The 114,494-nt window shown below is 60.4% G+C and carries 111 protein-coding genes, 1 tRNA gene and 1 pseudogene (1 of these 113 running past the window's edge); 37 read left to right on the plus strand and 76 right to left on the minus strand.

Annotated elements, in window-relative coordinates:
• From HB675_RS14615 to HB675_RS14625, 4 genes and pseudogenes are all read left to right on the plus strand, one after another.
• Window positions 1-406, plus strand: a pseudogene (locus tag HB675_RS14615) (type VI secretion system tube protein Hcp); the annotation flags it as partial.
• A gap of 11 nt (window positions 407-417) precedes the next feature.
• Complete coding sequence (locus tag HB675_RS14620) at window positions 418-969, plus strand: hypothetical protein (RefSeq protein ID WP_256737560.1); 552 nt, start codon at window positions 418-420, stop codon at window positions 967-969.
• A gap of 19 nt (window positions 970-988) precedes the next feature.
• Window positions 989-1,264 (plus strand): RNase A-like domain-containing protein, encoded by a 276-nt coding sequence (locus HB675_RS25900; protein WP_256737561.1) that lies wholly within the window; start codon window positions 989-991, stop codon window positions 1,262-1,264.
• 19 nt (window positions 1,265-1,283) lie between these two features.
• Window positions 1,284-1,643: a hypothetical protein gene (locus HB675_RS14625; protein ID WP_256737562.1), complete on the plus strand. Its 360-nt coding sequence runs from the start codon at window positions 1,284-1,286 to the stop codon at window positions 1,641-1,643.
• 269 nt (window positions 1,644-1,912) lie between these two features.
• Here the strand turns inward: HB675_RS14625 and guaA are convergent, their stop codons facing one another.
• The 3 genes from guaA to HB675_RS14640 all read right to left on the minus strand — a co-directional run bounded on the left by guaA (window position 1,913) and on the right by HB675_RS14640 (window position 5,702).
• Window positions 1,913-3,490, minus strand: a complete 1,578-nt coding sequence (gene guaA / locus HB675_RS14630) for a glutamine-hydrolyzing GMP synthase (RefSeq protein ID WP_213879048.1) — start codon at window positions 3,488-3,490, stop codon at window positions 1,913-1,915.
• A gap of 100 nt (window positions 3,491-3,590) precedes the next feature.
• Window positions 3,591-5,060, minus strand: a complete 1,470-nt coding sequence (gene guaB, locus HB675_RS14635; RefSeq protein ID WP_213879049.1) for an IMP dehydrogenase — start codon at window positions 5,058-5,060, stop codon at window positions 3,591-3,593.
• An 84-nt stretch (window positions 5,061-5,144) separates the two neighbouring features.
• Entirely contained in the window at window positions 5,145-5,702 is a 558-nt protein-coding gene (locus tag HB675_RS14640; protein WP_213879050.1) for a sugar ABC transporter ATPase, read from the minus strand.
• A gap of 100 nt (window positions 5,703-5,802) precedes the next feature.
• Between HB675_RS14640 and xseA the strand changes: the two genes are divergently transcribed.
• The 3 genes from xseA (at window position 5,803) to leuA (ending at window position 9,998) form a co-directional block, all read left to right on the plus strand.
• Window positions 5,803-7,182, plus strand: coding sequence for an exodeoxyribonuclease VII large subunit (xseA, locus tag HB675_RS14645; RefSeq protein ID WP_213879238.1), 1,380 nt, complete (start codon window positions 5,803-5,805; stop codon window positions 7,180-7,182).
• 4 nt (window positions 7,183-7,186) lie between these two features.
• On the plus strand, window positions 7,187-8,008 hold the full coding sequence (locus tag HB675_RS14650; RefSeq protein ID WP_213879051.1) for a peptidoglycan DD-metalloendopeptidase family protein: 822 nt from the start codon (window positions 7,187-7,189) through the stop codon (window positions 8,006-8,008).
• Window positions 8,009-8,327: 319 nt separating this feature from the next.
• Window positions 8,328-9,998 (plus strand): 2-isopropylmalate synthase, encoded by a 1,671-nt coding sequence (gene leuA, locus HB675_RS14655; RefSeq protein ID WP_213879052.1) that lies wholly within the window; start codon window positions 8,328-8,330, stop codon window positions 9,996-9,998.
• A gap of 66 nt (window positions 9,999-10,064) precedes the next feature.
• Here leuA and HB675_RS14660 read toward each other — a convergent pair whose 3' ends face one another.
• The 21 genes from HB675_RS14660 to trmJ form a co-directional block, all read right to left on the minus strand.
• Entirely contained in the window at window positions 10,065-10,847 is a 783-nt protein-coding gene (locus HB675_RS14660) for an amidohydrolase (protein WP_213879053.1), read from the minus strand.
• Window positions 10,835-11,983 carry a pyridoxal phosphate-dependent aminotransferase gene (locus HB675_RS14665; RefSeq protein ID WP_213879054.1) on the minus strand — a complete coding sequence of 383 codons (1,149 nt, stop codon included), beginning with the start codon at window positions 11,981-11,983 and terminating at the stop codon, window positions 10,835-10,837. Before HB675_RS14665 ends, HB675_RS14660 begins: the two co-directional genes overlap by 13 nt.
• A gap of 180 nt (window positions 11,984-12,163) precedes the next feature.
• Window positions 12,164-13,627, minus strand: coding sequence for a ribosome biogenesis GTPase Der (gene der / locus HB675_RS14670; RefSeq protein ID WP_213879055.1), 1,464 nt, complete (start codon window positions 13,625-13,627; stop codon window positions 12,164-12,166).
• Between the two features lie 137 nt (window positions 13,628-13,764).
• Entirely contained in the window at window positions 13,765-14,916 is a 1,152-nt protein-coding gene (gene bamB, locus HB675_RS14675; protein ID WP_213879056.1) for an outer membrane protein assembly factor BamB, read from the minus strand.
• The gene (locus HB675_RS14680; protein ID WP_213879057.1) at window positions 14,909-15,550 is read right to left on the minus strand and encodes a tetratricopeptide repeat protein; all 642 of its coding nucleotides are present in this window, start codon (window positions 15,548-15,550) and stop codon (window positions 14,909-14,911) included. Before HB675_RS14680 ends, bamB begins: the two co-directional genes overlap by 8 nt.
• A 38-nt stretch (window positions 15,551-15,588) precedes the next feature.
• Window positions 15,589-16,878, minus strand: coding sequence for a histidine--tRNA ligase (gene hisS / locus HB675_RS14685; RefSeq protein WP_213879058.1), 1,290 nt, complete (start codon window positions 16,876-16,878; stop codon window positions 15,589-15,591).
• Window positions 16,879-16,917: 39 nt separating this feature from the next.
• Window positions 16,918-18,027, minus strand: coding sequence for a flavodoxin-dependent (E)-4-hydroxy-3-methylbut-2-enyl-diphosphate synthase (gene ispG / locus HB675_RS14690; protein WP_213879059.1), 1,110 nt, complete (start codon window positions 18,025-18,027; stop codon window positions 16,918-16,920).
• A gap of 3 nt (window positions 18,028-18,030) precedes the next feature.
• Window positions 18,031-19,020: a RodZ family helix-turn-helix domain-containing protein gene (locus HB675_RS14695; RefSeq protein WP_213879060.1), complete on the minus strand. Its 990-nt coding sequence runs from the start codon at window positions 19,018-19,020 to the stop codon at window positions 18,031-18,033.
• Window positions 19,017-19,778: a type IV pilus biogenesis/stability protein PilW gene (gene pilW / locus HB675_RS14700; protein WP_213879061.1), complete on the minus strand. Its 762-nt coding sequence runs from the start codon at window positions 19,776-19,778 to the stop codon at window positions 19,017-19,019. The genes HB675_RS14695 and pilW overlap by 4 nt, the downstream gene beginning before the upstream one ends.
• Before the next feature lie 29 nt (window positions 19,779-19,807).
• Window positions 19,808-20,953 carry a 23S rRNA (adenine(2503)-C(2))-methyltransferase RlmN gene (gene rlmN / locus HB675_RS14705; RefSeq protein ID WP_213879062.1) on the minus strand — a complete coding sequence of 382 codons (1,146 nt, stop codon included), beginning with the start codon at window positions 20,951-20,953 and terminating at the stop codon, window positions 19,808-19,810.
• Between the two features lie 23 nt (window positions 20,954-20,976).
• A complete protein-coding gene (ndk, locus tag HB675_RS14710; protein WP_213879063.1) occupies window positions 20,977-21,408 on the minus strand; it encodes a nucleoside-diphosphate kinase in 432 nt (143 codons plus the stop codon).
• 186 nt (window positions 21,409-21,594) lie between these two features.
• Complete coding sequence (gene iscX / locus HB675_RS14715; protein ID WP_213879064.1) at window positions 21,595-21,795, minus strand: Fe-S cluster assembly protein IscX; 201 nt, start codon at window positions 21,793-21,795, stop codon at window positions 21,595-21,597.
• Window positions 21,796-21,809: 14 nt separating this feature from the next.
• Entirely contained in the window at window positions 21,810-22,151 is a 342-nt protein-coding gene (gene fdx, locus HB675_RS14720) for an ISC system 2Fe-2S type ferredoxin (RefSeq protein ID WP_213879065.1), read from the minus strand.
• A 3-nt stretch (window positions 22,152-22,154) separates the two neighbouring features.
• Complete coding sequence (hscA, locus tag HB675_RS14725; protein WP_213879066.1) at window positions 22,155-24,017, minus strand: Fe-S protein assembly chaperone HscA; 1,863 nt, start codon at window positions 24,015-24,017, stop codon at window positions 22,155-22,157.
• Window positions 24,018-24,058: 41 nt separating this feature from the next.
• Complete coding sequence (hscB, locus tag HB675_RS14730; RefSeq protein ID WP_213879067.1) at window positions 24,059-24,580, minus strand: co-chaperone HscB; 522 nt, start codon at window positions 24,578-24,580, stop codon at window positions 24,059-24,061.
• Between the two features lie 8 nt (window positions 24,581-24,588).
• Window positions 24,589-24,912 (minus strand): iron-sulfur cluster assembly protein IscA, encoded by a 324-nt coding sequence (iscA, locus tag HB675_RS14735; RefSeq protein ID WP_213879068.1) that lies wholly within the window; start codon window positions 24,910-24,912, stop codon window positions 24,589-24,591.
• Window positions 24,913-24,937: 25 nt separating this feature from the next.
• The gene (iscU, locus tag HB675_RS14740) at window positions 24,938-25,324 is read right to left on the minus strand and encodes a Fe-S cluster assembly scaffold IscU (RefSeq protein ID WP_213879069.1); all 387 of its coding nucleotides are present in this window, start codon (window positions 25,322-25,324) and stop codon (window positions 24,938-24,940) included.
• A 52-nt stretch (window positions 25,325-25,376) separates the two neighbouring features.
• Entirely contained in the window at window positions 25,377-26,591 is a 1,215-nt protein-coding gene (locus HB675_RS14745) for an IscS subfamily cysteine desulfurase (protein ID WP_213879070.1), read from the minus strand.
• A 57-nt stretch (window positions 26,592-26,648) separates the two neighbouring features.
• A complete protein-coding gene (gene iscR / locus HB675_RS14750) occupies window positions 26,649-27,143 on the minus strand; it encodes a Fe-S cluster assembly transcriptional regulator IscR (RefSeq protein WP_213879071.1) in 495 nt (164 codons plus the stop codon).
• A 224-nt stretch (window positions 27,144-27,367) separates the two neighbouring features.
• Window positions 27,368-28,141 carry a serine O-acetyltransferase gene (gene cysE, locus HB675_RS14755; protein WP_213879072.1) on the minus strand — a complete coding sequence of 258 codons (774 nt, stop codon included), beginning with the start codon at window positions 28,139-28,141 and terminating at the stop codon, window positions 27,368-27,370.
• A 3-nt stretch (window positions 28,142-28,144) separates the two neighbouring features.
• Window positions 28,145-28,915 carry a tRNA (cytosine(32)/uridine(32)-2'-O)-methyltransferase TrmJ gene (gene trmJ / locus HB675_RS14760; RefSeq protein WP_213879073.1) on the minus strand — a complete coding sequence of 257 codons (771 nt, stop codon included), beginning with the start codon at window positions 28,913-28,915 and terminating at the stop codon, window positions 28,145-28,147.
• A 144-nt stretch (window positions 28,916-29,059) separates the two neighbouring features.
• On the opposite strand from trmJ, the gene suhB reads away from it, so the two are divergent.
• Complete coding sequence (gene suhB, locus HB675_RS14765) at window positions 29,060-29,878, plus strand: inositol-phosphate phosphatase (RefSeq protein WP_213879074.1); 819 nt, start codon at window positions 29,060-29,062, stop codon at window positions 29,876-29,878.
• 68 nt (window positions 29,879-29,946) lie between these two features.
• Here suhB and HB675_RS14770 read toward each other — a convergent pair whose 3' ends face one another.
• The 6 genes from HB675_RS14770 to queA form a co-directional block, all read right to left on the minus strand.
• Window positions 29,947-30,504, minus strand: coding sequence for a glycine zipper 2TM domain-containing protein (locus HB675_RS14770; RefSeq protein ID WP_213879075.1), 558 nt, complete (start codon window positions 30,502-30,504; stop codon window positions 29,947-29,949).
• Between the two features lie 135 nt (window positions 30,505-30,639).
• Window positions 30,640-31,548 (minus strand): protein translocase subunit SecF, encoded by a 909-nt coding sequence (gene secF, locus HB675_RS14775; RefSeq protein WP_213879076.1) that lies wholly within the window; start codon window positions 31,546-31,548, stop codon window positions 30,640-30,642.
• Between the two features lie 9 nt (window positions 31,549-31,557).
• Window positions 31,558-33,426, minus strand: coding sequence for a protein translocase subunit SecD (secD, locus tag HB675_RS14780; RefSeq protein WP_213879077.1), 1,869 nt, complete (start codon window positions 33,424-33,426; stop codon window positions 31,558-31,560).
• A gap of 64 nt (window positions 33,427-33,490) precedes the next feature.
• A complete protein-coding gene (gene yajC, locus HB675_RS14785) occupies window positions 33,491-33,826 on the minus strand; it encodes a preprotein translocase subunit YajC (RefSeq protein ID WP_213879078.1) in 336 nt (111 codons plus the stop codon).
• A 48-nt stretch (window positions 33,827-33,874) separates the two neighbouring features.
• Window positions 33,875-34,990 (minus strand): tRNA guanosine(34) transglycosylase Tgt, encoded by a 1,116-nt coding sequence (tgt, locus tag HB675_RS14790; protein ID WP_213879239.1) that lies wholly within the window; start codon window positions 34,988-34,990, stop codon window positions 33,875-33,877.
• 14 nt (window positions 34,991-35,004) lie between these two features.
• Window positions 35,005-36,054 carry a tRNA preQ1(34) S-adenosylmethionine ribosyltransferase-isomerase QueA gene (gene queA / locus HB675_RS14795; RefSeq protein ID WP_213879079.1) on the minus strand — a complete coding sequence of 350 codons (1,050 nt, stop codon included), beginning with the start codon at window positions 36,052-36,054 and terminating at the stop codon, window positions 35,005-35,007.
• A 108-nt stretch (window positions 36,055-36,162) separates the two neighbouring features.
• On the opposite strand from queA, the gene HB675_RS14800 reads away from it, so the two are divergent.
• From HB675_RS14800 to HB675_RS14815, 4 genes are all read left to right on the plus strand, one after another.
• Window positions 36,163-36,247, plus strand: a tRNA-Leu gene (locus HB675_RS14800).
• Between the two features lie 419 nt (window positions 36,248-36,666).
• Complete coding sequence (locus HB675_RS14805; protein WP_213879080.1) at window positions 36,667-39,843, plus strand: efflux RND transporter permease subunit; 3,177 nt, start codon at window positions 36,667-36,669, stop codon at window positions 39,841-39,843.
• Window position 39,844: 1 nt separating this feature from the next.
• Window positions 39,845-41,035, plus strand: coding sequence for an efflux RND transporter periplasmic adaptor subunit (locus HB675_RS14810; protein WP_213879081.1), 1,191 nt, complete (start codon window positions 39,845-39,847; stop codon window positions 41,033-41,035).
• Window positions 41,028-42,461: an efflux transporter outer membrane subunit gene (locus HB675_RS14815; protein WP_213879082.1), complete on the plus strand. Its 1,434-nt coding sequence runs from the start codon at window positions 41,028-41,030 to the stop codon at window positions 42,459-42,461. The genes HB675_RS14810 and HB675_RS14815 overlap by 8 nt, the downstream gene beginning before the upstream one ends.
• Window positions 42,462-42,500: 39 nt before the next feature.
• On the opposite strand, the gene HB675_RS14820 is transcribed toward HB675_RS14815, so the two are convergent.
• Genes HB675_RS14820 through HB675_RS14830 form a run of 3 tightly spaced genes read right to left on the minus strand, consistent with a single transcriptional unit; the run spans window position 42,501 to window position 46,408 of the window.
• The gene (locus HB675_RS14820) at window positions 42,501-43,880 is read right to left on the minus strand and encodes a cytochrome c (protein ID WP_218626561.1); all 1,380 of its coding nucleotides are present in this window, start codon (window positions 43,878-43,880) and stop codon (window positions 42,501-42,503) included.
• Window positions 43,877-45,646, minus strand: a complete 1,770-nt coding sequence (locus HB675_RS14825) for a GMC family oxidoreductase (RefSeq protein ID WP_213879083.1) — start codon at window positions 45,644-45,646, stop codon at window positions 43,877-43,879. The genes HB675_RS14820 and HB675_RS14825 overlap by 4 nt, the downstream gene beginning before the upstream one ends.
• A gap of 42 nt (window positions 45,647-45,688) precedes the next feature.
• Window positions 45,689-46,408, minus strand: a complete 720-nt coding sequence (locus HB675_RS14830) for a gluconate 2-dehydrogenase subunit 3 family protein (RefSeq protein ID WP_213879084.1) — start codon at window positions 46,406-46,408, stop codon at window positions 45,689-45,691.
• A gap of 546 nt (window positions 46,409-46,954) precedes the next feature.
• Here HB675_RS14830 and HB675_RS14835 point away from each other — a divergent pair.
• Complete coding sequence (locus HB675_RS14835; protein ID WP_213879085.1) at window positions 46,955-47,434, plus strand: GNAT family N-acetyltransferase; 480 nt, start codon at window positions 46,955-46,957, stop codon at window positions 47,432-47,434.
• A 1-nt stretch (window position 47,435) separates the two neighbouring features.
• Here the strand turns inward: HB675_RS14835 and HB675_RS14840 are convergent, their stop codons facing one another.
• Window positions 47,436-48,029, minus strand: coding sequence for a hypothetical protein (locus tag HB675_RS14840; protein ID WP_213879086.1), 594 nt, complete (start codon window positions 48,027-48,029; stop codon window positions 47,436-47,438).
• 74 nt (window positions 48,030-48,103) lie between these two features.
• Window positions 48,104-49,273, minus strand: a complete 1,170-nt coding sequence (locus tag HB675_RS14845) for an MFS transporter (RefSeq protein WP_213879087.1) — start codon at window positions 49,271-49,273, stop codon at window positions 48,104-48,106.
• Between HB675_RS14845 and HB675_RS14850 the strand changes: the two genes are divergently transcribed.
• Together HB675_RS14850 and HB675_RS14855 are read left to right on the plus strand one after the other, a co-directional pair.
• Entirely contained in the window at window positions 49,263-49,442 is a 180-nt protein-coding gene (locus tag HB675_RS14850; protein ID WP_213879088.1) for a hypothetical protein, read from the plus strand. The two genes, HB675_RS14845 and HB675_RS14850, sit on opposite strands and share 11 nt — an antisense overlap.
• Before the next feature lie 62 nt (window positions 49,443-49,504).
• Complete coding sequence (locus HB675_RS14855; RefSeq protein ID WP_213879089.1) at window positions 49,505-50,671, plus strand: acyltransferase; 1,167 nt, start codon at window positions 49,505-49,507, stop codon at window positions 50,669-50,671.
• Between the two features lie 3 nt (window positions 50,672-50,674).
• Here HB675_RS14855 and HB675_RS14860 read toward each other — a convergent pair whose 3' ends face one another.
• Window positions 50,675-51,307, minus strand: a complete 633-nt coding sequence (locus tag HB675_RS14860) for a hypothetical protein (protein WP_256737563.1) — start codon at window positions 51,305-51,307, stop codon at window positions 50,675-50,677.
• 290 nt (window positions 51,308-51,597) lie between these two features.
• Between HB675_RS14860 and HB675_RS14865 the strand changes: the two genes are divergently transcribed.
• The 6 genes from HB675_RS14865 (at window position 51,598) to HB675_RS14890 (ending at window position 55,966) form a co-directional block, all read left to right on the plus strand.
• Complete coding sequence (locus HB675_RS14865) at window positions 51,598-52,203, plus strand: LemA family protein (protein WP_256737571.1); 606 nt, start codon at window positions 51,598-51,600, stop codon at window positions 52,201-52,203.
• Window positions 52,194-52,979: a TPM domain-containing protein gene (locus HB675_RS14870; protein WP_213879242.1), complete on the plus strand. Its 786-nt coding sequence runs from the start codon at window positions 52,194-52,196 to the stop codon at window positions 52,977-52,979. Before HB675_RS14865 ends, HB675_RS14870 begins: the two co-directional genes overlap by 10 nt.
• A gap of 43 nt (window positions 52,980-53,022) precedes the next feature.
• Window positions 53,023-53,640: a hypothetical protein gene (locus HB675_RS14875; protein WP_213879091.1), complete on the plus strand. Its 618-nt coding sequence runs from the start codon at window positions 53,023-53,025 to the stop codon at window positions 53,638-53,640.
• A gap of 81 nt (window positions 53,641-53,721) precedes the next feature.
• Window positions 53,722-54,174, plus strand: a complete 453-nt coding sequence (locus HB675_RS14880) for a hypothetical protein (protein ID WP_213879092.1) — start codon at window positions 53,722-53,724, stop codon at window positions 54,172-54,174.
• A 111-nt stretch (window positions 54,175-54,285) separates the two neighbouring features.
• The gene (locus tag HB675_RS14885; RefSeq protein WP_213879093.1) at window positions 54,286-54,735 is read left to right on the plus strand and encodes a hypothetical protein; all 450 of its coding nucleotides are present in this window, start codon (window positions 54,286-54,288) and stop codon (window positions 54,733-54,735) included.
• A gap of 40 nt (window positions 54,736-54,775) precedes the next feature.
• On the plus strand, window positions 54,776-55,966 hold the full coding sequence (locus HB675_RS14890; RefSeq protein WP_213879094.1) for an EAL domain-containing protein: 1,191 nt from the start codon (window positions 54,776-54,778) through the stop codon (window positions 55,964-55,966).
• Window positions 55,967-55,996: 30 nt separating this feature from the next.
• Here the strand turns inward: HB675_RS14890 and alaC are convergent, their stop codons facing one another.
• The 7 genes from alaC to HB675_RS14925 form a co-directional block, all read right to left on the minus strand.
• Complete coding sequence (gene alaC / locus HB675_RS14895) at window positions 55,997-57,232, minus strand: alanine transaminase (RefSeq protein ID WP_213879095.1); 1,236 nt, start codon at window positions 57,230-57,232, stop codon at window positions 55,997-55,999.
• A 179-nt stretch (window positions 57,233-57,411) separates the two neighbouring features.
• Complete coding sequence (gene cyoE / locus HB675_RS14900) at window positions 57,412-58,299, minus strand: heme o synthase (RefSeq protein WP_213879096.1); 888 nt, start codon at window positions 58,297-58,299, stop codon at window positions 57,412-57,414.
• 8 nt (window positions 58,300-58,307) lie between these two features.
• Entirely contained in the window at window positions 58,308-58,640 is a 333-nt protein-coding gene (cyoD, locus tag HB675_RS14905; protein ID WP_213879097.1) for a cytochrome o ubiquinol oxidase subunit IV, read from the minus strand.
• Window positions 58,641-59,264, minus strand: coding sequence for a cytochrome o ubiquinol oxidase subunit III (locus HB675_RS14910; protein ID WP_213879098.1), 624 nt, complete (start codon window positions 59,262-59,264; stop codon window positions 58,641-58,643).
• 3 nt (window positions 59,265-59,267) lie between these two features.
• Complete coding sequence (gene cyoB, locus HB675_RS14915; RefSeq protein ID WP_213879099.1) at window positions 59,268-61,271, minus strand: cytochrome o ubiquinol oxidase subunit I; 2,004 nt, start codon at window positions 61,269-61,271, stop codon at window positions 59,268-59,270.
• Window positions 61,272-61,274: 3 nt separating this feature from the next.
• Window positions 61,275-62,210, minus strand: a complete 936-nt coding sequence (cyoA, locus tag HB675_RS14920; protein WP_213879100.1) for a ubiquinol oxidase subunit II — start codon at window positions 62,208-62,210, stop codon at window positions 61,275-61,277.
• Window positions 62,211-62,784: 574 nt separating this feature from the next.
• Window positions 62,785-63,300: a disulfide bond formation protein B gene (locus tag HB675_RS14925; protein ID WP_213879101.1), complete on the minus strand. Its 516-nt coding sequence runs from the start codon at window positions 63,298-63,300 to the stop codon at window positions 62,785-62,787.
• A 249-nt stretch (window positions 63,301-63,549) separates the two neighbouring features.
• Between HB675_RS14925 and HB675_RS14930 the strand changes: the two genes are divergently transcribed.
• The 4 genes from HB675_RS14930 (at window position 63,550) to HB675_RS14945 (ending at window position 68,374) form a co-directional block, all read left to right on the plus strand.
• Entirely contained in the window at window positions 63,550-64,452 is a 903-nt protein-coding gene (locus HB675_RS14930; protein WP_213879102.1) for a chemotaxis protein, read from the plus strand.
• Between the two features lie 364 nt (window positions 64,453-64,816).
• Window positions 64,817-65,035 carry a hypothetical protein gene (locus HB675_RS14935; RefSeq protein WP_213879103.1) on the plus strand — a complete coding sequence of 73 codons (219 nt, stop codon included), beginning with the start codon at window positions 64,817-64,819 and terminating at the stop codon, window positions 65,033-65,035.
• A 188-nt stretch (window positions 65,036-65,223) separates the two neighbouring features.
• Entirely contained in the window at window positions 65,224-66,576 is a 1,353-nt protein-coding gene (locus HB675_RS14940) for an OprD family porin (RefSeq protein WP_213879104.1), read from the plus strand.
• A 283-nt stretch (window positions 66,577-66,859) separates the two neighbouring features.
• Window positions 66,860-68,374, plus strand: a complete 1,515-nt coding sequence (locus HB675_RS14945) for a sensor domain-containing diguanylate cyclase (protein WP_213879105.1) — start codon at window positions 66,860-66,862, stop codon at window positions 68,372-68,374.
• Window positions 68,375-68,416: 42 nt separating this feature from the next.
• Here HB675_RS14945 and HB675_RS14950 read toward each other — a convergent pair whose 3' ends face one another.
• Window positions 68,417-68,872: a PA2169 family four-helix-bundle protein gene (locus HB675_RS14950; RefSeq protein WP_213879106.1), complete on the minus strand. Its 456-nt coding sequence runs from the start codon at window positions 68,870-68,872 to the stop codon at window positions 68,417-68,419.
• A 206-nt stretch (window positions 68,873-69,078) separates the two neighbouring features.
• Between HB675_RS14950 and HB675_RS14955 the strand changes: the two genes are divergently transcribed.
• Window positions 69,079-69,315 (plus strand): DUF3820 family protein, encoded by a 237-nt coding sequence (locus HB675_RS14955; RefSeq protein WP_213879107.1) that lies wholly within the window; start codon window positions 69,079-69,081, stop codon window positions 69,313-69,315.
• 74 nt (window positions 69,316-69,389) lie between these two features.
• Here HB675_RS14955 and HB675_RS14960 read toward each other — a convergent pair whose 3' ends face one another.
• From HB675_RS14960 to zwf, 3 genes are read right to left on the minus strand one after another with little or no spacing between them, the layout of a single operon-like run.
• On the minus strand, window positions 69,390-70,067 hold the full coding sequence (locus HB675_RS14960; RefSeq protein ID WP_213879108.1) for a bifunctional 4-hydroxy-2-oxoglutarate aldolase/2-dehydro-3-deoxy-phosphogluconate aldolase: 678 nt from the start codon (window positions 70,065-70,067) through the stop codon (window positions 69,390-69,392).
• Between the two features lie 17 nt (window positions 70,068-70,084).
• Window positions 70,085-70,798, minus strand: coding sequence for a 6-phosphogluconolactonase (gene pgl / locus HB675_RS14965; protein WP_213879109.1), 714 nt, complete (start codon window positions 70,796-70,798; stop codon window positions 70,085-70,087).
• On the minus strand, window positions 70,785-72,254 hold the full coding sequence (zwf, locus tag HB675_RS14970; protein ID WP_213879110.1) for a glucose-6-phosphate dehydrogenase: 1,470 nt from the start codon (window positions 72,252-72,254) through the stop codon (window positions 70,785-70,787). Before zwf ends, pgl begins: the two co-directional genes overlap by 14 nt.
• A 189-nt stretch (window positions 72,255-72,443) precedes the next feature.
• Between zwf and hexR the strand changes: the two genes are divergently transcribed.
• Window positions 72,444-73,304, plus strand: coding sequence for a DNA-binding transcriptional regulator HexR (gene hexR / locus HB675_RS14975; RefSeq protein ID WP_213879243.1), 861 nt, complete (start codon window positions 72,444-72,446; stop codon window positions 73,302-73,304).
• 185 nt (window positions 73,305-73,489) lie between these two features.
• Here hexR and HB675_RS14980 read toward each other — a convergent pair whose 3' ends face one another.
• The 7 genes from HB675_RS14980 to HB675_RS15010 form a co-directional block, all read right to left on the minus strand.
• The gene (locus tag HB675_RS14980) at window positions 73,490-74,863 is read right to left on the minus strand and encodes a carbohydrate porin (protein ID WP_213879111.1); all 1,374 of its coding nucleotides are present in this window, start codon (window positions 74,861-74,863) and stop codon (window positions 73,490-73,492) included.
• A 119-nt stretch (window positions 74,864-74,982) separates the two neighbouring features.
• Complete coding sequence (gene ugpC, locus HB675_RS14985) at window positions 74,983-76,143, minus strand: sn-glycerol-3-phosphate ABC transporter ATP-binding protein UgpC (RefSeq protein WP_213879112.1); 1,161 nt, start codon at window positions 76,141-76,143, stop codon at window positions 74,983-74,985.
• 5 nt (window positions 76,144-76,148) lie between these two features.
• Window positions 76,149-76,994: a carbohydrate ABC transporter permease gene (locus HB675_RS14990; protein ID WP_213879113.1), complete on the minus strand. Its 846-nt coding sequence runs from the start codon at window positions 76,992-76,994 to the stop codon at window positions 76,149-76,151.
• Window positions 76,995-77,004: 10 nt separating this feature from the next.
• On the minus strand, window positions 77,005-77,910 hold the full coding sequence (locus tag HB675_RS14995; protein WP_213879114.1) for a sugar ABC transporter permease: 906 nt from the start codon (window positions 77,908-77,910) through the stop codon (window positions 77,005-77,007).
• A 93-nt stretch (window positions 77,911-78,003) separates the two neighbouring features.
• The gene (locus HB675_RS15000) at window positions 78,004-79,290 is read right to left on the minus strand and encodes an ABC transporter substrate-binding protein (RefSeq protein WP_213879115.1); all 1,287 of its coding nucleotides are present in this window, start codon (window positions 79,288-79,290) and stop codon (window positions 78,004-78,006) included.
• A gap of 260 nt (window positions 79,291-79,550) precedes the next feature.
• Entirely contained in the window at window positions 79,551-81,134 is a 1,584-nt protein-coding gene (locus HB675_RS15005) for a peptide chain release factor 3 (RefSeq protein WP_213879116.1), read from the minus strand.
• Between the two features lie 105 nt (window positions 81,135-81,239).
• Window positions 81,240-81,824 (minus strand): hypothetical protein, encoded by a 585-nt coding sequence (locus tag HB675_RS15010; protein ID WP_213879117.1) that lies wholly within the window; start codon window positions 81,822-81,824, stop codon window positions 81,240-81,242.
• 230 nt (window positions 81,825-82,054) lie between these two features.
• Here HB675_RS15010 and HB675_RS15015 point away from each other — a divergent pair, with 230 nt between their 5' ends.
• From HB675_RS15015 to HB675_RS15030, 4 genes are read left to right on the plus strand one after another with little or no spacing between them, the layout of a single operon-like run.
• Window positions 82,055-82,768 (plus strand): ABC transporter permease subunit, encoded by a 714-nt coding sequence (locus HB675_RS15015; protein ID WP_213879118.1) that lies wholly within the window; start codon window positions 82,055-82,057, stop codon window positions 82,766-82,768.
• Between the two features lie 14 nt (window positions 82,769-82,782).
• A complete protein-coding gene (locus tag HB675_RS15020; RefSeq protein WP_213879119.1) occupies window positions 82,783-83,676 on the plus strand; it encodes a glycine betaine ABC transporter substrate-binding protein in 894 nt (297 codons plus the stop codon).
• An 11-nt stretch (window positions 83,677-83,687) separates the two neighbouring features.
• Window positions 83,688-84,341: an ABC transporter permease gene (locus HB675_RS15025; protein ID WP_213879120.1), complete on the plus strand. Its 654-nt coding sequence runs from the start codon at window positions 83,688-83,690 to the stop codon at window positions 84,339-84,341.
• Entirely contained in the window at window positions 84,338-85,489 is a 1,152-nt protein-coding gene (locus tag HB675_RS15030) for an ABC transporter ATP-binding protein (protein ID WP_213879121.1), read from the plus strand. Before HB675_RS15025 ends, HB675_RS15030 begins: the two co-directional genes overlap by 4 nt.
• 107 nt (window positions 85,490-85,596) lie before the next feature.
• On the opposite strand, the gene HB675_RS15035 is transcribed toward HB675_RS15030, so the two are convergent.
• The 3 genes from HB675_RS15035 to HB675_RS15045 all read right to left on the minus strand — a co-directional run bounded on the left by HB675_RS15035 (window position 85,597) and on the right by HB675_RS15045 (window position 90,278).
• The gene (locus HB675_RS15035; RefSeq protein ID WP_213879122.1) at window positions 85,597-86,166 is read right to left on the minus strand and encodes a hypothetical protein; all 570 of its coding nucleotides are present in this window, start codon (window positions 86,164-86,166) and stop codon (window positions 85,597-85,599) included.
• A 138-nt stretch (window positions 86,167-86,304) separates the two neighbouring features.
• Window positions 86,305-89,787 carry a M64 family metallopeptidase gene (locus tag HB675_RS15040; RefSeq protein ID WP_213879123.1) on the minus strand — a complete coding sequence of 1,161 codons (3,483 nt, stop codon included), beginning with the start codon at window positions 89,785-89,787 and terminating at the stop codon, window positions 86,305-86,307.
• Window positions 89,784-90,278: a hypothetical protein gene (locus tag HB675_RS15045; RefSeq protein ID WP_213879124.1), complete on the minus strand. Its 495-nt coding sequence runs from the start codon at window positions 90,276-90,278 to the stop codon at window positions 89,784-89,786. The genes HB675_RS15040 and HB675_RS15045 overlap by 4 nt, the downstream gene beginning before the upstream one ends.
• A 493-nt stretch (window positions 90,279-90,771) precedes the next feature.
• On the opposite strand from HB675_RS15045, the gene HB675_RS15050 reads away from it, so the two are divergent.
• Window positions 90,772-91,935, plus strand: coding sequence for a type III PLP-dependent enzyme (locus HB675_RS15050; protein WP_213879125.1), 1,164 nt, complete (start codon window positions 90,772-90,774; stop codon window positions 91,933-91,935).
• 58 nt (window positions 91,936-91,993) lie between these two features.
• On the opposite strand, the gene HB675_RS15055 is transcribed toward HB675_RS15050, so the two are convergent.
• Both HB675_RS15055 and HB675_RS15060 read right to left on the minus strand, forming a co-directional pair.
• Entirely contained in the window at window positions 91,994-92,929 is a 936-nt protein-coding gene (locus tag HB675_RS15055) for a glutathione S-transferase family protein (RefSeq protein ID WP_213879126.1), read from the minus strand.
• 52 nt (window positions 92,930-92,981) lie between these two features.
• Window positions 92,982-93,293 (minus strand): GIY-YIG nuclease family protein, encoded by a 312-nt coding sequence (locus HB675_RS15060; RefSeq protein WP_213879127.1) that lies wholly within the window; start codon window positions 93,291-93,293, stop codon window positions 92,982-92,984.
• A 111-nt stretch (window positions 93,294-93,404) separates the two neighbouring features.
• Here HB675_RS15060 and HB675_RS15065 point away from each other — a divergent pair, with 111 nt between their 5' ends.
• A complete protein-coding gene (locus HB675_RS15065; RefSeq protein WP_213879128.1) occupies window positions 93,405-94,274 on the plus strand; it encodes a hypothetical protein in 870 nt (289 codons plus the stop codon).
• A gap of 3 nt (window positions 94,275-94,277) precedes the next feature.
• Here the strand turns inward: HB675_RS15065 and HB675_RS15070 are convergent, their stop codons facing one another.
• The 8 genes from HB675_RS15070 to HB675_RS15105 all read right to left on the minus strand — a co-directional run bounded on the left by HB675_RS15070 (window position 94,278) and on the right by HB675_RS15105 (window position 101,518).
• Entirely contained in the window at window positions 94,278-94,742 is a 465-nt protein-coding gene (locus tag HB675_RS15070; RefSeq protein ID WP_213879129.1) for a nuclear transport factor 2 family protein, read from the minus strand.
• A gap of 113 nt (window positions 94,743-94,855) precedes the next feature.
• Window positions 94,856-95,233 (minus strand): DUF2599 domain-containing protein, encoded by a 378-nt coding sequence (locus HB675_RS15075; RefSeq protein WP_213879130.1) that lies wholly within the window; start codon window positions 95,231-95,233, stop codon window positions 94,856-94,858.
• A 72-nt stretch (window positions 95,234-95,305) separates the two neighbouring features.
• Window positions 95,306-96,523 (minus strand): MFS transporter, encoded by a 1,218-nt coding sequence (locus tag HB675_RS15080; RefSeq protein ID WP_213879131.1) that lies wholly within the window; start codon window positions 96,521-96,523, stop codon window positions 95,306-95,308.
• Window positions 96,524-96,727: 204 nt separating this feature from the next.
• Window positions 96,728-97,108 carry a hypothetical protein gene (locus HB675_RS15085; protein WP_213879132.1) on the minus strand — a complete coding sequence of 127 codons (381 nt, stop codon included), beginning with the start codon at window positions 97,106-97,108 and terminating at the stop codon, window positions 96,728-96,730.
• 247 nt (window positions 97,109-97,355) lie between these two features.
• On the minus strand, window positions 97,356-98,120 hold the full coding sequence (locus HB675_RS15090) for an amino acid ABC transporter ATP-binding protein (protein WP_213879133.1): 765 nt from the start codon (window positions 98,118-98,120) through the stop codon (window positions 97,356-97,358).
• Window positions 98,121-98,130: 10 nt separating this feature from the next.
• Window positions 98,131-99,225, minus strand: a complete 1,095-nt coding sequence (locus HB675_RS15095) for an amino acid ABC transporter permease (protein ID WP_213879134.1) — start codon at window positions 99,223-99,225, stop codon at window positions 98,131-98,133.
• Between the two features lie 9 nt (window positions 99,226-99,234).
• The gene (locus HB675_RS15100) at window positions 99,235-100,416 is read right to left on the minus strand and encodes an amino acid ABC transporter permease (protein WP_213879135.1); all 1,182 of its coding nucleotides are present in this window, start codon (window positions 100,414-100,416) and stop codon (window positions 99,235-99,237) included.
• Window positions 100,417-100,489: 73 nt separating this feature from the next.
• Entirely contained in the window at window positions 100,490-101,518 is a 1,029-nt protein-coding gene (locus HB675_RS15105) for an amino acid ABC transporter substrate-binding protein (RefSeq protein ID WP_213879136.1), read from the minus strand.
• 473 nt (window positions 101,519-101,991) lie between these two features.
• On the opposite strand from HB675_RS15105, the gene HB675_RS15110 reads away from it, so the two are divergent.
• Together HB675_RS15110 and rhlB are read left to right on the plus strand one after the other, a co-directional pair.
• Window positions 101,992-102,651 (plus strand): alpha/beta fold hydrolase, encoded by a 660-nt coding sequence (locus HB675_RS15110; RefSeq protein ID WP_213879137.1) that lies wholly within the window; start codon window positions 101,992-101,994, stop codon window positions 102,649-102,651.
• Between the two features lie 144 nt (window positions 102,652-102,795).
• The gene (gene rhlB / locus HB675_RS15115; protein ID WP_218626569.1) at window positions 102,796-104,241 is read left to right on the plus strand and encodes an ATP-dependent RNA helicase RhlB; all 1,446 of its coding nucleotides are present in this window, start codon (window positions 102,796-102,798) and stop codon (window positions 104,239-104,241) included.
• A 42-nt stretch (window positions 104,242-104,283) separates the two neighbouring features.
• Here the strand turns inward: rhlB and zapE are convergent, their stop codons facing one another.
• The 3 genes from zapE to HB675_RS15130 all read right to left on the minus strand — a co-directional run bounded on the left by zapE (window position 104,284) and on the right by HB675_RS15130 (window position 107,537).
• Window positions 104,284-105,381 carry a cell division protein ZapE gene (gene zapE / locus HB675_RS15120; RefSeq protein ID WP_213879139.1) on the minus strand — a complete coding sequence of 366 codons (1,098 nt, stop codon included), beginning with the start codon at window positions 105,379-105,381 and terminating at the stop codon, window positions 104,284-104,286.
• Between the two features lie 158 nt (window positions 105,382-105,539).
• The gene (locus HB675_RS15125) at window positions 105,540-106,889 is read right to left on the minus strand and encodes a tryptophan--tRNA ligase (protein ID WP_213879140.1); all 1,350 of its coding nucleotides are present in this window, start codon (window positions 106,887-106,889) and stop codon (window positions 105,540-105,542) included.
• 18 nt (window positions 106,890-106,907) lie between these two features.
• Entirely contained in the window at window positions 106,908-107,537 is a 630-nt protein-coding gene (locus tag HB675_RS15130) for an alpha/beta fold hydrolase (protein ID WP_213879244.1), read from the minus strand.
• 146 nt (window positions 107,538-107,683) lie between these two features.
• Here HB675_RS15130 and HB675_RS15135 point away from each other — a divergent pair, with 146 nt between their 5' ends.
• Window positions 107,684-108,124, plus strand: coding sequence for a DUF1043 family protein (locus tag HB675_RS15135; RefSeq protein WP_213879141.1), 441 nt, complete (start codon window positions 107,684-107,686; stop codon window positions 108,122-108,124).
• A 71-nt stretch (window positions 108,125-108,195) separates the two neighbouring features.
• Here HB675_RS15135 and HB675_RS15140 read toward each other — a convergent pair whose 3' ends face one another.
• The 5 genes from HB675_RS15140 to HB675_RS15155 form a co-directional block, all read right to left on the minus strand.
• Window positions 108,196-108,699 (minus strand): hypothetical protein, encoded by a 504-nt coding sequence (locus HB675_RS15140; protein WP_213879142.1) that lies wholly within the window; start codon window positions 108,697-108,699, stop codon window positions 108,196-108,198.
• Window positions 108,700-108,798: 99 nt separating this feature from the next.
• Complete coding sequence (locus HB675_RS25905) at window positions 108,799-108,921, minus strand: hypothetical protein (RefSeq protein WP_256737564.1); 123 nt, start codon at window positions 108,919-108,921, stop codon at window positions 108,799-108,801.
• A gap of 66 nt (window positions 108,922-108,987) precedes the next feature.
• Complete coding sequence (gene cysN / locus HB675_RS15145) at window positions 108,988-110,889, minus strand: sulfate adenylyltransferase subunit CysN (RefSeq protein ID WP_213879143.1); 1,902 nt, start codon at window positions 110,887-110,889, stop codon at window positions 108,988-108,990.
• Window positions 110,890-110,903: 14 nt separating this feature from the next.
• A complete protein-coding gene (gene cysD / locus HB675_RS15150; RefSeq protein ID WP_213879144.1) occupies window positions 110,904-111,821 on the minus strand; it encodes a sulfate adenylyltransferase subunit CysD in 918 nt (305 codons plus the stop codon).
• A gap of 173 nt (window positions 111,822-111,994) precedes the next feature.
• Entirely contained in the window at window positions 111,995-112,753 is a 759-nt protein-coding gene (locus HB675_RS15155) for a Nif3-like dinuclear metal center hexameric protein (RefSeq protein ID WP_213879145.1), read from the minus strand.
• Window positions 112,754-112,922: 169 nt separating this feature from the next.
• Here HB675_RS15155 and algW point away from each other — a divergent pair, with 169 nt between their 5' ends.
• Window positions 112,923-114,080, plus strand: a complete 1,158-nt coding sequence (algW, locus tag HB675_RS15160; protein ID WP_213879146.1) for a Do family serine endopeptidase AlgW — start codon at window positions 112,923-112,925, stop codon at window positions 114,078-114,080.
• A gap of 92 nt (window positions 114,081-114,172) precedes the next feature.
• Here the strand turns inward: algW and hisC are convergent, their stop codons facing one another.
• Window positions 114,173-114,494, minus strand: the end of a protein-coding gene (gene hisC, locus HB675_RS15165) for a histidinol-phosphate transaminase (protein WP_213879147.1). 722 nt of this gene lie beyond the right edge of the window; only the last 322 of its 1,044 coding nucleotides appear in the window; its start codon lies beyond the right edge, outside the window — the gene reads right to left on this strand; it ends in the stop codon at window positions 114,173-114,175.

Below are 114,494 nucleotides of genomic sequence, written 5' to 3' on the forward strand. Positions count from 1 at the left end.
ATCACTACGACGCCGTGCAGTCCATCAGTCAGACAGCAAGCTCCAGTGGTGGCGCTTCCGCTGGAGGTGTTTCCCTCGGGGATTTTCAGATCAGCAAGTACATTGACCGCGCCACCCCTAAGCTATTCGAGCTTTGCTGCAGAGGCTCACATATCAAGACCGTGACGATTCGAGTCATCGTGCAGGAACTGAAAAACTCAAGTATTTGGACATCGTGCTTGAAGAGGTGCTGATCGCATTGGTCAGCGGACAGGGCGCAGAACAATCCGGCTTCCCTGTCGAAGTCGTAACCCTGAATTACGGGCGCATTAAATTCGAATATTCACAGCAGCGGCGTGCCGATGGTGGGAGTGCGGGCATCGTTTCTGGTGGTTGGGACAGGACCGCTAACAAGTCATTTGCGTAAGGAAACGCATGATGTCTGACGATGGAAGCTTTCGCGTAGTCCTCAATTTTGCTCAGATGGCTGCAATACTCACGCACGAGTCACTGACACCCGCTGAGATTATGTCCAATCGTATATTTGGAAGCCTTCGGCTTGTCGGCGGAATTATCGAGCTTGCAGGTTCAGGTGTGCTATGTGCGTTACCTGAGCCAACGATGATTTCAAAAGTCGGGTGCGTTGCAATGGGGGTTCACGCTTCTGATCAACTTTCAGCTGCCTCTACGCAGATTGTGACAGGCCAGCAAACTGACTCATATGCATTCAAAGCTGGAGCGACCGCGGCCGAAGCTTTAGGTGCCTCTCGAGCAACAGGCCAGGTTATTGGGTTAGCTACCGAATTCGTAGTGCCTTTAACGACTGCATCTATGTACAACGCTTTTCGAGTTTCCTCGGTACGTGCTGGCAGGATGAGCATTGCTGTAAGTGAAATGCCTCTCCACGCACCCAGAAAAGGAATTGGTGGTCACACTTTAAGAGACCATTATCAAAAAAAATATTTCAGACTTGCAAAAACGATTACGTAAGGTAAGAACCGCTCAGGCAATGACAACATTTGAAAATATGGAAATAGCCGAATGGGCGATCAGCCAGGCATTGAAGACTAACAAGCTGAAAATCATAATGTTTTCTAAAATAAAATTCTTGCGCACAAAAAATCGACTGACACTAGTGAGCGAGCTAAATACCGACATTGGATGGGGCATTATGAGGTCCGCGCAAACGACACCTGTAAGAATGACTAAAGTGAGAGTTGTGATTGAATTTGCTGAATTTAATCACATGCCAGCTTATATTGTCACAGCGTTTCCAATTTCTTGAGGTGTCCATGCGCGGCTACATGCAACTGATTGATTTTATGCGTGAACTAGGTGATGGAATTCTTGATCATCTGCCTGAAGAACAAAGAATAGGGATTCTCGACATTGAAAAAATAGTTGAGAATTGGATGTTGCGGAAGTCATATCTCCAAGCCCTTTCTTTGAAAAAAGATATTACTACCTATGCTGACCTTTATAAAACAGGTGACTACGCCGTTGATGAGATTTTGGCAGACTATGATTTGTGCTTCATCCCTGAGAGGTTTGGTGTTGAAGAACATATTTTTCTTACTAGCATCCTCGGCTTGATTGATTTTCATATTGAGAAAAAAAGAAAAGCTTTTCTTATGAAGTATTTTGGATGGCTAGGCTACAAATAAGGATTATGTGTCGACGAATGATACTCACGGCTACATGCTTCATGAGAACGGGCAGAAAAAAGTATTTAATAGTCGCAACTTAGTTCCTGACTGACATCTCTAGGCTCAGCACTCTCGATACCATGCCGGCATTGCTAATGCCGGTTATGGTATCGAGGCACTTGTGCTGATGCCAACCATCCGCGCCATGAAAAACGCCATTGATGAAACAGTAAATTCACTATCTATACTTATTTTTTACAACTAAGTCAGATAGTTGAGAATACCCCCTACTCCCACTCGATCGTCGCCGGCGGCTTGCTCGACACATCGTAAGTCACCCGCGAAATCCCTTCGATCTCGTTGATGATCCGACCACTCACCGTCTCCAGCAACTCATAAGGCAAGTGCGCCCAACGTGCGGTCATGAAGTCGATGGTTTCCACCGCACGCAGGGCCACCACCCAGGCGTAGCGACGGCCGTCGCCGACCACGCCGACGGATTTCACGGGTTGGAACACGACGAAGGCCTGGCTGACCTTGTGGTACCAGTCGGCCTTGCGCAGTTCTTCGATGAAGATGTGATCGGCGCGACGCAGCAGGTCGGCGTACTCCTTCTTCACTTCACCGAGGATGCGCACGCCCAGGCCCGGGCCCGGGAAGGGGTGACGGTAGACCATGTCGTAGGGCAGGCCCAGTTCCAGACCGAGACGGCGCACTTCGTCCTTGAACAGTTCGCGCAACGGCTCGACCAGCTTGAGGTTCATTTCCTCCGGCAGGCCACCGACGTTGTGGTGCGACTTGATCACGTGGGCCTTGCCGCTCTTGGCGCCGGCCGACTCGATCACATCGGGGTAGATGGTGCCTTGGGCCAGGTACTTGATGTTGTCCAGCTTGGTGGACTCGGCGTCGAACACGTCGATGAAGGTACGGCCGATGATCTTGCGCTTCTTCTCCGGGTCGGCTTCGCCCGCCAGGTTATCGAGAAATTGATCCTCGGCGTTGGCGCGGATCACCTTGACGCCCATGTTCTCGGCGAACATCGCCATGACCTGCTCGCCTTCGTGCAGGCGCAGCAGGCCGTTGTCGACAAACACGCAGGTCAGCTGATCACCGATGGCCTTGTGCAGCAGGGCCGCAACCACTGACGAGTCGACGCCGCCGGACAGGCCCAGCAAAACGTTGTCGGTACCTACCTGGGCGCGAACCTGGGCGATGGCGTCTTCGGCGATTTTCGACGGGGTCCACAGGGCTTCACACTCGCAGATGTCGAGGATGAAGCGCGACAGGATGCGGCCGCCTTGCTTGGTGTGCGTCACTTCGGGGTGGAACTGCACGCCGTAGTAGCGACGCTCGTCGCTGAACATGCCGGCGATCGGGCAACTCGGAGTGCTGGCCAGGATGCTGAAGTCTTCCGGCATGCGGGTGACTTTGTCACCGTGGCTCATCCACACGTCGAGGCCGAACAGGCCATCAGCGTCGATGTGGTCTTCGATGCCATCCAGCAGACGACTTTTACCGACCACGTCGACGCGGGCGTAACCGAATTCGCGCAGGTCGGAACCTTCCACCTTGCCGCCCAGTTGCTCGGCCATGGTCTGCATGCCGTAGCAGATGCCGAAGACCGGTACGCCGAGGTCGAATACGGCCTGCGGGCAGCGTGGGCTGTTGGCTTCGTGCACCGACTCCGGGCCGCCGGCGAGGATGACGCCTTTGGGAGCGAATTGGCGAATCGCTTCGTCGTCCATGTCGAACGGGTGCAGTTCGCAATACACGCCGATCTCGCGCACACGGCGCGCAATCAGCTGGGTGTACTGGGAGCCGAAATCGAGGATCAGGATACGGTGGGCGTGGATGTCGAGGGCCATGACTCATTCTCGTCAAAGATAATCAGAAACGACACGGGGCTGTGATGCACAGCCCCGCTTGCTAATTCAACCGCGGCGGGAGGGCCCGCCACGGGCACTATCAACCTACGCGATAGTTGGGTGCTTCCTTGGTGATCTGCACGTCGTGAACATGGGATTCCGCCATGCCGGCACCGGTGATGCGGACAAACTCCGGCTTGGTGCGCATCTCTTCGATGTCGGCACTGCCGGTGTAGCCCATGGACGAACGCAGGCCGCCCATCAATTGATGGAGGATGGCGCCCAGGGTGCCTTTATAAGGCACACGGCCTTCGATCCCTTCGGGAACCAGTTTCTCGGCACCGGCCGAGGAGTCCTGGAAGTAACGGTCCGAAGAGCCCTGAGCCTGAGACATGGCACCCAACGAGCCCATGCCACGGTAAGCCTTGTAGGAACGGCCCTGGAACAGTTCGATTTCGCCCGGAGCCTCTTCGGTACCGGCGAACATCGAGCCCATCATCACGCTGGAGGCGCCGGCGACAATGGCCTTGGACAGGTCACCGGAGAAACGGATGCCACCATCGGCGATCAACGGCACACCGCTGCCTTCAAGGGCGGCGGCCACATTGGCGATGGCGCTGATCTGCGGCACGCCGACACCGGCGACGATGCGCGTGGTGCAGATCGAGCCAGGACCGATACCGACCTTGACCGCGTCGGCACCGGCTTCAACCAGTGCCCGGGCGGCCGCGCCAGTGGCGATGTTGCCGCCAATGACCTGAACTTCCGGGAAGTTCTGCTTGACCCAGCGAACGCGGTCGATCACGCCCTTGGAGTGGCCGTGGGCGGTGTCGACCACGATCACGTCGACGCCGGCGGCGACCAGCGCGCTGACACGCTCGCCGGTGTCTTTACCGGTACCGACGGCAGCGCCGACGCGCAGGCGAGCCTGGTCGTCCTTGCTGGCCAGCGGATAGGCCTTGGCTTTTTCGATGTCCTTGACGGTCATCATGCCCTTGAGGTGAAACTCGCTGTCGACGATCAGGACCTTTTCCAGGCGATGCTTGTGCAGCAGATCGCGGACGGTTTCCTTGTCGGCGCCTTCGCGCACGGTGACCAGACGCTCTTTCGGGGTCATGACTTCACGCACTGGAATGTCCAGGCGGGTTTCGAAGCGCACGTCGCGAGAGGTGACGATGCCGACCAGGTCGCCGTCGTGCAGTACCGGTACCCCGGAGATATTGTGTTGACGCGTCAACTCGAACAGGTCACGCACCGTGGCATCGGCCTCGATGGTGATCGGGTCCTTGACCACGCCGGCCTCGAACTTCTTGACCTTGCGCACTTCGGCAGCCTGCTGCTCGATGGTCATGTTCTTGTGGATGATACCGATGCCACCTTCCTGCGCCATGGCGATGGCCAGGCGAGCTTCGGTGACGGTGTCCATGGCGGCGGAGACAAGCGGAATGTTCAGCGAAATGCCGCGGGTCAATTGGGTCTTGAGACTGACTTCGTTGGGCAGTACTTCGGAATAACCGGGTACGAGGAGAATGTCGTCGAAGGTCAGGGCTTCTTGGCTGATACGCAGCATCGCGGGGGCTCCCGAGCGGGAAAATGGAAGCGCGCCATTATACCTAGACATGCCCCCACAAGAAAGGCCAATATGTCCGATGCTTCAAATACTGTTTATATAGACGGACACATGGGCCACCGGCTGATCCAGCCAGTCCGCAAATTCCGCGACAAAACCCTTCTTGAGTCCTGCCCTCTCCCAGTTATTGAAAATGAAGCCCAGGTTGCTGAACGCACAGGGTTGCAGGAACAGAAAGCCATTGATGTCATCTTCGTGCCCGCATTCCGGGCAGCTGAAGTTGTCCGTATGGCCTGGCATCCAGTCCTCGAGGCTGTCGAACAGCGCTTCTCCCACTTCCCGGCGGCACTGCGGGCAACCCGCCTCGTGCAGGAAACCGTCCATCGGGGTGAAGATGCAGCGATCTGTCACCACTTCGAGGCCGTTGACCCTTTCGCCGAACGGCAGCAGCTCCGGGCGTTCGACTACGGCCCGCGCGCCCGCCGAAATGGCATAGGCCATTCGGTTGCCGGTGCTGCCACAGGTGCTCGGCTGCTCTTCGATGATGTCCTTGCGCACCAGCCAGCGCAGAATGGCGCGGGCGCGAGGCTCGTGGACCGGCAGAGTGGAAATCCGCGGGGCGATGATGGCTTGGGTCTGCATGCGCAACCTTTGAGAATATGACGCGGAAGGATAAACCATGTGCTCCCCCAGGCAGCCAGAGTGGTGGTTGCCGTTGGCGAATGCATCTATCATGCCCGGCATGATCAAAGACCCATTCGCCAGGCTTAACCTGGACCGCGAAGTACTCACTGTCAGCCAGCTCAATGGCCGCGCCCGCGTGTTGCTGGAGGATGTGTTCAGTAACATATGGGTCGAAGGCGAGATTTCCAACCTCGCACGCCCCGCCTCGGGGCATATGTACTTCACCCTCAAGGACAGTGGTGCGCAGGTACGCTGCGCACTGTTCCGGCAAAATGCCCAGCGGGTACGCCAGGCGCTGAAGGATGGCCTGGCGGTCAAAGTGCGCGGCAAGGTCTCGCTGTTCGAGGGCCGGGGTGATTACCAACTGATTCTCGATACCGTCGAGCCGGCTGGCGACGGCGCCCTGCGCCTGGCGTTCGATGCGCTGAAAGACAAGCTCATGGCCGAAGGCCTGTTCAGCGCCGAACGCAAGGTGCCCCTGCCCGCCCATCCTCAACGCATTGGTATCGTCAGCTCGCCGACAGGAGCGGTGATCCGCGACATCATCAGCGTCTTTCGGCGCCGAGCTCCCCAGGTGCGACTGACCCTGATTCCCACGGCAGTACAAGGTCGCGACGCCACGGCGCAGATCGTCCGCGCGCTCGAGCTGGCCGATGCCCGAGGCTTCGACGCCATCATCCTCGCCCGTGGTGGTGGTTCGCTGGAAGACCTCTGGTGTTTCAACGAGGAAGCCGTGGCCCGCGCCGTGGATGCCTGCGTGACCCCGATCGTCAGCGCAGTGGGCCATGAAACCGATGTTTCGATCAGCGATTTCGTCGCCGACGTTCGCGCGCCGACACCTTCGGCCGCCGCCGAACTGCTGGCGCCGGACTCCAGTGACCTGGTGCGCCGCGTCGAAAGCCTCGAACGTCGCCTGTTGATGCGCATGCAGAACCGCCTGCGCCATGATCGCCTGCGCCTGGACGGTCTGGCAGCACGCCTGCGCCATCCCGGTGAACGCTTGCGCCAGCAGGCCCAACGCCTGGACGACCTGGACATGCGCATGCGCCGCGCATTCGAGCATCGCATGCGCAACAGTCGTCAGCGCATGGAGCGACTGGAGGGAAGGCTGGCGGCGCAGCACCCCGGCCGTACGCTCGCCCTGCTCAAGCAACGTGTGGACACACTCGCCGCGCGGCTGCCAAGGGCAATCCGGGAAAACCTCAAGGACCGGCGTCAGGCACTGCAAGCACAGATGCAGACGCTGCATGTGGTCAGCCCGCTGGCGACCCTTGGGCGCGGTTACAGCATTTTGCTTGACGAGCGCGGCCAGGCTATCCGCAGCGCCGCGCAGACCAGCACCGGCCAGCGCCTGAAAGCCCGCCTGGGTGAAGGCGAGCTGGACGTGCGCGTAGAGGATAACCATCTCACCCCTGTCACCTTGTCGTTGCTGGATTGAATCGATGCCGCGCCTGCTTGCTGTCCTTTTGCTGTGCCTGAGTTGCACTGTCCATGCCGCCGACAGCTACCTGACCCGACTGCTGAACAAGCCGGTACCGGGTGGCGTCGCGGTGATCGAGCTCGGCACCAGTGCCGTCCCGCCCACCGCCCGCTTCGACAACAAACCGGTGCTGGTGATCAAGGAGCAGGACACCTGGCGCGCCATCGTCGGCATCCCCTTGACTGCCAAGCCAGGCCCGCTGCAATTGAGCAGTGGTGGTCGCACGCTCAGCTTCATGGTGGGTAGCAAGCACTACCCCGAGCAGCACATCACGCTGAAGAACACTCGCCAGGTCAACCCCGACCCCGCCGACCTGACCCGCATCAACGCCGAACTGGCCACCCAGACCCAAGCCTACCGCAGCTTCAGCTTGGGCAACCCCAGCAACCTGATACTGGACAAACCGGTCAACGGCTCGCTGTCCAGCCGCTTTGGCGTACGCCGCTTCTTCAACGGCGAAGAACGCAATCCCCACGCGGGCCTGGACTTCGCCGTACCGGCGGGCACCCCGATCAAGACGCCGGCGGCCGGCAGGGTCATCCTGATCGGTGACTACTTCTTCAATGGCAACACCGTGTTCGTCGACCACGGTCAGGGTTTCATCAGCATGTTCTGCCACATGTCGAAAATCGACGTGCACGCAGGCCAGATTCTGGCACGAGGCGCTGTGGTCGGCCGGGTCGGCTCCACAGGCCGCGCTACCGGACCGCACATGCACTGGAATGTCAGCCTGAATGACGTGCGGGTGGATCCGGCGATATTTATCGGGGCGTTTCAACCCTGAGCCGCTCCGTTAGCACGGATTGCGGAGGATCAAATACCTGCGCAATCGGCCTCGTCATTTCGGATATCTGCCGCGATTAATTCTCGAAATCACTGCTCATACAGCATTGGCTACCAATTTTTTTGAAGCACTTGCCATCTTTAACCCCACTGGTTAGGGTTGACGCATGAAAACCGCACATACCCTCATTCAACGCCGCCAACACCGCAGCCTTTGCCTGGTCAGTGCACGACTGCCTGGCTAGATCGCGTCGCCTCGCCCTTCATCTATCGTCTACCGGCAGGCCCTTTCCGAAGGCTGCAACTCAAGGATTGCTCACATGACCATGCTCAAAGATCCGTCGAACAAATACCGCGCGTTCCCGACCATCGATCTGCCCGACCGGACCTGGCCGTCGAAAGCCATTACCGTGGCGCCGATCTGGTGCAGTTCCGACCTGCGTGACGGCAACCAGTCGCTGATCGAGCCGATGGATTCAGTGAAGAAGCTGCGTTTCTGGAAAACCCTGGTCGCCGTGGGCGTCAAGGAAATCGAAGCCTCGTTCCCTTCCGCTTCCCAGACCGACTTCGACTTCGTGCGCACCTTGATCGAAGACGGCCACATTCCAGACGACACCACCATCCAGGTGCTGACCCAAGCCCGTGAAGACTTGATCGCACGGACCTTCGAATCGCTCAAGGGCGCCAAGAAAGCCATTGTCCACCTGTACAACGCCACCTCTCCTTCTTTTCGCAAGATTGTCTTCAACCAGGACAAGCAGGGCGTGAAGGAAATCGCCGTGAGCGCCGCCAAGCTGTTCGTCAAATACGCCGCCCAGCAGCCGGAAACCCAGTGGACGTTCCAGTATTCGCCGGAAACCTTCAGCGCCACCGAACTGGAATTTGCCAAGGAAGTCTGTGACGCGGTGATCGAGGTGTGGAACCCTACGCCAGAGCACAAGGTGATTCTCAACCTGCCCGCTACCGTGGAAGTGTCCACGCCGAACATCTATGCCGACCAGATCGAGTGGTTCGGCCGCCATGTCTCCCGTCGTGACAGTGTGCTGATCAGCCTGCACACCCACAACGACCGCGGCACTGGCGTCGCGGCGACTGAACTGGGCCTGATGGCTGGCGCCGATCGCGTCGAAGGCTGCCTGTTCGGCAACGGTGAGCGCACCGGCAACGTCGACCTGGTGACCCTGGCACTGAACCTCTACACCCAAGGCGTTGACCCCGAGCTGGACTTCTCCGACATCGACGGCGTGCGCAAAGTCGTCGAAGAGTGCAACCAGTTGCCGGTCCACCCCCGTCACCCGTACGTCGGCGACCTCGTTCACACCGCTTTCTCCGGCTCGCACCAGGATGCCATCCGCAAGGGCCTGACCCAGCAGAAAGAGGACACCCTGTGGGAAGTCCCGTATTTGCCGATCGACCCGGCCGACATCGGCCGCAGCTACGAGGCGGTGATCCGCGTCAACAGCCAGTCAGGCAAAGGCGGCATCACCTACCTGCTCGAGCAGGAATATGGCATCAGCCTGCCACGCCGCATGCAAATCGAATTCAGCCAGGTCGTTCAGGCCGAGACCGACCGCGTAGGCCTGGAAATGAGCGCCCAGCAGATTTATGCCTTGCTGCACAAAGAGTACCTGCAGGCCAACGTGCCTTACGCCCTGATCAGCCACCGCCTGCAGGAAGAAAACGGCAACAGCGCCGTCAACATTGAAGTCCACAGCGACGGCGAAACCCAGAACTGGCGCGGCAAGGGCAACGGCGCTCTGGAAGCGCTGGTAGCGGCACTGCCGATCAGCGTTGAAATCATGGACTACAACGAACACGCCATTGCCGCCGGGACTAACGCCAAGGCAGCAGCCTACATCGAACTGCGCGTGGCTGGCGGTCGTCCGATCCATGGTGTGGGTGTGGACGAAAACATCACCACCGCCAGTTTCCGGGCACTGTTCAGCGCACTGAACCGGTCGTTGAGCCAGCAGGAAGCGAAAGCGGCTTGAAAGTGAGCTGATTATAAAAAACCGGCTGATGGGCCGGTTTTTTTATGCCTGAAACAGCAAGCCCGGTCAGGTCAACAAGGTCAAAGTGTAAGCATCCGCATCCAGATACGCCGGAAAGCGCTCCCGATAAGCCATCAAGTCAGACTTGCTTAGCGTAGCGGTGAACACCCCATCCGCCTCCCCGGCGCTCAACAAGTGCTCGCCCTGAAAATCCAGCACCTGACTGTCGCCAGTATAGGCAAAGCCTTTGCCATCGGTCCCGACTCGGTTCACGGCAGCCACATAGCACAGGTTTTCAATGGCTCGGGCTGGCAGCAGGCGGTTCCAGTGCAGGCGACGGGCGCCCGGCCAGTTGGCGGTGTAAAGGATCAGATCGGTGTGCTGGCCATCGCGGCTCCAGACCGGGAAGCGCAGGTCGTAGCAGACCAGCGGTCTGATGTTCCAGCCTTTGAGGGTGAAGGTGACCTGTTGCTCACCGGCGGTGTAGTGCTGGTGTTCACCTGCCATGCGGAACAGGTGGCGCTTGTCGTAGTGCAGGACCTGGCCGTCGGGCTGGGCCCAGAGCAGGCGGTTGCGGTAAGTACCATCGGCAGCCCGAATGATCACGCTACCGGTGACCACGGCATTGAGTTGCCGCGCCTGGGCCTTCAACCACTGGGTGGTCGGGCCTTCTTCGCGCTCGGCCAGCTGGGCCGAGTCCATGGAAAAGCCGGTGGTGAACATTTCCGGCAGAATGATCAGGTCGGCACCGGCCGCCTGTTCCAGCAAGCTGTCGAAATGGGCCAGGTTGGCATCGCGGTCGTGCCACGCCAGGGTGGTTTGCAGCAAAGCGAGCTTCAGATCAGACATAGCTTTCGCGCTGCTTCGCGCAGCGTCTCCTCACGCTTGGCAAAGCACAGGCGGATCAGGCGCTGGCCGGGCTCGGGGGTTTCATACAGGGCCGACACTGGAATGGCGGCGACGCCGTGCTCGCGAATCATCCATTGGGACATCTCGACATCGTTCATGTCGGGCTGGATCTGCGCGTAGTCCAACAACTGGAAATAGGTGCCGGGGGAAGGCGTGAAGGTAAAACGCGACCCTCCCAGCAAGTCGCAGAACAGGTCGCGCTTGGCTTGATAGAAGGCTGGCAGCTCATCGGTGTGCTCGGGGTGGGCGGCCATGAAGTCCGCTAATGCCCACTGCAGCGGGGTCACACCGCAGAAATTGACGTACTGGTGAACCTTGCGCCATTCGCGAGTCAAGTGCGTGGGTGCCACGACGTAGCCGGTCTTCCAGCCGGTAACGTGGTAGGTCTTGCCGAAGGAGCTGACCACGAAGGAGCGGGCGTACAACTGCTCGTGTGCCAATACGCTGGCGTGCTGGACGCCGTCGTAGATCAAATGCTCGTAGACCTCGTCCGCCACGATATAAATATCGCGATCGGCGATCAACGCCGCCAACTGGTCCAGGTCGGCACGGGTAATCAACGCACCGCTGGGGTTGTGTGGGCTGTTGATCACCACCATGCGCGTGCGCGGCGTCAGCGCATCGGCGAACCGCTGCCAGTCGATGGAGAAATCCACCGGGTCGAGTTTGACGTGGACGCAGTGACCACCGGCCAGCTGGACCGACGGCCCGTAGCTGTCGTAACACGGGTCGAAGATGATCACTTCGTCGCCTTGTCGGATGACGGCTTGAATCGCGCAGAAAATCGCCTCGGTACCACCCGGGGTGATGGTGACTTCGCTTTCCGGATCGACGGTGGCGCCGTAGACACGGGCAATCTTCGCCGCGACTTGCTCGCGCAGCGCAGGCAGGCCGGTCATGGGGGTGTATTGGTTGTGACCCGCGAGCAGGTGATCAGCGGCCGCTTCGAGGAGCGCTTGCGGGCCGTTGAAATCGGGAAAACCCTGGGACAGGTTGATGGCGCCAAACTCGGTGGCCAGCTGGGACATGGTGGTGAAGATGGTGGTGCCGACATTCGGCAACTTACTGCTGATCATGGGCCGTTACCTGAGCGGTGGAAGGCGCAGGATAGCCCAAGTACAGAAGGGGATGAAACAACCTGTGGAAGCAGGCCTTGGCCGCAATGGCAACACCGCGCAGATCCACTGGATCGCGCCGTCTGTATCGCGGGCAAGCCTTGCTCCCACAGGGTCACATGGCAAAACTCCGACCGGGGATCAGCGCTTGTCGCGGCGCTTCTTGTCGGCTTTCTTGTGGTGCGACATCAAGCGACGCTTCTTGTTGACCTGGCGGTCGGTCAGCGTGTTCTTGTTGCCTTCGTATGGGTTGTCGCCGCCTTTGAACTCGATGCGGATCGGCGTGCCGACCAGCTTGAGTACGCGGCGATAGGTGTTCTCCAGGTAGCGAACATAGGAGTTCGGGACCTTTTCCACCTGATTGCCGTGGATAACGATCAACGGCGGGTTGGCGCCGCCCAAGTGGGCATAACGCAGTTTGATACGACGGCTGTTGACCATCGGCGGCTGGTGTTCCTTGACCGCATCTTCGAGGATCTGGGTCAGGCGGTTGGTCGGCCAACGCGTGATCGCCGACTTGAACGAGGCCTGAACCGAACCGTAGAGGTTGCCGACACCGGTGCCGTGCAATGCCGAGATGAAGTGGATATCGGCGAAGTCGACGAAGAACAACCGACGTTCCAGCTCGACCTTGACGTAGTCGCGCTCGCTCGGCTGCATGCCATCCCACTTGTTCAGCGCGATGACGATGGCACGCCCGGCTTCGAGCGCAAAGCCCAGCAGGTTGAGGTCATGGTCGACCACACCTTCGCGGGCGTCCATGACGAAGATGACCACGTTGGCGTCCTTGATCGCCTGCAGGGTCTTGACCACGGAGAACTTCTCGACTTCCTCGTGGATCTTGCCGCGCTTGCGCACCCCGGCCGTGTCGATGAAGGTGTACTTCTCGCCATTGCGTTCGAAAGGGATATAGATACTGTCACGCGTGGTGCCCGGTTCGTCGTAGACGATGACGCGGTCTTCACCGAGCATGCGGTTGACCAGGGTCGACTTGCCTACGTTGGGACGACCGATGATGGCGATCTTGATGCCATCCTTCTCGCTCGGCCCAGGGATGCGTACCTGCTCTTCACCTTCGGCCACGTCGGCGCCAAGGTCTTCCTCTTCGACGTCACGGGGAAATTCCGCCAAGGCGGCTTCCAGCAGCGTGTTGACGCCACGGCCCTGAGCACCGGCAACGCCGATGGCGTGGCCCATGCCCAACGGGGCGAATTCGGCACGGGCCATTTCCGGATCGATGTTGTCGATCTTGTTGGCCACCAGAATCGAGCGCTTGTTGCGCTTGCGCAGGTGCTCGGCGATCATCTGGTCGGCCGCCGTATAACCGGCACGGGCATCGACCAGAAACAATACGACATCGGCTTCTTCAATGGCCAGCAGCGACTGCTCGGCCATTTTTTCGTCCATGCCGTGCTCGTCACCGGAGATCCCCCCGGTGTCGACCAGAATATAGGAACGCCCTTGCCAGCGCGCCTCACCGTACTGGCGATCACGAGTAAGACCAGACAAGTCGCCAACGATGGCGTCGCGGCTTTTGGTCAGGCGGTTGAACATGGTGGACTTGCCGACGTTAGGTCGGCCCACCAGGGCGATTACGGGAACCATGCGGCTCTCCACTGCGTTATTTCAGAAAATACAAAGGCCGCTGCAGGCAGCGGCCGAAGTTCGTACACCTCGTCACGAGGTGGCTTGCGCCCCGGCGCCATCATGGGCACCCGCCGGGCTCAAGCATAGTCAAAGCCTTACTTGATAGTGAGAGCTTCCAGTTTACCGCTATTGCCATACACATAGATCATGTTGCCGACCACCAGCGGGCGCGCCCGCAGGCCATCGCCGTCGATCTTCTCACGACCGACAAAACGGCCGTCGACCTGGCTGAGCAGGTGCAGGTAACCTTGGTAGTCGCCCACGGCTACGTAGCTGGAGAACACTTCGGGCGCCGACAGCTGGCGGCGAGCCAGGGAGTCGTTGGTCCACAGAGGGCTGGTGGAGCGCTCGTCGATGCTTTCGACGGTACCGTCGGCCAGCGCCACATAGACGCTGCCAAAACCCTGAGCGACACCGGCGTAGCTGGATGCATCACGCTGCCAGTTGACCCGACCGCTCTCCAGATCCAGGCCCGCCATGCGGCCTTGATAGCTGGCCACGTACAGAGTGCCGTTGGCCAGCAACAGCCCGCCGTCGATATCCACCACGCGATCCAGCTCGGAACGACCGGTCGGAATCGCCACATGGGTTTCCCACGCCGGGATACCGTTGGTGGTGTCCAGCGCCACGACCTTGCCAGTCGACAGGCCGGCAATCGCCAAGTGGTCGGTGACCAGCGGCGCACCGGTACCACGCAGGGTCAGGACCGCCGGGCTGCTGTCATACAACCAGCGCTGAGTGCCAGTGGCAGCATCGTAGGCAATGACGCGGTCATCCTGGGCCTGCACGACCACCACGTCGCCGTTAGTGGCCGGCGGTGCCAGCACTTCGCTGGTGGCCTTCGCGTGCCATTTCTCTTCACCGGTGCTGGCATCCAGAACCACGACCTGGCCGCTCAAGGTGCCGAGCATCACCATCCCGGAACCAACGCCGACAGCACCGGACACCGAGGTCTCAAGGTCTTTCTTCCAGATCACGTCGCCGGTCATGCGGTTCAGCGCGAATACCTTGCCATTGATATCGGCGGCGTAGATACGATCGCCATCAACGGCTGGCACCAGCATGTTGTAGGTCTTGCCCTGACCGTCACCGATCGAGCGACTCCACTCCTTGTGCAGCGCCACTTCTTCCTTGAAAGGCTTCAGTTCGGCAGGAGGAAGTTCTTTCTTGCTGTTGCTGCTGCAACCCGCGGCCAAAACGGCCAGAGCCAGCAATGCTGCATGTTTCCAACGGATCACGTCACGCATCCCCTTTGGCCAGGTCGTCCAGCTTGATTTGCAAGCCACCCACCGCTGCCTCGTCGGACAGTGCGGCCTTGGCTTTTTGATAGGCAGCAAAGGCATCGTCGTGACGACCCAGTTTCACCAGCAGGTCACCCTTGAGTTCTTCACGGGTAGCCAGGAAGGCTTGGTCGGTGTCGCCATCGAGCAGCTTCAGCGCTTCGTCAGCCTTGTTCTGAGCGCCCAGTACCTGCGCCAGACGCTGCTTGGCAAGCTCGCCCAAGGTGGCGTTGGCCGGCTTCAGGGTCACTGGCTTCAATTCGGCGACAGCGTCGTCGAGCTTGCCGGCATCCACAGCCACCTTGGCCACGAACAAGCTGCCGTACTGGGCATAGGCACTGCCACCGTACTGGGACTTCAGCTTGCCGGCGATGTCGGCCACCTGAGCCGCATCAGGCTTGCCGCCAGGTGTCAGCGCCGATTCCAGCAGCTGTTGGTACAGGTTGGAAGCCCCCTGGCTCTGGTTGCTTTGGTAGCGATGCCAGGCCTGCCAGCCGAACACGATCACCAGCGCCAACAGGGCGCCCGTCACCAGGGATTTACCGTTGCGGCCCCACCAGTCTTTCAGCTCGGCGATCTGTTCATCTTCGGTATTCGACACCCAAACACTCCTTCTAACAAATTCGGCGGATGCCGGCTTCAGGCCTGCACAGCGCAGGTCGCCAGATGCTCGGCAAGAGCATCCCAGGCAATATTCAGTTGTTCGCCCTGGCCACGCAGGGGCTTGACGCCGATCTGGCGGGCGGCCATTTCGTCATCACCCAGAATCAACGCGAACAGCGCGCCACTCTTGTCGGCTTTCTTGAACTGGCTCTTGAAGCTGCCAGCGCCAGCGTTGACCTGCAGGCGCAGGCCGGGCAACTGGTCGCGAACACGTTCGGCCAGGGCTAGACCGGCCAGCTCCGCCGCTTCGCCGAAGGCGCACAGGTAGACATCGACTTGACGGGCGATGGAATCCGGCACCTGCTCCAAAGTCTCCAGCAGCAGGATCAGGCGCTCGATACCCATGGCAAAGCCCACGCCCGGGGTCGGCTTGCCGCCCATCTGTTCGACCAGACCATCGTAACGACCACCGGCGCACACCGTGCCTTGGGCACCGAGCTTGTCGGTGACCCACTCGAACACGGTCTTGCTGTAGTAATCGAGACCGCGTACCAGCTTGGGGTTGATCACATAAGGAATGCCCACGGCATCGAGACGCGCCTTGAGGCCCTCGAAGTGCACGCGGGATTCTTCGTCGAGGTAGTCGGCCAGCTTCGGCGCGTTGATCAGCACCGCCTGAGTCTCGGGGTGCTTGGTGTCCAGCACCCGCAGCGGGTTGGTTTTCAGGCGACGCTGGCTGTCTTCGTCAAGCACATCGAGGTGCTGGGTGAGAAAGGCCACCAGCGCGTCACGATAGCGGGCACGCGCCTCGCTCGTGCCAAGACTGTTGAGTTCGAGCTTGACCGCGTCGCGAATACCCAAGGCGGCCCACAGGCGCCAGGTCAGCACGATCAGTTCGGCATCGATGTCCGGACCCTCGAGATTGAACACCTCCAGGCCGATCTGGTTGAACTGGCGATAGCGGCCTTTCTGCGGACGCTCGTGGCGGAACATGGGGCCCATGTACCAGAGCTTCTGCACCTGGCCACCGCCACTGATGCCGTGTTCGAGCACCGCGCGCACACAGGCGGCCGTGCCTTCAGGGCGCAAGGTCAGAGAGTCGCCGTTGCGGTCTTCGAAGGTATACATCTCTTTTTCGACGATGTCGGTCACTTCGCCGATCGAGCGCTTGAACAGCTCGGTGAATTCGACGATGGGCATGCGGATCTGGCGGTAGCCGTAGGTGTCCAGCAAACCCGCCACGGTGGCTTCGAAGTAGCGCCACAGCGGCGTCTGGTCCGGCAGAATGTCGTTCATGCCACGGATGGCTTGCAGAGACTTGCTCACAAAATGTCCTTAAAAACTCTTTATTAAGCGGCGTACGGTTCAGCCGCGGGCGATCAGCGCCGCGTCGGCCTCGACTTTTTCAGCCGCTTTCTGCCGGATCAGCCGTTCAAGCTCGTCCACCAGATTGTCGTTGGTCAGCTTCTGGGCTGGCTTGCCATCGATGTAGATCAGATTCGGTGTACCCCCGGTCAAGCCCACATGGGCTTCCTTGGCTTCCCCCGGACCGTTGACCACGCAACCGATCACAGCCACATCCAGCGGTACCAGCAAGTCTTCCAGGCGCCCTTCCAGCTCGTTCATGGTCTTGACCACATCGAAGTTCTGCCGCGAGCAGCTCGGGCAGGCGATGAAGTTGATGCCACGTGAGCGCAGGCGCAGAGACTTGAGGATGTCGTAACCGACCTTCACTTCCTCCACCGGATCGGCCGCCAGAGAAATACGAATGGTGTCACCGATGCCATCGGCCAGCAGCATACCTAGGCCCACGGCGGATTTCACTGTACCCGAGCGCAAACCGCCCGCTTCGGTGATCCCCAGGTGCAGGGGCTGGACGATCTGCCTGGCCAGCAACCGGTAGGCTTCGACGGCCATGAACACGTCGGAAGCCTTGACGCTGACCTTGAAATCCTGGAAATCCAGGCGCTGCAAGTGCTCGACATGGCGCAAGGCCGACTCCACCAGCGCCTCGGGCGTCGGCTCGCCGTACTTCTTCTGCAAGTCTTTTTCCAGAGAACCGGCATTGACCCCGATACGGATCGGGATGCCACGATCACGGGCGGCGTCGACCACCGCACGCACACGGTCTTCGCGACCGATGTTGCCGGGGTTGATGCGCAGGCAGTCGACGCCCAGCTCGGCCACGCGCAGAGCGATGCGGTAGTCGAAGTGGATGTCGGCCACCAGGGGGACCTGCACTCGCTGTTTGATCCGGCCAAAGGCCTCGGCTGCATCCATGTCGGGTACCGAAACGCGGACGATGTCCACGCCCGCCGCCACCAGACGTTCGATCTGGCCAACAGTGGCGTCGACGTCATTGGTGTCGGTGTTGGTCATGCTCTGCACTGCAATCGGGGCATCGCCACCGACGGGTACGGAGCCGACCCAGATCTTGCGCGATACGCGTCGTTTGATAGGTGATTCACCGTGCATGACTTATTGCCCCAGCTTCAGGCGAGCAGTCTCGCCGGAGGTGAATGGTTTCAAGTCGACCGGTTGGCCGTTGTAGCTGACCTGCGCGCCACGGGCAAAGCCCAGGCGGATCGAAAACGGCGGTTTGCCGTTGACGGAAATGCTGTCGCCTTTCTTCTTGACGCCGCTCGAGAGGCTTCTGCCGCTGGCGTCCTTGACGTCGATCCAGCAGTTGTCGACAAACTGGATAGCCACTTGGCCCTCGCCTGCGGCCGGGGCAACCGGAGTCGCGCTCGGTGCCGCAGCAACCGGTGTTGCCGGCGCTGCGGCTGCCGTCGCCGGCTTGACCGGGGCGGTCACGGTCGGGGCCGGAACACCGCTCGGAACCGAAGGTTGGGTGGCCGCCGGGCTTGGGTTGACCGGCACACTGGCAAGGGCCGGATCGGTGGCTGTCGCTGGCGCTGCCGGCGTATCAGGCTGCACGGGTTTGGCGTCGGTAGTGGTGTCCGGCCCGTCCAGGGGATGAATCTGGGTGGTGCCATCGGCGCTTTCGACTTCGACATGCTCCATGGCCAGGGGCGGCGTGTCTTTCGCGCGCTGGTCGGCCTGTTCCTTCCACCAGAAGAATCCACCGCCTATCACCAGCACCAGCAACAGCAGGCTGACGATGCGCAGGATGTTGTGCGCCAGACGCGACGGTTCTTCGATACGACCCAGGCCATGCACGTTGCTGCCCTGGGCGTTGGTGCCGGTGATGTGGTCGAAGGCCTGCACCAGAACGCTCTGGTCCATGTCCAGCAACTTGGCGTACGCGCGGATATAGCCGCGAGCAAAGGTATGCCCCGGCAGCTTGTCGAACGCGCCGGTTTCAAGGTTGCTCAGCGAGCTGACCGTGAGGTTGAGTTTCTTGGCCACTTCAGCCTGCGACCAGCCACGGCTTTCGCGGGCCAGACGCAAGGTCTCACCCGGATTTACGCGAGTCGCTGCTACAACTTCGGGATGCGCCGCTTTCATCTTTGCTCCGACAGGTATTGCTTGTATTCCGGCGTACCGGGATAGAGTCTTCTAAGTTGCAGGCCCAGGCTGGCGGCCTTGTTCTTGTCCTGAAACACCTTTGCCAGGCGGATCCCCAGCAACAGGCTGCGGGCATTCTGCTCGCTGATCTGGCTGTAGCCCTCGTAATAGTTCCGGGCTGGCACATATTGCCTGTCTTCGTAAGACAACTCAGCCATTTCCAGCAATGCGCGCGGTTGTTTGTTGTTCAATCGCAGGGCGCGTTCGAGAAACTGTTCGGCCTGGTCCCGCTGCCCCAAGGCCAGCGAGGTAATCCCGAGGTTTTCAAACACCCGCGAGCGCTCAGTGTAAAGCGGATCGGCGACCGACTTCTGAAACATATCGTAAGCATCTTTGTAGCGCTTTTGCTCGTACAAAAAGCTGCCGTAATTGTTGAGGATCCGCGCGTCATCGCTGCGACTGCTCAACGCCTTGCGGAAATGTTGCTCGGCCAGACCATTCTCGCCTTCGGCCTGAAATACCAATGCCAGCGCCGCATTGGCGTCCGGGTCGGAACTGTCCAGATCAAGAGCCTGACGCAACGGCGTCTTGGCACGCTCGACATTACCTTCCTGAAGGTAGCCCAATCCTAGCTGTACGTAGGCTGCACGCGCCTGATCGCGACCTTTTCGACTATCCATCGGGTTGGTTTTACCCGTGGTGACGCACCCTGTCAGCAAGCTGACGAACAACAGAAAGAGCGCGGCGCGCAGCGTCATAAAGATCCTCGGTAATCCGTTTCAGCGCTTCAAGTGCGCAATGCAGCAGATTGCGGTACGTCATCGGCAGCCAACTGGCGCACGGCGATATAACGCTCACTGCGGCGGGTGCGATCCATCACCTGCCCGACCAATTGTCCGCAGGCCGCGTCGATGTCTTCACCGCGCGTGGTGCGCACCGTGACATTGAAACCCGCTTGATGCAAATGATCCTGAAAGCGACGAATGGCATTGTTGCTGGGCCGCTCGTAACCCGAATGCGGGAACGGGTTGAAAGGGATCAGGTTGATCTTGCAAGGAATACTCTTGAGCAGCTCGACCATCTCGACCGCGTGCTCGAGCTTGTCGTTGACGTCCTTGAGCAAGGTGTACTCGATGGTCAACACCCGCTTCTCGCCCAGTGCCGACATGTAGCGCTGGCAGGAATCAAGCAACATCTTGAGCGGATATTTCTTGTTGATCGGCACCAGCTCACTGCGCAGCGCATCATTGGGCGCGTGCAGCGACAAGGCCAGGGAGACGTCGATGTGCTTGGCCAGTTCATCGATCATCGGCACCACCCCCGACGTGGACAAGGTCACACGCCGCTTGGAGATACCGTAGCCGAGGTCGTCCATCATCAGGTGCATGGCCGCCACGACGTTGTCGAAATTCAGCAGCGGCTCGCCCATGCCCATCATCACCACGTTGGTGATGGCACGGTCGACGGTTGCCGGGACACTGCCGAAAGATTTGTTGGCAATCCACACCTGGCCGATCACTTCGGCGGCGGTGAGGTTGCTATTGAAGCCTTGTTTGCCGGTGGAGCAGAAACTGCAATCCAGGGCACAGCCCGCCTGGGACGAAACACACAAGGTGCCACGCTTGCCCTGGGGGATGTAAACGGTCTCGACGCAGCTGCCGGACTCCACGCGCACCACCCATTTACGGGTGCCGTCGCTGGAAATGTCCTCGCTGACCAATTCGGGGCCGCGGATTTCAGCGCAGGCCTTGAGCTTTTCGCGCAAGGCCTTGCTGACATTGCTCATGGCGTCGAAATCGTCGACGCCAAAATGGTGAATCCATTTCATGACCTGACCGGCACGAAAGCGCTTCTCCCCGATCGAGTCGAAGAACTGTTCCATTTCCGGTTGAGTCAGACCCAACAGGTTTGTCTTGCCAGTCAATGCAGTCATGGTTTCACCTTCACTCAAAAGCCTCAGGCTTTACGAGTGGTTACTTCAGTAGCAGCGAAGAAATAAGCGATTTCGCGAGCGGCGGCGGCTTCGGAGTCCGAACCGTGCACGGCGTTGGCGTCGATGGAGTCGGCGAAGTCGGCGCGGATGGTACCGGCAGCGGCTTCCTTAGGGTTGGTAGCACCCATCAGTTCGCGGTTTTTGGCGATGGCGTTTTCGCCTTCCAGAACCTGTACGACAACCGGGCCGGAGATCATGAAAGCAACCAGTTCACCGAAGAAGCCACGAGCGCTGTGCTCGGCGTAGAAGCCTTCGGCCTCGGCCCTGGACAGTTGCTTGAGTTTCGAAGCCACGACCTGCAGGCCGGCTTTCTCGAAACGAGTGGTGATCTCGCCGATCACGTTTTTTGCAACGGCGTCAGGCTTGATGATGGAGAAAGTACGTTGAACAGCCATGGTGAAACTCCAGAAACGTTGATTGAAGCGAAAAATTAAACCCGCGAATTATACGCGGGTTCTTTGGGATTGCCTAACGATGAAAGGTATCGGCGGCTGTGCCTGGCGGTTGGCCCCGCCGGGCGGTTCCCGAGCTTGCTCGGGGCCCTCACCACAGCCGTACAGATGAAGCGTAGACAGAAGCGATCAGTCCCGCTCTTCGATCCACAGCCCTTGAATGGCCTCAAGCACCTTTTCGCCACCGCGATCAGCGATATCATCGAATTCAGGTAGCGCCATCACCAGATTGCGAAGTTTGACGAAATTCACCGACAGAGGGTCGACTTCAGGATGAAGTTCGGCCAACTGGATAGCAATTTCCTGCACATCAACCCATTTCAGACTCATGTCGGCTCCAGGGCTCAGTGCGGCGCTTCGGCGGCATGGTTAAGGGAGTATTTCGGGATTTCGACGGTGATATCTTCCGTCCCGACCACGGCCTGGCAGCTCAGCCGCGAATGGGCTTCAAGGCCCCAGGCGCGGTCCAGGTAGTCTTCTTCCAGATCATCGGCTTCCTTCAGCGAGTCGAAACCCTCGCGAATGATGCAGTGACAGGTGGTGCAGGCGCAGACGCCCCCGCAAGCGCTTTCGATTTCGATGTGATGGTCGTGCGCGACTTCCAGGATCGATTTGCCGGTTTCGGCCTCGACCACCATGCCGTCCGGGCAGTGTTCAGCGTGGGGCAGAAAAATGATCTGCGGCATCAGTTATTCCTCGATTTCATTCAGGTTGCGCCCGGCCAGAGCGGCTTTGACCGTAGAATCCAGACGGCGAGCAGCAAAGGCATCGGTCACTTGGGACAAGCGCTTGGTCTGCTGTTCGATAGCCGGGCCATCATTGCCCCGGGCCAGTTCACGCAGCTCGGCCATCTGCAATTGAATGACCATGCGCTCTTCGTCGTCGAGCAGACGGTCGCCGTCAGCCTCGATTGCGCCCTCAACGGCTTCGAGCAGGCGCTCGGCATCTACCTGATGCTCGCGCAGCTGGCGGGCGACCTTGTCACCGCTGGCGTGCTGGAAGGAATCCTTCAGCATCCTGGCGATTTCGCCATCGGTCAGACCGTAGGAAGGCTTGACCTGGATGCTCGACTCGACACCCGACGCCAACTCGCGAGCGGAGACGCTGAGCAAACCGTCGGCATCCACCTGGAAGGTCACGCGGATTTTAGCGGCACCGGCAACCATGGCAGGAATGCCACGCAGCTCGAAACGCGCCAGCGAGCGACAATCACTGATCAGCTCGCGCTCACCTTGCAGCACATGCACCAGCAGCGCGGACTGACCGTCTTTATAAGTGGTGAAATCCTGAGCGCGAGCCACCGGAATCGTGGTATTGCGCGGGATGATCTTTTCCATCAGGCCGCCCATGGTCTCAAGCCCCAAAGACAGCGGAATCACATCCAGCAAGAGCAGCTCGCCGCCGTCGCGCTTGTTGCCGGCCAGGGTATCGGCCTGGATCGCGGCGCCAATGGCCACCACCTGATCAGGGTCGATTTCAGTCAGGGGTTCGCGGCCGAACAGCTCACCGACCGCCATGCGCACACGCGGCACGCGAGTGGAACCACCGACCATGACCACGGCACCGACCTCGTCGAGCTCGACACCGGAGTCGCGCAGCGCACGTCGGCACGCCTTGAGGCTGCGGGCAACCATGGGCTCGATCAGTGCGTTGAACGCCTCACGTGACAATGGCGCACGCCAGCTGCCGTAGGCGACTTCGACGCTGTCAGCGTCGGTCAAGGCTTCCTTGGCGGCGCAGGCGGCCTGGAGCAGGTTGCGTTGGGCACCGGGGTCGAGGTCCGAAGAAATACCGGCCTGCTGAACAATCCAGCTGGCAATGGCGTGGTCGAAATCATCGCCGCCCAGCGCGCTGTCGCCACCCGTGGCCAGGACTTCGAATACGCCACCGGTGAGCCGCAGGATCGATATGTCGAAGGTCCCGCCGCCCAGATCGTAGATCGCCACCAGACCTTCGGCGTGCTGATCCAGGCCATAGGCCACGGCAGCGGCGGTCGGCTCGTTGAGCAGACGCAAGACATTCAGGCCGGCCAGCCGCGCAGCATCTTTGGTGGCCTGGCGCTGGGCGTCGTCAAAGTAGGCGGGAACGGTGATGACCGCACCGACCAACTCGCCACCCAGCGTGGCTTCTGCCCGCTGACGCAGGACCTTGAGGATGTCGGCCGAAACTTCGACGGGGCTTTTCGGACCTTGCACCGTGTCGATGAACGGCATGTGCGACTCGCCGCCGACGAAGCGATAAGGCAACTGCTCACCCAACTGTTTGACGTCACTCAGCCCGCGCCCCATCAGGCGCTTGACCGAAAGAATGGTGTTGAGCGGATCGACTGCGGCTGCAGCTTTGGCGCTGTCGCCCACTTCGACACGGTCGGCATGATAGCGAACGGCAGATGGCAGAATGACCCGCCCCTGCTCGTCGGCCAAAGGTTCGGACAAGCCGCTGCGCAGGGCAGCAACCAGCGAATTGGTAGTGCCCAAGTCAATCCCGACCGCCAGACGACGCTGGTGAGGTTGAGGACTTTGGCCAGGTTCGGCGATCTGCAGTAGGGCCATGCTTTTCTGAAATTCAGGCGTGCGACCGGAGCGGCACTGGGTTAATCGTCGAGGCGCTCTTCAAGCTGGCGCACTTCGTAGGAGAGCTTGTCGAGGAACTGCATCCGGCGCATGAGGCGTTCAGCCTGCTCACGCTGCGCCGGGTCGTTCCAGCAAGCGGCGAAGCTGTCATCCAGCTCGGTCTGAGCCACTTTCAAGCGACGCTTGAATGTGGCCACGCCGGGTAGATCCGCTTCGTCCTGCAGGTCTTCGAGCTCTTCGCGCCACTGCATCTGCTGCATCAGGAAGTCCGGATCGTGCACCGTGACTTCCTGAGGCACTTCGCGACCACCAATGGCCAACAGATAACGCGCGCGCCTGGGCCCGGACTTCAACGTCTGATAAGCCTCGTTGAGGCCGGCGGACTTTTCCAGGGCGACGCGCTGCTCACGCTCGGAGCCGTCGGCAAAGCGATCGGGATGCACCTCACGGGCCAGCTCGCGATAGCGAACGGCCAGTTGATCGAGGTCCAGACGGAAGCTCGGCTGCAGGTCAAACAGGGCAAAATGACAAGGAGTACCCACGACCGGCCTCAGATATTGAAGCTTTCGCCGCAGCCACATTCGCCGCGCACGTTGGGATTATTGAACTTGAAGCCTTCGTTCAACCCTTCGCGGACAAAGTCCAGCTCGGTGCCGTCCAGATAGACCAGGCTCTTGGGATCAATGATCACCTTGACGCCATGGCTCTCGAACACTTCGTCTTCGCCGGCGGGCGCATCGACGAATTCCAGCACATAGGCCAGACCGGAGCAGCCAGTGGTGCGAACGCCCAAGCGGATGCCATCACCTTTACCGCGCCCCTCGAGGGAGCGGCGGACGTGGTTGGCAGCGGCTTCTGTCATGCTGATAGCCATCGGGTAACTCCTTGCGTATTGCGTGTCAGAGCAAGCCTTTCTTCTGCTTGTAATCGTGCACGGCCGCCTTGATGGCGTCTTCGGCGAGTACAGAGCAGTGGATCTTGACCGGCGGCAGCGCCAGTTCTTCCGCCAGCTGAGTGTTGCTGATGGTCACGGCTTCATCCAGGCTCTTGCCCTTCATCCACTCGGTGGCCAGGGAGCTGGAGGCGATGGCCGAACCGCAGCCGTAGGTCTTGAACTTGGCATCTTCGATAATACCCTGTTCGTTGACACGGATTTGCAGGCGCATCACGTCGCCGCACGCCGGGGCGCCGACCATGCCGGTGCCGACGTCTGCATCTTCCGCATCCATCTTGCCGACGTTGCGCGGGTTCTCGTAGTGGTCGATGACCTTTTCACTGTAAGCCATGGTATTGATCCTTACTGAAACTCATCAGGGAGCCGCTCTTGATGGCGACTGCTTAGTGCGCCGCCCACTCGATTTTCGAGATGTCGACACCGTCTTTGAACATGTCCCACAGCGGCGACAGAGCGCGCAGCTTGGTGACCGCCTCGATTACTTTCTGCGCGGCGTAGTCGATTTCTTCTTCGCGAGTGAAGCGACCGAAGGTGAAACGGATGGAGCTGTGCGCCAATTCGTCATTGCGGCCCAGGGCGCGGAGCACATAGGAAGGCTCCAGCGATGCCGAGGTGCAGGCCGAACCGGACGATACCGCCAAGTCCTTGAGCGCCATGATCAGCGACTCGCCTTCGACGTAGTTGAACGACAGATTCAGGTTGTGCGGCACCCGCGCGGTCAGGCTGCCGTTGACGTACAGCTCTTCGAGGCCCTCGACCTGCTTGAAGAAACGGTCGCTCAGGGCCTTGATCCGCACGTTCTCGGCGGCCATGTCTTCCTTGGCCACGCGGAACGCTTCACCCATGCCAACGATCTGGTGGGTCGCCAGAGTACCCGAACGCATGCCGCGCTCGTGACCGCCGCCATGCATGGCCGCTTCCAGGCGAACGCGAGGCTTGCGGCTGACGTACAGCGCGCCAATCCCTTTAGGGCCGTAGGTCTTGTGCGCCGAGAACGACATCAGGTCGACCTTCAGCTTGGCCAGGTCGATGTCGACCTTGCCAGTGGACTGGGCTGCATCGACGTGGAACAGAATGCCGCGCGAGCGAGTCAGCTCACCAATGGCGGCGATGTCATTGATGGTACCGATTTCGTTATTCACGTGCATGACAGAGACCAGGATGGTGTCGTCACGCAACACGGCCTCGATCATGTCCGGGGTGACCAGGCCATCTTCGCGCGGCTCGAGGTAGGTCACCTCGAAGCCTTCGCGCTCCAGTTGGCGCATGGTGTCCAGGACGGCCTTGTGCTCGATCTTGGTGGTGATCAAGTGCTTGCCTTTACTGGCGTAAAAATGCGCGACACCCTTGATGGCCAGGTTGTCGGACTCGGTCGCACCGCTGGTCCATACGATTTCACGAGGATCGGCGTTGACCAGGTCAGCGACTTGACGGCGAGCGTTTTCGACCGACTCTTCGGCTTTCCAGCCAAAGACGTGGGAGCGCGAGGCCGGGTTGCCGAAATTTCCGTCGACCAGCAGGCATTCACTCATTTTTTGCGCAACACGCGGGTCGACCGGGGTCGTGGCGGAATAATCGAGGTAAATCGGCAACTTCATTGAATTTCTCCTAAATCGGGCTCTCATCAGGCAGGCGAGCCACTCTCTGGACGGTGGTTACTCGACGGCGGACGTTTCGATCTTGTCCAGAAACTGCGACTTGCCGGTAGAGCACCGACGCAGGTCCTGACGCTGGGCTACTTCTTGCACCTCACGGCGAGTCACAAGGTCAGCCAAACTGATACCACTCAAAAACTCGTGAATCTGCTGGCTCAGGTCACACCACAAATGGTGGGTCAGGCAGGTATCACCGGCATGACAATCGCCAAGGCCCTGGCACTTGGTGGCGTCGACCGATTCATTGACCGCGTCGATCACCTGCGCCACTTGAATCCCTCGCATGTCGCGGGAAAGCTGATAGCCGCCACCCGGGCCGCGCACGCTGGACACCAGGTTTCCGCGGCGCAGCTTGGCGAACAACTGCTCAAGGTAGGACAGGGAAATGCCTTGGCGCTCGGAGATGTCGGCCAACGAGACCGGCCCATGCTGCGCATGCAACGCCAGATCGAGCATGGCGGTCACGGCGTATCGGCCTTTAGTTGTCAGTCGCATGGCTATTACCACGGTTTTGCGGGATTGAGGACATGGCACCAGTATGCAATTCCCGACCGTTTTAGTCAACTACAAGACCTAGCGCATTAGTCGGGATTACGTGCAAAACTGCGGCGCGAATGATAGCAGACGAATGAATGGGCGTGGGGAAAGGCTGCCGATCAGGAGGCCGCGAGGGCCGTCGAACACATCTGTCGCCATCGCGAACGCCTATGGACGCCGGTTCAAGATCCGGTCTTCTGCCGCCCCTGAACGCATTCGAAGACCTCATCTTGCAGCGCCGGCAACTCGCCTGCCCGGTAATCGCTGCCCAATCGGGTCAGCGCACCGCACATGCCGTCGAGCTTGCCGTCCACAGCGTGCAGGTGATCGAGCAACTGACCTATGGCCCGCGCCACCGGATCGGGCATGTCCTCACTGAGGCCATAGGCATCAAAGCCGATCTTTTCAGCCATGGCCTTGCGCTTGGCATCCTGCTCACCATCGCCTTTGGCGATGATGCGCCCGGGAATACCGACCGCTGTGGCACCGGGCGGCACGGCCTTGGTGACCACGGCATTGGAACCGATCTTGGCACCGGCCCCCACGGTAAACGGGCCCAGCACCTTGGCGCCAGCCCCCACCACCACGCCGTCCTCCAGGGTGGGATGGCGCTTGCCCTTGTTCCAGCTGGTGCCGCCCAGGGTCACGCCTTGATACAGGGTCACGTCATTGCCGATTTCGGCGGTTTCGCCGATGACGATGCCCATGCCGTGGTCAATGAAGAAGCGCCGCCCGACCTTGGCCCCCGGATGAATCTCCACCCCGGTCATCCAGCGCGCAAAGTTGGACAGCATGCGCGCTGGCCATTTGAAGTTCATCACCCACAGGGCATGGGCGCCCCGATGAATCCAGATGGCGTGCAGGCCGGGGTAGCAGGTCAGCACTTCGAACGCATTGCGGGCCGCCGGATCGCGGTGAAAAACACCTTGGATATCTTCACGCAGACGTTCGAACATGGATCAATCCTTGCGCTTGTGCGCATCGCCACGGGCCACTTTCTGGGTCTCGGTGAGGATGCCGCGTAAAATACTCATTTCCGAGCGGTTCACTGAACTGCGGCCATAGAGCCGACGCAGGCGAGCCATCAAGTGTTTGGGCTGCTCCGGATTGAGGAAGCCGATTGCCACGAGGGTTTGCTCGAGATGCCCAAAGTAGGACTCCATCTCGTCGGCCGTCGCCAGATCAGCACTGCGCACCGAGTTGATTTCCACTTTTTCCACCTTGGAAGGCTGCCCTTGAGCCGCCAGCCAGGCCATCCGCACCTCGTAACCCAACACCTGCACCGCCGCCGCGAGATTCAGCGAACTGAAATCGGGATTGGACGGGATATGCACGTGATAATGACATCGCTGCAGCTCCTCGTTAGTCAGGCCGGCATATTCACGACCAAACACTAACGCAATCTGTGCGCCCTGCCCCGCTTCCTCGATGGTTTTCTGGCCGCATTCGCGCGGGTCCAGCAGCGGCCAGGGAATGCGCCGGTCACGGGCACTGGTCCCGAGCACCAGGCTGCACCCCACCAGTGCCTCTTCGAGGGTGGCCACTACCTGCGCGCCTTCCAGCACGTCAGTGGCACCGGAGGCCCGTGCGTCGGCTTCGGCAGACGGGAAATCCAGCGGATCCACCAGCACCAGCCGCGACAGCCCCATGTTCTTCATGGCGCGCGCAGCCCCGCCGATGTTGCCGGGGTGACTGGTATTGACCAGAACGACGCGGATATTTTCCAGCAAGGCAGACGCTCACAAACGGACACAAGGGGAGGAAATCTTACAGAAGGTGTCGACCCAACGCTACGAATGCCGACGGGCCACTGTCGGCGGATAACTTTTCTGCTAGAATGTTCGGCTTTCTTTAACGACCTAGGTGAAACGTCCATGCAGCCCATGCTGAATATCGCGCTGCGCGCCGCCCGCAGCGCCAGTGAACTGATTTTCCGCTCCATCGAGCGCCTGGATACCATCAAGGTCGATGAGAAAGACGCCAAGGATTACGTCTCCGAAGTAGATCGCGCGGCCGAGCAGAAAATCATCGACGCCCTGCGCAAGGCGTACCCCAACCATTCGATCCGCGGGGAAGAAACCGGCCTGCACGCCGGCACCGGCATCGAAGGCGAAGAATACCTGTGGATCATCGACCCACTGGATGGCACCACCAACTTCCTGCGTGGCGTGCCGCACTTCGCCGTGAGCATCGCCTGCAAGTACCGTGGTCGCCTTGAGCACGCTGTGGTGCTGGATCCGGTCCGCCAGGAAGAATTCACTGCCAGCCGCGGCCGTGGCGCCCAGCTCAACGGTCGTCGCCTGCGCGTCAGTGGTCGCACCAGCCTGGAAGGCGCCCTGCTGGGCACCGGTTTCCCGTTCCGTGACGATCAGATGGATGGCCTGGACAACTACCTGGGCATGTTCCGCGCCCTGGTCGGCCAGACCGCCGGCATTCGCCGTGCCGGTGCTGCCAGCCTCGACCTGGCCTATGTAGCGGCCGGTCGTTTCGATGCGTTCTGGGAGTCGGGCCTGTCCGAGTGGGACATGGCTGCCGGCGCACTGCTGATTCAAGAAGCAGGCGGCCTGGTCAGTGACTTCACTGGCGGGCATGATTTCCTGGAAAAGGGTCACATCGTCGCGGGCAACACCAAATGCTTCAAGGCCGTGCTGACGGCCATCCAGCCGCACCTGCCGCCTTCGCTGAAACGCTAAGCTTTCGCTCCGGGCACAAAAAAAAAGCACCCTTCGGGGTGCTTTTTTTATGCCAGGATTCCTTCACGCTACTGAGCGGGCTGGGTGGGGTTCTGCCCCAAGACCAACTGCCCCTGCTCATTCACCGGGATCTTCGCCCCCGGATCACGGTCCATCCGCACCTGACCTACCTGGCCCTTGAGCTGGTACTTGACGTTGTAGCCCACCACTTTGTCGCTGATGTCGTTCACCGTATTGCAGCGAGTTTGCGTAGTGGTATAGGTGTCACCATTCTGCATGTGCTCCTGCACCTTGTTGCCCGCATAACCGCCACCCACAGCACCCGCCACTGTAGCCAATGTGTTACCACGGCCACCACCCACCTGATGCCCCAGCAAGCCACCCGCCACCGCACCCAGCACACTGCCGACCACTTGATGCTGGTCCTGCACCGCGCGCCGACGCGTCACCTGGACGTCCTTGCACTCTTGGCGCGGGGTCTTGATCTGCTGGTTTACAGGCTCTACAGCCAGCACATCGGCGTAGTCGGGGCCGTTATTCTTGACGAGGCTGTAGGTAGCCACAGCACCGCCAGCAGTGACACCGACAGCCCCCAGCACTGCACCAATCAGCAACGATTTGTTCACGATGAACCTCCTGACTTCGGTAACGAAGTTGTTACCTGCTACTCCCAGCCTTGGAGTACAAAAAAAGGCGCGAGTTCAATACTCGCGCCTTTTCAGCGGGTTACATCGCTCAATGGCTCAGCCTAGAGCCTTCGCTCAAGGGCGATCATCGGCCTTGTCGTTGGAGACCGGTGGAATCAGGTCTTCACTGTTCAGGTTCAGCCAGATCAGCACCACGTTGGCGATGTACACCGACGAATAGGTGCCCGCCAACACGCCGATGAACAACGCAATGGAGAAGCCGAACAGGTTGTCGCCGCCGAAGAACAGCAGCGCGGAAATCGCCAGCAAGGTGGAGATGGACGTCGCCATGGTCCGCAGCAAGGTCTGCGTGGTGGATACGTTGATGTTCTCCACCAGCGTGGCCTTGCGCATCACCCGGAAGTTCTCGCGAACCCGGTCGAAAACCACGATGGTGTCGTTCAGCGAGTAGCCGATGATCGCCAGCACTGCTGCCAGTACCGTCAGGTCGAAGGTCACCTGGAAGAACGACAGGATGCCCACAGTGACCACCACATCGTGGATCAGCGAGATGATCGCGCCCACGGCAAACTTCCACTGAAAGCGGAACGCCAGGTAAATCATCACGCCGCCCAATGCCAGCAGCATGCCGAGGCCGCCCTGGTCGCGCAGCTCTTCACCGACCTGCGGGCCGACGAACTCGACGCGTTTGACGGTAGCCGGGTTGCTCACGTCGACTTTGCGCAGGGCATCGGAGACCTTGTTGCCCAACTGCGGGTCATCACCCGGCATGCGCACCAGCACGTCGGTGGTGTCGCCGAAGCTTTGCACGATGGCCTCTTTATAACCGGCATCCGTCAGTTCCTGACGCAACTGCGGCAAGTCGGCGGCTTTCTGGTAGTTGAGCTCGATGAGCGTACCACCGGTGAAGTCGAGGCCGAAGTTCAGCCCCTTGTGAAACCAGCTGAACAAGGCCAGGACCGTGAGGAGCAGGGTGATACCGAACGCGACGTTACGCACGCCCATGAAGTTGATGGTTTTCATGTCAGCCCCTTAAATCCACAGCTTCTTGAAGTCACGGCCGCCGTAGATCAGGTTGACCATTGCGCGGGTCACCATGATGGCTGTGAACATCGAAGTAAAGATACCCAGGGACATGGTCACGGCGAAGCCCTTCACAGGCCCTGTACCCATGGCGAAGAGAATGCCACCGACCAGCAAAGTGGTCAGGTTGGCGTCGACAATGGCCGTGAAGGCCCGGCCGAAGCCCTCGTTGATCGCCCGCTGCACGGTCATGCCGGCGGCAATTTCCTCACGAATACGCGAGAAGATCAGCACGTTTGCGTCCACCGCCATGCCCATGGTCAAGACGATACCGGCGATACCTGGCAGGGTCAGCGTGGCCCCCAGCAAGGACATCAACGCCAGCAGCATCACCATGTTGAAGGCCAGAGCGATGGTGGCGATCAGACCGAAGAAACGGTAGATGGCCATGATGAACAGCGACACGAAGAGCATGCCCCACAGCGAAGCGTGGACGCCTTTGGTGATGTTGTCGGCCCCCAGGCTCGGGCCAATGGTGCGCTCTTCGGCGAAGTACATCGGCGCGGCCAGCCCGCCAGCACGCAGCAACAGTGCCAGTTCGGACGACTCGCCCTGGCCGTTGAGGCCGGTGATACGGAACTGCGCGCCCAGCGGCGACTGGATGGTCGCCAGGCTGATGATCTTCTTCTCTTCGGTGAAGGTCTGTACCGGCACGTCTTTCTCGACGCCGTCGACCATCTGCTTCTGATAGGTGGTGGTCGGCTTCTGCTCGATGAAGATCACCGCCATGCTGCGCCCGACGTTGCTGCGCGTGGCGCGGCTCATCAGGTCACCGCCGTGGCCGTCCAGCTTGATGTTCACCTGCGGCTGGCCGTGCTCGTCAAAGCTGGCCGACGCGTCGGTCACCTGGTCACCGGTGATGATCAGGCCACGCTCGACGGCGGCCGGAGGACGGCTGCCATCGCGGAATTCGAAGGTTTCGGTGGTGGCACGGGAGTCATCCTGACCTGCGCCGAGGCGGAATTCCAGGTTGGCCGTCTTGCCCAGGATGCGCTTGGCCTCAGCGGTGTCCTGCACGCCCGGCAGCTCGACGACGATGCGGCTCGCCCCTTGGCGCTGGACCAGAGGCTCGGCCACGCCCAGTTCGTTGACCCGGTTACGGACCGTGGTCAAGTTCTGCTTGATCGAGTATTCACGAATTTCCGCCAGCTTGGCCTGGGTCAGCGTCATGCTCAGCACTTGTTGATCGCCACGGGTGCTGGTGGTCAGATCGAAGTCGGAGTAATTCTTGCGGATCAGCGCCTGAGCCTGACTCAGCTCGTCGGCATCGGCGAAGCCCAGCTGGATCGAGTTGCCTTGAGCCGGCAGGCTGCGATAGCGCAGCTTTTCTTTACGCAGCTCGGTCTTGACGTCGGCCTCATAGATTTTCAGCCGTGCATCGATGGCCTTGTCCATGTCCACTGCCAGCAGGAAGTGCACACCGCCGGACAGGTCCAGACCCAGCTTCATCGGGTGCGCGCCAATGCTGCGCAGCCATTTCGGCGTGGTCGGGGCCAGGTTCAACGCCACGACATAGTCGTCTCCCAGCGCCTTGCGGACCACGTCCTTGGCGGGCAGCTGGTCATCGGACTTGACCAGACGCAGCAGGCCGCCCTTGCCGTTTTCAGCCAAGGTCGCAGCCTTGACCTGAATGCCAGCGTCGCTCAGCGCTTTGCCAGCACGGTCGAGATCACCCTGGTTGACCTGCAGTGCAGAGCTGGCACCGCTGACCTGAATGGCCGCGTCGTCAGGGTAGAGATTGGGTGCGGAATAAATAAAGCCGATCGCCAGTACGGCCACGATCAGCAAGTATTTCCACAGAGGGTATTTGTTCAGCATCACGCCGCCCGTTCAAGACGCGGGGCGCCTTGCGCGCCCCGACATGGGTGTAAAGGTCTGCAGCTTAGATCGCTTTGAGCGTGCCTTTAGGCAGGGTCGCGGCGATGGCGCCCTTCTGGATCTTCAGCTCGACAGTGTCGGAAACTTCAATGACGACGAAATCGTCGGTCACTTTGTTGATCTTGCCGGCGATACCGCCAGAGGTCACAACTTCGTCGCCTTTTTGCAGGTTGCCCAGCAAGTTCTTGGTCTCTTTTGCACGCTTGGCCTGTGGGCGCCAGATCATGAAATAGAAGATGACCAGAAAGCCGACCAGGAAAACCCACTCGAAACCACCACCCATAGGGCCAGCAGCAGGCGCAGCAGCATCCGCATACGCGGCAGGAATCAGAAAGCTCATTCAGCGCTCCAGTAACACATCAAGTTGACGCAATAATCGCGTAGACAATTAATCCAAAGGCGGCACAGGCAGCCCGCGTTTGGCGTAGAAGGCATCGACAAAGGCGGCCAATGTACCCTGTTGAATAGCCTCGCGCAAACCAGCCATCAAGACCTGGTAATGACGCAAATTGTGGATCGTATTCAACATGCTGCCGAGCATTTCGCCGCACTTGTCCAGGTGGTGCAGATAAGCCCGGGAGAAGTTCTGGCAGGTGTAGCAATCGCACGTTGGATCGAGCGGTGAATCATCATGGCGATGAAACGCATTGCGGATCTTCAGCACGCCCGTGTCGATGAACAGATGACCGTTCCGGGCATTGCGGGTCGGCATCACGCAGTCGAACATGTCGACTCCGCGGCGGACACCCTCGACCAAGTCTTCCGGCTTGCCAACCCCCATAAGGTAACGAGGTTTGTCAGCAGGCATGCGACCCGGCAGGTAGTCCAGCACCTTGATCATTTCGTGCTTGGGCTCGCCCACCGACAGGCCGCCGATGGCCAGGCCGTCGAAGCCGATCTTGTCGAGACCTTCCAGAGAGCGCATGCGCAGACTTTCGTGCATGCCACCCTGAACGATGCCGAACAGCGCCGCCGTGTTCTCGCCGTGGGCATTCTTGGAACGCTGCGCCCAACGCAACGACAGCTCCATGGACACCCGGGCTACGTCTTCGTCGGCCGGGTACGGCGTACACTCGTCGAAAATCATCACGATGTCGGAGCCCAGGTCGCGCTGGACCTGCATCGACTCTTCGGGCCCCATGAACACCTTGGCACCGTCGACCGGAGAGGCGAATGTCACGCCCTCTTCCTTGATCTTGCGCATGGCACCCAGGCTGAACACCTGAAATCCGCCGGAGTCGGTCAGAATCGGACCTTTCCACTGCATGAAATCATGCAGGTCGCCGTGGGCCTTGACCACCTCGGTGCCCGGACGCAACCACAAGTGGAAGGTATTGCCCAGAATGATCTGCGCGCCGGTGGCTTCGATGTCCCGAGGCAGCATGCCCTTGACCGTGCCATAGGTGCCCACCGGCATGAAAGCCGGGGTCTCGACCACCCCGCGCGGGAAGGCCAGACGACCACGGCGCGCCTTGCCGTCAGTGGCAAGAAGCTCGAAAGACATACGGCAGGTGCGGCTCATGCGGTTTCCTTGGGGGCTTGCGGCGCCGGGTTGCGGGTGATGAACATGGCATCACCGTAACTGAAGAAGCGGTACTCGTTGGCCACGGCCGCCGCGTAGGCCGCCATGGTTTGCGGGTAACCGGCAAACGCCGACACCAGCATCAACAGCGTGGATTCCGGCAAATGGAAATTGGTCACCAGAGCGTCGATCACGTGGAACGGCCGCCCGGGGAAAATGAAGATGTCGGTGTCACCACTAAAAGGCTTGAGTAGGCCATCGCGCGCTGCACTCTCCAGCGAACGCACACTGGTGGTCCCGACGGCAATCACGCGGCCGCCGCGTTGTTTGCAGGCGGTGACGGCGTCGACCACGTCCTGACTGACTTCCAGCCACTCCTTGTGCATGTGGTGGTCTTCAAGCTTCTCCACCCGCACCGGCTGAAAGGTGCCCGCGCCTACATGCAGGGTGACGAAGGCGGTCTCCACTCCTTTGCCGCGAATGGCTTCGAGCAACACCTCATCGAAATGCAGCCCCGCTGTCGGCGCCGCCACCGCCCCCGCACGCTCGGCGTAGACGGTCTGATAACGCTCGCGATCGGCGCCTTCATCGGGACGGTCTATATAAGGAGGCAATGGCATGTGCCCGACCTGCTCCAGCAGCGGCAACACTTCGTCACTGAAGCGCAACTCGAACAAGGCGTCGTGCCGCGCCACCATCTCCACCTCGGCGCCGCCGTCGAGAATGATCATCGAACCTGGCTTGGGCGACTTGCTGGAGCGCACGTGGGCCAGCACACGGTGGCTATCCAGTACACGTTCCACCAGAATTTCCAGCTTGCCGCCCGAGGCTTTCTGCCCGAACACTCGGGCCGGAATCACCCGGGTGTTGTTGAACACCATCAGGTCGCCCGGCCGCAGGTATTCCAGCAGATCGGTAAACTGTCGGTGCGCCAGCGCCCCGCTCGGCCCGTCCAGCACCAGCAGCCGGCTGCCATGGCGCTCGGCCAGCGGGTGGCGTGCAATCAGAGAATCTGGGAGCTCAAAAGAGAAATCAGCGACGCGCATGATGGTGTTCGGCTATACAGGGCTGAAAAGTCTAGCAAATTTCTTTAAATTTGACCATCAAACCTGATTGACCAACGGTCGGAGCATCTCTATACTTCGCCGCCACAAGCCCTGATGGCGGAATTGGTAGACGCGGCGGATTCAAAATCCGTTTTCGAAAGGAGTGGGAGTTCGAGTCTCCCTCGGGGCACCAAGTTAAAGAAACCTTGCGAAAGCAGGGTTTTTTTTCGGCTGGAGTTTGGTGAACCTGCGCTTGATGCCCATCGGCACCGACTTCCGGGAAGTTCTATGTTTGCCTGCAACATTTCCAAGTGGCACTGAACCCTGGGGGATCAGCCCTTGGGCGCGATGCAGACGACGCAGTCTGTCGGCACTGCGCGGTGATGCCTTCGAGGGCAAGCCCGGCTCTCATAGGTTGACCTCAAGTCAACGGGCACACCACCGGCACTTGATTAAAACTTTCTTCAGCCTCACCACGCGCCAGCATTGTGCCGCCTACACTCTCCAAGCGCCGCTCGACTGCCCTTTCCAGTGCCTGCCCGCCAGGCGTTCGACGGCCCCCCCGCTCATAACCGCGCCAGCTTTTGTCTGTCTTGTGTACGGATAAACCTCATGCTTGGAATCGTGCGTGTCGCACTGAATCGGCCGTATACCTTCGTGGTGCTGGCCATTTTCATCCTTATCGTGGGCCCCCTGGCCGCCTGGCGCACCCCTACGGACATTTTTCCGGAAATCCGCATTCCCGTCATTGCCGTGATCTGGCAGTACACCGGCTTGCCCCCGGACCAGATGGCCGGGCGCATCACGTCGCCCTTCGAGCGGGTACTGACTACTACGGTCAACGACGTACGGCATATCGATGCCGAATCGGTGAACGGTTTCGGCATCGTCAAAGTGTACTTCCAGCCCAACGTCAACATCAGTACCGCCAATGCCCAACTGACCTCGGTGGCCCAGGTGATCCTGCGCCAGTTGCCGCCGGGCACCACGCCGCCGCTGATCCTCAACTACAGCGCTTCCACCGTTCCTATCATACAACTGGCCCTGTCCGGGCAAGGCCTGAGCGAACAGGCGCTCGGCGACCTGGGCCTCAACAGCGTGCGCCTGCTGCTGACCTCGGTGGCGGGCGCGGCCATGCCCTACCCCTTCGGCGGCAAGACGCGGCAGGTGCAGATCGACATCGACTCGGCGGCGCTTCAGGCCCGCGGGCTGTCAGCGCAAGACGTGGCCAATGCCTTGGCCGGGCAGAACCTGATCACCCCGGTGGGCACCGAGAAAATCGGCCGTTATGAATACGTCATGCAGCTGAACAACTCACCATCGGCCATCGCCGACCTGGGCAGCTTGCCGATCAAGGCGGCCGATGGCACGACGGTGCTGATGCGTGATGTCGCTAACGTGCGTGACGGCGCACCGCCGCAGACCAACATTGTTCACGTCAACGGCAGCCGCTCGGCGCTGATCACCGTACTCAAGACAGGGTCGGCTTCAACGCTGGGGGTGATTGCCGGCATCAAGGAAAAGCTGGCCGAGTCCAAGGCGGCATTACCGGACAACCTGAAGATCGACTTCATCGGCGATCAGTCGTTGTTCGTCCGCGCCGCCATCAGCGGCGTGGCCCGCGAAGCAGTGATCGCCGCAGCGCTCACCAGCCTGATGATCCTGTTGTTTCTGGGCAGTTGGCGATCTACCGTAATCATCGCCGTATCCATTCCCCTGGCGATTCTGGCCTCCATCGCCACGCTCTCGGCGCTGGGTGAAACCCTCAATATCATGACCTTGGGAGGATTGGCGCTGGCCGTCGGCATTCTGGTGGACGACGCGACGGTGACCATCGAGAACATCAACTGGCACCTGGAACAGGGCAAGCAGGTGCGCGAGGCGATCCTCGACGGTGCGGCCCAGATCGTGACCCCGGCGTTCGTATCGCTGCTGTGCATCTGCATCGTTTTCGTGCCGATGTTCTTCCTCGACGGGATTGCCCGGTTCCTGTTCGTGCCCATGGCCGAGGCCGTGATGTTCGCCATGATCGCCTCGTTCATTCTGTCGCGCACCCTGGTGCCGACCATGGCCGCCTTTCTGCTCAAGCCCCACGCGCAAGACGATCACAAGCCGCCTTCGCGCAACCCGCTGGTGCGTTTCCAGCAAGGCTTCGAAACTCGTTTCGAGCGGGTACGCGAGGGTTATCGCGGCCTGCTCGAAGCCGTACTGCACCGTCGCCGATTGTTTCTGCTGGTGTTCTTCGCCTTTGTGCTGGCGTCCTTTGCCCTGGCGCCTTTTCTGGGGCGCGATTTTTTCCCCAGCGTCGATTCCGGCCAGATCCTGATGCACGTGCGGGTACCGGTGGGCACGCGGATCGAGGACACCGCTCAAGTGGTCTATAGGGTCGAGCAAAAACTGCACAGCATCATTGCGCCCGGGGAGTTGGGGACGGTGGTCGACAACATCGGCTTGTCGGTCAGCGGGATCAACATGGCTTACAACAACACCGGCACCGTCGGCTCACAGGACAGCGACGTGCAGATCTCTCTGAATGAGGGCCACCGGCCCACCGCCGAATACGTCCGCCAGATGCGCGAACAGCTACCCCAGGACTTTCCGGGTGTGGTGTTTTCTTTTCCGCCGTCGGACATCGTGGGTCAGATCCTCAATTTCGGCTCCCCCGCCCCCATCGACCTGCAAGTCTCGGGCGCCAACCTGGCGGCCAACTTCGCCTATGCCGAGGGCCTGTTACGCGATGTTCGACGGGTGCCTGGCGTCGTGGATGCACGCCTGCAGCAGTCACGGCAGCTGCCCAGCTTCAAAATCAACGTCGACCGCACGCGCGCGCAGTTGGTGGGTCTGACCGAACGCGACATCACCAACAGCCTGGTGGTGAACCTCGCCGGTTCCAGCCAGGTGGCGCCCACTTATTGGCTCAACAGCGCCAACGGCGTCTCCTACCCCATCGTGTTGCAAACCCCGCAGTACACGCTGGACAGCCTGGTTGCGCTGCATGATCTGCCATTGAGCGCCAGCGGCACTGGCGCAGGCGGTCAGTTGCTGGGCGGCCTTGCCACCTTTGAACGCAGCCACAGCAATTCCGTGCTGACCCAGTCCGACATCCAACCCGTGGTCGAGGTCTATGCCTCGGTCCAGGGACGCGACCTTGGCGCGGTGGCCTCCGACATCCAGGCCACCATCGCGGCCCACGCCAAGGATCTGCCCAAGGGCTCGAAGGTCATGTTGCAAGGCCAGGTGCAGACCATGAACAGTGCCTTCAACGGCATGTCTTTCGGCTTGCTGGGGGCAGTGGTGTTGATCTACCTGCTGATCGTGGTCAACTTCCAATCCTGGCTCGACCCGTTCGTGATCATTACGGCCTTGCCGGCGGCTTTGGCCGGCATTGTCTGGATGCTGTTCGCCACCCACACCACGCTCTCGGTGCCGGCGCTGACCGGGGCGATCATGTGCATGGGCGTGGCCACCGCCAACTCGATTCTGGTGGTGAGTTTCTGTCGCGAGCGCCTGCAAGAGCATGGGGACGCCATGAAAGCGGCGCTGGAGGCCGGCTACACAAGGTTTCGGCCCGTGCTGATGACGGCCCTGTCGATGATCATCGGCATGGCGCCCATGGCGATGAGCCTCGGCGAAGGCGGCGAGCAGAACGCGCCGCTGGGGCGTGCGGTGATCGGCGGCCTGACGTTTGCCACCTGCGCCACGCTGTTCCTGGTGCCGGTCATTTTCAGTATTGTCCATGCCCGTGACGGGCGCGAAGCCGTTGCCGAACGCAACGGCCAGGAGGCCTGACATGTCAACGCATAGCTCGGGGCGGTCTCGGCGTGGACGCCTGGCCCTCATCATCGGGGTAGCGCTGGTGATCCTGGTGGTGGCCGCCGGCGTCACCACGCGTGCTACCGAATCGCGCAACCTCAAGACCTGGACCGACACCCAGGCCATGCCCACGGTGGTGCTGGTGGCCCCCAGTCATCCCGACAAGGGACCGGAGCTGAGCCTGCCCGGCCGCCTGGAGGCCTGGCAGCGGGCCTCGATCTTCGCCCGGGTCAGCGGCTACCTGAAGTCCTGGAGCGTGGACATCGGCGGCCGGGTCAAGGCCGGCCAGGTGCTCGCCGAGATCGATGCCCCCGAACTGGACCAGCAACTGCTGCAAGCCCGCGCGCAGCTGGCCACCAGCCAAGCCAATGCGCAACTGGCCGGGACCACGGCCCATCGCTGGCAGGTGATGCTGGCGTCCGATTCGGTGTCGCGCCAGGACGTCGATCAGCGCGTGGGTGATCTGGCCGCCAAGCAGGCGGAAGTGGCCTCGGCCAAGGCCAATGTCGAGCGCCTGATCGATACCCAGGGCTTTCAACGCCTGGTGGCACCGTTCGACGGCGTGGTCACTGCCCGGGCCACCGATGTGGGTGCGCTGATCAACGCCGGCAGCGGTGGTACCGGGCCCGAGCTGTTTGCGGTCTCGGACATCAGCCGTCTGCGGGTATATGTGCAAGTGCCCCAGGCGTTCGCCGCCCAGGTGCGCGAGGGCACCAGCGCCAGCCTGACCGTGCCGGAATACCCCAAAGACAGCTTCACGGCCAAGGTCGTGGCCCGGGCGGACTCGATCAACCCGGCGTCCGGTGCGACGCTCGTGCAGTTGATGGTCGACAACAAGGCCGCGCGCTTGATGCCCGGAGCCTTCGCCAACGTGCAGTTCAACCTGCCCGTCCAGCCCGACACCCTGCGCCTGCCGGCGAGCGCCTTGCTGTTCGATGACAAGGGCCTGCGAGTGGCCACGCTGGACGGAGACGACAAGGTCAAGTTCAAGACCGTGACCATTGCCCGGGACTTCGGCGACTCGGTGGAAATTGCCTCGGGCCTGGCGCCCGCTGACCGGGTCATCGACACGCCGCCGGACGGCCTGGCCGACAACGATGCGGTGAAAATCAGCGCGCCGCCCCAGCAGAGCAATAACACAACCTCGCAAGGCAGCAACCATGGCTAGGACTTCCCCGGTCGCCCTGGCTGCATTGGCCCTGGTATTGTCGGGCGCCTGCTCAATGGCGCCGCCCTACCACGTGCCGCCCATCGACGCGGCGGCGCACTATCGCACGGTCGGCCCCTGGACCCCGGCGCAACCGGGCGACCGTATCAACCGTGACGGTTGGTGGACGATTTACCACGACAGGCGCCTGAATACTCTGCAGGAGACGCTGGCCTCCAACAATCCCGACCTCAGTGCGGCCATGGCCCACTACGCCCAGGCCCAGGCTTATCTGGTGCAGGTACGCTCCGACCTGTTCCCGAGCCTCAAGGGTTTCGCCAGCCCTCAGCGCATTCGCCAATCAGACACTCGGCCGCTGCGGGCCACGGGCGGACCCAGCGCCTACAACTCGGCGACCGTGGGCGTCGAGTTGGACTATGAGGTGGACCTGTGGGGGCGCGTGCGCAACGCCGTCAATGCCGGTACCGATGAGGCCCTGGCGGCAGCGGCCGACCTGGCCTCGGCGCGTTTGAGCCTGCAGACGCAGCTCACCGACGATTACGTCCGCCTGCGCGGGCTGGACCAGCAGGCTCAACTGCTGAGTTCCACCGCCGAGGCTTTCGCCAAGGCCTTGAGCCTGACCGAGGGGCTGCATGGCGGCGGTATCGTTTCCGGCCTCGATGTGGCGCGGGCACGCACGCAACTGTCCACGGCCAAGTCGCAGTTGTCACAGAACCAGGCCCAGCGAGCGCTGATGGAACATGCCATCGCCGCTCTGGTGGGGGCACAGCCGGCGCAGTTCAATGTGCCGGTAGACACCACGCGCATCGAACTGCCCAGCGTGCCCACCGGCGTGCCCTCGGCGCTGTTGCAACGGCGCCCCGACATCGCCGCCGCCGAACGCCGGGTGGCCGAGGCCAACGCCAGGATCGGCATCGCCCGCGCCGCCTATTTCCCCACCATCACCCTGGGCCCGCAGATTGGCTACCAGAGTGACCAATACGCCGGATTGCTGTCGGCACCCAACCTGTTCTGGTCCATCGGCCCGTCGCTGGTGGCGACCCTGCTCGATGGCGGCAAACGCAAGGCCGGCGTGGATGCTGCCCGGGCCGCCACCGACGAAGCCGCCAGCCACTACCGCAGCACCGTGCTTGGCGCGTTCCAGCAAGTGGAAGATAACCTGTCCCTGATCGCCGTCCTGGGCAGCGCGCTGCAAGACCAGCGCGACGCCGCCAGCGCCGCCCAGGACTCGGAAAGCCTGGCACTGTCGCAATACAAGGATGGCGGCGCGGGCTACCTGGACGTGGTAGAAGCCCAGACCACAGCGCTCCAGGCGCAGAGCAGCGTACTGGACCTGCAGACTCGGCAGCTCAGTGCCAATGTGCAGCTGGTGAAGGCGTTGGGAGGTGGGTGGTCTGTCGAACGGGGTGATCAGGCGGCGCGATGAAGAAAGGGCCTTCGAAAGGCCCTTTTTTATGGGTGAACGTTATTGAGCGTTATGAGCCCCCAACCCCGCGTCTCCCACATGCCTCACCGGCAAACCCTTGCGCACTTCACCCACCTGCCCCGCCGTCACGGTCGGCGCATCGTTGCCCCATCCTTTGCGCAGAAACGTCGCGAGTTCGGCCACTTCCGTGTCGTCCATCCGGCCGGCGAAGCCAGGCATCGGCAGCACCGAAGGCGCTTGCGCCGTGGAAGGCGTTTGCGCACCCGCCAGGATCACGTGAATCAAGCCGGTCGGATTCGGGCTGTTGATGATCGAGGCGCCATCCAGGCGCGGGAAGGTGCGTGGCGCGCCCAAGCCAGTGACAAAGTGGCAGGCGCCGCAGTTGTCCAGATACAACCGTTGCCCAAGGCTCAGATCGGTGGCCGCCGTCAGCTTCCTGATGGTCGCGGCACGACGTGACTCCAGGTCGCTGCTCACCGGTGGGTCCTCAGAAGGAATCGACTTCAGATAAGCTGCAATGGCCTGCAACTCCTCCTGACTCATGCGGGAAGTGCTGTTGGCCACCACATCCTTCATTTCGCCGGCCACCGACGCCGTGCTGTTGCGCCCGGTGGCCAGGTACGCCACCAGTTCATCCGCCGACCAATGCTTCACGCCACGCAGGGGCGGTACTGCCCATTCGTTGAGCTCGGCGCCGCCCAGATAATTAGCGTTGGTCTCATCGAGCCCTTTTTCCTGCATGCTCAAAGCCCTTGGCGTATGGCAGGAGCCGCAGTGACCAAGGCCTTGGACCAGATAGGCACCGCGAGCGATGCGTGGATCGCTGGACAGCATCGCCGGGCTGTTGCCTGGAGCGGGCGTCGGGGAAAACAGACTGCGCCAATACGCCAGCGGCCATCGTGCCGAGAGCGGCCAGGGGATGTCGTTGGTGCGATTGGCCTGCTGCACGGGCGCCACTGCGTTCATGAAGTACGCATACAGCGCCTGGGTATCAGCGTCTGTGACCTTGGCGTAGGAAGGGAACGGCATCGCCGGGTAAAGGGCGCTACCGTCATGGCCGATACCACGACGTACGGCGCGCTCGAAGTCGCCATACGTCCAGCTGCCGATACCGGTGGCTTTATCGGGAGTGATGTTAGTGGCATAGATCGTGCCGATCGGTGATTGGATGCCCAACCCGCCAGCAAAGGGTTTGCCACCGTGGTCGGTATGACAGGCCACGCAGTCGCCCGCTCGCGCCAGGGTTTCGCCTTGGGCGATCAGCGCCGGGGTCACCGTCTGGGGCAGGCGGGCCGAGACGTCACCACTGCGATCGAGCACATGGCTGAACGCTATCGCGACGAAGCACAGCACAATGATCAGCACCGGGAAGATAAGCCACGGGCGACGGCGATTGGGTTTCACGGCGTTGTTTCTCATGCGCTCACCAACGGGCCAGGGTTTGTCAGGTATTGCTCCTTGATGGCCTTGGCCGCCCACAGGGTCAGCGCGCCTATCATCGAAGTGGGGTTGGCCTGAAAGTTCTGCGGGAAGGCATTGCCCCCCGGCACGAACACGTTGTGCACGTCCCAGCTTTGCAGGTAGCGGTTCAGGGCGCTGGTCTGCGGAGAATCCCCCATCACCGCGCCCCCTACGTTGTGAGTGGACACGTACTTGGTGATGTCCCAATGCGAATCCAGGCCCAGGTAGCTCTCCGAGTAGCTGTCCGGTGCGAGCTCCTTGGTGATGTTCAGCACGATGCTGCGCAAGTACTGCTGCAGTTTCAGCTCGTTGGGCTTCCAGTCGAAGGTGATGCGCAGCAACGGCAGGCCCCAGGGATCCTTGTAGGTCGGGTCGAGGTCGACGTAGTGGCCGCGGTAGGACATGCAACTGGTGGTGATACCGATCTTCATCGAGTGGCCATACCAGTCGACCATGCCGTCCTTCCAGCCCTGCCCCCACTCCGGCGTGCCGCTGGGCAGCGAGGTGCCGATGGGGGTGCCGGAGGATTGCGAGCTGTGGATCTTGGCGCCGCCGAGAATGCCCAGGCCCGGGCCGTCGAAGTTGCCCGGCGAGACGTCGTTGAACATCTGTCCGGTGGCGCCGGCAGTGGCGAACGGGTTGAAGTGCTTGTCCTTGAAGAACAGCGTGGTGGCGCCGTTGCTGAGGAACGCGTAGTTGCGACCGATGGTGCCGGTACCGCTGACCGGGTCGTAGGGCGTGCCGATTTTCGACAGCAGCATCAGGCGCACGTTGACGAACTGGAAAGCCGCCAGTACGACGATTTTCGCCGGCTGGAAGACTTCATTGCCTTGACTGTCAGCATAGGTGACGCCCCGAGCGGTCTTGCCATCCGGGTGCAGGTCGACGCGCAGCACGTTGGAATTGGCCCGATAGGAAAAGTTTTCCATACGCTTGAGCGCATCCAGCACAGCGGTTTGCGGCGAGGCCTTGGAGTAGTTCAGGCAAGGGTATTTGCTGCAATAGCCGCAATAGTTGCACGGCGCCAGCTGGTTGCCATACGGGTTGGTCCAGGCCTGCGAGACGTTGGCTGACGGATTGGGAAACGGGTGGTAACCGAGCGTGCGTGCTGCCTCGGAAAACATCGTGGTGTTCAGGGTGTCCTGCAGCGCCGGCAGCGGAAAGGCTTCAGAGCGCGGCCCTTCGAAGGGGTCGCCGCCGGGCATGATGCGGCCTTGCAAGTTGCCGGTGTTGCCGGACAGGCCGCAGATCTTGTCGAAACGGTCCATGAACGGTTCGATCTCTTCCCAGGTGAACGGGAAGTCCTGCACCTGCATGCCGTCGCCCAACTGGCCGGGCTTGTAGAACTGGTCGGCATAGGTCTTGAGCTTGAGGTCAATGGGTGTCGGGCGGATCAGCACGCCCGTCCAGTGCAGGCCCGAACCACCGACGCCGGTGCCGGGCACAAAAGCGCCCCACTGACGGGTGGGCAAGGCAGTGTCGCTGAGGCCATGGCGAACGGTCAGCGCACCGTCACGGGGGGTGACCATGATCTTGTTCTTCACGCCATACGCATATTCGTCGGCGGGTTTGGGGTAGGCGAAATCGGCGTTAGTGCGGTCTTCGCCGCGCTCCAGTGCCCGTACTTTCAAACCGGCCTGCGCCAGTTCGATGCTCATCAACGAACCTGCCCAGCCCAGGCCGACGACTACGACGTCGACCTCGTCATTGGTAATAGTTGCCATAGATCTCTCGATAAATTGAGGCGTGACCTGCCCGACCGGGGCTTAGCCGCGTGCGCCGCCGAGGCTGACGGGACCCAGAGGGTATTTGACGTTGTGCTGGGCGACCCACTCCAGGTAGCTGGCACGAGCACCAGGAAAGCCGATGGCAATCCATGCGCGCATGCCTTTGTTACCGCCGTAGATGGGATCGGCCAGATAGCCGTTGCGGGTGTTTTTCAGCAGTTCGCTGAAGAACAGTTTCGAACCGAGAATCTCTTCGCCGAAAGCGGAAAAGTCGATCTTGCCGGCCTGCAGGCTTTTCAGCAGGTCGTTCTTGGCGGGCAGGTCCAGCGCGACAAAATTGGCGCCGTGGACCTGCTGGCACCAGGCCTGAGCGGCCTGGATACCTCTGCGATAGATATCTTGCGGCGTGTAGGGCAACTGATAACCCAGGGTAGCCGGTGCCTTGAGCTCGAATGGCCCTTCCAGATAGACCTCGCTGCCCAGCCCTGTGGCCAGTTGTTGGTCGACGAAGATCGGCACGTTGCTGTCCAACGCCCCTGGCCCGCGGCCACCGCCCGGGATCAGGCAATCACTCGCGGCCATGATGAACGCCCACTGGGTGGCATCGAAGAAGGTCGGTCTGTAGCTGTACAGGTCCGGCGCAACCATGTCGGCGGCGGCGGCGGCACTGAGGCCTTTGACCATGACGCCCATGGCGGGCAGGGCAATCAATGAAGAAAGCAGAAACTTCCTTCGGGACACTTGCGAGGCTAACAACATGTGGGGCTCACCTGGTCTGCTTGCGAAACCGGATGACGCAGAAAAAACCACCGAACGCTCTTCAGACACAATGCAACCCTCTGCGCCCGATCAGCGGGCAGCCTCCCACGCACTCGCCGAAGCTCGGGAAATGTGGGGCGCGGGCATCCGCGAATTCAGAGAAGGGCTGGCAAACCTGAACGGCTGCTCTACTTATGCTGGGTCATGCTGCGGCGGCAGGTCGAGACCTGTCCGCCACTGGGCGCGATACTCGGGTATCGTCTGGCTCATCACGGGCAAGAGATCGTACCACTAGATAAATTTCGATTGCAGTGTTTACGTCAAAATTTAATTAAAAATATTTCAAGAGAACATTTTTAGCCTGAATCCATTGACTTAGAGCGATTTACTAGCCGACCTCACTTATCGCTGATACCGCTGAGAAATGACAGGTCATCCTACAACACTACTAAAACGTCGAACGTGCACTCCATCTTCACTCAAACAGATGCAGCCGGCCCGCGCCTCCATTACCCTCTGTATCCCCACAGCACGGATGACCCCACCTTGACCCTCGAAATCCGCCCCGCCCAGATCACCGATGCCGCACAGATCCTCGCCTTCATCACCGATCTCGCCATCTACGAAAATGCCCGCCATGAGGTCATCGCCACTGTCGCGGACATCCAGCGCACCCTGTTCGCCGACGATGCCACCGCCCACGGCCTCATCTGTCTGCGGGACGGCCAGCCCATCGGTTTTGCCGTGTACTTTTTCAATTATTCGACGTGGCAGGGACGTAACGGGCTGTATCTGGAGGACTTGTACATCAGCCAGACCGAGCGTGGCGGAGGCGCGGGCAAGTTGCTGCTCAAGTACCTCGCCCGCGAAGCCTGCGCCAGGGGTTGCGGGCGGTTTGAATGGAGTGTGCTGGACTGGAACGAACCGGAGATCCAGTTCTACCAGTCCATCGGCGCAGAACCCCAGGCGGAATGGGTCCGGTACCGACTGGACGGTGCGACGCTGCAGGCGTTTGCCGCGTCCTGACTCAGTGGCCGGCGCGATGCAGCAGGTACGCCCCATACAGAATGAAGAACCACAGCAGCACGCCCGGCACGATGAGCAGGTAGTTCCACAGGGTGAAGCCCGAATTGCTTCGCGCTGCCGGGTCGTTGGCGGCGAAATTCAGTATGCCCTGGCTCTTGCTCAAGGCGTAGGCACGCAGCGGCAGAACCCAAAGTGCCCAGGCGCCGAACTCGGCCACGCTGGGGACAGTGCGACTGACTACATCCAATAGACTGACTGCCACGGTGAGCAGCACAAACAGGGTGGCCCAAGGCTCGACCTTCGGCGCGTAGACACGGCCGCTGGCCCGAATGCTTGCTTCGGCTTTGTGGTAGAGCTGATGGACGAAGAAGATGTAGAACAGTGCCCGTGCCGGCGGCCAGACCTTTTCACCCGTAGCGGCTCGATAAAGACTCCAGTTTCTGTGCGCCCAAAAAAGGAAGTAAAAGCCGAGACTCAACACCGCCAGGGTCATCAGTTTTGCCGGCGAAACGACGTAGAACTGCTGCTCAACGGTTGCCCCTGCACCCGGTTCCTCTGGCTCCTCCATCGGTACCGCCCATACGTTCTCGCTCATGCCAGCTCCTTCTTGTCCGATCATTGTGGCGACGCAATTGACTACAGGGCTTATCGGCCAACGAGAGGGCATGTTTAGCCTTTTTTGGCCCACTGCCAACGTATATAGCGTCCCGTGCTCACCCCCCACACCAACAGCGCAATCAGCACCGTGCTTACCCACATCCCGTAGACCCCGGTGTGGCTGATCAACCTGCCCGCCAAAAAGGGAAACCCGAAGACGCCGATGAAGTAAGCCAGGCTGAACAACAGCAACGCTTGTGCCGTGGTCCCCGACGGCGCTTCATTGGCCGCCAGGCCATTGATCACCGAGTAGTTCAAGCCGTAACCAATACCGAGCAAGGCTGCCGTCAGGACATAGCTGACACTGCCCTCCACCCACTCGCCAAAACCGAACACTGCCACCAGCATCAAGCTCGTCAACACGCAGGAGGCCGCGAAAGGGTTGCGCTTGACTACCCAGCCGGCAATCAACAGGCGACAGCCGATGGCCGCCCCCATGAAGCCGATGAAAAACAGCGAGTAATCCAGACCATGGTCAGCGGCGTAGGTGGTCTGGAAACTGCCCAGCCCGCCGAAAATCGCGCCACCCAGCCCGACCATGAGAATCGACCATGCCGAAGGCGAACGCAGGACCGTGGCGCTGCTGCCCAGGCTGATCTGCTCTCGCGGTTTCGACCCCTGCCAGCGCGCGCCCCGCCGCCAGAAGTACAGGCCGCCCAGCGCTGCCGCGATGGCAGCGCAGAGAAATGCCTGCTGAACGGATACGCCCAGGTAACCGGTGAGTTTGCCCAGCAACGGACCCGTGCCGATACCGGTCAACATGCTCCCCGACAACAGCGCAAAACAGTGGGTACGGCGAGCGGGTTCGACGCTGTCGGCGACCATGATCGGGCCCAGCGTATAGAACACCCCCCAACCCACGCCGAGCAGAAAGCCGCAGGCCATCAACCAGACGCCCACCCCGGGCGCACTGGCAAATCCCAGCGATGCCAGCACCAGAAACACCGTGCCGATGGCGATGGCGCGCGATGCGCCCAGGCGTTGCATGAGATGGCCCGAACCGAGGACGGCGGCCAAGGTGCTGAGCATGGCGACGGCAAATACTTGCCCGGCATCGCGCTCGTTACCGCCAAACGAGGTCACCAACAGCGTGAGCAAGAAGGTCACGCCGTAGGACATTGAAAGCAGAAAGCTCGCGAAACAGAACACGCCAAATCGCGGCGTCGAAACAGTGGCATTCATCAAGGCGATCCTTGCTGTGGTCAACAGCTTGTTTAGCATGACGGCGCCGATGATCAGGCAAGTCGATGCTGGACCTGAGGTTGGCAAATCCATACCTGATGCCGATCGCGAACGTTATTTTTTCGCCCCTCAAGAAATTCAGGATGCCGCCGATACCGATCTGTTGTAGCGTGCCCATGCTTGATGCACGGAATATCAGACTACCTTCGGTTCAACCCTAAGGATTGCGACATGGGCTCAACCGCTCTTGTGGTCACCGTTTACCTGCTGTCCATGTTCGTGCTCTGCAAGCTTTTCGCGCACACCTCGATCGTCACTCCCCACGCCCATGGGCGCTCGTCACCGCTGGATGCCCTGCGCGGGATTCTAGCGACTGCGGTAGTTTGCCACCACATGGTCATCACTTACTTCTGGAAGACCGGAGGCGCCTGGGTACCGCCCCAGAGCGATGTGCTGTGCAATCTGGGCTACGTGCCGGTTTCGCTGTTTTTCATGATCACCGGCTTTCTGTTTTTCGGAAAGGTCTACCAGCGCACCCCGGACTGGATCGACATCCTGACCTCGCGGGTGCTGCGGATCATGCCGCTGTACCTGGCAGTGATGATCGGCGTGCTGATGCTGAGCATGGTCGAAGCCCATTTCGCCCCGGTCAGCCTGGCCCAATTGCTCAAGGAGATGCTCAAGTGGCTGGTGTTCTCCGGTGGCCCGTTCTTCGGCTTCCCGGACAGCAACCTGATCACCGCCGGCGCCCATTGGACGCTGCGCTATGAGTGGCTGTTCTACCTGTCGCTGCCGGCACTGGCGACGCTGTGCAATCGCCGGTTCTACGGCAAGTACACCCTGATGTCATGGGTGGTGGTGGCAATCACTGTGGCCGGCATGGCGCTGGGGGTCATCCGGCCGATGATGGCGCCGCTGTTTCTGGCCGGATTTCTGCCAGTGTGGGTCAAGCGTCACCGGCCGGAGTGGCTGGAGATCCTCAACACCCGTCTGATGGGGGCCATCGCGGTGGTGATGTTGGTCGACGCCATGGCGCTGCCATCCTTCACCGCCCTGCAGATCGTGACCCTGGCCGTGCCTTTCCTGATCATCGCGTCAGGCAATGACCTCTTCGGGCTGCTGGCCGGCAAAGGCCTGAAGGCGTTGGGCGAGATCAGCTACAGCCTGTACCTGACCCACGGCCTCGTACTGTATATGGCTTTTACCCGCTTCGGCCTGTTTCAATTCAAGGGTAGCGAGCTGACTGACTTCATCGGTTTCTTCCCGCTGGTGCTGGGCGCCGCCTCGGTGCTATCGGTGGTCACGTTTCACTGCTTCGAAAAGCCCTTTATCGTTTCCCGAATGCCCGGCACCGTACCGGAGAGCAACACAATGGCAAAGGCACGACTTTCCAGCTGACCTTTACTGTTCGGAGTTCAGCTCACCGGACATCTTCGACCGCCAGTGTGCCCGGTCATAAGGAACCGCCGCGCCCGACAAGCTTACCGCCACATGCCCCAGCACCGCCTCGGCGGTGTATTTGGGGAAACTGGCACTTACCACCAGCACCACAAAGCCAAAGGCCAGCGCTCGCCGGGAAAACGGTGCGATGTGCTCATCGCGGGTCACCCACAGAAACAGGCTGCAAGCCAGGGTGCCGACAATGACGCCTGCCAGCGCCTCGGACAACGGGTGGATATCGGGCGCGACGCAGAAGCAGGCAAACCACCAGGAGAACAGCAGGCCGACACCCGCGCCCACCCAGCGCAGCCGATGGTCGATCTGCCGGAACAGCAGGCTGAGCAGGGTGGTGACCACCAGACAGGTGTTCATCGCATGCCCGCTGATCACCGCGATGTTCAGGCTTTCGGCACCCACCCCCCAGCCCTTGTAGATGATCTTGCTGGCACCCACCAGGGTGTAGGCGCCGAGCAAGGTGATCAGCCAGGCGTACAGGGCCTTGCGCGACGCAGAGGCCCACAGCCAGCAACCGATCAAAGCCGCAGCCGGAATCATGACGGTGATACCGCCGTATTGCCCTATGGCGTAACCCAAGTTGCGCCCCTCCCAAAAAAGCCCCAACCCAACCCGATGGCTCGATGCGAAGGCGTGAAAAAATGCAGTGCCGTCAAGGCCCGAAAAACCACCGAAAAGCCTCTGGCCCGGTGGTTCCTTGCTATGGTTATCGGCAGACGAGCAGATTACGTGAATGGTCAGGCGCTTGCCCAAGCGCAATTGTAACACCAGCTCGCGCTGCACCTTCTAACCTGTCTGGATCAGGCCGGGCTGTGGCAAGGCCTGTCACCCTATCGACACCCATAAAGCGAGCGGTACCGGACATGAACATGCCTATCAGCAGGGTAATGAGTCTCAAGTTTGTGCTACTCGGCCTCTTCGCCACACTGTTGGCCGGCTGCGGGATCAACAACATTCCGCAGAAGGATGAGCAGGTCAAGGCCGCCTGGGCCCAGGTCGAGAATCAGTATCAGCGCCGCGCCGACCTGATTCCCAACCTGGTGGAAACAGTCAAGGGCTATGCCCGGCAAGAGCAGGACACCCTGACCAAAGTCATCGAAGCCCGTGCGAAGGCGACCTCCATTCAGGTGGATGCCAGCACCTTGAACGATCCACAGAAGTTGCAACAGTTCGATCAGGCGCAACAGCAACTCAGTGGCGCCTTGAGCCGCTTGATGGTGGTGTCCGAACGCTACCCCGACTTGAAGTCCAACCAGAATTTCCTGGCGTTGCAATCCCAGCTCGAAGGGACGGAGAACCGTATCGCCGTGGCGCGTCGTGATTTCATCGCCGCCGTGGAGCGCTACAACACGGAAATTCGTACCTTTCCCGGCAAGCTGTGGCAGATGACGATGTACCGCGACATGCAGGTCAGGGAGAACTTCAAGGCCACCTCCCCTGACGCGGACAAGGCGCCGAGCGTGAAATTTCAGTGAGCCTGCGCCTGCTGCTGGCCCTGTGCTTGTGGGCCGGCGCCCTGCTGGCTCAGGCCGCTCCGCAGTTCCCGGTCCTGAGCGGCCGCGTGGTCGACCAGGCGGGGTTGCTGGATGCCGCCAGCCAGGCGGGCCTGATGCAGACCCTGCAGGCCCATGAGCAAGCCAGCGGCGAGCAGATCGTCGTGGTCACGGTGCCTAACCTGCAAGGTGACAGCATCGAAGACTACGGCTACCAACTCGGCCGTGCCTGGGGCATCGGCGAGAAAGGCAAGGACAACGGCGCCCTGCTGCTGGTGGCCAGGGACGAGCGCAAGGTGCGCATCGAAGTCGGTTATGGTCTGGAAGGCCGACTGACCGACGCACAATCATCGATCATCATCAATAACCTGATCATCCCGGCGTTCCGACGCGGTGATTTTCCGGGCGGCATCCGCAATGGCGTCGTCGCCATGGTCCAGGTTCTGGGCGGCGACTCCTTGGCACAGCCACGCCCCGCCGCGCAGCGCGGGAAAGAGCCGATGCACGTGCCCTGGCCCGCCTTCATCATCCTGATCGTCTTCGTGCTGCTGATGATGCGCGGGGGCGGTGGGCGTGGAGGGGGTGGAGGTGGCAACTCGGTGCTGACCGGAGCTGTGCTGGGCAGCATTCTGGGGAACGGGCGCGGCTCGGGAGGTGGTCTGGGCGGTGGTGGCTTCGGCGGTGGCGGCGGTGGCGGCGGTGGATTCGGCGGAGGTGGCGGCAGCTTTGGCGGCGGCGGCGCCTCCGGTGGCTGGTGAATTGCAACAGAGGGACTCACGTTATGCACAGGTACACGTCTTCATGACCCTGCTCAACGAAAGCGCGCAGCGCCAGGTGGCCGACGCCATTGCCCGAGTGGAACTGACCACCGACGCCGAACTGGTCACCGTGCTGGCGCCCTGCGCGGACGATTACACCTACATTCCGCTGCTCTGGGCCGGACTGATTGCACTGCTGGTGCCAGGGCTTGTCAATTACTATCCCGGCTGGCTGGATGCCCACTGGCTGCTGGTTGTGCAGTGGCTGACGTTCATTATCCTGGGACTGTTGTTTCGTCTGCCCGGGATCACCACGCGCCTGGTGCCCCGCCATGTCCGCCATTGGCGAGCGGCGAATCTGGCCCGCCGGCAGTTTCTCGAGCGCGATCTGCATCACACCGAACATGGCACTGGCGTCTTGATCTTTGTCTCGGAAGCCGAGCGTTACGTAGAGATTCTCGTGGACCACGGGATCTCCAGTCGAATTGCCAACGACACCTGGGCATTGATCGTCGCCGATTTCACCCGTGCTGTCGGCCAGGGAAAAACCCTGGAGGGTTTTCTCAAGTGCATCGCCGATTGCGGCGAGCACCTGCACCACCACGTGCCGCTGACCCGAGTACGCAATGAACTGCCGGATCGGCTGATCATCCTGCCCTGAAGGCTGATCTGGCCGCGCACAAGCTGGCATCGGCACAAAAAGCTGCCATGCTGTCGGCCTTGAAAACGGGGAGCGACACAGGTGAGATGGGTTTTTCTGGTGATCTGGCTGGTGGTCTTCGTCGCCTTCAACCTGCTGCTGCTCATGGGACTGTCGCCGGGAACCCCTTGGCTGTTGACCGCATTCAACCTGGCCGCGATCGCGCTGCTGATCTTGTGGTACTTCGGCTATTTCACCCGCGGCGCGCGGCGTTACCGGGGCTTCGCCGTAGCTGGGGCCTTGTTCGTGTTCGGGGTCGCCGTGGATATGATGTGGCGTGGACTGTCGGCCTGGCGGGATGACTCCTGCGAAGGCTTTTTCAGTCACCGGCGACTGGGCCTGTTCCAGGAGCTGGTGCGCATGGTACAGGCAGCCGACCAATGCAGCGCATTGGGTATGGCCTGCACCGCACTGGGCCTGGTGTTTCTGGGGATCAGCCTTTACCTGTTTTGGGTCCAGTTGTACCGTCATCGCCTGCGTCCCTGGTGCGATTGAGCCATCTGCATGGTTTTTTGCCTCATTTCTGTGTCTGTTTCTTCCGTGAAACCCCGTTTAAAGTAGGGGCTTTAATGGATCCACTGAAACTGACATCAAGGATGAGCATTGATGAGCACCCAACGCTTCATTGTCGAAAACCACGGCCCCAACATCAGCACCGTGCAGAAGCTGTTCGAGCAATCGGCGGCGTTCTGCCTGCGCAACCGCATCGGCCAGTTGAGCCTTGTCACGCCCGACCTGGACACCTTCCCGGATACAGTCATCGCCGAATACCTGGGTCGCACGGTCACCCGGGGTCTGTGCAGGGGGCGGCCGGTCACGCTGGTCAAGGGCTTGGACCTGCGCTTGCTGGCTCCCGAACAACTTCTGAAGGATGGCGATAACGGGCTGGTATTGGCCGCATTCCTGTCTCTTGAGGCGCTGGGCAACATCGATAACAGCCCTTTGCTGACGGCGCTGGCCTTTCTGCCTTGGGCCCAGACTGACGGCCAACGCTGGATGGGGGTCTGGTCGCCGGCAGTATGGGGCGAATCGTTGAACAGGCCGCGCTGCGCCTGACCGCCTGTTTGCGACTCTACCCCCAAGCCAAGGAGAGCTTATGTCTATCTGCCGTATCCTGGTGGTCGAGGACCACCCCTTCCAACGCCATTGCCTGCTGAGCCAACTGCACCAGATCGCCGATGTCAGCGTCGACGCGGTGGCGGATGGCGTCGAAGCGCTGGAGCGCCTGCGCCAGCGCCATTACGACCTGATCATCAGTGACTTGATGATGCCGAACCTGGACGGGGTACAGTTGATCCAGAAACTCGCGGCACTGGACTACAAGCCCGCTTTGGCGCTGATGAGCACATTGCCAGAGCGCATGTTGCACAGCGCCAGCCAGGTGGCACGATTTGCCGGTTTCAAGGTGGTTGCCCTGCACTGCAAGCCGCTGAGCATGGAGGCGCTGCGCAAGATGATTCATCGGCCCGTGCAGGCACCGCCCGCACTGGCTTCACCGCCGGCACCCCATTTGTCATGCGACCGTCGCCAATTGGTGATGGCGCTGCGTAAACGGCAGATGCAGGCCTGGTTTCAGCCGAAAATGTGCCTGCGCCGTGGGCGTATCGTAGCAGCCGAGGCATTGGTTCGCTGGGAGCATCCCGAGCACGGCGTGTTGCTGCCGGGCGAATTCCTGCCGGCCCTGGAACAATTCAGGCTGGAGCGTGGCTTGCTCCGTGTCGTCATCCAGCAGACCGTACTGGCGCAGCGGCGTTGGCGTCGCCAAGGTCACAAGATCCGGGTCAGCATCAACCTGCCAACGCATCTGCTCAACGACAGCGAACTGGCCGACCGCGTGCTCAAACAGGTGAAGTCCGAAGGCGGTGAGGCGCGGGACATCATTTTCGAGCTGATGGAAGATTCGACCACCCATAACCAGGGCAACTACTACGCAAACGCCTGTCGACTGCGGTTCAAGGGCTTCGGTTTGGCTCAGGACGACTTCGGCAGCGGCTACAGTTCGTATTGCAACCTCGCCTCCACGCCCTACAGCGAATTGAAGATCGACCGCTCTTTGATACACGGCTGCCTGGACAATCGGTGTCTGACTTCCACGGTCGGCAGCATCGTCGCCCTGGGACGGCAGTTGGGCCTGACGGTGGTGGCCGAAGGCGTCGAGACTGAGCAGGAGCTGGCGTTTCTACGGCGCCTGGAGTGCCATCAGGTACAGGGCCACCTTATTTCCCCTGCCCTGCCGTTACGGCAGTTCGAACGGTTGCTTGATGAGCAGGGGGGCGAGAGAAACTGAACATCGCGGATAGCCCGCGATGTGGGGGCATCAGGCCTTGGGCGCTTTTTTCGGCTTGAGGCCAGTGTCGAAACCATCGGCCCGGAACATCTGCCGAATGCCGCGGACGGCCTGGCGAATCCGGTCCTGATTTTCGATCAGGGCAAAGCGCACGTGGTCATCGCCGTATTCGCCGAAACCAATCCCTGGCGAAACGCAGACCTTGGCCTCGGCCAGCAATTTCTTGGCAAACTCCAGCGAGCCGAGGTGTGCATAGGCCTCCGGAATCTTGGCCCAGACATACATCGAAGCCTTGGGGTTTTCCACCATCCAGCCCAGTTCGTGCAAGCCCTTGACCAGTACGTTGCGGCGCTGACGGTACTGCTCGGCGATATCCAGTACGCACTGCTGATCCCCTTCCAGCGCCGCAATGGCCGCCACCTGCAACGGGGTAAATGTCCCGTAGTCGTGGTAGCTCTTGATCCGAGCCAGGGCATTGACCAACTCGGGGTTGCCCACCATGAAGCCGATGCGCCAGCCCGCCATGTTGTAGCTCTTGGACAGGGTGAAGAACTCCACCGCAATGTCTTTGGCCCCGGGGACCTGCATGATCGAAGGCGCTTTCCAGCCGTCATAGACGATGTCGGCATAGGCCAGGTCATGCACCACTAACACGTCATAACGCTTGGCCAGAGCTACCACACGCTCGAAGAAATCAAGCTCCACACACTGCGCGGTGGGGTTGGACGGGAAACCCAGGATCATCATCTTCGGCTTTGGAATGGCTTCGCGGATCGCCCGCTCCAGCTCGGCGAAGAAATCCACGCCCGGCACCAACGGCACCGATCGCACCTGGGCGCCGGCAATCACGGCACCGTAAATGTGGATCGGGTAGCTGGGGTTTGGCACCAACACCGTGTCGCCCTGATCCAGCGTCGCCAGCATCAAGTGTGCCAGGCCCTCCTTGGAGCCGATGGTGACGATGGCTTCGCTTTCCGGGTCTATCTCGACGTGGTAGCGGTCGGCGTACCAGCGGGAGATCGCTCGACGCAGGCGCGGGATGCCACGGGAGGTGGAATAACCGTGGGTATCTTCGCGCTGGGCGACGCTGACCAATTTTTCAACGATGTGCGGCGGCGTCGGCCCGTCGGGGTTGCCCATGCTCAAGTCGATGATGTCCTCGCCACGACGGCGTGCAGCCATCTTCAGCTCGGCAGTGATATTGAAAACGTAAGGGGGGAGACGATCTATGCGCGCAAAGCGGCGCGGCGAACGGGGTTCGGACATGATTTCCTCGAAGACGTAAGCGCCCGGAACCGTCCGAGCGACGCTGGCCACTGTGGTGGCGCTTGAGGAAGATAAGGGCTCGTCGACGCCTTTGTCCAGAAATTTTCCACACGAAAAAAAACCCCGAGGTGTATGCGACCCCGGGGTTTTCTTGAGGCTCGAAAGCCGTGGCACCGCCATCAGTGTGCGTAGGTAAGCAACAGCTCCGACGGCACCTTGAAGTCCAGCGACATCATCACGCTCAAGGCGGTAATGGTGAAAATCGAGAACACAAACAGCTTGCGTGCCCAGACCTTGTCATCCACGGCCTTGTAACCCGTCCAGGCCATGTACAACCAGTACATGCCCATGGCTGCGGCAACTGCGAGATAGCTCATGCCGGCATAACCGCCCACCGTCAACATCAGCGTCGCCAGAACGAACGCCAGGATGTAGAGCAGAATGTGCTTCTTGGCCACGACAATCCCGCGCTTCACTGGCAACACCGGAATCGATGCTGCCAGATAATCGTTAAAGCGGAAGATCGCAATGGCGTAGGAATGCGGCATCTGCCACAAGCTGAACATGACCAGCAACGTCAGGGCTGCGAGGTCGAAATGACCGCTGACCGCGACGTAACCGATGACTGGCGGCATGGCTCCGGAAAGACTGCCGACCAGTGTGCCATGCACCGACTTGCGCTTGAGATACAGGCTGTACAGCACCACGTAGATCACGAAACCGATCAGGCCGAACAGCGCCGCAATCGGATTGGCGATCTTGTAAAGCATTGTGAGGCCGGCGACGCCCAAAAGCGTGGCATAGGCCAGGGCGACCCACGTCGGGATCAGCCCCTGGACCAGCACACGGTTCTTGGTACGCTCCATTTTCACGTCGATGTCGCGGTCGATGCAGTTGTTGAACGCACAACCGGACGCCACCACCAATGAAGTGCCAATCACTGTAGCCAGGAACAGCCAATAGTTGACGGTTCCTTGCGAGGCCAGAAAGAAGCCGCCCGCCACAGAAAGCACGTTACCGAAAATGATCCCCGGTTTGGTGATTTGGATAAAGTGCTTAACGGACATTGGGGTTCCTACTTCGCCATCATGAAGTGATGGATGCTGAACATGATCCACAGCGACAGGCCGACCAGGAACGCGATGATCAACGCCGAGAAGACGAAGGCAATCACGTTCCAGCGTTGCTCTGAAGTGCGGTCCAGGTGCAGGAAGTAGACCAGGTGCACCAGCACCTGGATCACTGCAAAGATCACCACGATCCAGAGGGTTGCTTCACGGGACATCGTCGGGAACATCACCAGGCCGAATGGAATCGCGGTCAGAATGATGGAAAGGACGAAACCGATCATGTACGACTTGTAGCTACCGTGGCTGCTACCTGCGGCAGTTGTATGACTGTTAGCCATTTAAATGGTCCCCATCAGGTAGACAACGGTGAACACGCAGATCCAGACCACGTCCAGGAAGTGCCAGAACAGGCTCAGGCAGCTCATGCGGGTGGCGTTGGTCGCGGTCAGGCCTTTCTTGGAGACCTGGGCGATCAGAACAGCCATCCAGATCAGACCGCTGGTGACGTGCAGACCGTGAGTACCCACCAGGCTGAAGAAGCCGGTCAGGAAGCCGCTGGTTTGCGGGCCGTGACCTTCTACGATCAGATGGTGAAACTCGTTGACTTCCATGCCGATGAAGCCGGCACCGAAGAGGAAGGTGATCGCCAACCAGGTGACCACGCCCTTTTTATTACCCGCGTGCAGAGCCAGCATCGCAAAGCCGTAGGTGATCGAGCTGAACAGCAGCAGCGCGGTTTCGCCCAGTACATACGGCAGTTCGAAGATGTCCTTGCCCGACACACCGCCGGCCACGTTATCCACCAGTACGGCATAACCTGCGAACATCGACGCAAACAGGATGCAGTCGGTCATCAGGTAGATCCAGAAGCCGAAGACAGTCATGCCGCCGGCGTCATGGTGGTCGTCATGACCGTGCTCGTGCTCGTGAGCCACTTCTGAATTGAGAATTGCGTTGGACATTGTTTAAGCCTTCCCCACCGAGGAGTTCAGACGTGCGGCGTTAGCCAATTTAGCCCGATGCTCGCCTTCGATTCGTGCCACTTCTTCAGCTGGTACGTAGTAGTCGATGTCATCATCGTAGCTGCGCACGATCAGCGAAATAACCATGCCCGCCAGGCCAATGACTGCAGCCCACCAGATATGCCAGATCATCGAGAAACCGAGGATAAGGGCGAAGAAACCCATGATGACGCCCATGCCGGTATTGCGTGGCATGTGGATCTGCTTGTAGTCGGCTTTCTTGGTCGTGGCATCGCCACGCTCTTTCATGCCCCAGTAAGCGTCCAGGTCGGAAACCACAGGTTGCTCGGCGAAGTTGTAGAACGGTGGTGGCGACGAAGTCGACCATTCCAGCGTACGGCCATCCCATGGGTCGCCCGAGATATCCGGGTTCTTCGCACGGTCGCGGATCGAGACGTACAGTTGCAGCAGTTGAAAGAAGATACCGGCGGCCACGAACAGTGCACCGACCCATGCGGCGTACAGCCAAGGGGTCCACTCCGGGTTATCGGTGTGGTTCAGGCGACGGGTCATGCCCATGAAGCCCAGTGCGTACAGCGGCATGAAGGCCAGGTAGAAGCCGACCAGCCAGCACCAGAAGGAGTACTTGCCCAGACGCTCGTTGAGCTTGAAGCCGAACGCTTTCGGGAACCAGAAGGCGAAGCCTGCCAGGTAACCGAACACAGCACCGCCAATGATCACGTTGTGGAAGTGAGCGATCAGGAACAGGCTGTTGTGCAGCACGAAGTCGGCACCCGGTACCGCCAGCAGTACGCCGGTCATGCCGCCGATGCTGAAGGTGACGATGAAGCCCATGGTCCACAACATCGGAACCGTGAACTCGATGCGACCGCGATACAGCGTGAACAGCCAGGTGAAGATCTTAACGCCGGTGGGAATCGCAATGATCATCGTCATGATGCCGAAGAAGGCGTTGACGTTGGCACCCGAGCCCATGGTGAAGAAGTGGTGCAGCCATACCACGAACGACAGGACGGTAATGGCGATTGTTGCGTAGACCAGCGAGACATAACCGAACAGGCGCTTCTTGGCGAACGTCGAGGTGACTTCCGAGAACACGCCGAACGCCGGCAGGATAAGGATATACACCTCGGGGTGACCCCAGGCCCAGAACAGGTTGACGTACATCATCGGGTTCCCACCAAGCTCGTTGGTGAAGAAGTGGAAGCCCAGATAACGGTCAAGCGTCAGCATGGCCAGTACAGCAGTCAGGATCGGGAATGCGGCAGCGATCAGGATCGCAGTGCACAGGCAGTTCCAGGTGAACACCGGCATTTTCATCAAGGTCATGCCAGGGGCACGCATCTTGAGGATGGTGACGACGAAGTTCACGCCCGTCAGCAAGGTACCCAGACCGGATATCTGCAGTGACCAGATGTAGTAGTCGACACCAACGCCCGGGCTGTATTGCAGCCCCGCCAACGGTGGATACGCGACCCAGCCGGTCTTGGCGAATTCGCCGACACCCAGGGAGATGTTGACCAGCAGCACGCCGACCACGAACAGCCAGAAGCTGACCGAGTTCAGGAACGGGAAGGCCACGTCACGCGCACCGATCTGCAGAGGAACGACGATGTTCATCAGGCCGATCATGAATGGCATGGCCATGAAGATGATCATGATCACACCGTGAGCGGTGAAGATCTGGTCATAGTGCTCCGGCGGCAGGAAACCTTCGTTGCCCCCGGTGGCAACCGCCAACTGCGTACGCATCATGATGGCGTCGGCAAAACCACGGAGCAGCATGACGACAGCGACCAGGATGTACATGACGCCAATACGCTTGTGGTCGACGGTGGTCAACCACTCGGTCCACAGGTAGGTCCACTTCTTGTGATACGTGATCAGCCCGAGGATTGTCGCCCCCAGTAGCGCAACGACGGCCAGCGTCACCATCACGATTGGTACGTGATACGGTATCGCTTCCAGTGTTAATTTACCGAACATCTCTTACTCCTCTGCCCCAGCAGCTGAATGCTTGCCCATGTCCATCCCTTCCATCGAGGCCATGCCTTTTTCCTCGTGTTTCATGCCTTTCCCGCCCATGCCTTCATATTTATCAAGGATGATCTGGAACAGATTCGGCTGATACGAGGAGTACAACTCGACAGGGTTTCTCTCGCTAGGTTTGAGCAAGGCCGCGTATTCAGCTGAATCCAGCTGTTTAGGTGCGCCTTTGACATCACTGACCCAGGCGTTGAAATCAGCCTGAGAGGTGGCCACTGCTTTGAACTTCATGCCGCTGAAACCTGCGCCGCTGTAGTTCGCGGAAATACCGTCGAACTCGCCGTTTTCGTTGGCGATCAGGTGCAGCTGGGTTTGCATGCCGGCCATGGCGTAGATCTGGCCGCCGAGTGCCGGGATGAAGAACGAGTTCATCACCGAGTCGGACGTGATCAGGAACCGCACTGGCGTGTTGGCCGGGAATACGACCTTGTTGACCGTGGCGATGCCTTGGTCCGGGTAGATGAACAGCCATTTCCAGTCGAGCGACACCACTTCAATGGTGATCGGCTTGACGTCGGAATCCAGCGGACGGTAAGGGTCCAGGTGGTGGCTCGACACCCAGGTCAACCAACCCAGCGCGATGATGATCAGCAGCGGGATACCCCAGACCACGACTTCGATCTTGGTGGAGTGAGCCCACTCGGGCTGGTAGTCAGCGTCTTTGTTGGAGGCACGATATTTCCATGCGAACACGAACGCCATGATGATCACGGGGACCACCACCAGCAGCATCAGCGCGGTCGAAATGTAGATAAGGTTTCTCTCGTCGATGCCCACCTGCCCTTTCGGGTCGAGGAGAGTCCAATTGCACCCACCGAGAAAAAGCATGCCTAAAAAGGGCAGTATGCCAAACAGTCTGGGGTAACGCTTTTTACTCATCTCACGACCTCTAGAGCAGCTTGCTTCAATGCAATTGTGTTTTGATAGCCAACACTTCGACCTGCCAAGCGCCAGCATTTATCGGATTTGAATACGGGTTTGCCTCGGAGTCAGCAGCTACTGGGGGGCAGACCTGTGTGACGCAGTACTTTCTTCTTATGACTTCGCAGGCTAGTTGACGCGAGGAAAAACAGCCTGTTTTCAGACGCATTCCGTCGGGTTCCAAGGTGTTACCGCAAGGTGCGGGACAGGAACGCCAAGACGGCTTCGCGAGTCTGCCGAGTGCGCCGTAGAGCGGCTCGGCACCCCAGCTGGGCAATCGCCAACTGAGACGAATTGCCGCGATTGTAGTGAGGTGACCCTGCAAAAACTATGGCTACTTCAACAACAGTTATTCCCGCATTATGCAACAATACCGCCTGAATTCAATAGCTTGCGACATGATGTCGCACCCCTGGGACGCCGACTAAAAGCCTTGCAGAATAAGGCTTGTGGCCAGCAGACAGGCGGTCATGCCCGTCAATCGGAAGATTGTCGCACCCCCCGTCATTGGCACGCACATGAAGAATAATTGTTACCACTGCCGCGAGGGTCTGCGGTTGCGCCAGACCCCTACCGGGACCAGCACTGTGGTCAGCACGAAAGCCACCAGCGCCCATTGCGGCAGTGACAATCCCAGGATCGGCGGGTAAGGGGTCACGCAGAAACCCTGCACCGAAAACACCGAAGGCAGCAGTGTGGCAAGCGGTAGCCCATCGACAATGGGTTGCAGCACGTCGACGCCGCAACTGGAGGTTGGATGAGCCAGGACCCAGGCGTGATTGGCCGCTGCCACCATGCCGCCGATGGCGCTGAGCACTACCAGTCCCTCGCACAGGGTCAGGGCGGTACGACCTCGCATGGCCGCACCGGCAAACGCGAAAATGGCGATCAACAGGAAACCGTAGCGTTGCAGGATGCACAGGGGGCATGGCGCTTCGTTGAGTACCACCTGCAAATACAAGGCGCCTCCTATCATGGCCAGACAGATGATGCCCAGCAGGACCAGGAAGCGTTTTTCACGAGCCAGTTGCGCGTTGTCGTTGCTCATTGCTTATCCCAAGAGGTTGTCTGTGGGCCACCCGATCGAGAGGCACCAGGACACGCTGATTTTCAGGGCGGCCAGTCTACACGCTGCCACCCCCCAATGTGTTTCAGCCAAGCAGTAAAAAGCCGCCGGATTACTGCGCGATTAACACCCTGTTGCAAGATAGAACTCAAGCAGCGCCGCCTGCCGTCGATAACCCATGCACGCCACCGGTAAACGTTCATCCACCGGTCACACCATAAGGTTTCCATGATGTCCAGGAATGCCCGAGCCGATTCACTCTCCCTGCTGCTGTTCACCCTGCGCAGCGGCAAGCTGATGGCGATCAACCTGTTGAAGGTCAGCGAAATCATCCCCTGCCCTCCCCTCACGCGCCTGCCGGAATCACACCCTCACGTCAAAGGCGTGGCCACCTTGCGGGGCGAAGCGCTGTCGGTCATCGACCTGAGCCGAGCCATTGGCGAGCGGCCACTGGAACACCCCGAGAACGGCTGCCTGATCGTCACTGATGTCAGCCGCTCCAAGCAGGGGCTGCACGTGCAAGGCGTGAGCCGCATCGTGCACTGCCTGACCACGGATATCCGTCCGCCGCCCTTCGCCTCGGGCGGCAAGTCGTTCATCACCGGTGTCACCCAGGTCGACGGCACACTGGTGCAGGTGCTGGACATCGAGAAGGTCATCCACGGCATCGCCCCGACCCGCATCAAGGCCGAATTGGCTGCGCTGCCACGCGAACACGCCGAGCTGCTGGCCGGCGCGCGGATCCTGGTGGTCGATGACAGCCAGGTGGCGTTGCAGCAATCGATATTGACCCTGCGCAACCTGGGCGTGGAGTGCCACACCGCCAAGAGCGCCCGCGAGGCCATTGATGTGCTGCTGGAATTGCAAGGCACGCCGGCGCAGATCAACGTATTGGTGTCCGACATCGAAATGTCGGAAATGGATGGTTTCGCCCTCACCCGCACCTTGCGCGAAACCCCGGACTACCAGCACCTCTACATCCTGCTGCATACCTCGCTGGACAGCGCCATGAACTCGCAGAAGGCCACCGATGCGGGCGCCAACGCGGTCCTGACCAAATTCTCCTCGCCCGAGCTGACCGAATGCCTGATAAAAGCAGCGAGAACGGTGGCCGCTCAAGGCTTGAAAAGGTAGACCAGCACCTCCTCGACAGGCACCGGAGCCTGCACAAAAGTCTTGAACGAAGGCGTGAAGACCCTTGATTCGTCGTGAGGTTCGCTTTTTTTTGCCATCAGCGAGCCTGCCCAGCCCCCCTCGACAACCCCACGCAGGCCCGCAATCACGGGCCTTTCAGCGAACATGAAAGATATTACTTAACAGAAACTTCAGTAACTAACAGAAATTTCAATAACTAACACATGATTTACTTACTCAAATATTGTTCACTGTCCCTGAAGGCGAGACTGAGTAACCTGAGATCGTAGTTTAACTGCGTCACTTCAATAACGAGGTGACCTCGATCGAATAACACTTGCCATCGGCAAGAAGGTTACTATATATGTTCCGCTCCCTGAGCATCGCCACCGCTGTTGTCGTCAGCTCGTTGATGTTGGCCCCACTGGCCATGGCAGAAGAGTCTCCCGCCTTTGTCGCGCAGACCGAAGCCCACCAGCAGGCCCTGGAAGTTCGTCAGGAAGTGGCCGCCCGTCAGGACGCCCTGAAGACCCAGCAAGCCGCGTCGCTGCAACAGAAGCACGATTCGCAGAACCATAGTTGATCCACCGCAGGACTGAGAATTGGATTCACCGAATTTCGTTTAGTGCGCTCCGCTTGACGAATGCTTAGGCCGCTGCCCCCAGCGGCTTTTTTTTGTGTACACCGGCATTCATGAAAATAAAGATAAGCCAGGCCATATCACTGGCATAAAAATAGCCTCTGCCCTCACTGAAGAAGAGCCGAAAATCGATGAAGAAAGTTTCAAGTTTCAGTCCTCTGTTCATCGCCATCGCCGCAACGATGGCCACCGCAGCACAGGCCGATGACACCACCAGCAGTTCGACCGATGGGTTCATCGCGGGGTCGCATCTGAGTCTCGATCTGCGCAACTACTACTACAACCATGACAACCATGATGTGCATGGTACCGCCGGTAACCTGGAAGCCGAATGGGCCCAAGGCGCCTCGATGCGCTTCGAGTCCGGCTACACCCAAGGCACTGTAGGTTTTGGTCTCGACATCGACGCCATGGGGGGCCTCAAGCTCGATGGCGGCGCCGGTACGTCGGGCACCTCCATTCTGCCGGAATCGGGGACCAACGATCCTAACGACCGTCATGGCAGTGCGCCGACTACCTTCGGCTCACTGGGCGGCACACTGAAGGTCAAAGCCTTCGACACGGTCTTGCGCGTGGGTGACCTGTTCCTCGACAACCCGGTGGTCGCCGGTGGCACCACCCGTCTGTTGCCGATGACGTTCCAGGGCGCCAGCCTGACCAACAACAGCATCAAGAACCTGACCCTGGAAGGCGGTACAGCCTCGTTTACCAAGCTGTACAACCAGGATGGCAACCAACGCATCTCCAGCTACTACCAGGCGAACGATGCCACTGCCAAGAAAATCACCTGGGCCGGTGCCAGCTGGAAACCGCTGCCGGGCCTGGCAACCAAGCTCTATGGCGCTCAGCTCAAGGACATGTGGGACCAGTACTTCGCCAGCGTGGACTACACCTACGCGGTCAACGACCTGATCAGCTTGAACCCTGGCATCAACTACTACCGCACCAACAACTCGGGTCGCTCGCTGCTGGGCAGCATCGACAACAACACCTACAGCGTCCACTTCAACGTGGCCGTAGGCATGAACACCTTCGGTCTGTCGATGCAGAAGGTCAATGGCAACACGCCGTTCGACTACATCCTCGACGGCGACAGCATCGACCTCGACAACTCCCAGGAATGGTCTGACTTCAACGGCCCGGGCGAGAAATCCTGGAAAGCGCTGTACGGCTATGATTTCACCAACCTGGGCTTCCCCGGCCTGACGTCGGCGATTTCGTACACCCGCGGTACCCTGGACCTGACCAAGGCTAATGCCGACAGCCCGGCCTACGGCTACTACTACACTGCTGACGGCAAGAACGCCATGCACTGGGAACGCGACCTGGACATCAAATATGTGGTACAGCACGGTCCGGTCAAAGACATGTCGGTACGCCTGCGTTGGGCAGCCAACCGTGCAAGCGGCGGTTACAACGAGAACGTCGACCACAACCAGGACGAATACCGTGTGATCGTGGACTACCCGATCAATATTTTCTAACGGTTGTTTGAATCGGCAGGCCGCCCGCAATGGGTGGTCTGTCACCACTTGGTGACAATGCCTTGTATTGCAACAGCTTTCTCGGATCCAACCGTTTATCCAGATATCCATTCTGCTTGATCCGTGTCAGCCTGCGACCCCTTGTCTCAGGGACTGCACGCTTCTAAAATAGCGCCGCCCCCCAGCGAGCTTCCCTCCTGCGGCGAGTCCCGTCAAAAAGCGTATGCTTGGCATCACGTCATTGGAAAGACCGGCATTTTCTTTCAGCTTCGATGACCGGACCATGAACCTGCGCCCTTCCATTTCGCGCTCCACCTTGATATCCAGGCGCCCGGAATGGGTCCTGATCTTTGCCAGCGCCCTGGCCACCCTGACAATCGTCACCATTGTCACCTTCCTGCTGATCCGTGAGCGCGCAGATGATGAAGCGTCCGCCATCCGCTCGGCCAACAACGTGATTCAGTTGATCCAGACCGAGGTGTTGCGCAATGCCGGACTCTACGACACCGCGCTTGAAGGCATCATTGCGGCCGTGCGAGACTCCGAATTCGGCAAAATCCCGCCGTCCCTGCAACGCCAGACGCTGTTTGACAGAGCCATCACCGCACCGTTTCGCGGCGATCTGCTGTGGGTCGACGCGGCAGGCGATGTGCGCGCTGACTCGGTCAGCGATGTCCCGCGTCACCACAACTTTGCCACCGATCCGACGTTCGTCGCCCATCGTCGCGACCCCAGCCCCGCCGTGGTCATCAGCCCGCCCTTCAAGGACAGGCTGGGCCACCTGGGCTGGTGCGTGAGCTTCAGCCAGCGCATTTCGTCACCGACCGGTGAATTTCTCGGCGTGGCGTCCGGGGCCTTGCGCCTGGCCTACTTCGACGAACTGTTCAAAAGCCTGGACCTGGGCGCGAACAGCAACGTCAGCCTGCTCAGCCTGAACGGCATTGTGCTGGCACGGCAACCGGAGCTGCCCGGGCGGGCACTGGTCGGCCAGGACCTCAGTCATCGGCCCAACTTCCAACGGTTCCTGCGCGAAACCAGCGGCAGCTTCAAGGCCTTGTCCAGCCAGGATCAGATCGAACGCCTGTATACCTTCAGCCGGGTCGGCGATCTGCCCCTGATCATCACCGTGGCCATGTCCACCGACACCGTATGCGCGCCTTGGCGGCGGACCGCCTTGCTGGTGGGCAGCGCCACCGGGCTGCTGTGCCTGGGCATTTTCTGGCTGACCGTGATGCTGATGCGCGAGCTGCGCCTGCGCCGCCATGCCGAGGCCGAGCTGGCAGCGCTGGCGGCGACCGACAGTCTGACGGGCCTCGCCAACCGCCGCAGCCTTGACCAGGCGCTGAACAAGGAATGGGCCCGGGCCCTGCGGCAGGACCAGTGGTTGTCGATTCTGATGATCGATGTCGACCATTTCCGTGCATTCAATGAACGCCATGGTCATCAGGGTGGCGACGAAGCGCTGCGCAATGTGGCCGCAGCCATCCATTCGAGCATCCGGCGGCCCGCCGATAGCGCGGCGCGCTATGGCGGTGAAGAATTTCTGGTGATACTGCCCGACACTGCGCTTCAGGGTGCCGTAAGCCTGGCCGAGACGATCCGCAGGGCCGTCGAGCAGCAGCCGCCTTTCGCCAACGACCAGCGCCCCATCACTGTCAGCATTGGCATCGGCTCCCAACGCATCCGTGCCGGCCGCACCCTCGTCGCCCTGCTCAATGAAGCCGACATCGCGCTTTACCAGGCCAAGCATCGCGGCCGTAACCAGGTCAGCTATGCGGATGTCAGGATCGAGGCATAAAAAAACGCCAGACAAGCTGGCGTTATCGTTACAGCGGCAACCTTAGCTGGCGCGGGCGATGTTGCGTAAAGCCTTTACCTGGTCATGATTGCGCTGTACACCGTGATACTGACGCTCGACGATAGAACGCACGTTGGACGGCAGGTCTTTTTTCAGCGCTTTCTCGTAGACCGCCTTGGCATGGTCCTCACCGCGCTCGGCTTCGTTGAGAATCGCCTCTTCACTTTTGCCGGTAACCGAGGACTTGATGTCGACCCAGAAACGGTGCAGATCGGCACTGACACTGGTGGAGTCTTCTGGCTTGCCACCCAGCGACACCACTTCGGTCTGCAACTCATTGGCGGCCTGAGCGCACTCTTGGGCATGTTTGGTAAAGACTTGTTTGAGTTCGACGTTCTTGACGTCCTTGGCGCAGGCGGCAAATCCTTTCTCACCGTCTTTGCTGGTCTCGATCAGATCGTTCAGTACCGAGATCACTTCTTTATTGGTAGCAGTCATGTTGTCGATTCCTTATGTGAGGTGCCTGATAGGAATAGAGCAGCGTTCGTGCCACATTTCTTTTTGAGGAAATATCAATAAAAAACATAAGGTTACTAATTATCACATATTTCGGCATCCCGCTTAATGCATGATATAGCTAAAGGCCTGCATGCAGAATGCAATCCTTTCTCATTTACCCCTGACCCGTTCTATTGGCGCACTAAATGAACCCACAACATCTTGAACTGCTGGTCACCCGGGAAATGCCCTACGGCAAGTACAAAGGTCGCGTGATCGCTGATCTGCCAGGGCATTATTTGAACTGGTTTGCGCGCCAGGGCTTCCCCAAGGGCGAGTTGGGCGGATTGCTGGCACTGATGCATGAGGTCGACCATAACGGCCTGAGTGACCTGCTGGTGCCGTTGCGGGCCAAGCATCGCAGCGGCTCGTGCACCTCATGAAGATTGAACCGGCATAAAAAAGGGCATGCCCGGCAGGCATGCCCTTCTTCGAAGCCGCATGGCTCAACTCAGGGTCAGTCCAGCAGCGCCAACGCTTGCGCGCTGACTTCCTGAATCCGTGCCCAGTCACGGTTCTTGATCCAGGCACTGTCAAGCATCCACGAGCCGCCCACACACATCACATTGGGCTGCTCCATATAGTTTTTGATGTTGCCGGGACCGACGCCGCCGGTGGGGCAGAAACGCACCTCGCCAAACGGGCCGGCAAAGGCCTTGATGGCGGCCACACCACCGCTGACTTCAGCCGGGAACAGCTTGAAACGGCGGTAGCCCAGGGAATAGCCCATCATCAGCTCCGATGGGCTGCTGATACCGGGCAACATTGGCAGTGGACTGTCGACGCCGGCTTGCAACATGTCCTGGGTCACCCCGGGCGTCACCGTGAACTGCGAACCGGCGGCTTCGGTGGCGGCCAGCATCTGCCGGTCGAGGACGGTCCCGGAGCCCACGATCAACTCAGGGCGTTGCTCGCGCAGCACCTGAATGGCCTTGAGGCCCAACGGCGAACGCAGGGTAACCTCCAGCGCGGTCAGACCGCCGGCCGCGAGGGCATCTGCCAGGGGCAGGATGTCTTCTTCGCGGGCGATGGTGATCACCGGCAGGATCCGGGCGCGCGCCGCGAGGGCATCGATCTGGGCGATCTTGTCCGCCATGCGGCTTTGCGCCAGCTGTTGTTGTTCGGAGGTCGTCATAGCGGCTGATCCTTGGCTCATGGGCACCAATAAATATCCAACGGAGAATGTAAAAAGGCTCGCACAGGCATGGCGGCGATATCGTCACCGGCCAGTGCTTCACGCAATGTTGCCAGTTTGCCGGCGCCCGAAATCGACAGCACCGGGAAGCGTGCGCTGGCCAGCAAGGCACGGCTCATGGTCAAACGCTGATGGGGCACAGTCGGTGCCAGCATCGGCAGGCAGCGACGCGGGCTGTCGACAGCCAACGCCTCAGCCAGATTCGGGCTGTTGGGGAACAGCGAAGCCGTGTGGCCATCGTCGCCCATGCCCAATACGAGCACGTCGATGGGTGGCAGTTCGGCCAAGGCCTCGTCAGCGCGCTGCGCCGCTTCTCCCTGAGTCACAGTGGTCTGGTACAAACCTATGAAATGGGCCTTGGCCACAGGGCCGACCAGCAAGTAACGCTTGAGCAGACCGGCGTTGCTGTCGACGTGCTCGATGGGCACCCAGCGCTCATCGGCCAGGCTGATGGCCACACGCGACCAATCCAGCGTCTGGCGCGCGAGGCACTGCAGGAACATCACCGGGCTGCGGCCGCCGGACACCACCAACGAGGCCACGCCCCGCGACTCGATGGCTGTACGCAGCTGTTCGGCCACCTTGCCTGCCAAGGCTTCGGCCACCAGAGCGGGGCTGACAAAGTCGTGCGCGCGAACGCCGACGGGCAGTTGCAAATCAGATATCGCCATACCATGACCTCCCATCGCGGGTAATCAGTGCGATAGAGCTCATCGGCCCCCACGAACCCGCCGCGTACGGCTTGGGCGCATCACCGGACTTCTTCCAACCGGCGATCAGCTGATCGCACCACTTCCACGCATATTCAATTTCATCTTCGCGGACAAACAGGTTTTGATTGCCCTGCATCACTTCCAGCAACAACCGCTCGTAGGCGTCGGGAATCCGCGCACTGCGATAGGTATCCGAGAAATTCAATTGCAGCGGGCCGCTGCGCAGTTGCATGCCCTTGTCCAGCCCCTGGTCCTTGGTCATCACCCGCAGGGAGATACCTTCGTCCGGTTGCAGGCGAATGATCAGTTTATTGCTGATCTGCATGCGCTGCTCGGGGGCGAAGATGTAGTGCGGCGGCTCTTTGAAGTGGATGACGATCTGCGACAGCTTTTGCGGCATGCGCTTGCCGGTCCGCAGATAGAACGGCACACCGGCCCAGCGCCAGTTGCGGATGTCCGCACGCAGGGCCACGAAGGTTTCGGTATCGCTCTGGGTGTTGGAGTTTTCTTCCTCCAGGTAACCAGGCACCGGGCGGCCTTCGCTGTAGCCGGCAATGTACTGGCCGCGAACCACTTGCTGGTGCAGGCTCTCGGCCGAGAATGGCGCCAGCGCCTTGAGCACCTTGACCTTCTCGTCACGGATGCTGTCAGCCGACAGATCGGCAGGCGGGTCCATGGCGATCAGGCACAACAGCTGAAGCAAATGGTTCTGAATCATGTCACGCAGTTGCCCGGCCTGATCGAAATAGCCCCAGCGACCCTCGATCCCGACCTTCTCGGCCACAGTGATTTCCACGTGGGAGATGTAGTTCTGGTTCCACTGAGTTTCGAACAGACTGTTGGCGAAGCGCAGGGCAATAAGGTTCTGCACCGTCTCCTTGCCCAGGTAATGGTCGATCCGGTAGACGCGGTTCTCCGGGAAGAACTGCGCCACGGCAGCGTTGACCCGCCGCGACGACTCAAGCGAGTGGCCAATGGGTTTTTCCAGCACCGCGCGGGTACGCTCCACCAGACCGGCCCGTGCCAGGTTCTCGCAGATGGCGCCATAGACCGCCGCCGGGGTGGCGAAGTAGGCAATCATCAACTCGGCATCGCCCACCACTTCGGCGAGGGTGTGGTAGTCCTCCGGACGGAGGAAATCCACATGCACATAGCTCAACCGCGCCAGGAACCGGTCGACGTGCTCTGGCTCCAACTGAGTGTCATTGACGTATTTACGCAGGTGCTCTTCGATGTTCGCCAGGTGTTCCTGCACCGTACCGGCTTCACGGGCAAGGGCCAGAATGCGGGAGTTTTCATGCACCAGGCCGGCTCGATCAAGCTGATAGAGGGCCGGGAACAGTTTTCGCAGCGCCAGGTCACCCAATGCGCCGAACAGGGCAAAGGTGCAGGGTTCGGTGGAAATCGATGGCATGATGTTTGTTCTTTTATCAAGTTGGGGTAGAAATACCGTTTTTCACGGCACGATTCAAGGGTAAATGTAGTAATAATCACAACATTTGACCCGAAAGGCAGATTCGGGTGGTGCAGCTCCCCTGCCCTCAGTACGATAGTCCACCTCACGAAACAACCGGTTGTTTACCTAGGACTCACCATGGACCGCGTGCGAAACCTGCTGGAACAAATCCAGGGACGGCTTGATGAACTGAACAAGGCTGAGCGCAAAGTCGCTGAAGTCATCCTGCAAAACCCTCAGTTGGCCACCCGCTTCAGCATTGCCGCACTGGCACAGGCCGCCAAGGTCAGTGAGCCCACGGTCAACCGCTTTTGCCGCTCCTTCGGCGTCAGCGGCTACCCCGAACTCAAACTGCAACTGGCCCAGAGCCTGGCCAGCGGTGCTGCCTATGTCAGCCGTGCGGTCGAAGCCGACGATGACCCGGCTGCCTACACCCGCAAGATCTTCGGCAGTGCCATTGCCTCATTGGACAGCGCCTGCCAGGCACTGGATCCGCAGCTCGTCAGCCGCGCCGTCGACCTGTTGATACAGGCACGCCAGATCCACTTCTTCGGCCTCGGCGCATCGGCACCGGTGGCCTTGGATGCCCAACACAAGTTTTTTCGCTTCAACCTGGCGGTGTCGGCCCATGCTGACGTCCTTATGCAGCGCATGCTGGCCTCGGTGGCCCACACCGGCGAGCTATTCGTCATTATCTCCTACACCGGCCGCACCCGCGAGCTGGTGGAGGTGGCGAAGCTGGCCCGGGAAAACGGTGCATCGGTGCTCGGCCTGACCGCTGCCGACTCGCCCCTGGCCCGAGCCAGTTCGTTGAGCCTCAACATACCGCTGCCAGAAGACACGGATATTTACATGCCCATGACTTCCAGAATCATCCAGTTAACCGTACTCGATGTTTTGGCCACTGGCATGACCCTTCGTCGCGGCGTGGACTTCCAGCCGCACCTTCGCAAGATCAAGGAAAGCCTGAATGCCAGTCGTTATCCGTTGGATGATGAGTTGAGCTGATCCTCAAGAGTCTGGGTGGGAACCTCCCTCGGGCGCAATGGCATCACCGCGCAATTACCGACAGACCGCGTTGCCTGCATCGCGGCCAAGGCCTGCTCCCACAGGGCTCTGCGACCATGCCCAGGCCAAATTCCGGGCAAAAAAAAGCGGACGGCCGAGGCCGTCCGCAAAGCGCACACATCAAATCAGAATTTGGATTGCAGTTTCAGGCCGGCAACAATCGCGTTGTCCACTTGATCGACGCCACCCGGGTTCTTGATGTACTGCAGGTTCGGCCGCAGGGTCAGCCAGTTGGTGATATGGAAGCCGTAGTAGATCTCGGCGTTGTACTCGGTCTTCTGCACCGGCACGTAGCCTGGATTGTCGTAGTCGCTGATGCCGCTGAGATCGTTCTCCAGCTTCTCCCGGTCGGTCAGGCGGTCGTTGACGTGGATACGGCCCACAGCAATACCCAGGTCATCCTTGGTCCGCGCGTCGAACGGGCCGCGGTACACGATACCTACCGACTGGTAGTCCTGAATGTTGTTGGTGTCCTTGGCATGACCGGTCGCCTGGGCGAACACGTTCAGACCACGGCTGGCGTCGCCGTTGTGCGTGGTGACTTGTTGCTGGGCAACGACCCACCAGCCGTGTTTCTCGGAATGCTCCTTGAAGTCACCGCCCGAGATAGGCTGTGGCTGTCCATCAGCACCTTCGTAAACGTCGGCGGCGTTGGCCGAGCTCTTGTACCAACCGGCACGGTATTCACCCGGCAAGCCCATGACCGTCGGCGACCAGACCACTTCGACCGGGATGATGGTGCCTTTGGTGCCGCTGCCACTGAGCTTGAAGCCGTTACCACGGTCGAGTTCCGACGGGTTCTGCTCGTAGGCGCCGATCTGTACGAACAGCTCGGGGTTGAGGTTCCATTTCACGCGAGCGGCCCACTGGCTGACCGGCCAGTTGTACCAGACATCACCTGTCCAGTTACCGACCTGCGAGCCGCAGAAGGTCAAGTTCTGGAAGTCGCAAGGGAAGCTGTTGAAGTCTTCGCCTTCGCCGAACCGGCCAAACTTGATGTCCAGTTTGCCGTCGAAATACTTCTGCTTGTACCACATCTGGGTCAGACGCCAGGTCTGGCCACGGCCATACACCTCTTGAGACGAACTCAATGTGCCGGTGCGCGGGTCGCCAATGCGGTCGTTGGAGATGTTGCGGCCACTCCGTTCAGTGATCGCCAGCTTGAACTCGGCGTCATGCCAGCCCAGCAACTTTTGCAGGTCCATTTGCAGGCCGAACGCGAACTGGTCGCTGTAGCGGGCCGTCTTGTCGTTGTCGTAGCCACCCTTGACGTTGCTCGCCGCTTCAGCGACGTATTCCAGGGAGAAATCGTAGCCTTTGTCATACAGCTCTTTGCGCAGGCCGCCCCAATCACCCGTGCCATATTGACTGGCATCGAATTCGGCGTTGGTTTCAGGCGCTGCATAGGCGCTGGCTGCCAGAGTCAGCGCGCCAAGCGCCGACAGTTGGCAGATCAGCCGTGCGCCCGTTGGTTTTTGCTTCTTCAATTGCTGTTTCATCCCTTGAATCCTCGAATTATTGTTATGTACTGCTTCGAACTACTTTGATATGACGCTTACTACAGTATCCACGGCCCCTGTCATGCCAGGGACCGCCAATCTGTCTGGCAGAGCGCGATTCAACGTCCTTTGAATTGCGCCACATTGTCACCACGGGCCTGGGTCTGTGGCTTCCCCACCACGCCCAGGCGCTCCCCGGTCTGGGCGTCGAACAGCAACACCCGTGCGGGATCAAATTGCAGGTTGAGGCTCTCGCCCACCTGCGGTGCTTCGTCCGGTGCCATTCGGCAGCAGACTTTGGTCTGATTCAGGGTCACGAACACCAGGGTGTCCGGACCGGTCGGCTCGATGATCTGTACATCGGCGCGCAGTGTCGGCTGGCCGGTGTCCACCCCGCTGGCCAGATTGATCTGCTCCGGACGGATGCCCAGGATCACTTCCCGATCCTCAAGCCCGGCATCGCTCATGGCCAAAGGCAATTCGCAGCGTGCCTGACCGCTGTCCAGCAGGGCCACCAGACGCCCTTCCTTGCGCTGCAGGCGCAAAGGGATAAAGTTCATCGGCGGCGAACCGATGAAGCTCGCCACGAACAGGTTGGCGGGGTCGTTATAGATCTGCTTCGGCGTGCCGAACTGCTGGATGATACCGTCCTTCATGACCGCCACTTTGTCCCCCAGGGTCATGGCCTCGATCTGGTCGTGGGTCACGTATACCGTAGTCGTCTTCAGGCGCTGGTGCATCAGTTTCATTTCGGTGCGCATCTCGACACGCAGCTTGGCGTCGAGGTTGGACAATGGCTCGTCGAACAGGTAGATTTTCGGCCGCCGGGCCAGGGCGCGCCCCATGGCCACACGCTGCTGCTGGCCACCGGACATCTGCCCGGGCTTGCGATCGAGCAGGTGCTCGATCTGCAACAGTTTTGCCACGCGAGATACCTCGGTGTCGATATCGGCCTGGGGCATTTTGCGGATTTTCAGGCCGAACGAGATGTTTTCCCGCACGGTCATGGTCGGGTACAGCGCGTAGGATTGAAACACCATGGCGATGTCGCGGTCTTTCGGGCTTTGTGCGCTGATGTCGGAGTCATCCACCAGAATGGCACCGCCACTGATGCTTTCAAGGCCCGCGATGCAGTTCATCAAGGTGGACTTGCCGCAGCCCGAAGGCCCGACCAGGATCAGAAATTCGCCGTCATCGATCTTCAGTTCGATGTTTTTCAGCGTATCCGGCAGGCCAGCACCGTAGGTCTTGTTGACGTTGCGCAGTTCGAGAGTTGCCATGTGTCTTACCCCTTGACCGCGCCGGCCGTGAGGCCGCGCAGGAAATATTTGCCCGCCAGTACATAGACCAGCAACGTCGGCAGCCCGGCGATCATCGCCGCAGCCATGTCCACGTTGTATTCCTTGACTCCGGTGCTGGTGTTGACCAGGTTGTTCAGCGCCACGGTGATCGGTTGCGCGTCGCCACTGGCGAACACCACGCCGAACAGGAAGTCGTTCCAGATCTGGGTGAATTGCCAGATCAGGCACACCATCACGATGGGGACCGACATCGGCAGCAGGATCTTGTTGAAGATGGTGAAAAAGCCCGCGCCATCCAGCCGCGCGGCCTTGACCAGCGCATCCGGCACGCTTACGTAATAGTTACGGAAGAACAGCGTGGTGAACGCCAGGCCGTAGACCACGTGGACCAGCACCAGACCCACCGTGGTGTTGGCCAGGCCCATCTTGCCGAGGGTGAACGAAGCCGGCAGCAAGACCGTCTGGAACGGCAGAAAGCAACCGAACAGCAACAGGCCGAAGAACAGCTGTGAGCCACGAAACTTCCACATCGACAGCACGTAACCGTTCATGGCGCCGATGAACGTGGAGATCACCACGGCCGGCACGGTGATTTTCACCGAGTTCCAGAAGTAGCCACCCACATCGCCCCAGGCCTTGACCCAGCCGATGACCGTGAACATTTCCGGCAGGCTCAACAGGTTGCCGGTACGGATGTCGTCCGGTGTCTTGAAGCTGGTGAGCAACATGACCACCAGCGGCACCAGATAAATCGCGGCGGCCAGAATCAGCGTGGCGTAGATGGCAATACGGCTGAAGGTCAGCGGAGGTTTTTCCATCGCAGTATTCATACACAGATGCTCATTGACGTTTGCCCCGCAATTCGGAGTACAGGTACGGCACCAGGATGGCGAGGATCGCGCCCAGCATCAGCATGGCGCTGGCCGAACCCTGGCCCATCTGGCCGCGGCTGAAAGTAAAGGTGTACATGAACATCGCTGGCAGGTCGGAGGAGTAGCCCGGGCCGCCGGCCGTCATTGCCGCTACAAGGTCGAAACTCTTGATGGCGATGTGCGCGAGGATCATGAAGGCACTGAAAAACACCGGGCGCAGGCTCGGCAGCACGATGCGCAGGTAGATGGTCGGCAAGCTGGCACCGTCCACCTGCGCGGCGCGGATGATGGACTGGTCCACACCCCGCAACCCTGCCAGGAACAAGGCCATGACAAAGCCCGAGGCCTGCCACACGGCAGCGATCACCAGGCAGTACACCACACGATCCTGATCCACCAGCCAGTCGAGTCGAAAGCCTTCCCAGCCCCAGTCCCGCAACATTTTGTCCAGGCCCAGGCCAGGGTTGAGCAGCCACTTCCAGGCAGTGCCGGTGACGATCATCGACAGCGCCATCGGGTACAGGTAAATAGTGCGCAGCACGCCTTCACGACGGATGCGCTGGTCCAGCAGCACTGCGAGGAAGACCCCCAGTACCAGGCTGATGCCGATGAACATGCCACCGAAGATCGCCAGGTTCTTGCTCGCCACCCACCAGCGATCGTTTGCCATCAGCCGGCCATATTGGGCCAGGCCGGCAAAGGTGTAGTTGGGCATGAAGCTGGACGTGGTGAACGACAGCACGAAAGTCCACAGGATGTAACCGTAGAAGCCGACCAGGACGATCAGCATGCTCGGCGCCAACACCAGTTTGGGCAGCCAGCGTTGCAAGGCGTCCGTAGGCGAGGCTTTGCTCAAGACCGCTACTGAGCTCATAGACAGGAATCCACTGAAAGAATCATTCGAATTCGGACGGCCGCGCCCGCCGTCGTGACGACGGGAGCGGCGGTCAGGTGTACATCGTTAACGTTACTTGGCCGATTTGATGGCGCTGTCCAATTGCTTGGCAGCGGCCGCCGGGTCGGCTTTCGGGTTGTTGATGTAGTTGGTCACGACATCGAAGATGGCGCCTTGCACGGCCAGCGAGGTGGCCATGTTGTGGGCCATGCTTGGCTGCAGACCGCCGGTCTTGTCGTCGGCGAGGAAGTCCTTGGCTGCCTGCTGGGCGCAGGAATCAAAACCAAGTGCCTCCATGTTGTTCTGCATGTCGGTGCGAACCGGGATCGAGCCTTTGTTGATGCTGAAAACCTTCTGGAAGTCGGTGCCCAGCGCCACTTTCGCCAGATCTTGCTGAGCGGCAATGTTGTTCTTGTCTTTCAACAGGAACACGGCCAAAGAGTCGATGTTGTAGGTGAAGGCTTTCTCGGTGCCTGGGAACGGCACGCATTGATAGTCCTTGCCCGCCACTTTGTGCGCGGCGGTCCATTCGCTCTTGGCCCAGTCACCCATGGCCTGCATGCCGGCCTTGCCGTTGATCACGTCGGCGGCGGCAATGTTCCAGTCGCGACCGGCGCGGTTGGGGTCCATGTAGGTGGCGACTTTTTTCAGTTCGGTGAACGACTTGACCATGCCTGGGCCGGTCAGGGTTTTCTCGTCCAGGTCGACAAAGGCTTTTTTGAAGCCATCAGGGCCCATGACCGAGAGCACAACGTCTTCGAAGACAGTGCTGTCCTGCCATGGCTGGCCGCCGTGGGCGAGGGCAATGAAGCCGGCAGCCTTGAGCTTGTCGCCCGCCGCGTAGAATTCTTCGAGCGTGGTTGGCGCCTTGTCGATACCGGCTTTCTTGAAGACTTCCGGGTTGATCCACAGCCAGTTGACGCGGTGGATGTTGACCGGAACGGCGACGTATTTGCCTTCATATTTGACGGTGTCAGCGACTTTCTTGGTCAGCAGGCCGTCCCAGTTTTCCTGTTTGGCCACCTCGGTCAGGGCGTCAGGGTTGAGCAGACCGGTGCTGCCCCACTCCTGGATGTCCGGGCCTTTGATTTGCGCGACGCCTGGCGGGTTACCGGCCATGGCGCGGCTCTTCAGTACGGTCATGGCCGTGGCGCCACCGCCACCGGCTACAGCGCCGTCTTTCCAGGTGAAGCCGTCTTTCTCGACCTGAGCCTTGAGAACATCGACAGCCGCTTTTTCACCACCGGACGTCCACCAGTGAACCACCTCGACGGTGCCTTTGGAGTCGGCAGCGGAAGCAGTCAGGGGAAACAACGAAGCAAGGGAAATGGCTACCGCGAGGCGAGAGATCGCTTTCATGTGAATTCCTTTTTTTGTTGTTATACACGGCAAGTCTGGTGCTTGCGCTGCGGGGAGTGTAACGAGGCTGAGTAAATAGGGAAGTAACGAAGGGATAGAGAAATGTCACGGAGTGGTGACATTAGGAACAAGCACGGAATGACTCGAGACTTGCCCCTTGCAGGACCGAGCTTGCTCGGGAAGAAAACACCGCTGTTCACCTGTCATTTCGCGGGGCCTGATTCCCGAGCACACTCGGTCCTGCGGATCAATCTGTCACGTCAGTGATGCTCACGGGTCGCACGGAATTTGACATCCGGCCAACGCTCTTCCATCAGCGCCAGGTTGACCCGCGTCGGGGCCAGGTAAGTCAGGTGCCCGCCGCCATCCACAGCCAGGTTTTCCACTGCCTTGGTGCGAAATTCCTCGAGCTTCTTCTTGTCGCTGCAGTCGATCCAGCGGGCCGACCATACGGTGATGGGCTCGTAGGAGCATTCCACCTTGTATTCACCCTTCAGGCGACTGGCGACCACGTCGAACTGCAGCACACCCACCGCGCCGAGGATGATGTCGTTGCTGCGCTCCGGGAAGAACACCTGGGTGGCCCCCTCCTCCGCCAGCTGTTGCAGGCCTTGACGCAACTGCTTGGACTTGAGCGGATCACGCAGGCGCACGCGGCGGAAGAGTTCCGGGGCGAAGTGCGGAATGCCGGTGAAACCCAGCGCTTCGCCTTCGCTGAAGGTGTCGCCGATCTGGATGGTGCCGTGGTTGTGCAAGCCGATGATGTCGCCGGCATAGGCCTCGACCAACTGCTCGCGCTCGGACGAAAAGAACGTCAGGGCATCACCGATGCGCACGTCCTTGCCAGTGCGCACGTGGCGCATCTTCATGCCTTGGTCGTATTTGCCCGAGCAGATGCGCATGAAGGCGATACGGTCGCGGTGCTTGGGGTCCATGTTCGCCTGGATCTTGAAGACGAAACCGGTGAACTTCTCCTCCACCGGCTCCACAGTGCGCTCGTTGGCCACCCGGGCCAATGGGCGCGGCGCCCAGTCGACCACGGCGTCCAGCACATGGTCCACACCGAAGTTACCCAGGGCGGTGCCGAAGAAGACCGGCGTCATCTGCCCGTTCAGGAACTCTTCCTGGTTAAAGGTGTGGCAGGCGCCCTGCACCAGTTCGAGTTGGTCGACAAAACGGTCGTATTCATCGCCCAGATGCGCCCGCGCCTCATCGGAGTCGAGCTTCTCGATGATCTTTACATCGGTGCGTTCATGACCATGACCGGCGGTGTAGACAATGATGTAGTCGTCGGCCAGGTGGTAGACGCCTTTGAAATCCCGGTAGCAACCGATCGGCCAGGTGATGGGCGCGGCCTTGATCTTCAGGACCGCCTCGATTTCATCCAGCAGCTCGATGGGGTCGCGAATGTCCCGGTCCAGCTTGTTGATGAAGCTGACGATCGGGGTGTCGCGCAGGCGGCAGACGTCCATCAGGGCGATGGTGCGTGGCTCGACGCCTTTACCGCCGTCCAGGACCATCAACGCCGAATCCACTGCCGTCAGGGTGCGGTAAGTGTCTTCGGAGAAGTCTTCGTGGCCGGGGGTGTCGAGCAGGTTGATCATGTGCTCGCGGTACGGGAACTGCATCACCGAGGTAGTGATGGAGATGCCGCGTTGCTTTTCCATTTCCATCCAGTCGGAAGTGGCATGGCGGTCGGACTTGCGCGACTTCACGGTACCGGCAACGGCAATGGCTTTGCCCATCAGCAAGAGTTTCTCGGTGATGGTGGTCTTGCCGGCATCGGGGTGGGAAATGATGGCGAAAGTGCGACGCTTCGCGACTTCGGCGGCCTGGTGAGTCATGGGAGATCGCCTAGGGAGGGATTGAAAAAGGGCGGCGAGTATAGCCTAAAGCCGCCCCAAGCTGAACCCATGCACCGGTTATCGGCGACTCCCGGTCAGGTGGGCTCAGCCGATTGAAAGCACATTCAGGTCACCCACCAACTCGCCAGAGCGAACCGCGGTATTGCCCTGGATGAAAGCGGTCCAGTACTGACCGTCGTCTTTACGCGCCTTGGGCGTCAAACGGAACCGGCTGCGATCGGCGACCCCAGTCCAGGTCCAGCGTTTTTCGATCACCGGGCGTAGGCTGAAGCCGCTGTACTTGCCGACCTCCCCCGGAACCGCCACGACGCCATCGAAGTAAATGCGCCACATCGCGCGCGATTGTGCGTCAGGGTAAAAGTGCAGGTAATCCAGGGTTTCGGTCATATCCAGCTGCATGTTTTCGTCGCCTGCGGCGACAAAGATCTGATAGGCCGGCGAGCCGTCACCCAGCAGATGGCATCTGAAGGCGAACTGACAGCGCTCGGCTTTATCGACGCCCGGCTGATTGCAGAAGTTGTTGATCGTCAGGTAGTTGGACAGGCAGCGCACACCGTCCACTCCATTGGAATGCCTCTCGATCTGATGGCGGTCCCAGTAGCCTTCGAATCCGGCATTCTGGCATTTGATGGTCGCAAGAAAAGAACATTCAGCGATAATTCTGGACATGGCGTGTCACCCTGGATCGTGAAGTGAGTGGCGAGCCTGACGTCAATCCTGCGGCTTTAGAACGCGGAAACATCACCCTCAAATACTGGCCAATTGACCTCCACCGCGGAACCTTTCCCCCCTCATGCCCGTCCACTCCCTGCTTGCCCCCTCGGGCAAGCCCCTTTCGAATCAGCTAGTTATCTGAAAATGCGCCGGCACTTACCGGCTGCAACACAAGGAGTACGCCTGTGCCCAATCGCTATGGCAAGGGCCTGACGGGATGCGCGATCGTGGTCGTGATCCTGGCCCTGCTGGTCCACTGGATCGGCATCGATACGATCAAGCATTACCGCGAAGACCTGCTGTTCTACCTGCAAGCGCACCTGCTGCTGGTGCTGTGCTCGATGTTTGCTGCGCTGGTGATCGGCCTGCCCGCCGGTATCTGGCTCAGCCGTCCGAGCATGGTCTACCGCGCCGAACGCTTCATGCAGATATTCAATATCGGTAACACCATTCCGCCGCTGGCCGTACTGGCCATCGCCCTGGGGTTTCTCGGCATTGGCGCGGGACCGGCCATTTTTGCGCTGTTTCTCGCCTCCCTGCTGCCCATCGTGCGCAACACCTATGAAGGGCTGAAAAACGTCCAGGGTTCGTTGAAGGAGGCTGCCAGTGGTATCGGCATGACACCGCATCAGGTGCTATGGCAAGTGGAACTGCCCAACGCCGTACCGATCATTGTCGGCGGTGTGCGGGTGGCACTAGCCATCAATGTCGGGACTGCGCCCCTGTCATTTCTGATCGGCGCCAATAGCCTGGGCAGCCTGATTTTTCCGGGAATCGCCCTGAACAATGAGCCGCAACTGCTGCTGGGCGCTGCCTGTACCGCCCTGCTGGCTCTGATCCTCGACGGGATCGTGACACTGGTCAGCCGTCTGTGGCTGGAAAAAGGGCTGGTCGGTTGATCAAGGAAAACCTCATGAAAATCTCAAGCTTGATTCTCGGCCTGGCCTTGCTCTGCGCAGGTGCTGCACAAGCTGCCGACAAACCGGTGATTCGCCTTGGCGCCAGGGTGTTCACCGAGCAGACCATCCTCGCCAACCTCACCGCGCAGTACCTGGCCACCAAGGGCTATGACGTCCGGATCACTGGCGGCCTGGGCAGCAATCTGGCCCGCAGCGCTCAGGAAACCGGGCAGTTGGACATGCTCTGGGAATACACCGGGGTGTCGCTGGTTTCCTATAACCACGTCACCGAGCGCCTCGACAGCGCGGCCACCTACGCGCGGGTCAAGGAGCTGGATGCGAAAAAGGGGCTGGTCTGGCTGAGCCCGTCGAAGTTCAGCAACACTTATGCACTGGCGCTGCCCGCGCCAGTGGCCGCCCAATACCCCCAGGTCAACACCATCAGCGAACTGGAAAAGGTGCTCACCGACGAACCGAAGAAAGACCACGTGCTGGCCCTCGATACCGAGTTTGCCAATCGCTCCGACGGCCTCGTCGGCCTCACCCAGCGCTACGGCTTGACCTTCACCCGCGCCGATATCCGCCAGATGGATGCCGGGCTGGTCTACACCGCCCTGCGCAACGGCCAAGTGTTCACCGGCCTGGTGTACACCACCGACGGCCGGCTCAACGCGTTCCACCTCAAGCTGCTGGATGACGACCTGCACTACTTCCCGGACTACACGGCCGCGCCTGTGGTGCGCAAGGACTTCCTCGACGCCCATCCTGACCTGGCCGCACAGCTCAAACCGCTGGCTGACCTGCTGGACAATGCCACCATGCGCGAGCTCAACGCCAAGGTCGACGTCGAACACCTGAGCCCCAACGTGGTGGCCGCTGACTTCCTGCGCGCCCATCCCCTCGACTGAACGGAGAAACCATGAATTTCCTCGAGACTTTCTCCCACCTGGACTGGCCGCTGGTGTTACACCTGACCTGGCAGCACATCACGCTGGTGGGGATTGCCGTCACCCTGGCCATTGTCGTCGGCGTCCCCGTGGGTGTATTGATGACCCGCTTCCCGGCGCTGGCCGGGCCCTTGCAGGCCAGCGCCACGGTGTTGCTGACCATTCCGTCCATCGCCCTGTTCGGCTTGCTGCTGCCGTTCTATTCGAAATTCGGCCAAGGCCTGGGTCCGCTGCCGGCCATCACGGCGGTGTTCCTGTATTCGCTCCTGCCGATCCTGCGCAACACCTACCTGGCCCTGACCGGGGTCGAGCCCGGTATCCGCGAGGCGGCCAAGGGCATCGGCATGACCTTCGGCCAGCGCCTGCGCATGGTTGAACTCCCTATAGCCGTGCCGGTGATCCTCGCCGGGGTGCGCACCGCCGTGGTGATGAACATCGGCGTGATGACCATCGCCGCCACCATCGGCGCCGGTGGCCTGGGCGTACTGATCCTCACCTCCATCAGCCGCAGCGACATGACCATGCTCATCGTCGGCGCGGTACTGGTCAGTCTGTTGGCGATCATCGCCGACCTGGCCCTACAGTGGCTGCAACGCCGCCTGACTCCCAAAGGACTCCTCAAATGATCGAACTTCAGAACCTGACCAAGACCTTCCAGAGCAACGGCAAGGAAGTCACTGCCGTCAATTCGGTAAGCCTGACCGTCAACGAAGGCGAGATCTGTGTGTTCCTCGGGCCTTCGGGCTGCGGCAAGAGCACCACCTTGAAAATGATCAATCGCTTGATCGAGCCGACCTCGGGCAAGGTGCTGATCAATGGCGAGGACACCACGGGTCTGGACGAGGTCACCCTGCGCCGCAATATCGGCTATGTGATCCAGCAGATCGGCCTGTTCCCCAACATGACCATCGAAGAGAACATCACCGTGGTGCCGCGCCTGCTGGGCTGGGACAAGCACAAATGCCACGACCGCGCCCGCGAGTTGATGAGCATGATCAAGCTGGAGCCCAAGCAATACCTGCATCGCTATCCCCGTGAGCTGTCCGGCGGGCAGCAACAGCGCATCGGCGTGATCCGCGCCCTGGCGGCCGATGCGCCGCTGCTGCTGATGGACGAACCCTTCGGCGCGGTCGATCCAATCAACCGCGAAATGATCCAGAATGAGTTCTTCGAGATGCAGCGGGCCTTGAACAAGACCGTGATCATGGTCAGCCATGACATCGACGAGGCCATCAAGCTGGCTGACAAGATCGCCATTTTTCGCGGCGGCAAATTGTTGCAGATCGACCACCCGGACACTCTGTTGGCCCATCCGGTGGACGATTTCGTCAGCAGCTTTGTCGGTCAGGACAGCACCCTCAAGCGCCTGCTGCTGGTCAAGGCGGAGGACGCCGCCGATAACGCGCCGTCGGTCAGCCCTGAAACCTCGGTGGCCGATGCGCTGGAGTTGATGGACGAACACGACCGCCGCTACGTGGTGGTCACCGACGCCGAGAACAAGGCTCTGGGCTATGTGCGCCGTCGCGACCTGCATCGCCAACAGGGGGCCTGCGCCGATTACGTGCGGCCGTTCAATGCCACCGCCGCCTACGACGAACACCTGCGCATCCTGCTGTCGCGCATGTATGAGTTCAACCGCGCCTGGCTGCCGGTGCTCAATGCAGAGAATGTGTTTCTTGGGGAGGTCACTCAGGAGTCCATTGCGGCCTACCTGAGTTCGGGGCGCTCCCGCGGGGCAAAGACCAGCATCGTGTCTCCGGCCGAACTGGTGTAAGGCTCGGGACCGCGTAACGGCTATCGCGGGCAAGCCCTGCTCCCACCTCTTGTGCACGGTGGCAGGAGCAGGGGTTGACGCGACGAGGTCAGCGCGAACGCACAGCCTCAATGGTCGTCAGTGTCCTTATAGCCCAGGCTGTGGATATGCAGGCTCAACTCCAGCGTCGGGCCTTTGGCGTCGTTGGTGTAGACGTGCCAGTAACCGCCGACCGACTTGCGATTCCAGGCTTTCAGGGTATAGGTGTCCGGCCCCCGCAACCAGATATTTTCGATCACCCCTTCGCTCAACGCGTCGACGATATCTTGCTCCACACCGTCCACCACGATCTTTGGATGCCAGTAACGGGTCGGGCCGCCTTTGAGCGGATACGTCTTCACGTAGCCCTTGGTATCAAAGCCAAAGCGCAGGCCTGTGCTGTTCCAGGCCTGCCCCTGGCTCTTGCTGAAGGACTGGACGTAGTAGCCACAGTAGCCACTGCCGTCGTAGTAGCAGTCAAACCGAAACAGGTGATTATTCTCCTGTGGGCAGTTATGCACCGTGACCCAGTCGCCAAGCATGCGTTGCACACCGTCATCGCCCTTGGTCAATTCTGCGCAGTCGAGAAACCCACAGTAGTCCGGGGTATGAGACTGCACACTGGCAATGAAGGATTTTTCGTAGTTCAAATAAGGCATGGTAGACCTCCTCGATACCCGCAGCGCGAATGCGTCTGCGGGCCTCAGAGTCGATCCGAATGCCGCGCCGAGGAACGGCGCAGTTTTTCCTCGGCACTTGCCATCGTGATGGCCCGCCGATGTCTGGATTGGCACCGGTCAATGAGCCGTCGGCCCGCACCTATCCAGGCGTCGCCAGGGCTTGCTGCTACCTGAAATCACCCAATTCAGGTCAGGGCGCTGGTTCTGCGTCCAGTGGGCGACTTCGTAGTTGTAATAATCATACGAGACCTTTTCATTGACCACCGCGTAGGCTTTGGTCTGCACCCAAGGCGTGGCGCAGTCATCGCCTTGGGCCGCAGTGACCATGATCGAATGCCCGGCACTGGCCACGCGGTGCTGGTTATCGGTGACTTCCAGGGTGATGTACTGCGCCCCCGGCACTGACGGCGCGACGAAGCTGGCAGCGACCGTGGTGGCGCTGGACGGGGTAAAAGCGGGGGTTCTCCAGGCCAAGGTCAGCCCCGTGCCGGTGGACTGTGCGGCAGAAACGCTCACCACCCCACCCACAGGTACCGTGTCGGGCCCAGTGATCCGCGCTTCGGGCCCAGGCTGCGCGGCCTTGATCAAGACCGGCTTGCTGAGTGAGAGTGACTGACCGTCAGCATCCGTTACGGTCAACGCGACGACCACCTGCGTATCGACCGCCACTGCGGCGGTCTGCCAGGTGACCGTCCGGTCCACCAACGAGCCACCGGCCAATTGTTCAGGCCGCTCCCAGCGATAGCTCAGCGGCGAATTGGACGGCGAGGCGACATTGGCCGTGAATGTGGCTTGCTCGCCAGCGACCAGTGTCTCCACGCCGTCGAGTGTGCCTGTGGGCGGCCCGTATTCCTGCCCGGTCACCTCGACCGTCTGGCTGGCCCGGGTGGTATTTTCATCAGCATTGGTCACATCCACCGTGAGGGTGTAGCGCCCCGGGTTGGCCGGGGCGATAAAGCGTGGGGCGACATCGACGGGGTTGCCAGGCGTGAATCCCGGGGCGTACCAGACATAACTCAGGCCCTGACCGGTAGAAGAGGCCGTCGACAGGGTAAAGGCAGCACCGGGAGCGACGCGAGTCGGCCCAGTGATACGAGCCTCGGGATAAACGGAGTGCGGATAAAGAATGATTGTCCGGGAGAGCTCCAAGGCCTGATTTCGGCTATCGGTGACCGTGACTCGCAATACCACCGGCGTTTCGACTGTCACGCTCGTGCTACTGAACGAAAGGGTTCCGGGGGGATTGGGTGGACTGATGACCGCTTCCCTCAACTCGGGCGGCAGGTGCCAGGCGTAGGTCAGGGGCAATCCGCCAGGAGAGCTCACCTCAGCCGTGATCGTCGAGAGGATCCCGCCTACCGCTCCGGCATCGGCGTCAGTGCCCAACTGGCCCACCGGCGGATGGTCTGGCCCTACCACGTCGATGGCGCGCTCGGCCGTCGCGCTGCGCCCTTCGTTATCCGCCACGGTCAAAGTAACCCTATGGGTACCTGGCGCCGTACCGGTAAACACCGGTGATGGATCGCTCGACGTCGAGGGTGTGAACCCGGGCGCACGCCAGGCATAGGTCAGGGGGTTGCTGCTCTCGGTGGTTGCAGCCAAGGTAAATGCCGCGCCGGTCAGTACCACAGGGGCACCGCTTATTTGCGTATCGGGCAGAGGCTCATCGCCATGCCACGCGCTGACCCGCCATGCCAGCAGCAGACTCTCGGGCCGGGCCAGCGTCAGGATCGGGTCGTCCTGCACAGTGATTCCATCGACGATCTGCCGGTGAGTGCCCGTTCCACGCATGACATAAGGCAAATTGTTACCACGCTCGCCCAGGCCCATGTCGGTCCCTTCACCGTTAAGGTACAGCCCTTCATGGGCTTCCCAACGATTTTCACCGGCCGTGCAGGGGACCAGCGTCAGCGCCACCAGATCTCGACCTGGATTGCTCATGCAACGCCCAGTCAGGGTATTGCGCAAATGATGATTCCCGTCCAGGACCCACTGCGCGGCGTCGCTGCGTGCACACTCGGTACTGAGCGTCAGGGCATCGCCGTTATCGGGTCGCTTCTGGATCAGGCAGAGACGCTTGATGCCGATGCGCCGAACCGGCAGCGAGTAGCCGCCGACGCCCATCAAGTCATTGAGCTCGGATTTCATCTGCCGGGTTACCCCAGGGTCGGGTTGCCTGCCGAGGTAGGTCGCGGCCCAACTGTCCAGCGCCGTAGCGGCCTGCTGCGGGGTAGGGAATACGGTCAAAGGATGGTCAGTGCTGGAGGTGTTGCCGCTGGCATCGGTGACCGTCAGGTGCAGGATGCCGGCCTGAATCTGGCGGGCGATGAAGGTCGGGTTGGCCGCCGTGGATTGCGTGGGTTCAAAGCCTGGGGCGGTCCAGAGATAGCCCAGCCCAGTACCGCCACTGGCCGCTGCATCCAAGGTCACCGGTTCGCCGAGGGTGGCGCGATCTACCCCGCTGATGCGCGCCTGTGGCAGGGCATCCACCAGATGGTTGTCCACCTGCCAGGTATGGCTGTCTTCCAACAGGTGGGCAGCATCAAGGCGCACCATCGGCGTGTCGTCGAAGACCCTGGCGGTTACGCTCGAGCGCCCCGCACGCAGCGCTGTCCCGTTGAATGCACGGCCGGTCTCGGACGTCTTGTGACCATCGATGAACCACTCGACCTTCAAACCCCGGGTGCTGGTTTTCGGCGTGACGCTCAGCTGTCCCGCCCCGACCCAGTTGACCGGCGCATCCTCATGGGGGCTGAAGTCATCCAGGGGAGAAACGCGCTCATACATTTTCAGGATGAATTGCTCGGTATTGACAGGCCCCAAAGAGGCGCTCGAGACGCGCATACGGCTTTTGTAAGTGGGACGATATCCATCTCCTTCGTTCCATCGAGTCAGATAAGCGCCGACCCTGCCGCTGTCTCCAGGGGTCGGTACCGGGGTAGTGTCCTGGATCCAGTGCGCCCACTTGATCTTGTTCCTGGCAGACACGAGCGGGTTGAAGTTGGCGTTGCCAGTCAAGGCACTGGAGGGGGTGTATTCATCCGCCAATTTGGCGAAAGTATGCGCAAACTCATGTGCTGCCACCTCAAGGGCAGACTGGGAAACGACCGAAACCGCACCGCCGCTGCCCCCAAACGTGTTGGCGTTGACCAGCATGAATACGCTGTCACTGTCGGGCAGCGCCGCCGCCTGTTCGGCGTACATTTTCGTGAAATCGCACGTCAGCAGGCGCCTTACAGCTTTCTGATATCGGCATTCATAGTAGGTATTCTTGGGCACCCCGACGATTTCATCCGTGGCACCTTGCTGCGCCGAGGCTGTGAACCAGGCATAGATATTGAAATTATTTTGGTAATTATCCCCATATGGCCCATCGAGGATGGCAGGCACGAAACGTCGCACGTCATCGAGGAATTTACCCTCCTGTCCAGCAACGTACCCGTCACCTAGAAACAGGATATTGATGCGCTTGTCCCGTGGACCGGTCTCTTTCAAGGTAATCAGCTGGTCGGCCTGTGCCATCAGGCACAGAACCCCCAGCAACCAGCAGGCCAATCTGGCTACGCGCAACGAATGCCTGGACAGCATGAGGCGGCTCATGGCATGCGCCGCAAGGAGACTGTGCCGCTGACCACTGCGGTGATCTGGCCTTGCGCCGGACGCTGGATGACCCGCAGCCGGTAGGCCGCGCCGGCATGGGGGACCAGGAAGTCGACCAGGCCTTGTTCGACGGTCACCTCTTCACGCCGAAAATTCTCCTCCCCCGACGCGCGGGCGGGCGCTGTATCAGGCTCGCTGAACTCTGTATGGATATGCAACGGATCCGGGATCTCGATCTCGTCGATCACCTCATCATCAACATCCAGTACCTGCACCACCCACGGCGTCTGCGCGGCCAATACCTTGCCCTGCGCCGCTGCCTGCTGCTTGAGCCGCGACGCCTTGAGGGGGATGTCCTGCCAGCGCTGGTCGATCAACCGCACATGGTTCTGGCTGATTTCCAACTCAACCCAAGTGCTGGTCTCGGCTACCACGCCCGTACTCGCAAGTGCGGTGCACAGCAGAAAAGCTTGGAGTATGGCCTTGTTCATGGCGGGGCTCCCACGCTCGGAAGGCGGTGTCCCAGCAGCCTAGGCGAGGCACCCCTCGCTGGATACTGGCACTAATACCAGTTCAGGCCCCCGTCGATCCGAATGAAAAATGCCAGCCAGGCGCTGTTCGCTCGCTTGGCATTCAAGGGAACATCAGCCTGTCATACAGGTCGGTTAAACAGGAGCCTGCAAAGGGGTGGCGACGTACGTGTGTAAAAACGCGACATTTTTAGTTGATATCAAACCCTTCAGGTCCTAAAGTTCGCGCCGAACGTCCATGCTGGAAACGATCCATCCGGCTCAAGTACTGACGACGAGACAGCAAGGCCATTGGCAGACCCTCTGCATATGGCCTTTTTGCTTTCGGCGACATGCCTTGGGAAGTAGGCGAACCAAAGTGGGGATACGGAGGACGTTCGCGAGGCCCAGGCCTCACACCCATTTTTTTTTACAGTCATGCCTGCCATGACGTTTGCCACCAGGAGTCCCGAGCATGTCGATCCAAGTCGAAGACTATTTCGCACGCGCCACTTTCGACAAAATGAAGGCGTTTGCCGACAAGCAAGAAACACCGTTCGTGCTGATCGATACCGCCATGATCAGCCAGGCGTACGACGACCTGCGTGCCGGTTTTGAATTCGCCAAGGTGTATTACGCCGTCAAGGCCAACCCCGCCGTGGAAATCATTGACCTGCTGCGCGACAAAGGCTCGAACTTCGACATTGCTTCGATCTACGAGCTGGACAAGGTCATGAATCAGGGCGTGGGTCCGGAACGCATCAGCTATGGCAACACCATCAAGAAGTCCAAGGACATTCGCTACTTCTACGAGAAAGGCGTGCGCTTGTATGCCACCGACTCCGAAGCCGACCTGCGCAACATCGCCAAGGCCGCGCCAGGGTCGAAAGTGTATGTGCGCATCCTGACCGAAGGCTCGACCACTGCTGACTGGCCTTTGTCGCGCAAATTCGGCTGCCAGACCGACATGGCCATGGACCTGCTGATCCTGGCCCGTGACCTGGGGCTGGTACCGTACGGCATCTCCTTCCACGTCGGCTCGCAGCAGCGCGATATCAGCGTCTGGGACGCGGCCATCGCCAAGGTCAAAGTGATCTTCGAGCGGCTGAAGGAAGAGGACGGCATCGTTCTCAAGCTGATCAACATGGGTGGCGGCTTCCCGGCCAACTACATCACCCGGACCAACAGCCTGGAAACCTATGCCGAAGAGATCATTCGCTTCCTCAAGGAAGACTTCGGTGACGACCTGCCGGAAATCATCCTGGAGCCAGGCCGTTCATTGATCGCCAACGCTGGCATTCTGGTCAGTGAAGTGGTGTTGGTGGCGCGCAAGTCGCGCACCGCCGTCGAGCGCTGGGTGTACACCGACGTGGGCAAGTTCAGCGGCCTGATCGAAACCATGGACGAAGCCATCAAGTTTCCGATCTGGACCGAGAAGAAAGGCGAAGTCGAAGAAGTGGTGATTGCGGGCCCGACCTGCGACAGCGCCGACATCATGTACGAGAACTATAAGTACGGCCTGCCGTTGAACCTGGCCATCGGTGACCGCCTGTACTGGCTGTCCACCGGCGCCTACACCACCAGCTACAGCGCAGTGGAGTTCAATGGGTTTCCGCCGTTGAAGTCGTTCTACATCTAAGCCGATCGCGCGCTCCTGCACGTAACCTTTGTAGGAGCGCGCGAGCCCGCGATAGCCGTTACGCCTTTTCCAGCCGAAACCCGAACCGTGGAAAGTGCACATGCACGGTCCCGACGCGAGCATCGGTGCGCTTGATAACCAACTCTTCACGCCCCGCAAACAGCAACTCCCCCGCCACCGGATCGACGCCATAGTCGGTCGCGGCCAGCAGCACCTGATCCCCCGGCTTGAACCCGTTCGGCTCTGCGAAGATTTCTTCCGGCAAGGCCGCTGGCGTGTTGTCGCGGGCGACGTTCAAGGCTTCTTCGGGGCTCATCTCGCTTGATGCGCCATGGCCGAAGCCCAGTACGCGGTTGTACCAGGCCTGCACGTGGGGATAAGCGTCCACCAGAGGCGCGGTGACCGGCGTGGCCTTGAGAAACCACAGGCAGTGAAACAGTGAAAAATCGGCAACCGAGGGAGCGCCGAACAGAAAGTCGCCTGGCTCATGGGCCAACTGCTGATTCAGTCGCCCCATGATCGTGGGCCATTGATGCCGGGCCTGTTCTGCCGACAGTCGGGTGGCAGAGCCACCACTGAACAGCGCAGCGCGGTCGGCAATAAACGCCTTGACCGCCTCCGCTGGCATCCCGGCAAAGCGCACGGCGATGGACTCCGGCTGGAACACCAGCGCAACCGAGTGGGGGAACACCACCGAGTCCACCCAGGTGGAAAAACTGGCAGTGACCAGTTCCTGGCCTGGCGGAAACAATGCGGGAGAGCTTTTTTGTGCTTCCAGGCGCCGCGCGATCAACGCCGTATCACAGTAGATATCGGCACCGATCTGCAACACTGGCGTCTTGCGATAGCCCCCGGTGAGCGGTATCAGGTCAGGCTTTGGCAGCATCCGCGGGATCAGCACCGAGCGCCAGGACAAGCCCTTGAACCCCAGTAACAGCCGCGTCTTCTCGGCAAAGGGCGAGGCCGGGTAGTGATGCAAAATCAGATCGGTCATGGTCGAGTCACCCAGGTTAAAGAATCACCATCTTACCTGAGCCCCTGGCCACTCAAACCGATACTGGCTCATCAACCCGCTGAATAGCCACGAACGAAGCCACCAGCGCTTCCTTGGCGCTTTTGCGCAGGGCCTTGATCAGCCGCTCATGGCGCAGCGCCTCGCCCTTGTCGGCCCAGCATTCGACATAGACCAGCGCCACGGCCGGGCTGGAGCTGAAAAATCGCGCGCCCTTGCCGCTCTGGTGCTTGGCAAATCGCCGCTGTGGGTCATCGCTGATGCCGCAGTACAAGGACCCATTGGCTGCGCGCACCAGGTACACATACCAGCGCTTGGTAGCGACAGTGGTTGGGGGGGTGTCCATCACATCATCGAGGCCGGTCTTCAGGGGCTGCCATGATAGCAATATTCAACCCACGGACTGCCCTTGGGCGCCTTAACGTCGGCAGCGCATTCAGCCAAGGAGGCTCACATTATGCGCATTTCACTGACATCCGTGTTCGTCGCACTCGGTCTGAGCACGACCGCTCAGGCCGATATCGGCCCTGATACCGCCAGCGCGATGCAGGCGTACTACAACGCAACGCCTGAACAGTGCGGCAAGGCACCCGCCTTTCTGTGTTCCGGGATTCTGTTGCGGACCACCCGCCCTTCCACTGAGTATCACACGTGGGACCACAGCCCCAATACCCGCAAGAAGGGTGGCGTGGCCTTTTCATATCTGCGTGCCGATACCCCCATCCATGCTCTCGCCGAAGGCGCCAGCAGCGGTTTCACCTTGACCCCAAGGCGTCACCGAGCCGAGGGCACGATGCCCTATCGAGTGCTGTGTGCCTACCCCACTGACGGCGACACCTGGACCCGTGATGTGTTTGGCTGCGGCGACAATGCCCAGACCGAGTCGGTCGAGCAGTTCTGCCATGAGCATGGCATACATACGGCCGAGGCCTGGATCGAGCGGTATGAGCAGACCGAGGGGCCGGCCCATCAGCGCTACTTCGCTCAATGCGCCTTCGATGTGCGCTCCAGCCGTGGCCAGGCGGCGGTGACCGACTTTTACCAGAGTCTTCGGGTGATGCAGTTGATGCCCGAGCGCCCTTTCCCCTGGAACGAGATGGTCATTGGTGCCTGGGATGAATCGCGCTCGAATTTGTTGCCTATCCAGTCATTCTTCCACGTGACGGGCCAATGGAATGGTTTGCGCAACGCTCAATTCGATCAACAGGACTGGTTCACGACCACGGGCAAGTTTGTACCGGTGATCGAAATAACACTGCCCAGCGACGACCAACCGGCACGCTTCACCTATCACGCAGGCGAACAGGTGGTGACGGTACCTGAATGAGGATCATGCGTTGGCGGCCTGGAAGGCTTTCAGGCCTGCCAGCGCCTGTTGGCGTACTTTGTTCTGGATCAACGGAGACCAGCCCAGCAGCACGCCTGAAGCACCCAGGGCCTGACGGGACCAGCGCCACAAGTCGAACTGATCGTGATGCTCGCTGATCAAGCCATCACGAAACACGAACCGGGCGTGAATATCGTTGACCACGGTGCGCCCGGTCTTGCTGAACAGATAGGTCGCCACCCAGTGGGCGCCGCCACCGTGCTCGTCGGCACGGACCTGATCGAATATCAGAGAAAAATCCTTAGCACGCAGGGCCAGCATGCGCCACATATCGCCCACGTCTTGACCATGCAGGGAGCCAAACGCCGGATCGCTGAACTGCACATCAGCGGAATAACAGGCCACCATGGCTTCGGTGTCCAGGCGCTGAAAGGCCTGGTAGAAGGTATTGATCAGGGTGGCACTCATGGCAGATGCTCGGACGGCAGATGAGCACTCATGATTGCCGTCGTGGCCTGGGAGGGCAAGCATTGCGGCCGCGAAGTCCCCTCAAAGGCAGCATTGCCCTGCTTATGGACTGGCTACGGAGGATTGCACAGTGCATCCACCGTCGCATCGTTACCCACATCGGCCCTTGCCGGTTCGATGTGCCAAACCGGCTCATCGTCGGCCAGTGCCTCCAGGCAGGTCAGCTGGTTGAACAGGCCTGAAGGGTTGCGCCAGCGCGAATCGCCCGCCTCCAGCCGCGCGAGCTCGTTGAACATCGGCTCGATGTGCCGCTCCGGCAGCTGGCGCGCACATTGCGTAGGCACAACCGAGAGGGACAAGTACCCATACAGCCACTGCCACTGAGCCGATTGCACGTATCGAGGGCACACTTGGCCTGTCGCACCGGCGTGAGTCAGGCCGGCGCGCAAGCCGCAAAGCGCGATGATCAGCCATCCACTGTAGCGAGTCATGAACTGGCCCTGCGTTACCCCGAGTTGAATAACAGCTTCGGCGCCGAAATCAAATAATACAACTGTCAGATCTTACGGTTTTACCGGCTCGCTGATCACGGCCACGTGCAGCGAGCGCGCCGCGCCCCAGCCAGCAATGATTGCACCTGCGCCAAGCACCGCGAATACCCAGCCTACGGCGTTCCAGCCGCCGGTCCATTCGTGCACCAGCCCCACCGCCAGCGGGCCGAGTGACGCCAGGGTGTAGCCGAAGCCCTGCGCCATGCTGGACAGGTTCGCGGCGACATGGGCGTCGCGCGAGCGCAGCACAATCAACGTCAGCGCCACAGCAAACATCCCGCCTTGCCCCAATCCCAGCACCACGGCCCAGCCCCAGAGCCCACCGACCGGCGCCAGCAGGCAGCCAAAAAGGCCGATCAGCGTCAGCAGCATCAACGACACAACCGCCAGCCGTTGATCGCGGCCTCGGGTGGACAGCCAAGGTGCCAGCAGCGCGCTGGGCAGCTGGATCAGGATTGACACCGACAGCATCAAACCCGCCTCGGCCGGGGTCTGGCCACGACTGATCAGGATCGAGGGCAGCCAGCCAAAGACGATGTACGCCAGCGACGATTGCAGGCCCATGAACAGGGTGACTTGCCACGCCAACGGGTCACGCAGCAGACCGCGCACACGATGGATCTGCGCCTTGGCATCGTGTCTGGCCTGGGTCTGCGGCAACCAGACCAGCGCCGCCAGCAGTGCGGGCACCAGCCAGATGCCCAACCCGGCAGCCCAACTGTTGTCGAGGTATTGCGCCAGCGGCACACTCGTGCCTGCGGCCAGCGCGGCGCCCAGGCACAACGCCATGGTATAGACGCCGGTCATGGTCCCTGCCTGCCGGGCAAAGTCACGCTTGACGATCCCCGGCAGCAGCACGCCAATGATGCCGATACTGGCGCCTGCCACCAGGCTGCCAGCAAACAGCCCGATGACCCCAAACTGGCTGCGCAGCGCGATGCCGGCCGCCAACAGCAACAGAATCCCCGCCACCACCCGCTCGGCCCCGAAGCGCCGCGACAGGATCGGCGCCAGCGGCGCGAACAGCCCGAGGCACAAGACCGGCAAAGTGGTCAGCAACCCGGCCGCCGCGCTGCTCAGGCCCAGGCTCAGGGACACCTGCCCAAGCAAGGGCGCCATGCTAGACAGCGCGGGGCGCAAATTCAGCGCGACCAACACCAGGCCCAGCAGCAAAAGCCACGGCCGATGAAGGGTGACTGGCGAAGCGGCAGCAACGGAAGGGGCGGACATGGGTGACTCGAATTATGGGGGTAGCGAGGCAATTTAGTCCGTTGGGGGTGGAGATTGCAAATCTTGTAGACGGATTGCTAGCAATTTTCCAGTGCTTTATGGTGGTTCACACGCCTCACGCAGCGCGCATAGGGTGGGCGCGACCGCCTCACCGCAAAATCCGGCCGAGCCACGTCGCGAGGGGTAGCCCATCAGCGCTCGGCCTCAACGTTTCAATACTCGACGTGCAAATGCCAACTGATGCTCGACCCAGAATCCTAACCCTAGATATAGAAATACCTGGACCACGAAGCCAACAAATTCGTCCGGAGAGTAGGACTCAGAAGACAGCGAGAGCATCATGATATAGAACAACAGCAGTGGCAGATTCATGACGATTGCCCAAGCGCTCCACCCTCTAGTGGGTTCACCGGTATATCGCCATCCTATTGTTGCCAAATGCAACAGCAAGAACACACCGCCCACCGCGCCATATCCCACGAGCAACAGCAGCCCATAGCGGTCCTTGTGGAGGAGGTCCCAGAAGTAGATGAAGTACCCCATTCCGATACCCACAGTGCATCCAGAACCCAGAACATAGTTCATGCGCAGGCCTTCATTTTTTCAGGATCACTGATGGAGGGCGGCGTGCTGTACGACAACGCTGCCTTGGCTGCCTTGACAGGGGCGAAAGACGCATGACCATGAATACATCCTTGTCATTGATAATGGCCCGCCAAACTACACACCCCCCGGAAGAATGCCGAATTCAAATTAGTGACAAGATGTGAGCTCGACCGGATCACGCATAAAAAAACCGGACCAAGGCCCGGTTTTTTTGATGCCAGCTGAATCAATGCAAAATCTGACTCAAGAACATCCGCGTCCGATCGCTCTGCGGATTATCAAAGAAGTCATTCGGCGCCGCCTGTTCGACGATTTCACCCTTGTCCATGAAGATCACCCGGTTGGCCACGGTGCGGGCAAAGCCCATTTCGTGGGTCACGCAGAGCATGGTCATGCCGTCTTCGGCAAGGCCGATCATGGTGTCGAGCACTTCCTTGACCATTTCCGGGTCCAGCGCCGAGGTCGGTTCGTCGAACAGCATGATCTTGGGCTTCATGCACAGGGCACGAGCGATAGCCACACGCTGTTGCTGGCCGCCGGACAGTTGGCCGGGAAACTTGTGGGCCTGCTCCGGAATGCGCACGCGCTTGAGGTAGTGCATAGCGATTTCTTCGGCTTCTTTTTTCGGCATCTTGCGCACCCACATCGGTGCCAGGGTGCAATTCTGCAGAATGGTCAGGTGCGGAAACAGATTGAAGTGCTGGAACACCATGCCCACTTCGCGGCGCACGGTTTCGATCTGCTTCAGGTCGTTGGTCAGCTCGACGCCATCGACAATGATGGTCCCGGCCTGGTGTTCTTCCAGGCGGTTCAGGCAACGGATGGTGGTCGACTTGCCCGAACCCGACGGGCCGCACAGGACGATGCGCTCACCCTGCTTGACGTTCAGGTTGATGTCCTTGAGCACGTGGAACTGGCCGTACCACTTGTTCACGGCCTGCATCTGGATAATGCCGTCGGCGCCCACAGGCTGTTTGATCGGTTCACTCATGGGAAAACTCCTAACGCTTGTGGCCAGTGTCCAGCTTGCGCTCCAGATACTGGGAGTAGCGGGACATACCGAAACAGAAAATCCAGAAGACCAGGGCAGCAAATACATAGCCCTCGGTCGCCATACCGAGCCATTTCGGGTCGGCGGACGCTTGCTTGACGCTGTTGAGCAGGTCGAACAGGCCGATGATGATCACAAGGCTCGTGTCCTTGAACAGCGCGATCAGGGTGTTGACGATGCCCGGGATCACCAGCTTCAAGGCCTGCGGCAGAATCACCAGGGCCATGCTGCGCCAGTAGCCAAGGGCCATGGCCGCTGCGGCTTCGTATTGACCCTTGGGAATCGCCTGCATACCACCGCGCACCACTTCGGCCACGTAGGCCGACTGGAACAGGATCACGCCGATCAACGCACGCAGCAGTTTGTCGAAGTTCATCCCTTCCGGCAGGAACAACGGCAGCATCACCGACGACATGAACAACACGGTGATCAGCGGCACACCGCGCCAGAACTCAATGAAGGTCACGCAGACCACCCGCACCGCCGGCATCTTGGAGCGCCGGCCGAGGGCCAGCAGAATGCCCAGCGGCAAGGCGCCGGCAATACCGACCGTGGCAATCACCAGCGTCAGCATGAGGCCGCCCCACTGACTGGTGGCCACGTTTTCCAGGCCCATGCCACCGTGCAGCAGGAAGTAGGCGATCACCGGGAAGGCGATGAGGAAGCAGATCCCGTAGAGACCCTTGCGTGGCATGGCCTTGAAGAACAGCGGTGCCGCACCGACGATGGCCAGGATCACGGTGAGGTCGACGCGCCAGCGCAGCTCGGGCGGGTAGTAGCCGTACATGAACTGACCGAAACGCTGTTCAATGAAGACCCAGCAAGCACCGGCCTTGGTGCAGTCCTGGCGTGTGGTGCCGACCCAGTTGGCATCGAACAACGCCCAACTCAGCAGCGGCGGCAGGATCAGCCAGATCAAGTAGAAGGCGAACAGCGTCAGCAGGGTGTTCCACCAGTTGGAGAACAGGTTCTGCCGAATCCATGCCATGGGGCCGAACACTTTCGCCGGCGGTGGCATATCAGGTTTGAAAGTATGAGTGCTCATGCGCGGTTCCTACCGTTCGATCAGCGCAATGCGCTTGTTGTACCAGTTCATCAGCAGGGAAATGCTGATGCTGATCACCAGGTACACGCTCATGGTGATGGCAATCACCTCGATCGCCTGGCCCGTCTGGTTGAGCACGGTCCCGGCGAACAGCGAAACCATTTCCGGATAACCGATGCCGGCTGCCAGCGAGGAGTTCTTCGCCAGGTTGAGGTATTGGCTGGTCAGCGGCGGAATGATCACCCGCAGCGCCTGGGGAATGATCACCTTGCGCAGGGTCGGGCCGTTGCGCAGCCCCAGGGAGCGAGCGGCTTCGGTCTGGCCATGGCTGACCGACTTGATGCCCGAACGCACGATCTCGGCGATGAAGGCCGCGGTGTAGATGGTCAGTGCCAGCGTCAATGCCAGCAGTTCCGGGATCAACACCCAGCCACCGACGAAGTTGAAGCCCTTGAGCTCGGCGAACTCCCAGTGAAACGGGGCGCCGAAGATCAACGTGCAGAGCGCCGGGATCACGATCAGAATCGCCAGGCCCGCCCAGAACTTGTGAAACGGTACGCCGGTTTCTTCGAAACGCTTGGTGGCCCAGCGCGACATCAGCACGATGCCGACGATGGCGAGCACCACGGCAATCACGAACGGCCATGCGCCCGCTGTCGGGATTGCGGCAGGCATGTTCAGGCCACGGCTGCTGAAGAAGAACGTGTTGAACAGCCCGTGCGCCGCCCGCGGTCCCGGCAGGTTGAGGAACACGGCGAAGTACCAGAACAGGATCTGCAACAGCGGCGGGATATTCCGGAAGGTCTCCACATAGACCGTCGCCAGCTTGTTGATCATCCAGTTGCTGGACAGGCGCGCGACACCCAGGATGAAACCCAGCAAGGTCGCAAGGACCAGGCCGATGACGGTCACCAGCAGGGTGTTGAGCAGGCCGATGACGAACACCCTGGCGTAGGTGTCCGACTCGTTGTAGTCGATCAGGTGCTGCGCAATGCCGAAGCCGGCACTGCGGTCGAGAAATCCGAAGCCCGAAGTGATACCCCGGTGTTGCAGGTTGGTCTGGGTGTTGTTGAACAGGAACCAGCCCAGTGCGACCACCGCCACAATGGTGATGATCTGAAACACCCATCCACGCACCCGTGGATCGGTCAGGGAGAACCCTTTGTTAGGTGCGCCAGTTGTTTTTTGCATGAAGAACCCCAGGGAGAAGGCGTCACATGGAACGAGCCCCCGACAGCAGCGCGCGGTCGGGGGCGGGGGTCAATCAGCGTACCGGTGGTGCGTACTGAATGCCGCCGTTGTTCCACAGCGCGTTCAGGCCGCGGTCGATGGCCAGCGGGGTGCCTTTGCCGAGGTTTTTCTCGAACACTTCACCGTAGTTACCGACTTGGGACACGATCTTGACGACCCAGTCCTTCGGCAGTTTCAGGTCCTTGCCGTATTCGCCATCAGCGCCCAGCAGACGAGCCACGTCAGGGTTCTTGGTGGATTTGGCTTCGTCGAGGACGTTCTTGGAAGTCACGCCCGCTTCCTCAGCGTTAAGCATGGCGAACAGGGTCCATTTGACGATGCTGAACCAGTCTTCGTCGCCTTTACGCACGACCGGGCCCAATGGCTCCTTGGAGATGGTTTCCGGCAGGACCACGTAGTCGTTCGGGGAAGCCAGCTTGCTGCGTTGTGCGTAGAGCTGCGACTTGTCGGAGGTCAACACATCGCAACGGCCGCTTTCCAGCGACTTGGCGCTTTCGTCGGAGGTGTCGAAGGTGATCGGGGTGTACTTCAGGTTGTTGGCGCGGAAGTAATCGGACACGTTCAGTTCGGTGGTGGTACCGGCCTGGATACAAATAGTTGCACCGTCCAGTTCCTTGGCACTTTTCACGCCCAGTTTCTTGTTGGCCAGGAAGCCTACGCCGTCGTAGTAAGTCACGCCGGTGAACACCAGGCCCATGCCCGCGTCACGGGAGCTGGTCCAAGTGGTGTTACGCGAGAGGATGTCGATTTCGCCTGACTGCAAAGCCGTGAAGCGTTCCTTGGCGTTCAACTGGCTGAACTTGACTTTGGTAGCGTCGCCGAACACAGCGGCAGCCACAGCACGGCACACGTCGGCATCGATGCCGAGGATCTTGCCGCTGGCGTCAGGCACCGAGAAACCTGGCAAACCATCGGAGACGCCGCACTGGATAAAGCCTTTCTTCTGGATCGCGTCCAGAGTAGCGCCTGCCTGAGCCATGCCGCTGATACCGAAAACGGTGGCGGCGGTCAGGACTGCCAGGGTGGATTTCAACATCTTCATTCAAAACCTCCAGTTGCTCTTGTTGTGTCCGAGCTTAAGTCCCACCGCACCCTTATGAGGCATATTCGACCCGTGCCGGCTTTTTTTTGGGTCAAGCGATTCTGGAACCAAGTGACGTTTGCGACGGGAGACGCCTCCCGTACGGGGTAAACACTGCGTGACCGGCCTGTGGCTCGAAAGGAACGGAAAGTTATGACATTCTTTGCAGATCCGCTCGGCCACCGACAGGCACTCTGTCAGTCGGCGCCTGTGCTCTCCCCCGCCCGGTAACGGCTGACAGTGTTACCGGGAAATGAGCCCAGGGCCCTAGCACGGGTTTATTAGCAAACCGCGTACCAGAGTGTAGAGCACGCGCGTTTAGGCGCTGGTCAATAGAAAAAGATATTGCTGTGCGACATCTTCTTTCAGGAATAGACAGCAACGCCCCTTTTCGATGCACTCATAAAGAGCGCTCGCCCACTTTTGGAGCAACCATGACAGCCCCTCTTGTATTCAAGCCCATAAATGCCGCTGACGCCTGCGTGATCTGGCTCCACGGCCTGGGAGCCGACCAGTCCGACTTCGCCCCGGTGGCGCAAATGCTCCAGAGATCGCTGCAGAGCACACGCTTTATCCTGCCTCAGGCGCCCAGCCGGCCGGTGAGCATCAATGGGGGTTATGCGATGCCCAGTTGGTACGACATCCTGTCAATGAGCCCGGGCGCACGGGCCATCAGCCGAGAAGAACTGGATCACTCGGCCGCCACCGTGGTCGGTTTGATCGAGGCACAGATCGCCGATGGCATCGATCCGTCCCGGATTTTTCTGGCCGGTTTCTCCCAGGGCGGCGCCGTGGTGCTGCACACGGCCTATCTGGCCTGGCAGGGCACGCTGGGCGGCGTACTGGCACTTTCGACCTATGCACCGACCTTCGATGACGAACTGAAGATCAACCCAAATCAGCAAGCCACTCCGGCGCTGAGCCTGCATGGCACCTCCGACGCTGTGGTGGCCTACGAGATGGGCCAACGCGCCCATACGTATCTCGAGCAATGGGGTGTCACCGCCGACTGGCAACACTACCCAATGGGTCACGAAGTGTTACCCGAGGAAATCGTGGATATCGGTCACTGGCTGGCGCAGCGAATCGCTTGATAACCGCCTTCTGGGCGACTTTGTCAGCAGATTGTCGCAGGTTGTCGGCACACAAGTACGCCGAGCCCGATTCTTGCATTACACTGGCCGGCGTATATTCCTTAATTCATCGATGAGAAGCCCGTGCTCAAAGCACTTATAAAAATGTTCGGCAAAAGCGAAGCCGAGCCGATCAAGAATGCTGCCGGCACTCCCCATGCCGCGTCGCACAGCCTCGCTGCCGAAATGGCTGCCGCCCCCGATATCATTGCTCCGGCCTTTCAATCCATGGCGGCCATCGAGGCGCCTGCGGCAGTAGCGGTGGCACCCGAGCCTCCGCCAGCAGGGCGTCGCGAACGTCCTGCCCCGGCCAAACCCGCGCCAGCGCCAGCCTGGAAGCTCGACGATTTCAAGGTCGAGCCTCAGGAAGGCAAGACTCGTTTCCATGATTTCCCGCTGTCTGACGAGCTGATGCATGCCATCAGTGATCTGGGTTTTCCCTATTGCACCCCGATCCAGGCCCAGGTGCTGGGCTTCACTCTCAAGGGCAAGGACGCCATCGGTCGCGCCCAGACCGGTACCGGCAAGACCGCAGCCTTTCTGGTGTCGATCATTACCCAGCTGCAGCAGACACCACCGCCCAAGGAGCGCTATATGGGTGAGCCTCGCGCGCTGATCATCGCCCCGACCCGGGAGTTGGTGGTGCAGATCGCCAAGGATGCCGCCAACCTGACGCAGTACACCGACCTGAACGTGATGACCTTCGTCGGCGGCATGGACTTCGACAAGCAGCTCAAGCAACTGGAGGCGCGCTATTGCGACATTCTGGTAGCCACCCCCGGCCGCCTGATGGACTTCCAGCAACGCGGCGACGTGCACCTGGACATGGTCGAAGTCATGGTACTGGACGAAGCGGATCGCATGTTGGACATGGGCTTCATTCCCCAGGTCCGCGCCATCATTCGCCAGACCCCACCCAAGAACGAACGCCAGACCCTGCTGTTCTCGGCCACCTTCACCGATGACGTGATGAACCTGGCGCAGCAGTGGACCACCGACCCCGCCATCGTCGAGATCGAGCCCGAGAACGTCGCCAGCGAGACGGTCGAGCAACATGTCTACGCGGTGGCCGGCAGCGACAAGTACACACTGCTTTACAACCTGTTGAACAGCAACGGCTGGGAGCGGGTGATTGTCTTTGCCAACCGCAAGGACGAAGTGCGACGCATCGAAGAGCGACTGGTCCGCGATGGCGTCAACGCCGCGCAACTGTCCGGCGACGTGCCGCAACACAAACGCATCAAGACCCTGGAAGGCTTTCGCGAAGGCAAGATTCGCGTGCTGGTGGCCACTGATGTGGCGGGGCGCGGCATCCACATCGATGGCATCAGCCACGTGATCAACTTCACCCTGCCCGAAGTTCCGGATGACTACGTGCACCGCATCGGTCGCACGGGGCGCGCCGGCATGAGTGGGGTGTCGATCAGTTTCGCCGGCGAGGATGACTCCTACCAGCTGCCGTCGATCGAGGCCCTGCTGGGCCGCAAGATCAACTTCGAGATGCCGTCCGAGGAAATGCTCAAGCCGGTTGAGCGCAAGCGGCCGCACTGAGGTGGATTGGCCGTCGTCAGCGACGGCCCGCCACCCTGGCGTTCAAGGCCTGTGTGCCCGCGCCAGGAACTCGTGGGACTGCATCTCCAGCAACCGGCTCAAGGTCCGCTGGAATTCGAAATTCAGCCGCCCGCCGGTATACAGATCCTTGAGCTCGACCTGCGCCGAGATAATCAGCTTGACGTTGCGATCGTAGAATTCGTCGACCATGTTGATGAAGCGCCGGGCGATGTCGTCGGTCGTCACGTTCATCTGTTCCACGCCACTGAGCAGCACGGCGTTGAAGATCTTGCCCAGTTCGATGTAATCGTTCTGGCTGCGCGGGCCGTCACACAGTTCGCGAAAGTCAAACCAGGCTACGTCGTCACAGGTGCGCAGGGCGTGGATCACCCGGTTCTCGACGGTCAGCGGGTCGTTGGTCTTGACCTTGTTGCTGTTATGGGTGAGCGCCTTGAAGCTCTCTTCCATGCTCTTCTGCGCCGCTTCGTTGAGCGGAAAATGGAACAGCTCGGCCTGCTCCAGGTGGCGCAGGCGATAGTCGACACCGCTATCGACGTTGACGATCTCGGTGTTCTCCTTGATCAGCGCGATCGCTGGCAGAAAGCGCGCGCGCTGCAGGCCGTCCTTGTACAAGCCGTCGGGCACGATGTTGGAGGTGGCCACCAAGGTCACGCCGTTCTTGAACAACTCCTCCATCAAGGTGCCGAGGATCATGGCATCGGTGATGTCGGAGACGAAGAATTCGTCGAAACAGATGACCCGGGCTTCGTCGGCAAACCGCCGCGCGATCACCGTCAGAGGGTTCTTCTGATCCTTGAGGGTCTTGAGCTCTTCGTGGACGCGCTTCATGAAGCGGTGAAAGTGCGTGCGCACCTTCTGCTCGAATGGCAAGGCATCGAAGAAGGTGTCCACCAGGTAGGTTTTACCGCGCCCTACCCCGCCCCAGAAATACAGACCCTTGACCGGCTTCTGTTCTTTCTTGCCAAACAGTTTGCCGAACACGCCCGGCTTGTTGTCCTGGGCGGCGATCAGGTCGTCGTAAAGACGCTGAAGATGACGCACAGCCGTTTCCTGCGCCGCGTCATGAAAAAAATCAGGGCGTTCGAGATCTGCTTGGTATCGTTCTAGGGGCGTCGTCATATTCGTTAGCAAGGCAACAAAAACGGGCGGTCACTGTAGCGACGGCTCGGGATAATGGCAATCCAACTCGCGACGTTCTGTCGCATTGGGTCCTTTTTGGTCGCGCCATCACGATCAGCCATGACTGGCGCGGGAGCCGGGCGGGTGTAGATGTCTGGTCAATCGACCTGTGGCTGCAATGCTGCGCGCAACACGTCAATGGCCACCTCACGGGCGCCCGCGTCGGCGAACGCCGGGCTGTCGGCCACACAGACGCCATTCAGCCACAGGGTAAAGCTATGCAGTTCAGGACGCACGTCCAGTGGCGCGCCGCTTTGCAGCTGTTTGCTCACTGCCCCGGCAGCCTTGCCATCGGCAAAGGTGCGCGACAGCAGCAATTGCTCGCCATCGGCGGCCAGCAGGCGGAAGCGGAAACTGCCGTCGTCTTCTCTGAAGCTGACAAAGCGCGCGCCTTTGCTGACCTTCTTCTTTGCCGTGGTCGTCACCTGCACGTGCTCGCGGAAAGAGCGCAGGCCGACGGCCTCGCGCAACTCGCCGAGGAACGGGGTCGCGACCTTGCGGGCCTTCTGTGCCCCGGCCAGCAGGATGTCTTCCAGGTCGGCCGGACGCTCGATCAGGCGCAGGTACGCTTCCCTCGGCTCAGCCAGCTGGCTGTCCAACAGCTGGAACAGCCGTGATTTGGCCTCGCCCCAACCCAGCCCCTGCAAGAGGTCATCACGGAATTCAGCGCTGCCCTGCAGCGTCGCGAAGGCCTGAAACAGCGTGAACAGGTGCGAGTTGTCCGGATCCTTCGCCTCACCTGGAGCCTTGGAGTCGGTGACAATGCGCGAGATCGCCTCCTTCATGTCCTTGCCGCTGCTGAACAACGGGATGGTGTTGTCGTAGCTTTTCGACATTTTGCGGCCATCCAGACCCGGCAGTGTGGCCACGCTCTCTTCGATCAAGGCTTCGGGCATCACAAAGAATTCCTTGCCCTGGCCGAACAAGTGATTGAAACGCTGACCGATGTCACGGGCCATTTCCACGTGCTGGATCTGGTCGCGACCCACTGGCACCTTGTGGGCGTTGAACATGAGGATGTCGGCAGCCATCAGTACCGGATAGCTGTACAGCCCCATGGTGATTCCAGCGTCCGGGTCTTCGCCGGTCTCGACGTTCTTGTCCACCGAGGCCTTGTAAGCATGGGCACGGTTAAGCAGGCCCTTGGCCGCAACACAGGTCAGCAACCAGGTCAGCTCGGGGATCTCCGGGATGTCGGACTGCCGATAGAAGGTCACGCGGTCGACGTCCAGCCCGGCAGCCAGCCAGGTCGCGGCGATTTCCAGACGTGAGCGCTGGATACGCAACGGCTCGTCGCACTTGATCAGCGCGTGGTAGTCGGCCAGGAAGTAGAACGAGTCGGCATCGCTTTGGCGGCTGGCGACGATGGCCGGGCGAATCGCCCCGGCATAGTTGCCCAGATGAGGCGTGCCCGTGGTAGTGATGCCGGTGAGGATACGAGTGGTCATATTTGAATTCTTTTGCAATCAGTTCGAAAGGCGCGGCAAAACCAGATCTTTCAGGTCGGTCAGCTTGCCGTGAAAAAAGTGCCCGCATTCTGCCACTTTCAGCAGTTCATGGGGACGGCTGAGCGCGCCGGACCAGTCATAGACCTTCTGCGGCTCTACCACTTCGTCGGTTTCTGGCTGAATGACGATCAACGGGCACTGCGACGGCAAGGGGTGCTCGGCGGTCAGGCGCATCACGGCCGGTGCCACCATGAACAGCCTTTCCACCGGTTGCCCGGTCGCTTCAAGGCGCCCGGCAAGGCTGGCCGCAACAAAGCCGCCAAAGGAAAAGCCCAGCAGCGTCATGGGCAGTTCCGGGTGCTGCGCGTGCAGCCAGGCCGCCGCCGCCTGGGCATCGTCCACCTCGCCAGTGCCCATGTCGTGGCCGCCTGCACTGGCGCCGGTACCGCGATAATTGAAACGTAATGTAATCAGTCCAGCATCGCGGGCAGTGCGCTGCAGGGTCGAGACGACCTTGTTGAGCATATTGCCACCTTGCACCGGATTCGGATGACAGATCAACGCCACCCCCCGGGGTTCTGCGACTTGCAGGTACAATGCTTCGAGCTGGCCGACCGGGCCGTCGATGAAAAAGGCGGTTTCGCGCATGAGCACGTGATGAACTCCGTGACCTTGAATAGGGTCGACTCGTCTAGTCGATTGACGCTGCCAGGCATATCCGCGTCTTATCGCTGGTATACAGGGCAGGTCCGAGCCGTTAACGTAAAGCAAAGCCGTTTATAGAGGAAGGACTCGTGGATTACTCGCTCTTAGTTTGGCTGTTGCCGACCCTGGCCCTGGTCATCGGCGTCGCCGTCGGCTTCCTGGTCGCACGGGTGCTGCCCAATGCCGTGCCCAACAGCACCCAGCGCCAGCTGGATGACATCCAGGAACGCTTCGACAGCTACCAGAACGAAGTGGTGACGCACTTCAACAGCACCGCGATCCTGGTCAAGAAACTGACCCAGAGCTATCAGGAAGTGCAGGACCATCTCGCCGAGGGCGCCAACCGCCTGGCCCTGGACGAATTGACCCGCCAACGCCTGCTGGCTGCCCTGCACTCCGACAGCACCACCCAGGCCCACCGTGAGCGTCTGACGCCGCCACGGGACACTGAAGTGCCGAAGGACTACGCGCCCAAGGCGCCGAACTCGCCTGGCATGCTCGATGAGCAATACGGACTCAAGCGCAAGTAAAGGCGCTTGCAGTAAACAAGAACGGGGCCCTGGCGGCCCCGTTCTTGTGGGTTACTTGCCTGATGGCCCGCTCAACGGGCCACGATGGTCTTGGCGAAGCACTTGGCGTCTATGTCCGATGCATCGAACACGAACTCGACCACGGGTTGGATGTCGCCAAACAACGTGCGGGTTTGTGCCAGTTCGGTGTGTGGTGCGCGCCACTCCCCCCCAGGCGCCAGCGTGATAGTCGACTTGTCCCAGCCCGAAGGGTTGCCGCCATGGGGCGCATTGCCCAACCTGAAGTGAAGACTGCTCTGGCCACTGACTTTCTGGCGAGTGGTCTGGGTGAGCTTGTAATCAGTGATACTGACCGACCATTGACTGGCCCTGACCTGGTACTCGCCCCTGGCCTCGCCAGTGAAACCCGCCATCTCACAGGAAGCGGACCAGCTTCCGGCCTTGTCAGGCGCCGAGGCGTAAGGATCGGGCGGCGCGTCGTGCCCGAAAAAACCAGCCTGTGCCACACTGACAAACAACATGAGGCCAGTGACGGATGCGATCCGCCCTGCGCACGGGTTAAAGGCTTTATACATAAAACGGCTCCATTCGATAGGCACTCAAAGTGCCTTCGAAGTTAGCCCCCACCGCTACCCACGATAAATCGGAAGACGCGACAGCATTTGTAGGAAGACTCAGCGCACGGCCAGTGCTTCCTGGGCGCTACCCTCGACACAGCGCAGATCGCCCACCATCAAGACACTGTTCTCGGTCGGCAAGGCAGCGGTGTCCAGACTGAAGGCGAGCTGTCCGGACACAAAAAACCCCGCGAAGACTTGAGCCTTCGCGAGGTTTCGATGCAACGCCTGAACAGATTCAGCCGATCAGATCGCGCCACGCACGCGCAGCAGATCCAGCACGGCCTTGACGCCCTCTTCCACCGTCAGCGCCTGAGTGTCGACCACCAGATCAGCGTTGAGCGGCACGTCGTAGGGGAAGGACTCGCCAGGGATGTTGTCCTTGTCAGCAGCGTACAGCCCTTGCGGATCGCGCTCGCGGCAGGCCTGAGGCGATGCCTGGACGTAGACGGTGATCAGGCGCTCGCTGCCAATCAGATCCTTGGCCTGGTCGCGACCGCCCGCATCGGGCGCCACGAACGCGGCCAGCGTCAGCAGGCCGGCCTCGTTGAACTGGCGCGCCACGTGAGCCGCTCGGCGCCAGTTTTCCGTACGCCCGGCACGGTCCTGTGGCAGTCCCTTGTTAAGGTCGTGACGCAAGTTTTGACCATCCAGTACATAAACCGCACGGCCCATGTCGAACAGCTTGCGTTCCACGGCGTAAGCCAAGGTGCTTTTGCCCGCGCCGGAGAGGCCGGTGAAAAGGACCGTGGCGGGCTGTTGCCCCAGGCGCAGTGCCCGCTCTTCGACGGTCACATGGGCCAGCTTGCCGTGGTTGCCGGCACCGCCATGAGGCACCACCGGCGGCGCGATGATCATGCCGGCGCCGACGGTGCCGTTGGTCATGCGGTCGATGACGATAAACGCACCGGTGGTGCGATTACTGTCATAACCGTCCAGGGCAATCGGTGCATCGAGCGCAATGCGCACCTTGCCGATTTCATTGAGCGCGAGGGAGCTGGCGGCGCCCTCGGCCAAGGTGTTCACATCCACGCGGTTGACGATGCTGGCTACCGAACCCGGCACGTAGCTGGTGGCGCGCTTGATGTCGTATTTCTTGCCCGGCAACAGCGGTTCTTCGGCCATCCACACCAGCATGGCCTCGAAGCTGTCGCTGACGGTGGGGATGTTGTCGGCGTGCACCAGCAGATCGCCACGGGAAATATCGATCTCGTCTTCCATGGTCAAGGTCACAGCCTGGCCAGGACCGGCCTGTTCCAGCTCACCTTCGAAGGTGACGATGGACTTGACCCGGCTGCTCTTGCCCGAAGGCAGCACCACCACTTCGTCGCCCTTGTGGACAATGCCGCTGGCCAGGGTCCCGGCGAAACCGCGGAAGTTCAGGTTGGGACGGTTGACGTACTGCACCGGGAATCGCAGGTCGGACAGGTTGCGGTCGGCGGCGACTTCAACCGTTTCGAGAATTTCCATCAGGGTCTGGCCGGTGTACCACGGCGAGCGCTCGCTATGGTTGACCACATTGTCGCCCTTGAGCGCCGACATCGGCACAAAGTGCAGGCTGCTGGGCTTGAGCTTGATGCCCTCGGCGAACTTCAGGTAGTCGGCCTTGATCGACTCGAACAGGCCTTGATCGAAGCCCTTCAGGTCCATTTTGTTGATGGCGACAACGATGTGCTTGATGCCCAGCAACGAGGCAATGAAGCTGTGGCGACGGGTCTGGGTCTGCACACCATAGCGGGCATCCACCAGGATGATCGCCAAGTCACACGTGGAGGCACCCGTGGCCATGTTGCGAGTGTACTGCTCGTGGCCCGGCGTGTCGGCAATGATGAACTTGCGCTTGGCCGTGGAGAAGTAACGGTACGCGACATCGATGGTGATGCCCTGCTCGCGCTCGGCCTGCAGGCCGTCCACCAGCAGCGCCAGGTCGATGTCTTCGCCGGTGGTGCCGACCTTTTTCGAGTCACGAGTGATGGCTTCCAGATGGTCTTCGTAGATCATCTTCGAGTCATGCAGCAGACGGCCGATCAGCGTGCTCTTGCCGTCATCGACGTTGCCACAGGTGAGAAAGCGCAGCAGTTCCTTGCGTTCGTGCTGGGCCAGGTAGGCGAGGATGTCCTCGCTGATCAAATCAGATACGTGCGACATTCAAACATCCCCCCTTAGAAATAACCCTGACGTTTCTTTTCTTCCATGGAGCCGGCGCCGTCATGGTCGATGACCCGGCCCTGGCGTTCGGAAGTACGGGTCAGGAGCATTTCCTGGATGATGTCGGTCAACGAGGTCGCCTCGGACTCGACGGCGCCCGTCAACGGGTAGTCGCCCAGCGTGCGGAAGCGCACCTTTTTCTTGACGATGCGCGCCTTGTCCTCATCGCTGAGATGATTACGCAGGCGATCGTCGTCAATCATGATCCACGTGCCGTTCATCTCGATGACTTCACGTTCGGCAGCAAAGTACAGCGGCACGATCGGGATGCCTTCCAGGTAGATGTACTGCCAGATGTCCAACTCGGTCCAGTTGGACAGCGGAAACACCCGGATCGACTCGCCTTTGTTGACGTTGCCGTTGTACACGTTCCACAACTCGGGACGCTGGTTTTTCGGGTCCCAGCGGTGCTTGGTGTCGCGGAAGGAGTACACGCGCTCTTTGGCACGGGACTTCTCTTCGTCGCGGCGCGCGCCACCGAAGGCGGCGTCGAAACCATGCTTGTCCAAGGCCTGTTTGAGGCCCTCGGTCTTCATGATGTCGGTGTGCTTGGCACTGCCGTGGGTCAGCGGGCTGACATTCTGCGCGACGCCGTCCGGGTTGATGTGGACGATCAGGTCCAGACCCAGATCCTTGACCAACTGGTCACGGAAGGCGTACATCTCCTGGAATTTCCAGCGGGTATCGACGTGCATGACCGGGAACGGCAGCTTGCCCGGGAAGAAGGCCTTGCGCGCCAGATGCAGCATTACAGCGGAGTCCTTGCCCACGGAATAGAGCATCACCGGATTGTCGAACTCGGCGGCGACCTCGCGGATGATATGAATGCTCTCCGCCTCCAGCTGTTTCAAATGCGTCAGTTTGTCGACCATGGCTACTCACGAATCGTTACGGTTATGGGCCCGAAACTGCGGGCTTGGTGCGGCCAGCGGGCCGTGTTCGAGCCGAACACTTTAACATGGCCACTCATTCTATTGATCGGGCCAGCTATATCTAAACGATATAAGAATATGCTCATAAGTTTGGATCAAAAATTCCCCGCCTTTCAGAAAGGGTTGGGGCAATCAATGAACAGATGCTCGACGGCAAACCGCCTGGCCAGATAGTCACCCAGCGCCTGCACGCCATAACGCTCGGTCGCGTGATGGCCGGCGGCGATGAAACTGATGCCGTTCTCCCGCGCACTGTGAAAGGTCTGCTCGGACGCCTCGCCACTGATGAACAGATCGACACCGGCCAGCACCGCCTGATCGATATAACCCTGCCCCCCGCCCGTGCACCAGCCGACCCGGCGAATCATCTGCGAGCCGTCTACCAACAGCGGCTCGCGCCCCATCGCGTGATGCACCTTGCGGGCGAAATCACTGGGCAGCATCGGCTCGGACAACGAACCGACCAAGCCAACCACCTTGGCATTGTTCGGGTCCAGCGGACCTTCCACGGTGATCTCCAGTTGTCGCGCCAGTTGCACGTTGTTGCCCACTTCCGGGTGCAGGTCCAAGGGCAGATGGTAGGCCAAGAGGCTCATATCGTGCTTGAGCAAGGTCTTCAAGCGACGTTGCTTCATACCTGTGATACAGGGATTCTCACCCTTCCAGAAGTAGCCATGGTGGACCAGGATCAAGTCGGCACCGGCGTCGACAGCGGCCTCGAGCAGGGCTTGACTGGCGGTGACGCCACTGACGATACGCATCACCTGCGGACGTCCTTCGACCTGCAGACCGTTGGGGCAGTAATCCTGGATTTTCGCGCTACCAAGGTAACGGTCCGCTTCTTCGACCAGAGTAGTCAGGGCAACCGCCATGGGACCTCCAAAAAGTGCATGTAAAGAGCGTGAAAAGGCCGTCCTGCGCAGTAAAAGCCCTCGTATAATGGCGTCCATTATGGGCCTGAGACCGCCATTGTAGAAACGGCTCAATGGAAATGCGCGCCCTGCCCCTCCACCTTATCCCTGCCACCTGCGGAATCGTTCAATGTTCAAGGCACTGCGTTTTTTTGGCTGGCCGTTGCTCACGGGTGTGCTGATCGCCCTGTTGGTGATCCAACGCTTTCCTGAGTGGGTCGGTCTGCCCAGCCAGGACGTCAACCTGCAACAGGCGCCCCAGGCCGTCAGTTCCTTGCAAGGCCCCGTGACCTATGCCGATGCGGTGGTCGCAGCAGCGCCAGCGGTGGTCAATCTGTACACCACCAAGGCCGTCAACAAGGCCTCGCACCCGCTGTTCGAAGACCCGCAATTCAAGCGTTTTTTCGGTGACAACCTGCCCAAGCAGAAACGCTGGGAATCGAGCCTGGGCTCGGGCGTGATCATGAGCCCCGAAGGTTACGTGCTGACCAACAACCATGTGGTGTCAGGCGCTGACCAGATCGTCGTGGCCCTCAAGGACGGTCGCGAAACCTTGGCCCGGGTGATCGGCAGTGACCCGGAAACCGACCTTGCGGTCATCAAGATCGACCTCAAGAATGTGCCAGCCATCACCATCGGCAGCTCCGACAGCATCCGCACCGGCGACATCGCGCTGGCCATCGGCAACCCGTTCGGCGTCGGGCAAACGGTGACCATGGGCATCATCAGTGCCACCGGTCGCAATCAATTGGGTCTCAACACCTATGAGGACTTCATCCAGACCGATGCGGCCATCAACCCCGGCAACTCGGGCGGCGCCCTGGTGGACGCGCGGGGCAACCTGACCGGCATCAACACGGCTATTTTTTCCAAATCCGGTGGTTCCCAAGGCATCGGCTTTGCCATTCCGACCAAGCTGGCGCTGGAGGTGATGAAGTCGATCATCGAGCATGGCCAGGTGATCCGCGGCTGGCTGGGAATTGAAGTGCAGCCGATGACCGCCGAACTGTCCGAGTCGTTTGGACTGAAGGATCGTCCGGGCATCGTGGTGGCCGGTGTGTTCGCCAACGGACCGGCGGCCAAGGCCGGCCTGAAGTTGGGTGACGTGATCCTGAGTATCGATGGCGAGCTGGCCGGAGATGGCCGCAAGTCAATGAATCAGGTGGCGCGCACCAAGCCGGGGGACAAGATCACCATTCAGGTCATGCGCAACGGCAAGGAGCTGAAGTTGATGGCCGAAGTGGGGATAAGGCCGCCACCGGCGGCGACTCCGACCGAGCAGCCTTGATCGAAAACCGCGTCGCCTGCATCGCGAGCCAGCTCTGCTCCCACAGGGCGCATGCAGTAGCTTGCGATGAGGCTGTCAGCCTCACCGCATGATCAAAGGGCGTTGATCAACGCCTGATTCTGCTCCGGGGTGCCTATGCTGATGCGCAGGAACTGGGCGATCCGCGCCTGTTTGAAGTGCCGCACAATCACCCCCTGCTCACGCAGTTGCGCCGCCAGCTCGCCCGCGTCACGCTGTGGATGACGGGCGAAGATGAAGTTGGCCGCCGACGGCAGCACTTCGAAGCCTTTGCCTTGCAACTGCGCCACCAACTGCTCGCGGCTGTCGATCACGGCCCGGCAGGTCTTGTCGAAGTACTCGCGATCTGCGAATGCAGCGGTTGCGCCCACTACCGCCAGACGATCAATCGGGTAG

It is taken from the genome of Pseudomonas sp. dw_358 (assembly GCF_018449655.1).
Classification (GTDB): Bacteria; Pseudomonadota; Gammaproteobacteria; order Pseudomonadales; family Pseudomonadaceae; genus Aquipseudomonas.

Coding starts and splice junctions, on each gene's coding strand:
- HB675_RS14620 (WP_256737560.1), top strand. CDS start 418: ATGTCTGACGATGGAAGCTTTCGCGTAGTCCTCAATTTTGCTCAGATG.
- HB675_RS25900 (WP_256737561.1), top strand. CDS start 989: ATGACAACATTTGAAAATATGGAAATAGCCGAATGGGCGATCAGCCAG.
- HB675_RS14625 (WP_256737562.1), top strand. CDS start 1,284: ATGCAACTGATTGATTTTATGCGTGAACTAGGTGATGGAATTCTTGAT.
- guaA (WP_213879048.1), bottom strand. CDS start 3,490: ATGGCCCTCGACATCCACGCCCACCGTATCCTGATCCTCGATTTCGGC.
- guaB (WP_213879049.1), bottom strand. CDS start 5,060: ATGCTGCGTATCAGCCAAGAAGCCCTGACCTTCGACGACATTCTCCTC.
- HB675_RS14640 (WP_213879050.1), bottom strand. CDS start 5,702: ATGCAGACCCAAGCCATCATCGCCCCGCGGATTTCCACTCTGCCGGTC.
- xseA (WP_213879238.1), top strand. CDS start 5,803: ATGATCAAAGACCCATTCGCCAGGCTTAACCTGGACCGCGAAGTACTC.
- HB675_RS14650 (WP_213879051.1), top strand. CDS start 7,187: ATGCCGCGCCTGCTTGCTGTCCTTTTGCTGTGCCTGAGTTGCACTGTC.
- leuA (WP_213879052.1), top strand. CDS start 8,328: ATGACCATGCTCAAAGATCCGTCGAACAAATACCGCGCGTTCCCGACC.
- HB675_RS14660 (WP_213879053.1), bottom strand. CDS start 10,847: ATGTCTGATCTGAAGCTCGCTTTGCTGCAAACCACCCTGGCGTGGCAC.
- HB675_RS14665 (WP_213879054.1), bottom strand. CDS start 11,983: ATGATCAGCAGTAAGTTGCCGAATGTCGGCACCACCATCTTCACCACC.
- der (WP_213879055.1), bottom strand. CDS start 13,627: ATGGTTCCCGTAATCGCCCTGGTGGGCCGACCTAACGTCGGCAAGTCC.
- bamB (WP_213879056.1), bottom strand. CDS start 14,916: ATGCGTGACGTGATCCGTTGGAAACATGCAGCATTGCTGGCTCTGGCC.
- ispG (WP_213879059.1), bottom strand. CDS start 18,027: ATGCACGGTGAATCACCTATCAAACGACGCGTATCGCGCAAGATCTGG.
- HB675_RS14695 (WP_213879060.1), bottom strand. CDS start 19,020: ATGAAAGCGGCGCATCCCGAAGTTGTAGCAGCGACTCGCGTAAATCCG.
- pilW (WP_213879061.1), bottom strand. CDS start 19,778: ATGACGCTGCGCGCCGCGCTCTTTCTGTTGTTCGTCAGCTTGCTGACA.
- rlmN (WP_213879062.1), bottom strand. CDS start 20,953: ATGACTGCATTGACTGGCAAGACAAACCTGTTGGGTCTGACTCAACCG.
- ndk (WP_213879063.1), bottom strand. CDS start 21,408: ATGGCTGTTCAACGTACTTTCTCCATCATCAAGCCTGACGCCGTTGCA.
- iscX (WP_213879064.1), bottom strand. CDS start 21,795: ATGAGTCTGAAATGGGTTGATGTGCAGGAAATTGCTATCCAGTTGGCC.
- fdx (WP_213879065.1), bottom strand. CDS start 22,151: ATGCCGCAGATCATTTTTCTGCCCCACGCTGAACACTGCCCGGACGGC.
- hscA (WP_213879066.1), bottom strand. CDS start 24,017: ATGGCCCTACTGCAGATCGCCGAACCTGGCCAAAGTCCTCAACCTCAC.
- iscA (WP_213879068.1), bottom strand. CDS start 24,912: ATGGCTATCAGCATGACAGAAGCCGCTGCCAACCACGTCCGCCGCTCC.
- iscU (WP_213879069.1), bottom strand. CDS start 25,324: ATGGCTTACAGTGAAAAGGTCATCGACCACTACGAGAACCCGCGCAAC.
- HB675_RS14745 (WP_213879070.1), bottom strand. CDS start 26,591: ATGAAGTTGCCGATTTACCTCGATTATTCCGCCACGACCCCGGTCGAC.
- iscR (WP_213879071.1), bottom strand. CDS start 27,143: ATGCGACTGACAACTAAAGGCCGATACGCCGTGACCGCCATGCTCGAT.
- cysE (WP_213879072.1), bottom strand. CDS start 28,141: ATGTTCGAACGTCTGCGTGAAGATATCCAAGGTGTTTTTCACCGCGAT.
- suhB (WP_213879074.1), top strand. CDS start 29,060: ATGCAGCCCATGCTGAATATCGCGCTGCGCGCCGCCCGCAGCGCCAGT.
- secF (WP_213879076.1), bottom strand. CDS start 31,548: ATGAAAACCATCAACTTCATGGGCGTGCGTAACGTCGCGTTCGGTATC.
- secD (WP_213879077.1), bottom strand. CDS start 33,426: ATGCTGAACAAATACCCTCTGTGGAAATACTTGCTGATCGTGGCCGTA.
- yajC (WP_213879078.1), bottom strand. CDS start 33,826: ATGAGCTTTCTGATTCCTGCCGCGTATGCGGATGCTGCTGCGCCTGCT.
- tgt (WP_213879239.1), bottom strand. CDS start 34,990: ATGTCTTTCGAGCTTCTTGCCACTGACGGCAAGGCGCGCCGTGGTCGT.
- queA (WP_213879079.1), bottom strand. CDS start 36,054: ATGCGCGTCGCTGATTTCTCTTTTGAGCTCCCAGATTCTCTGATTGCA.
- HB675_RS14805 (WP_213879080.1), top strand. CDS start 36,667: ATGCTTGGAATCGTGCGTGTCGCACTGAATCGGCCGTATACCTTCGTG.
- HB675_RS14810 (WP_213879081.1), top strand. CDS start 39,845: ATGTCAACGCATAGCTCGGGGCGGTCTCGGCGTGGACGCCTGGCCCTC.
- HB675_RS14815 (WP_213879082.1), top strand. CDS start 41,028: ATGGCTAGGACTTCCCCGGTCGCCCTGGCTGCATTGGCCCTGGTATTG.
- HB675_RS14820 (WP_218626561.1), bottom strand. CDS start 43,880: ATGAGAAACAACGCCGTGAAACCCAATCGCCGTCGCCCGTGGCTTATC.
- HB675_RS14825 (WP_213879083.1), bottom strand. CDS start 45,646: ATGGCAACTATTACCAATGACGAGGTCGACGTCGTAGTCGTCGGCCTG.
- HB675_RS14830 (WP_213879084.1), bottom strand. CDS start 46,408: ATGTTGTTAGCCTCGCAAGTGTCCCGAAGGAAGTTTCTGCTTTCTTCA.
- HB675_RS14840 (WP_213879086.1), bottom strand. CDS start 48,029: ATGAGCGAGAACGTATGGGCGGTACCGATGGAGGAGCCAGAGGAACCG.
- HB675_RS14845 (WP_213879087.1), bottom strand. CDS start 49,273: ATGAATGCCACTGTTTCGACGCCGCGATTTGGCGTGTTCTGTTTCGCG.
- HB675_RS14855 (WP_213879089.1), top strand. CDS start 49,505: ATGGGCTCAACCGCTCTTGTGGTCACCGTTTACCTGCTGTCCATGTTC.
- HB675_RS14865 (WP_256737571.1), top strand. CDS start 51,598: ATGCCTATCAGCAGGGTAATGAGTCTCAAGTTTGTGCTACTCGGCCTC.
- HB675_RS14875 (WP_213879091.1), top strand. CDS start 53,023: ATGACCCTGCTCAACGAAAGCGCGCAGCGCCAGGTGGCCGACGCCATT.
- HB675_RS14885 (WP_213879093.1), top strand. CDS start 54,286: ATGAGCACCCAACGCTTCATTGTCGAAAACCACGGCCCCAACATCAGC.
- HB675_RS14890 (WP_213879094.1), top strand. CDS start 54,776: ATGTCTATCTGCCGTATCCTGGTGGTCGAGGACCACCCCTTCCAACGC.
- alaC (WP_213879095.1), bottom strand. CDS start 57,232: ATGTCCGAACCCCGTTCGCCGCGCCGCTTTGCGCGCATAGATCGTCTC.
- cyoE (WP_213879096.1), bottom strand. CDS start 58,299: ATGTCCGTTAAGCACTTTATCCAAATCACCAAACCGGGGATCATTTTC.
- cyoD (WP_213879097.1), bottom strand. CDS start 58,640: ATGGCTAACAGTCATACAACTGCCGCAGGTAGCAGCCACGGTAGCTAC.
- HB675_RS14910 (WP_213879098.1), bottom strand. CDS start 59,264: ATGTCCAACGCAATTCTCAATTCAGAAGTGGCTCACGAGCACGAGCAC.
- cyoB (WP_213879099.1), bottom strand. CDS start 61,271: ATGTTCGGTAAATTAACACTGGAAGCGATACCGTATCACGTACCAATC.
- cyoA (WP_213879100.1), bottom strand. CDS start 62,210: ATGAGTAAAAAGCGTTACCCCAGACTGTTTGGCATACTGCCCTTTTTA.
- HB675_RS14925 (WP_213879101.1), bottom strand. CDS start 63,300: ATGAGCAACGACAACGCGCAACTGGCTCGTGAAAAACGCTTCCTGGTC.
- HB675_RS14930 (WP_213879102.1), top strand. CDS start 63,550: ATGTCCAGGAATGCCCGAGCCGATTCACTCTCCCTGCTGCTGTTCACC.
- HB675_RS14935 (WP_213879103.1), top strand. CDS start 64,817: ATGTTCCGCTCCCTGAGCATCGCCACCGCTGTTGTCGTCAGCTCGTTG.
- HB675_RS14940 (WP_213879104.1), top strand. CDS start 65,224: ATGAAGAAAGTTTCAAGTTTCAGTCCTCTGTTCATCGCCATCGCCGCA.
- HB675_RS14945 (WP_213879105.1), top strand. CDS start 66,860: ATGAACCTGCGCCCTTCCATTTCGCGCTCCACCTTGATATCCAGGCGC.
- HB675_RS14950 (WP_213879106.1), bottom strand. CDS start 68,872: ATGACTGCTACCAATAAAGAAGTGATCTCGGTACTGAACGATCTGATC.
- HB675_RS14955 (WP_213879107.1), top strand. CDS start 69,079: ATGAACCCACAACATCTTGAACTGCTGGTCACCCGGGAAATGCCCTAC.
- HB675_RS14960 (WP_213879108.1), bottom strand. CDS start 70,067: ATGACGACCTCCGAACAACAACAGCTGGCGCAAAGCCGCATGGCGGAC.
- pgl (WP_213879109.1), bottom strand. CDS start 70,798: ATGGCGATATCTGATTTGCAACTGCCCGTCGGCGTTCGCGCGCACGAC.
- zwf (WP_213879110.1), bottom strand. CDS start 72,254: ATGCCATCGATTTCCACCGAACCCTGCACCTTTGCCCTGTTCGGCGCA.
- HB675_RS14980 (WP_213879111.1), bottom strand. CDS start 74,863: ATGAAACAGCAATTGAAGAAGCAAAAACCAACGGGCGCACGGCTGATC.
- ugpC (WP_213879112.1), bottom strand. CDS start 76,143: ATGGCAACTCTCGAACTGCGCAACGTCAACAAGACCTACGGTGCTGGC.
- HB675_RS14990 (WP_213879113.1), bottom strand. CDS start 76,994: ATGAATACTGCGATGGAAAAACCTCCGCTGACCTTCAGCCGTATTGCC.
- HB675_RS14995 (WP_213879114.1), bottom strand. CDS start 77,910: ATGAGCTCAGTAGCGGTCTTGAGCAAAGCCTCGCCTACGGACGCCTTG.
- HB675_RS15000 (WP_213879115.1), bottom strand. CDS start 79,290: ATGAAAGCGATCTCTCGCCTCGCGGTAGCCATTTCCCTTGCTTCGTTG.
- HB675_RS15005 (WP_213879116.1), bottom strand. CDS start 81,134: ATGACTCACCAGGCCGCCGAAGTCGCGAAGCGTCGCACTTTCGCCATC.
- HB675_RS15010 (WP_213879117.1), bottom strand. CDS start 81,824: ATGTCCAGAATTATCGCTGAATGTTCTTTTCTTGCGACCATCAAATGC.
- HB675_RS15020 (WP_213879119.1), top strand. CDS start 82,783: ATGAAAATCTCAAGCTTGATTCTCGGCCTGGCCTTGCTCTGCGCAGGT.
- HB675_RS15025 (WP_213879120.1), top strand. CDS start 83,688: ATGAATTTCCTCGAGACTTTCTCCCACCTGGACTGGCCGCTGGTGTTA.
- HB675_RS15030 (WP_213879121.1), top strand. CDS start 84,338: ATGATCGAACTTCAGAACCTGACCAAGACCTTCCAGAGCAACGGCAAG.
- HB675_RS15035 (WP_213879122.1), bottom strand. CDS start 86,166: ATGCCTTATTTGAACTACGAAAAATCCTTCATTGCCAGTGTGCAGTCT.
- HB675_RS15040 (WP_213879123.1), bottom strand. CDS start 89,787: ATGAGCCGCCTCATGCTGTCCAGGCATTCGTTGCGCGTAGCCAGATTG.
- HB675_RS15045 (WP_213879124.1), bottom strand. CDS start 90,278: ATGAACAAGGCCATACTCCAAGCTTTTCTGCTGTGCACCGCACTTGCG.
- HB675_RS15050 (WP_213879125.1), top strand. CDS start 90,772: ATGTCGATCCAAGTCGAAGACTATTTCGCACGCGCCACTTTCGACAAA.
- HB675_RS15055 (WP_213879126.1), bottom strand. CDS start 92,929: ATGACCGATCTGATTTTGCATCACTACCCGGCCTCGCCCTTTGCCGAG.
- HB675_RS15060 (WP_213879127.1), bottom strand. CDS start 93,293: ATGGACACCCCCCCAACCACTGTCGCTACCAAGCGCTGGTATGTGTAC.
- HB675_RS15065 (WP_213879128.1), top strand. CDS start 93,405: ATGCGCATTTCACTGACATCCGTGTTCGTCGCACTCGGTCTGAGCACG.
- HB675_RS15070 (WP_213879129.1), bottom strand. CDS start 94,742: ATGAGTGCCACCCTGATCAATACCTTCTACCAGGCCTTTCAGCGCCTG.
- HB675_RS15075 (WP_213879130.1), bottom strand. CDS start 95,233: ATGACTCGCTACAGTGGATGGCTGATCATCGCGCTTTGCGGCTTGCGC.
- HB675_RS15080 (WP_213879131.1), bottom strand. CDS start 96,523: ATGTCCGCCCCTTCCGTTGCTGCCGCTTCGCCAGTCACCCTTCATCGG.
- HB675_RS15085 (WP_213879132.1), bottom strand. CDS start 97,108: ATGAACTATGTTCTGGGTTCTGGATGCACTGTGGGTATCGGAATGGGG.
- HB675_RS15090 (WP_213879133.1), bottom strand. CDS start 98,120: ATGAGTGAACCGATCAAACAGCCTGTGGGCGCCGACGGCATTATCCAG.
- HB675_RS15095 (WP_213879134.1), bottom strand. CDS start 99,225: ATGAGCACTCATACTTTCAAACCTGATATGCCACCGCCGGCGAAAGTG.
- HB675_RS15100 (WP_213879135.1), bottom strand. CDS start 100,416: ATGCAAAAAACAACTGGCGCACCTAACAAAGGGTTCTCCCTGACCGAT.
- HB675_RS15105 (WP_213879136.1), bottom strand. CDS start 101,518: ATGAAGATGTTGAAATCCACCCTGGCAGTCCTGACCGCCGCCACCGTT.
- HB675_RS15110 (WP_213879137.1), top strand. CDS start 101,992: ATGACAGCCCCTCTTGTATTCAAGCCCATAAATGCCGCTGACGCCTGC.
- rhlB (WP_218626569.1), top strand. CDS start 102,796: ATGTTCGGCAAAAGCGAAGCCGAGCCGATCAAGAATGCTGCCGGCACT.
- zapE (WP_213879139.1), bottom strand. CDS start 105,381: ATGACGACGCCCCTAGAACGATACCAAGCAGATCTCGAACGCCCTGAT.
- HB675_RS15125 (WP_213879140.1), bottom strand. CDS start 106,889: ATGACCACTCGTATCCTCACCGGCATCACTACCACGGGCACGCCTCAT.
- HB675_RS15130 (WP_213879244.1), bottom strand. CDS start 107,537: ATGCGCGAAACCGCCTTTTTCATCGACGGCCCGGTCGGCCAGCTCGAA.
- HB675_RS15140 (WP_213879142.1), bottom strand. CDS start 108,699: ATGTATAAAGCCTTTAACCCGTGCGCAGGGCGGATCGCATCCGTCACT.
- cysN (WP_213879143.1), bottom strand. CDS start 110,889: ATGTCGCACGTATCTGATTTGATCAGCGAGGACATCCTCGCCTACCTG.
- cysD (WP_213879144.1), bottom strand. CDS start 111,821: ATGGTCGACAAACTGACGCATTTGAAACAGCTGGAGGCGGAGAGCATT.
- HB675_RS15155 (WP_213879145.1), bottom strand. CDS start 112,753: ATGGCGGTTGCCCTGACTACTCTGGTCGAAGAAGCGGACCGTTACCTT.
- algW (WP_213879146.1), top strand. CDS start 112,923: ATGTTCAAGGCACTGCGTTTTTTTGGCTGGCCGTTGCTCACGGGTGTG.